The sequence below is a fragment of the Arcanobacterium ihumii genome, from assembly GCF_900604515.1.
Lineage (GTDB): Bacteria > Actinomycetota > Actinomycetes > Actinomycetales > Actinomycetaceae > Arcanobacterium_A > Arcanobacterium_A ihumii.
The window spans coordinates 576716-692058 of sequence record NZ_UWOS01000001.1 but is presented as its reverse complement, the minus strand read 5'-3'; the positions used below and the strand labels follow the sequence as shown (position 1 = coordinate 692058).

The 115343-nt window shown below is 48.9% G+C and carries 100 protein-coding genes and 2 tRNA genes (1 of these 102 cut by a window edge); 42 read left to right on the top strand and 60 right to left on the bottom strand.

Translation table 11 applies throughout. From position 1 onward, the window contains the following. Positions 1–220 precede the first annotated feature (220 nt). From EIH22_RS03095 to EIH22_RS03080, 4 genes are all read left to right on the top strand, one after another. A complete protein-coding gene (locus tag EIH22_RS03095; protein ID WP_124054336.1) occupies positions 221–613 on the top strand; it encodes a cold-shock protein in 393 nt (130 codons plus the stop codon). Next, positions 606–1397, top strand: coding sequence for a DUF3027 domain-containing protein (locus EIH22_RS03090; protein ID WP_124054335.1), 792 nt, complete (start codon positions 606–608; stop codon positions 1395–1397). Before EIH22_RS03095 ends, EIH22_RS03090 begins: the two co-directional genes overlap by 8 nt. 61 nt (positions 1398–1458) lie before the next feature. After that, the gene (manA, locus tag EIH22_RS03085) at positions 1459–2736 is read left to right on the top strand and encodes a mannose-6-phosphate isomerase, class I (RefSeq protein WP_124054334.1); all 1278 of its coding nucleotides are present in this window, start codon (positions 1459–1461) and stop codon (positions 2734–2736) included. 107 nt (positions 2737–2843) lie between these two features. Next, positions 2844–4337 (top strand): NCS2 family permease, encoded by a 1494-nt coding sequence (locus EIH22_RS03080; protein WP_124054333.1) that lies wholly within the window; start codon positions 2844–2846, stop codon positions 4335–4337. A gap of 146 nt (positions 4338–4483) precedes the next feature. Here the strand turns inward: EIH22_RS03080 and serC are convergent, their stop codons facing one another. After that, complete coding sequence (gene serC, locus EIH22_RS03075; protein ID WP_124054332.1) at positions 4484–5587, bottom strand: phosphoserine transaminase; 1104 nt, start codon at positions 5585–5587, stop codon at positions 4484–4486. A 244-nt stretch (positions 5588–5831) separates the two neighbouring features. On the opposite strand from serC, the gene EIH22_RS03070 reads away from it, so the two are divergent. The 4 genes from EIH22_RS03070 to EIH22_RS03055 all read left to right on the top strand — a co-directional run bounded on the left by EIH22_RS03070 (position 5832) and on the right by EIH22_RS03055 (position 8790). Continuing rightward, entirely contained in the window at positions 5832–6518 is a 687-nt protein-coding gene (locus tag EIH22_RS03070) for a metal-dependent transcriptional regulator (protein WP_124054331.1), read from the top strand. Positions 6519–6814: 296 nt separating this feature from the next. Next, on the top strand, positions 6815–7570 hold the full coding sequence (locus tag EIH22_RS03065; RefSeq protein WP_124054330.1) for a C40 family peptidase: 756 nt from the start codon (positions 6815–6817) through the stop codon (positions 7568–7570). A 126-nt stretch (positions 7571–7696) separates the two neighbouring features. Beyond that, the gene (locus EIH22_RS03060) at positions 7697–8623 is read left to right on the top strand and encodes a universal stress protein (RefSeq protein WP_124054329.1); all 927 of its coding nucleotides are present in this window, start codon (positions 7697–7699) and stop codon (positions 8621–8623) included. 91 nt (positions 8624–8714) lie between these two features. Then, positions 8715–8790 (top strand) — tRNA-Arg (locus tag EIH22_RS03055). A gap of 386 nt (positions 8791–9176) precedes the next feature. Here the strand turns inward: EIH22_RS03055 and EIH22_RS09135 are convergent. Beyond that, positions 9177–9449 carry a tyrosine-type recombinase/integrase gene (locus EIH22_RS09135; RefSeq protein WP_407640826.1) on the bottom strand — a complete coding sequence of 91 codons (273 nt, stop codon included), beginning with the start codon at positions 9447–9449 and terminating at the stop codon, positions 9177–9179. A 50-nt stretch (positions 9450–9499) separates the two neighbouring features. Continuing rightward, the gene (locus tag EIH22_RS03045) at positions 9500–10096 is read right to left on the bottom strand and encodes a hypothetical protein (RefSeq protein WP_124054328.1); all 597 of its coding nucleotides are present in this window, start codon (positions 10094–10096) and stop codon (positions 9500–9502) included. A gap of 1027 nt (positions 10097–11123) precedes the next feature. Here EIH22_RS03045 and EIH22_RS03035 point away from each other — a divergent pair. The 4 genes from EIH22_RS03035 to EIH22_RS03020 all read left to right on the top strand — a co-directional run bounded on the left by EIH22_RS03035 (position 11124) and on the right by EIH22_RS03020 (position 18451). Then, positions 11124–11933, top strand: a complete 810-nt coding sequence (locus EIH22_RS03035) for a YcaO-like family protein (protein ID WP_160149009.1) — start codon at positions 11124–11126, stop codon at positions 11931–11933. Between the two features lie 65 nt (positions 11934–11998). Continuing rightward, positions 11999–13189, top strand: coding sequence for an MFS transporter (locus tag EIH22_RS03030; protein WP_235001748.1), 1191 nt, complete (start codon positions 11999–12001; stop codon positions 13187–13189). A gap of 281 nt (positions 13190–13470) precedes the next feature. Continuing rightward, positions 13471–18186 (top strand): hypothetical protein, encoded by a 4716-nt coding sequence (locus EIH22_RS03025; RefSeq protein ID WP_124054324.1) that lies wholly within the window; start codon positions 13471–13473, stop codon positions 18184–18186. Then, complete coding sequence (locus tag EIH22_RS03020; protein WP_124054323.1) at positions 18170–18451, top strand: hypothetical protein; 282 nt, start codon at positions 18170–18172, stop codon at positions 18449–18451. The genes EIH22_RS03025 and EIH22_RS03020 overlap by 17 nt, the downstream gene beginning before the upstream one ends. Before the next feature lie 52 nt (positions 18452–18503). Here the strand turns inward: EIH22_RS03020 and mscL are convergent, their stop codons facing one another. The 3 genes from mscL to EIH22_RS03005 all read right to left on the bottom strand — a co-directional run bounded on the left by mscL (position 18504) and on the right by EIH22_RS03005 (position 20528). Beyond that, positions 18504–18911 (bottom strand): large conductance mechanosensitive channel protein MscL, encoded by a 408-nt coding sequence (gene mscL / locus EIH22_RS03015; protein WP_124054322.1) that lies wholly within the window; start codon positions 18909–18911, stop codon positions 18504–18506. Positions 18912–18952: 41 nt separating this feature from the next. Beyond that, positions 18953–19663, bottom strand: a complete 711-nt coding sequence (locus EIH22_RS03010) for an SAF domain-containing protein (RefSeq protein ID WP_124054321.1) — start codon at positions 19661–19663, stop codon at positions 18953–18955. A gap of 238 nt (positions 19664–19901) precedes the next feature. Then, a complete protein-coding gene (locus EIH22_RS03005; protein ID WP_124054320.1) occupies positions 19902–20528 on the bottom strand; it encodes a 5-formyltetrahydrofolate cyclo-ligase in 627 nt (208 codons plus the stop codon). A gap of 105 nt (positions 20529–20633) precedes the next feature. On the opposite strand from EIH22_RS03005, the gene EIH22_RS03000 reads away from it, so the two are divergent. The 3 genes from EIH22_RS03000 to EIH22_RS02990 all read left to right on the top strand — a co-directional run bounded on the left by EIH22_RS03000 (position 20634) and on the right by EIH22_RS02990 (position 23207). Then, positions 20634–21845 carry a molybdopterin molybdotransferase MoeA gene (locus tag EIH22_RS03000; RefSeq protein ID WP_124054319.1) on the top strand — a complete coding sequence of 404 codons (1212 nt, stop codon included), beginning with the start codon at positions 20634–20636 and terminating at the stop codon, positions 21843–21845. 120 nt (positions 21846–21965) lie between these two features. Beyond that, positions 21966–23090: a DUF6667 domain-containing protein gene (locus EIH22_RS02995; protein ID WP_124054318.1), complete on the top strand. Its 1125-nt coding sequence runs from the start codon at positions 21966–21968 to the stop codon at positions 23088–23090. Between the two features lie 44 nt (positions 23091–23134). Beyond that, positions 23135–23207: transfer RNA gene (locus EIH22_RS02990), tRNA-Ala, on the top strand. A 224-nt stretch (positions 23208–23431) separates the two neighbouring features. Here the strand turns inward: EIH22_RS02990 and EIH22_RS02985 are convergent. The 5 genes from EIH22_RS02985 to EIH22_RS02965 form a co-directional block, all read right to left on the bottom strand. Beyond that, the gene (locus EIH22_RS02985) at positions 23432–24487 is read right to left on the bottom strand and encodes a Gfo/Idh/MocA family oxidoreductase (RefSeq protein ID WP_200829152.1); all 1056 of its coding nucleotides are present in this window, start codon (positions 24485–24487) and stop codon (positions 23432–23434) included. A gap of 147 nt (positions 24488–24634) precedes the next feature. Next, a complete protein-coding gene (locus tag EIH22_RS02980) occupies positions 24635–25495 on the bottom strand; it encodes a sugar phosphate isomerase/epimerase family protein (RefSeq protein WP_124054317.1) in 861 nt (286 codons plus the stop codon). A gap of 77 nt (positions 25496–25572) precedes the next feature. Next, the gene (iolG, locus tag EIH22_RS02975; protein WP_124054316.1) at positions 25573–26559 is read right to left on the bottom strand and encodes an inositol 2-dehydrogenase; all 987 of its coding nucleotides are present in this window, start codon (positions 26557–26559) and stop codon (positions 25573–25575) included. Between the two features lie 47 nt (positions 26560–26606). Continuing rightward, complete coding sequence (locus EIH22_RS02970; RefSeq protein ID WP_124054315.1) at positions 26607–27686, bottom strand: transaldolase family protein; 1080 nt, start codon at positions 27684–27686, stop codon at positions 26607–26609. Positions 27687–27802: 116 nt separating this feature from the next. Next, on the bottom strand, positions 27803–28576 hold the full coding sequence (locus EIH22_RS02965) for a GntR family transcriptional regulator (protein WP_124054314.1): 774 nt from the start codon (positions 28574–28576) through the stop codon (positions 27803–27805). A 217-nt stretch (positions 28577–28793) separates the two neighbouring features. On the opposite strand from EIH22_RS02965, the gene iolC reads away from it, so the two are divergent. From iolC to EIH22_RS02930, 8 genes are all read left to right on the top strand, one after another. Continuing rightward, a complete protein-coding gene (gene iolC, locus EIH22_RS02960; protein WP_200829151.1) occupies positions 28794–29807 on the top strand; it encodes a 5-dehydro-2-deoxygluconokinase in 1014 nt (337 codons plus the stop codon). 47 nt (positions 29808–29854) lie between these two features. Then, positions 29855–30724 carry a Cgl0159 family (beta/alpha)8-fold protein gene (locus EIH22_RS02955; protein ID WP_124054313.1) on the top strand — a complete coding sequence of 290 codons (870 nt, stop codon included), beginning with the start codon at positions 29855–29857 and terminating at the stop codon, positions 30722–30724. Further along, positions 30721–31653 carry a 5-deoxy-glucuronate isomerase gene (gene iolB, locus EIH22_RS02950; protein WP_124054312.1) on the top strand — a complete coding sequence of 311 codons (933 nt, stop codon included), beginning with the start codon at positions 30721–30723 and terminating at the stop codon, positions 31651–31653. Before EIH22_RS02955 ends, iolB begins: the two co-directional genes overlap by 4 nt. A 22-nt stretch (positions 31654–31675) precedes the next feature. Beyond that, positions 31676–33610 carry a 3D-(3,5/4)-trihydroxycyclohexane-1,2-dione acylhydrolase (decyclizing) gene (iolD, locus tag EIH22_RS02945; protein ID WP_124054706.1) on the top strand — a complete coding sequence of 645 codons (1935 nt, stop codon included), beginning with the start codon at positions 31676–31678 and terminating at the stop codon, positions 33608–33610. 47 nt (positions 33611–33657) lie between these two features. Beyond that, entirely contained in the window at positions 33658–35151 is a 1494-nt protein-coding gene (locus EIH22_RS02940) for a CoA-acylating methylmalonate-semialdehyde dehydrogenase (RefSeq protein ID WP_124054311.1), read from the top strand. Positions 35152–35387: 236 nt separating this feature from the next. Then, a complete protein-coding gene (locus EIH22_RS08905; protein ID WP_160149008.1) occupies positions 35388–35525 on the top strand; it encodes a hypothetical protein in 138 nt (45 codons plus the stop codon). Between the two features lie 126 nt (positions 35526–35651). Then, positions 35652–37271: an MFS transporter gene (locus EIH22_RS02935; protein ID WP_124054310.1), complete on the top strand. Its 1620-nt coding sequence runs from the start codon at positions 35652–35654 to the stop codon at positions 37269–37271. 224 nt (positions 37272–37495) lie between these two features. Beyond that, positions 37496–38605 carry a zinc-binding dehydrogenase gene (locus tag EIH22_RS02930; RefSeq protein ID WP_124054705.1) on the top strand — a complete coding sequence of 370 codons (1110 nt, stop codon included), beginning with the start codon at positions 37496–37498 and terminating at the stop codon, positions 38603–38605. Positions 38606–38629: 24 nt separating this feature from the next. On the opposite strand, the gene EIH22_RS02925 is transcribed toward EIH22_RS02930, so the two are convergent. Beyond that, a complete protein-coding gene (locus tag EIH22_RS02925; RefSeq protein WP_124054309.1) occupies positions 38630–38866 on the bottom strand; it encodes a hypothetical protein in 237 nt (78 codons plus the stop codon). Between the two features lie 393 nt (positions 38867–39259). On the opposite strand from EIH22_RS02925, the gene EIH22_RS02920 reads away from it, so the two are divergent. Beyond that, a complete protein-coding gene (locus EIH22_RS02920; RefSeq protein WP_124054308.1) occupies positions 39260–40204 on the top strand; it encodes a DMT family transporter in 945 nt (314 codons plus the stop codon). An 82-nt stretch (positions 40205–40286) separates the two neighbouring features. Here the strand turns inward: EIH22_RS02920 and EIH22_RS02915 are convergent, their stop codons facing one another. From EIH22_RS02915 to EIH22_RS02890, 6 genes are all read right to left on the bottom strand, one after another. Next, positions 40287–42569: a COG1470 family protein gene (locus tag EIH22_RS02915; protein WP_124054307.1), complete on the bottom strand. Its 2283-nt coding sequence runs from the start codon at positions 42567–42569 to the stop codon at positions 40287–40289. Positions 42570–43005: 436 nt separating this feature from the next. Next, positions 43006–44181 carry a pyridoxal phosphate-dependent aminotransferase gene (locus EIH22_RS02910; RefSeq protein WP_124054306.1) on the bottom strand — a complete coding sequence of 392 codons (1176 nt, stop codon included), beginning with the start codon at positions 44179–44181 and terminating at the stop codon, positions 43006–43008. Between the two features lie 58 nt (positions 44182–44239). Next, positions 44240–45613 carry an FAD-binding oxidoreductase gene (locus EIH22_RS02905; protein ID WP_124054305.1) on the bottom strand — a complete coding sequence of 458 codons (1374 nt, stop codon included), beginning with the start codon at positions 45611–45613 and terminating at the stop codon, positions 44240–44242. A 5-nt stretch (positions 45614–45618) separates the two neighbouring features. Next, positions 45619–46518, bottom strand: a complete 900-nt coding sequence (locus tag EIH22_RS02900) for a MetQ/NlpA family ABC transporter substrate-binding protein (RefSeq protein ID WP_124054304.1) — start codon at positions 46516–46518, stop codon at positions 45619–45621. Positions 46519–46554: 36 nt separating this feature from the next. Continuing rightward, the gene (locus EIH22_RS02895) at positions 46555–47235 is read right to left on the bottom strand and encodes a methionine ABC transporter permease (RefSeq protein ID WP_124054303.1); all 681 of its coding nucleotides are present in this window, start codon (positions 47233–47235) and stop codon (positions 46555–46557) included. Further along, positions 47219–48259, bottom strand: coding sequence for a methionine ABC transporter ATP-binding protein (locus EIH22_RS02890; protein ID WP_124054302.1), 1041 nt, complete (start codon positions 48257–48259; stop codon positions 47219–47221). The genes EIH22_RS02895 and EIH22_RS02890 overlap by 17 nt, the downstream gene beginning before the upstream one ends. A 660-nt stretch (positions 48260–48919) precedes the next feature. Between EIH22_RS02890 and EIH22_RS02885 the strand changes: the two genes are divergently transcribed. Then, positions 48920–49474 (top strand): YagU family protein, encoded by a 555-nt coding sequence (locus EIH22_RS02885; protein WP_124054301.1) that lies wholly within the window; start codon positions 48920–48922, stop codon positions 49472–49474. 119 nt (positions 49475–49593) lie between these two features. On the opposite strand, the gene EIH22_RS02880 is transcribed toward EIH22_RS02885, so the two are convergent. Further along, positions 49594–50736 (bottom strand): S66 family peptidase, encoded by a 1143-nt coding sequence (locus EIH22_RS02880; protein WP_235001747.1) that lies wholly within the window; start codon positions 50734–50736, stop codon positions 49594–49596. Between the two features lie 78 nt (positions 50737–50814). Further along, entirely contained in the window at positions 50815–51096 is a 282-nt protein-coding gene (locus tag EIH22_RS02875) for a hypothetical protein (RefSeq protein ID WP_124054300.1), read from the bottom strand. A 160-nt stretch (positions 51097–51256) separates the two neighbouring features. On the opposite strand from EIH22_RS02875, the gene EIH22_RS02870 reads away from it, so the two are divergent. The 4 genes from EIH22_RS02870 to EIH22_RS02855 all read left to right on the top strand — a co-directional run bounded on the left by EIH22_RS02870 (position 51257) and on the right by EIH22_RS02855 (position 57457). Further along, positions 51257–53107 carry a cytochrome c biogenesis protein CcdA gene (locus tag EIH22_RS02870; RefSeq protein WP_124054299.1) on the top strand — a complete coding sequence of 617 codons (1851 nt, stop codon included), beginning with the start codon at positions 51257–51259 and terminating at the stop codon, positions 53105–53107. A gap of 107 nt (positions 53108–53214) precedes the next feature. Continuing rightward, on the top strand, positions 53215–53721 hold the full coding sequence (locus EIH22_RS02865; protein ID WP_235001779.1) for a sigma-70 family RNA polymerase sigma factor: 507 nt from the start codon (positions 53215–53217) through the stop codon (positions 53719–53721). Then, positions 53718–54527 carry an anti-sigma factor gene (locus EIH22_RS02860; protein WP_124054297.1) on the top strand — a complete coding sequence of 270 codons (810 nt, stop codon included), beginning with the start codon at positions 53718–53720 and terminating at the stop codon, positions 54525–54527. Before EIH22_RS02865 ends, EIH22_RS02860 begins: the two co-directional genes overlap by 4 nt. 191 nt (positions 54528–54718) lie before the next feature. Continuing rightward, the gene (locus EIH22_RS02855) at positions 54719–57457 is read left to right on the top strand and encodes a TIGR03773 family transporter-associated surface protein (protein WP_124054296.1); all 2739 of its coding nucleotides are present in this window, start codon (positions 54719–54721) and stop codon (positions 57455–57457) included. A 192-nt stretch (positions 57458–57649) separates the two neighbouring features. On the opposite strand, the gene EIH22_RS02850 is transcribed toward EIH22_RS02855, so the two are convergent. Then, positions 57650–58972, bottom strand: a complete 1323-nt coding sequence (locus EIH22_RS02850; RefSeq protein WP_124054295.1) for a hypothetical protein — start codon at positions 58970–58972, stop codon at positions 57650–57652. A gap of 211 nt (positions 58973–59183) precedes the next feature. On the opposite strand from EIH22_RS02850, the gene EIH22_RS02845 reads away from it, so the two are divergent. Together EIH22_RS02845 and EIH22_RS02840 are read left to right on the top strand one after the other, a co-directional pair. Then, a complete protein-coding gene (locus EIH22_RS02845) occupies positions 59184–59402 on the top strand; it encodes a hypothetical protein (protein WP_124054294.1) in 219 nt (72 codons plus the stop codon). A gap of 21 nt (positions 59403–59423) precedes the next feature. Beyond that, positions 59424–59648 (top strand): hypothetical protein, encoded by a 225-nt coding sequence (locus EIH22_RS02840; RefSeq protein ID WP_124054293.1) that lies wholly within the window; start codon positions 59424–59426, stop codon positions 59646–59648. Between the two features lie 107 nt (positions 59649–59755). Here EIH22_RS02840 and EIH22_RS02835 read toward each other — a convergent pair whose 3' ends face one another. Next, positions 59756–60664, bottom strand: coding sequence for a GIY-YIG nuclease family protein (locus EIH22_RS02835; protein WP_124054292.1), 909 nt, complete (start codon positions 60662–60664; stop codon positions 59756–59758). Positions 60665–60997: 333 nt separating this feature from the next. Here EIH22_RS02835 and EIH22_RS02830 point away from each other — a divergent pair, with 333 nt between their 5' ends. Then, positions 60998–61846 (top strand): hypothetical protein, encoded by an 849-nt coding sequence (locus EIH22_RS02830; protein WP_124054291.1) that lies wholly within the window; start codon positions 60998–61000, stop codon positions 61844–61846. A 3-nt stretch (positions 61847–61849) separates the two neighbouring features. Next, a complete protein-coding gene (locus EIH22_RS02825) occupies positions 61850–62347 on the top strand; it encodes a PIN domain-containing protein (protein ID WP_124054290.1) in 498 nt (165 codons plus the stop codon). Between the two features lie 255 nt (positions 62348–62602). On the opposite strand, the gene EIH22_RS02820 is transcribed toward EIH22_RS02825, so the two are convergent. From EIH22_RS02820 to EIH22_RS02795, 6 genes are all read right to left on the bottom strand, one after another. Continuing rightward, entirely contained in the window at positions 62603–63658 is a 1056-nt protein-coding gene (locus EIH22_RS02820) for an AbiH family protein (RefSeq protein ID WP_160149007.1), read from the bottom strand. 156 nt (positions 63659–63814) lie between these two features. Continuing rightward, positions 63815–66253, bottom strand: coding sequence for an AAA family ATPase (locus EIH22_RS02815; protein ID WP_235001778.1), 2439 nt, complete (start codon positions 66251–66253; stop codon positions 63815–63817). Continuing rightward, positions 66253–69222, bottom strand: coding sequence for a restriction endonuclease (locus tag EIH22_RS02810; RefSeq protein WP_124054287.1), 2970 nt, complete (start codon positions 69220–69222; stop codon positions 66253–66255). The genes EIH22_RS02815 and EIH22_RS02810 overlap by 1 nt, the downstream gene beginning before the upstream one ends. Before the next feature lie 8 nt (positions 69223–69230). Further along, positions 69231–69953, bottom strand: coding sequence for a site-specific DNA-methyltransferase (locus EIH22_RS02805; RefSeq protein WP_235001746.1), 723 nt, complete (start codon positions 69951–69953; stop codon positions 69231–69233). Positions 69954–70024: 71 nt separating this feature from the next. Beyond that, positions 70025–71176: a site-specific DNA-methyltransferase gene (locus EIH22_RS02800; RefSeq protein WP_124054285.1), complete on the bottom strand. Its 1152-nt coding sequence runs from the start codon at positions 71174–71176 to the stop codon at positions 70025–70027. A 41-nt stretch (positions 71177–71217) separates the two neighbouring features. Continuing rightward, entirely contained in the window at positions 71218–74103 is a 2886-nt protein-coding gene (locus EIH22_RS02795) for a DEAD/DEAH box helicase (RefSeq protein WP_235001745.1), read from the bottom strand. A 317-nt stretch (positions 74104–74420) separates the two neighbouring features. Here EIH22_RS02795 and EIH22_RS02790 point away from each other — a divergent pair, with 317 nt between their 5' ends. Both EIH22_RS02790 and EIH22_RS02785 read left to right on the top strand, forming a co-directional pair. Next, a complete protein-coding gene (locus EIH22_RS02790; RefSeq protein WP_124054284.1) occupies positions 74421–75158 on the top strand; it encodes a hypothetical protein in 738 nt (245 codons plus the stop codon). Positions 75159–75397: 239 nt separating this feature from the next. Further along, a complete protein-coding gene (locus tag EIH22_RS02785; protein WP_124054283.1) occupies positions 75398–76561 on the top strand; it encodes an ADP-ribosylglycohydrolase family protein in 1164 nt (387 codons plus the stop codon). Positions 76562–76701: 140 nt separating this feature from the next. On the opposite strand, the gene EIH22_RS02780 is transcribed toward EIH22_RS02785, so the two are convergent. From EIH22_RS02780 to EIH22_RS02765, 4 genes are read right to left on the bottom strand one after another with little or no spacing between them, the layout of a single operon-like run. After that, complete coding sequence (locus tag EIH22_RS02780) at positions 76702–77625, bottom strand: PRD domain-containing protein (RefSeq protein ID WP_124054282.1); 924 nt, start codon at positions 77623–77625, stop codon at positions 76702–76704. A gap of 5 nt (positions 77626–77630) precedes the next feature. After that, the gene (locus tag EIH22_RS02775; RefSeq protein ID WP_200829150.1) at positions 77631–78116 is read right to left on the bottom strand and encodes a PTS sugar transporter subunit IIA; all 486 of its coding nucleotides are present in this window, start codon (positions 78114–78116) and stop codon (positions 77631–77633) included. A gap of 11 nt (positions 78117–78127) precedes the next feature. Then, on the bottom strand, positions 78128–79684 hold the full coding sequence (locus EIH22_RS02770) for a PTS transporter subunit EIIC (protein WP_124054281.1): 1557 nt from the start codon (positions 79682–79684) through the stop codon (positions 78128–78130). Positions 79685–79695: 11 nt separating this feature from the next. Continuing rightward, positions 79696–79908 carry a hypothetical protein gene (locus tag EIH22_RS02765; RefSeq protein WP_124054280.1) on the bottom strand — a complete coding sequence of 71 codons (213 nt, stop codon included), beginning with the start codon at positions 79906–79908 and terminating at the stop codon, positions 79696–79698. 293 nt (positions 79909–80201) lie between these two features. On the opposite strand from EIH22_RS02765, the gene EIH22_RS02760 reads away from it, so the two are divergent. Beyond that, a complete protein-coding gene (locus EIH22_RS02760; RefSeq protein WP_235001744.1) occupies positions 80202–80411 on the top strand; it encodes an antitoxin in 210 nt (69 codons plus the stop codon). Positions 80412–80575: 164 nt separating this feature from the next. On the opposite strand, the gene EIH22_RS02755 is transcribed toward EIH22_RS02760, so the two are convergent. The 5 genes from EIH22_RS02755 to ahpC all read right to left on the bottom strand — a co-directional run bounded on the left by EIH22_RS02755 (position 80576) and on the right by ahpC (position 84320). Next, complete coding sequence (locus EIH22_RS02755) at positions 80576–80944, bottom strand: hypothetical protein (protein ID WP_124054279.1); 369 nt, start codon at positions 80942–80944, stop codon at positions 80576–80578. Beyond that, a complete protein-coding gene (locus tag EIH22_RS02750) occupies positions 80941–81414 on the bottom strand; it encodes a TetR/AcrR family transcriptional regulator (protein WP_124054278.1) in 474 nt (157 codons plus the stop codon). Before EIH22_RS02750 ends, EIH22_RS02755 begins: the two co-directional genes overlap by 4 nt. Before the next feature lie 63 nt (positions 81415–81477). Further along, on the bottom strand, positions 81478–82080 hold the full coding sequence (locus tag EIH22_RS02745) for an LURP-one-related/scramblase family protein (RefSeq protein WP_124054277.1): 603 nt from the start codon (positions 82078–82080) through the stop codon (positions 81478–81480). Between the two features lie 132 nt (positions 82081–82212). After that, positions 82213–83757 (bottom strand): alkyl hydroperoxide reductase subunit F, encoded by a 1545-nt coding sequence (ahpF, locus tag EIH22_RS02740; protein ID WP_124054276.1) that lies wholly within the window; start codon positions 83755–83757, stop codon positions 82213–82215. Next, entirely contained in the window at positions 83757–84320 is a 564-nt protein-coding gene (gene ahpC, locus EIH22_RS02735; protein WP_124054275.1) for an alkyl hydroperoxide reductase subunit C, read from the bottom strand. Before ahpC ends, ahpF begins: the two co-directional genes overlap by 1 nt. 548 nt (positions 84321–84868) lie before the next feature. Here ahpC and EIH22_RS09130 point away from each other — a divergent pair. The 3 genes from EIH22_RS09130 (at position 84869) to EIH22_RS02720 (ending at position 86434) form a co-directional block, all read left to right on the top strand. After that, positions 84869–85066, top strand: a complete 198-nt coding sequence (locus EIH22_RS09130) for a helix-turn-helix domain-containing protein (protein WP_124054274.1) — start codon at positions 84869–84871, stop codon at positions 85064–85066. A gap of 279 nt (positions 85067–85345) precedes the next feature. Next, positions 85346–86047 carry a HipA domain-containing protein gene (locus EIH22_RS02725; protein ID WP_124054273.1) on the top strand — a complete coding sequence of 234 codons (702 nt, stop codon included), beginning with the start codon at positions 85346–85348 and terminating at the stop codon, positions 86045–86047. A 75-nt stretch (positions 86048–86122) separates the two neighbouring features. Continuing rightward, positions 86123–86434, top strand: coding sequence for a hypothetical protein (locus tag EIH22_RS02720; protein ID WP_124054272.1), 312 nt, complete (start codon positions 86123–86125; stop codon positions 86432–86434). A gap of 119 nt (positions 86435–86553) precedes the next feature. Here the strand turns inward: EIH22_RS02720 and EIH22_RS02715 are convergent, their stop codons facing one another. The 14 genes from EIH22_RS02715 to EIH22_RS02650 all read right to left on the bottom strand — a co-directional run bounded on the left by EIH22_RS02715 (position 86554) and on the right by EIH22_RS02650 (position 100316). Next, a complete protein-coding gene (locus EIH22_RS02715; protein ID WP_124054271.1) occupies positions 86554–86850 on the bottom strand; it encodes a hypothetical protein in 297 nt (98 codons plus the stop codon). Further along, positions 86843–87142: an ArsR/SmtB family transcription factor gene (locus EIH22_RS02710; RefSeq protein ID WP_124054270.1), complete on the bottom strand. Its 300-nt coding sequence runs from the start codon at positions 87140–87142 to the stop codon at positions 86843–86845. The genes EIH22_RS02715 and EIH22_RS02710 overlap by 8 nt, the downstream gene beginning before the upstream one ends. Before the next feature lie 92 nt (positions 87143–87234). Further along, the gene (locus tag EIH22_RS02705; RefSeq protein WP_124054269.1) at positions 87235–87855 is read right to left on the bottom strand and encodes a response regulator transcription factor; all 621 of its coding nucleotides are present in this window, start codon (positions 87853–87855) and stop codon (positions 87235–87237) included. Next, entirely contained in the window at positions 87852–88976 is a 1125-nt protein-coding gene (locus EIH22_RS02700; RefSeq protein WP_124054268.1) for a sensor histidine kinase, read from the bottom strand. Before EIH22_RS02700 ends, EIH22_RS02705 begins: the two co-directional genes overlap by 4 nt. A 124-nt stretch (positions 88977–89100) precedes the next feature. After that, the gene (locus tag EIH22_RS02695; protein ID WP_124054267.1) at positions 89101–89856 is read right to left on the bottom strand and encodes an ABC transporter permease; all 756 of its coding nucleotides are present in this window, start codon (positions 89854–89856) and stop codon (positions 89101–89103) included. Then, positions 89853–90686, bottom strand: coding sequence for an ABC transporter ATP-binding protein (locus EIH22_RS02690; RefSeq protein ID WP_124054266.1), 834 nt, complete (start codon positions 90684–90686; stop codon positions 89853–89855). The genes EIH22_RS02695 and EIH22_RS02690 overlap by 4 nt, the downstream gene beginning before the upstream one ends. Positions 90687–90860: 174 nt before the next feature. After that, the gene (locus EIH22_RS02685; RefSeq protein ID WP_124054265.1) at positions 90861–91325 is read right to left on the bottom strand and encodes a type III secretion system chaperone family protein; all 465 of its coding nucleotides are present in this window, start codon (positions 91323–91325) and stop codon (positions 90861–90863) included. A 203-nt stretch (positions 91326–91528) separates the two neighbouring features. Further along, positions 91529–93115, bottom strand: coding sequence for an ABC transporter permease (locus EIH22_RS02680; protein WP_124054264.1), 1587 nt, complete (start codon positions 93113–93115; stop codon positions 91529–91531). Continuing rightward, positions 93115–94056 carry an ABC transporter ATP-binding protein gene (locus EIH22_RS02675; protein WP_124054263.1) on the bottom strand — a complete coding sequence of 314 codons (942 nt, stop codon included), beginning with the start codon at positions 94054–94056 and terminating at the stop codon, positions 93115–93117. The genes EIH22_RS02680 and EIH22_RS02675 overlap by 1 nt, the downstream gene beginning before the upstream one ends. A gap of 2 nt (positions 94057–94058) precedes the next feature. Then, positions 94059–94397: a SemiSWEET family sugar transporter gene (locus EIH22_RS02670; protein WP_124054262.1), complete on the bottom strand. Its 339-nt coding sequence runs from the start codon at positions 94395–94397 to the stop codon at positions 94059–94061. 253 nt (positions 94398–94650) lie between these two features. Next, complete coding sequence (locus EIH22_RS02665) at positions 94651–94857, bottom strand: YbdD/YjiX family protein (protein WP_124054261.1); 207 nt, start codon at positions 94855–94857, stop codon at positions 94651–94653. A gap of 11 nt (positions 94858–94868) precedes the next feature. Beyond that, positions 94869–97232: a carbon starvation CstA family protein gene (locus EIH22_RS02660; RefSeq protein WP_124054260.1), complete on the bottom strand. Its 2364-nt coding sequence runs from the start codon at positions 97230–97232 to the stop codon at positions 94869–94871. 227 nt (positions 97233–97459) lie between these two features. Next, positions 97460–99469, bottom strand: a complete 2010-nt coding sequence (locus EIH22_RS02655) for an OPT family oligopeptide transporter (RefSeq protein WP_124054259.1) — start codon at positions 99467–99469, stop codon at positions 97460–97462. 160 nt (positions 99470–99629) lie between these two features. Next, positions 99630–100316, bottom strand: a complete 687-nt coding sequence (locus EIH22_RS02650; RefSeq protein WP_124054258.1) for an SOS response-associated peptidase — start codon at positions 100314–100316, stop codon at positions 99630–99632. Between the two features lie 99 nt (positions 100317–100415). Here EIH22_RS02650 and EIH22_RS02645 point away from each other — a divergent pair, with 99 nt between their 5' ends. Continuing rightward, positions 100416–100850 carry a pyrimidine dimer DNA glycosylase/endonuclease V gene (locus EIH22_RS02645; protein WP_124054257.1) on the top strand — a complete coding sequence of 145 codons (435 nt, stop codon included), beginning with the start codon at positions 100416–100418 and terminating at the stop codon, positions 100848–100850. Between the two features lie 53 nt (positions 100851–100903). Here the strand turns inward: EIH22_RS02645 and EIH22_RS02640 are convergent, their stop codons facing one another. After that, positions 100904–102286 carry a Na+/H+ antiporter family protein gene (locus EIH22_RS02640; protein WP_124054256.1) on the bottom strand — a complete coding sequence of 461 codons (1383 nt, stop codon included), beginning with the start codon at positions 102284–102286 and terminating at the stop codon, positions 100904–100906. Between the two features lie 75 nt (positions 102287–102361). Between EIH22_RS02640 and EIH22_RS02635 the strand changes: the two genes are divergently transcribed. Further along, positions 102362–103438, top strand: a complete 1077-nt coding sequence (locus tag EIH22_RS02635; RefSeq protein WP_327537479.1) for an aldo/keto reductase — start codon at positions 102362–102364, stop codon at positions 103436–103438. 205 nt (positions 103439–103643) lie between these two features. Then, complete coding sequence (locus tag EIH22_RS02630) at positions 103644–104810, top strand: class I SAM-dependent methyltransferase (protein ID WP_124054255.1); 1167 nt, start codon at positions 103644–103646, stop codon at positions 104808–104810. Positions 104811–104858: 48 nt separating this feature from the next. Here the strand turns inward: EIH22_RS02630 and EIH22_RS02625 are convergent, their stop codons facing one another. The 8 genes from EIH22_RS02625 to EIH22_RS02590 all read right to left on the bottom strand — a co-directional run. Continuing rightward, the gene (locus tag EIH22_RS02625) at positions 104859–106364 is read right to left on the bottom strand and encodes a DUF1846 domain-containing protein (RefSeq protein ID WP_124054254.1); all 1506 of its coding nucleotides are present in this window, start codon (positions 106362–106364) and stop codon (positions 104859–104861) included. A gap of 30 nt (positions 106365–106394) precedes the next feature. After that, positions 106395–107663 (bottom strand): AGE family epimerase/isomerase, encoded by a 1269-nt coding sequence (locus tag EIH22_RS02620; protein WP_124054253.1) that lies wholly within the window; start codon positions 107661–107663, stop codon positions 106395–106397. A gap of 43 nt (positions 107664–107706) precedes the next feature. Next, positions 107707–108615: a Gfo/Idh/MocA family protein gene (locus EIH22_RS02615; RefSeq protein WP_124054252.1), complete on the bottom strand. Its 909-nt coding sequence runs from the start codon at positions 108613–108615 to the stop codon at positions 107707–107709. Between the two features lie 107 nt (positions 108616–108722). After that, positions 108723–109685 (bottom strand): EamA family transporter RarD, encoded by a 963-nt coding sequence (gene rarD, locus EIH22_RS02610; RefSeq protein WP_327537478.1) that lies wholly within the window; start codon positions 109683–109685, stop codon positions 108723–108725. 46 nt (positions 109686–109731) lie between these two features. Further along, the gene (locus tag EIH22_RS02605) at positions 109732–110628 is read right to left on the bottom strand and encodes an alpha/beta fold hydrolase (protein ID WP_124054251.1); all 897 of its coding nucleotides are present in this window, start codon (positions 110626–110628) and stop codon (positions 109732–109734) included. An 85-nt stretch (positions 110629–110713) separates the two neighbouring features. Further along, positions 110714–112123, bottom strand: a complete 1410-nt coding sequence (locus tag EIH22_RS02600) for a L,D-transpeptidase family protein (RefSeq protein WP_124054250.1) — start codon at positions 112121–112123, stop codon at positions 110714–110716. Between the two features lie 168 nt (positions 112124–112291). Next, the gene (locus EIH22_RS02595; protein ID WP_200829148.1) at positions 112292–114985 is read right to left on the bottom strand and encodes a DEAD/DEAH box helicase; all 2694 of its coding nucleotides are present in this window, start codon (positions 114983–114985) and stop codon (positions 112292–112294) included. Positions 114986–115083: 98 nt separating this feature from the next. Next, positions 115084–115343: the 3' portion of a DsrE family protein gene (locus EIH22_RS02590; protein WP_124054249.1), read on the bottom strand. 85 nt of this gene lie beyond the right edge of the window; the window shows 260 of its 345 coding nt (coding positions 86–345); its start codon lies off the right edge, out of view — the gene reads right to left on this strand; the stop codon is at positions 115084–115086.

The following is a 115343-nucleotide window of genomic DNA, read 5'->3' as shown; positions in this document are numbered from 1 at the left end:
CCACGAGCTCTCTAAACTATTCTGGTGGTAGGTATAATCAACGCTTGGCGTAAGTCCCGCGCAACAGTCTGGGGTTACTTATCTTTTCCTAACTTTTCCTGTACATTAGTGAGACTGGTCTGATAGCTACGGCATACCTGCAAAAAATGCCATAATAGGAATAGAACAGACTCGAAATACATTTGATATAAGACTTAATAGAATCTGCAGATTACCTGCAATGAAACGGAGATTTACTGTGCCTACCGGAAAAGTGAAGTTCTTTGATGAGAATAAGGGCTTTGGCTTCATCATGGGCGACGACGGAACAGAAGTTTACCTACCTGGGACTTCAGTTCCGTTGGGAACGCGTTTGCGTCCAGGAATGCGGGTTGAATATGGAATTGGAGAAACTCGTCGCGGTGCCGCGGCTCTCCAGGTTTCCGTGATCCGCAAAGAGACTTCATTAGTTGAAAAGAACCGTCGTTCGCCCGAAGAAATCGTTCCGCTGATTGAGGATCTCATCAAGATTCTTGACCATGCTTCAACCCAGCTACATCGCGGCCGGTATCCCGAAGGTGGTCCACGTATTGCGCAAGCTCTACGCGCATTAGCAGAGGATTTTGATGTCTGATATTCGTATCCACCCACGGCAAAAACTCACGAAGGAAAAGATCCTCGCTCAGGCTGTTCATGTTTCTCGTGAGGCGCTGTTCGAGATTACCCAAGAAAAGTACATCGGTGAACACGCGGGGCTGCTCCAAGAAGGAGAACGCGTCGTCACTCACGTGTTTGAGTGCTTGATGCCTGGTTATCGTGGGTGGTACTGGACGGTTACTGTTTCTCGAGCACCCCGCAGGAATGACGTAACCATCAATGAAGTTTCGCTACGCCCAGGAGAAGATGCTCTCCTTGCTCCTGAATGGGTGCCTTGGGCAGATCGACTTTCACCTTCGGATATTGGTCCTTCTGATCGTCTTCCCTACAATCCAGATGACGCTCGCCTCCAGTCCTATGACCATGACCTCATGCAGGGCTACGAGGAAACCGGGATTGACACTGATGCTGCAATTCAATGGGAGCTTGGGCTGGGGCGCGCTCGCGTTCTTTCAGACGAAGGCCGTGCTGCTGCATTTCGCCGTTGGTATCGGTCTGATTCGGGTCCACGTAACCCCGGAACTCGCGACGCTCATGCCCAGTGTTCAACCTGTGGTTTCTTCATGAAAATGGAAGGTTCTGCTCGCAAACTGTTCGGTGTCTGCGCAAATGAATGGTCACCTTTCGATGGTCGAGTGGTGTCACTTGACCACGGATGTGGTGCTCATTCTGAAACAGATACCAAAAAATCGCAGTCGCTATGGGAACAATCCAAACCTGTTATTGATGAGCTTGGAATCGAAGTAGAATCAGGGAAATAAACAGGTTATTGGATTGCGTTAGTGCCGGTAGTAGGCTCGCGCGTTAAGAACGGACGTTAAAGTGGAACGGTTGCAAGGGCGTATCCGCGATTACTCGTGGGGTTCGACTCACGCTATACCTGGGTTCTTCGGGCTTGAACCCGCGTCTAAACCGATCGCTGAACTCTGGCTTGGTGCTCACGTTGCGGCGCCGGCAGTGATCACGCAAGACATCGGCTCACCTGCCGTGGTTCAATCTGAACTCTATGCGGATAGCGGGAAAGGGAGTGGTGAATGCACAACACCAGTAACGAACCCGGACCTTTTCCTGAACTCGTATATCGCTTCGAATCCAGACGATTATTTGGGCGAGGACGTCGTACAACAGCTAGGTCCGCGCCTTCCTTTTCTTCTTAAATTGATTGCACCTGACCAGCCGCTTTCCCTTCAGGTTCACCCTTCTCGCGTCCAAGCGATCGCTGGTTTTGATCGTGAAAACCAAGCTGGAATCGAACGTTTTGCTCCGCATCGAAGCTATCGTGACCGCCGTCATAAGCCCGAGTTAGTCTATGCCTTAACTCGTTTTGAAGCGCTCGTGGGTTTTCGTGCACCGCGCCGAATCATGGGTGTTCTGAGTGGTTTGGGAACACCGATTACTCGGAAAATGTTTTCTTTGATTTCCGAAAATCCCAATTCCTATGGTGTGCGCCAGGCATTTTCATATCTTCTTTCGGAAGAAACGCGACCCAGCCCAGAGGACGTTGCGGCCGTTGTAGCCGCGTGTGCACGCCGTCGTCCTGAAGATTCTCCGTCCCCGCGTGCGGACTCTATCGTTGCTCGGCTAGCTCGTAGCTATCCTGAAGACCCGGGCGTGGTTGCATCGTTACTCCTTAATCCGGTCACATTGAACCGGGGTGAAGCGCTCTTTATCCCAGTTGGAACTGTCCATGCCTATCTCATGGGATTTGGAGTTGAGGTCATGGCGAACTCGGACAACGTACTGCGGGCAGGTTTAACGTCTAAACATATCGATATCAACGAACTGCTCAACGTTATGGATACGGTGGCAGCTCCACCAATTCGAATTGCTCCTGAACGTGTGAACGATATGCAGTCGACTTTCTATGCTCCCGTCGATGATTTTGAGCTGTCGATCATCGAAGCGTCGTCTCAGTATGGTGCGTGCCAACTCCACGGAACGGGGCCGCGAATCATGCTCTGCCTTGAAGGTCATGCTTCGTTATGGACGCCCTCTTCGAGCTGTGATCTAAGTGCAGGGCAAGCCGTATTCATCGGCGCTGACGATGGTAGGGTATCGGTTAAAGGTGATGGACGTTTGATCATGGCGGATGTTCCGTAAAGGCCAACCGTGTCGCGATTTAGGGAAAATATCGCTATTTGAAACGGTATTGACCAAATTACGAAACTGTTTTTGTTAATCGGGGTTTTCCCGTGAGAATTACTTAAGTGAATAAGACTCAAGGGGCTGCACCCGTAAAGCCGCAAAACTCTTCTTGGCTAGATGTGTATTTTAGTATTTCCGCACGTAAATCCTCTGTTAGGAGCGAAATCCGCGGTGGATTCGTAACCTTCCTGTCAATGGTTTACATCTTGGTGCTGAACCCGATCATTTTGTCGGGAGCAGATTCGACCGGCGGTTACCTCGGTGGTGGTACTGAAGCAAACATCCCGGCAATTGCTGCGGCAACGGCTTTGGTAGCTGGTCTAATGACCATCCTCATGGGTGCGGTTGCAAACTTCCCGATGGCACTTGCTGCTGGCTTGGGTTTGAACTCAGTTGTTGCCTATTCGTTGGTGCAACTTCCAGGAATGACCTGGGCAGACGGTATGGGAATCATTGTTATCGAGGGTATCGTCATCGTTCTTCTTGTTCTGACGGGTTTGCGTGAAGCTATTTTCCGCGCGATTCCCAAATTTCTTCGAGTAGCTATCTCAGTAGGTATTGGCCTCTTTATTTCACTTATTGGTTTCTCCAACGCGGGCTTGGTGAAAGGCAACAAGGCTGGTCCAACCCTTTTGAATTTCGGAAACTCTGGCTCAATCGATACTTGGCCACTCCTCGTTTTTATCTTGGGTATCTTCATCACTTTCATCCTGATGGTCCGCCGCATTCCAGGCGCTATCTTGGTAGGTATCTTGGTTTCGACCGTCCTTGCCTTCATTGTTGAGGCAATCGCACACCTTGGACCAATGATGGGACCGGACGGAAAGGTAGCCAATCCAGGAGGGTGGGGCGGCTCGGTTCCTACCTTCGGCGGATCGCTAGTACAAATCCCTGAATTTGCAACACTCGGTCAATTCTCAATCACCGGCCCATTCGAAAAGCTCGGAGTAGTTGCGGTTGCAGTTCTCGCTTTCACCGTGATGCTCGCAGACTTCTTTGACACGATGGGAACAATGGTTGCGGTGGGTGCTGAAGGTCATCTTCTCGATGCCGACGGCAATCCGCCTCGCACCCGCTCAATCCTCCTTATTGACTCCATTGCTGCGATTGCGGGAGGTATGGGTGGAGTTTCCTCCAACACCTCCTTCGTAGAATCAACGTCCGGTGTTGCCGACGGTGCTCGCACTGGTTTTGCTTCCGTCGTCACTGGGGTGCTCTTCATCCTCTCTACGCTCCTTGCTCCGCTGGTATCTCTGGTTCCAAGTGAAGCAGCGGCCCCAGCTTTGGTTGCAGTAGGCGTCCTAATGATGCAACAAGTTGCTGACATTGAATGGAAAGACCTCGGAATCGCGATTCCTGCCTTCCTTACGATCGCATTTATGCCGTTCGGTTACTCGATTACGGTTGGAATCGGCGTTGGCTTCATTGCTCACGTAATTATGGAAATCGTGACCGGACGCGGTTGCAAGGTTCACCTTCTCATGTATCTGGTAGCAGTACTTTTCGTGCTCTACTTTGCGATGGGTCCGATCCAACACACGCTTGGGATTGCGTAGACTCTAGACTTCTCTGGGTGCTGCTGCAACTCTTATCCCCTTGGTTGCGGCAGAAATGGGGCGGCAGTTTTGTTACTGTCGCCCCATTTGAATATCTGCTGGGCCCGCTACTCAAGATAGGCCAAAATGGCGCGAATCAGTGTGGACTAGTGAGCTAAGCGTTCGATCTCTTTGTTGATGCAGGAAACTAGTGCTTCGACGTCGGCGAAGTCAATGGCGGGGAACGTTGCGATCCGCAACTGGTTACGTCCCAAAGAACGGTATGGATCGATATCCACAATTCCTTGTTGACGTAGAGAAGCAGAGATTTCTTTTGCTGGAACCGAAGCGTCGAAGTCGATTGTGGTTACGACGGGGGAGCGGTGTTCTTCCTCTTTTATAAACGGAGACGCTAGGGGGTGGTTAATAGCCCAATCGTAAATAAATTGCGAAGACTTTTTACTCCGAGAAGCCATCTGGGAAAGACCCCCGTTTTCAAGCATCCAGTTAACTTGGCTGTGAAGAAGTGAAAGAGTGGAAATTGCCGGAGTGTTAAGAGTTTGGTCTTTGCGTGAATTTGCTAGGGCAATCTGAAGGTTTAAGAAGTCCGGTACCCAACGCTGGCTCTGGAGTCGCTCGATGCGCTCGATGGCGGCTGGCGATGCGAAAGCGAGCCAGAGTCCGCCGTCAGCCGCAAAGCACTTCTGAGGGGAGAAATAGTAGAAATCGACGTCTCTAGGATTAAAGTTGACTCCTCCGGCGATAGATGTGCCGTCAACGATCGTTAAGGCGGACTTTGCATCTCCATAGCGACGAAGCGGGCTCACTGCTCCAGTGGAGGTTTCGTTGTGTGCGTATAGATAGGAGTCGATACCGGCTTCATCATGATTGGTGATCATCTTGCCCGGTGTTGTTTCAACGACGGAGTGTCCCTCAAGCCATGGGGCGCGAGTAACTGCGCGTGCTGCTTTCCCAGAAAACTCTCCTATGACGGCGATTTGTGCTGTTGATTCGACCAAGTTAAAAGGAATGGCATCCCAGAGTGCGCTGGCTCCGCCATTGCCAAGCAAAACTTCGTAGTCCTCTGGTAAAGCGAAAAGTTCTGCGAGGCCACGGCGAATATTTCCAACCAGTTGCTTAACTGGTTGCTGTCGGTGGGAAGTGCCGAGTGGAGCCCCTGAAAGTACAGCAACTTGTTCTGGGCGGACTTTTGAAGGACCGGAACCAAATCGACCGTCGATGGGTGCCAATATATGTGAAAGTTGAGCCATAGAACTATTTTGGCACCAATGAGATGTGGTTTTCTTGTGCGCCCGAAGTGTGGTGTTCAAAAATCTCATGGAGGTAGTTATGCATTGTTTCTTAAGTGGCGCTGTTGGAAAGAAAAAATCTTCAGATGTGCATTAGAATGGAGACGTTCAATTTTAAGAATTCAGTCCTGTTGTAGGGTGTAGTTGGATAATGAACTTAGGCTGATCTGAATTTGATTAGCTTTTGATAAATGAGGAGCGGTACGTGAGCGGTCTGATCGACACCACAGAGATGTACCTGAAAACAGTGTATGAACTGGAAGAAGAAGGTATCCCTGCCCTGCGGGCGCGTATCGTCGAGCGATTGGGGCAGTCTGGACCAACTGTTTCTGAAACTGTGGCTCGCCTAGAGCGTGATGGTCTGGTTGAAGTAGGGGCGGACCGTCGGATTCGTTTCACTGACGAAGGTCTGTGCCGCGCTGCTCGGGTAATGCGGCGTCATCGCCTTGTTGAGAGGTTGCTGAGGGATATTATTAAGCAACCTTGGGAACAGATTCACGATGAAGCCTGCCGTTGGGAACACGTCGTTTCTGACGACGTTGCCAACCGTATTGAAGCACTCCTGGATGATCCGTCGAACGATCCGTTTGGAAATCCGATCCCGACTCGCGAAGCTTTTGACCCTGTTCAGAACTCTGCTACTCATCAAGGCTTGAAGAGGCTCGGTAACGTACTGCCTGCAGTTGGAGAATCTGCTTCCTTTGTTGTTAAGCGAATTACCGAGAACGTTCAAACCGACTTCAATGAGTTGGTTGCGTTAATTGAGCATGGCCTCACGCCAGGGGTGAAGATCGATGTCGAACTTGATGGCGCCGGCAGGATTACGATCGCTATTGCAGGCGAAAAATTCGCAATCTCGGAGCTAGCAGCTCAATCGATTTTCGTCTCATAACAGTTGGTGAATAAAAGATAACGATTGAAACGTTATCTGTGTTACATTTTGAGGTGCGATTTTCAAATCGTGAATAAATTGTATTTTTAAGCTGGAGTATTTCCGCAGGCTGTGCGGTTGAAAGTCCTGCGTAATCCCCAGAAAGTAGAATGTTACAAAATCGTTATCAAATCGTGACCTAATACACTGTTACAAAATTGTGACAATCCGTTGCCAAGTCGTTATGCTGAAACCTGTTGAAGAAGTTATGTATTCGTTAGGGCATAACCCAAATCAAAAAACATTGGAGACATTTAATGGCCGGACGTCACTTGATGGTGGAGGTAAATCCCAGCTTTTTAGGGAAGCAGGGCGTGAAGGGATTCGTTACCGCCTCCGCAGCAGGAACGCTTCTTGGAATTGGGGCTCCTGCAGCATTTGCGGCACCAGAACAAGCTGAAACTACCGTTGCTACCGCTCCAACAGCAGTTGCAGCAACTGTTTCACTCGCCTCAGATAAGCCAAGCTTTGAAATTCCAAGTGTGGAAGTTCAGACCGCTGAAAACCCTGCTCCTAAAGGCGATTGGGCCATCTCTGCTGTTCAGGTAGATGTTAAAGCCCCAGTAGCGGAGCGTCAGGATGCTCCAGCGGTAGCCGCCACACGTACTCGCGTCACAGTCTCCGAAGCTAAGGCTTCTGAGTCAACTCCATCCTTTAACCAGACTGTTCCTAACGTAGGGTCCCGTGGAGCTTCGATCGTAGCCTTCGCTCGTCAGTTTGCCGGCGCTCCATACATGTCCGGTGGCTCAACTCCTGCTGGTTGGGATTGCTCAGGATTCACCTCCTTTGTTTACGCACACTTCGGTGTTTCGCTTCCTCATCAGTCCGGCGCACAGGCAAGCGTAGGTATCCGTGTTTCGCGAGCGGAAGCTCAGCCAGGAGATATCGTTTACTGGCCAGGACATGTTGGAATCTACACCGGCAACGGAATGCATATTTCGGCTGAAAACACCCGAGTAGATACGATTGAGCGGGCAATCTACGGAAGCCCAGTGTTCATCCGCATCCCGTGATAACAAATCTTTAAAAATGACCGCCGAAAGTTGCGGTCATTTTTTATTTGCCTGCCCATTTGAATATCTACTCAACATTTTCACAGCTAAGTGAGATAATGTGGGTATCAACTGAAGGAGGCTCTCATGGCTCATGACAATGTTGTTGTAGTTGGGGTAGATGGTTCGGAACCGTCAGTTTCAGCCCTCAAATGGGCGCTGGAACAGGCTCGTAAACGAGGTGCAGAACTTCGTCTTGTGTGTATATATGAACTCCCTTCTTACGCAGCGCATACGATCGCTACCGGTCATATCGCAGAAGAAGGACAGCACCTCTACGCTGCAGCTGAAAAGATGATCACTTCCATGGCGAAGTCGGTTGAAGGTCAAGGCGTAAAGATCAGTTGGGAACTCGTCGACGGTGATCCTTCTGAAGTGCTGGTTGAAATGTCTAAAAAGGTAGCTTTAATCGTGGTAGGCGGAACTGCCTCACGTTCGGGCAGAATTGCCGACCGTCTTCTTCGCACCGTTTCGACGGCGGTGCCTGCCTATGCTTACTGCCCGACCGTCGTCGTCCCTCATCAAGGTGGAGATTCCTGCCTGCCAGTGAAGCATGTGGTTGTTGGCGTAGACGGTTCGGAACACGCAAAAATGGCCTTACAACGCGCGGTTTGGGAAGCAGACCGCTGGCGAGGAAAGCTCTCCATTGTTTGTTCGGTTAATGTTGATGCCGTGAGCTGGGTTCCACAATTCTCACTTGATGATGATTTCTTCGAAGAAATTGCGTCGAGCGTTGAAGACCAGCTCGTCGCTGTTGATGAAGGTCGCGATATTGACGTCGAAGTTCATGTGATGCAGGGCAATCCAGTTGTCCTTTTAACTGAGCTCTCCAAGGAAGCAGATTTGCTGGTACTTGGTACCCGCGGACGGGGCGGTTTTAAAGGGCTCTTGCTGGGATCGACGTCGCAGGCGATCCTTGAATATGCGGCCTGCCCGGCAATGGTTGTACCACGCCGTGTCCGTGAGGGAGATGACGTCGGACCAGACCACGCGGTGGAGAGCGCAGGGTTGTGATCGGCGATTAGTACACAATCTCATTGAGCGAGTGGGAGCATACATCTGAAATTGGGGTGTGTGCTCTCATTCCGCTAGACTAGTTAAGTCCGCCTTCGTAGCTCAGTGGATAGAGCACCGCTCTCCTAAAGCGGGTGTCGGCAGTTCGATTCTGCCCGGGGGCACCAAAAGTACCTATATTCAGGGATTTCTTGTAGATGTCTGTTATTGAGTGTTATTGAATATCGTGCAGTATCGAAGTTTACGAGAGTAGATAGGAGAGTAGATTTAAAATCTACTCTCGGATCAATTGACCGATAGTTTTAAGCACGGGTCTGACATTGACATAATCGGTGTAGGAACGTGCATTTACACGCTCGGAATGACCGAAGAAAGCAGCTCGTTCATCAGGACGAAGGTAGGGCGCGATGATGGTGTTCAACGTTCCTCTCCAAGCATGAGAGCGCACGTGTTGCAAAAATCCAAGTTCAGGATGGGTTTGTGCTATTCCTGTGTAATACTCACGAACTGCTTTGTGTACGCCTGCTTTATCCCATGGACGTTTACTCGTAGGTTACGGGTTTACAAGTTCACTGTCAGCACCTTTTCTAGCAATCAACCGCTGACCGACCTCGGGAACGAGTATAGGAATGGTACGCCCAACTTTAGTCTTTGATATTTTCGAAGCTACAGTCACCCATACAGTTCCGTCATTGTCCTGAGAGATATCGCCCCATGTTATTTGACGAGCTTCAGAGGCACGCAAGCCAGTAGCAAGCTGCAACTCGGTAATTTGGATAATTCTAGCGTGCCGTGCTTTTGCGGATTTTTTGTGAGCCTGCGGAATGTGCTCTTTACCAGGCAGAGGAGTATGGGGATCGTCATTGAGGACAAAGTTTAAGAAAGTTTGCCATTCATCCTGTGTTGGAAAGTATTTATTTCCTGAGTTTCACTTTTGAGAAAATCAAGGGACACGCCGCGTATGGGGTTGGATTGGACGAGTTGATGAAGGATCAACTGTTGGAAAACGTAATTAGACACAACTGATCGTGTTTGACGAGCCGTTTCAATCCCAACCTCATCGGCAATTACTTTGAGAGTTTTTATAAGCGATGGCGCTGTTGCGCATGAGGCAATCGATTTGCCTTTTGTGTAACGACGATAGTGAGCGAGCACACCGAGGTAACGTTCTTTGGAAGTGTCGGAGAGTCTTTTGGACTCGATGATGGGGAGTACCTCTTGGTCAAGGAAGTCCGTAATAGTATCTGCGGTTGACCAAGTTGATTTCATGTCAGCTGTAGAACGGAGAATATGGTCTACTTTTTCGTAAGCTCGCCTGCGAGCCTCGCCAGCGGTGGAAGCTTGTGAACGTTTTATGTGCAGCCTGCCCTCATGGTCTCGGATGCGCCACCTCAACTCGTAGTGATCTCCCTTTTTGATTGGAGTACAAGAATATATGGTGTGCGTTCCAGGTGCGAGTTTTACGTTTGACATACATGGAGAGTAGCTTTTACAGAGTGTCGTGCAATATAAGTAGATTAGCGTGCCTCACAGAATTTGATTATTTTAGCCGAGGTAAATATTGCTTTCTTTGCTGTTTAAAATTTCACGCTTCAAATACGTTGGCTCATTACCAGTAGAGTGATTCTAGGTGGTAGATTCGATTTTTCTGACCAAATTGGTGAACGCGTGTAGTTTGATTTATTAATTATATTATGCGATGGGTGAAGTTTTTTCGCTTATATTCTTGGTTATTTGAGCTCAAAGTGCACGAGAGTTAACACTCATTTTAGGTCAATTTATATAAAAATGTCTTGAATGATTGACAACTTTTTATTTTAAATTTTAAACTTAAGAAGTCACTCCACATTGTTCAAAGGAGAAAAATATGGGGCAGACAAAAACAATGAGTGGAAAGACTGGAATTGTTAAAGGTCATCCGATTACTACAGATGAATACGAAATCATGCTTGACGTAATTGAAAGCGAAGCTAAATAGCACTTTTTTAGGGCTCCGTAAACAAAAATTACGGAGCCCTAAAAAGGAATGATAAATTGTACAACGACTACGATATACAAACACGCGAACGTATTTCTTCGCCTCAAGACGCGATTAAAATTGCTTGTCGATGGGCCGAATCCTATGGCTATCAGTTAGAAAGTCGATTTATACACCAATCCCCTGTAGGTGACTTTATTACTACAGGTTCAACTTTAAAATCTCTCGATGGCAGAATTGTAAGCAAGGCGTCGGGAAAAGGAATTGGCGATCAGGCAGTAGCTTCAGGACTTTTTGAAGCTGTTGAACACGCGGCTACTGCTCACCGGATTCCGGGAATCTATTCCAAAATAATCCACACAAAGTTACAGGGGTGACGATCGCATTGGTGAAATTGACTATGCTTTTAAAGCGGCACAAACGCTTGCTAACGGGGAGGATCAAGACCTTCTGGAATTTTTCCCGCTTAATTCAGACTTGTCGATAGCTAGCACAAATAAACTTCTTTACCCTCGAATTTTAGTGGATATTTCGATTGATCTGGATGCAAATCCAGTAAAAATCGCACCATTGTCAGCCTATGCCAATAGTAGTGGCACAGCGGCAGGTTTGACTATTGAAGATGCTGCCTTGCATGCACTAAATGAAATCATTGAAAGAGATGCAGAGAGTCAATTCCTTCTTGATGTATATCGAAATCCAGATAGGATCAGAACTGTTGTTCTCGAAAGTCAAGACCCTTTAAATCAAAACATAAAACATATCTCAGATCTATCTAATGGGTCTGTATCTATTTATCTTCTAGAGTCACTGGCTGGTTTTGTTTTTTGTGCTGCCACAGAACCCCGTAACAATGAAGGAATCCTTGGATTCGGTTCATCTCAGTATCCTAGACTGGCTTTGATACGCGCTCTGACAGAACTTCAACAATATTACTGTGCAACGGAGAGAGGAGCTACTTGGCAGGATGAGGGGGGATTTCCATTGGAACAACTTTCTAAATATCCAAATATGCAAAGAATTGCGACACGCATCTTTCCTCTGGATGGGTTTTCTTCAATAGATTTTGATCATATTCAGAAAGATCAAATAGCACTAGAATCTCCTGTCGACACTCTCAAGCAAAAAGGTTTTACATCTTACGCGCGCCTAGCCTGGCAATCAGAAGACAAACAAGTATGCACGGTACAGATAATTGTTCCAGGAGCCGAATCTCTCTGCAATCTAGTTCTAGGACGCCCTATACTCCCCACGGGTCGCCTCCATAACACTAGCAATATCCAATATCTACGTTCACCACAGGATCTTACTAGCCAAAATATGACCTTGTAAGGATGTCGTTGTTTCATATGCTACGCCAATTAAATCCAAGTATTCTCCGTGTAAGTCGACGATTTATGACGGCTGGTCTTGTTGTCAGTGTCATGGGAAATCGTGTTATCGATGGATCATTTGATTCGCTGACAGCTCTGGGAGTAATCCCAATTGTTTTTCTTGCTCTTACGGGGCAAATTGGTGAGCTTGTTGTGTTTTTATTTCCTGCCTACGCACGTATTTTACGCCGATTTAGTCCTGATCTAGCACTTATCGCTACTGACATCACCGAGACTATACTTTCGACTATAGCCATTGCTGGAATTCTTGTTTTTCCTGATATAGCAGGATGGATTATGCTTGGCTATGTTTGGATTGGTCTTGCGCTAAGTCCCATACCAGATCTGGCTGATGAGTTCTATGGTGAATCTCTTGCGGCAGCAGATACTTCTGAGACGTTAGTTTTTAATACGTCCGTTGATTCGCTCCTCGCTTTCACTGGATTCGTTATTTTTAGCCCACTTGGTGCTTTGCTTGCAGGTATCGATGTTATTGTCGTTTTCGCGTGTAATATTGTATTGTCGCTGGTGGGTGCTAGTCTGCGGTGGCGATCGCGCTCGATTTATCCGATTCCGGCACCACGCGAGAATGTTGATATTGATGATTATGCACTCACGGGTGTGAGGGTGCCGCTAGGTCAGTTTTTCGCTGAACTTTTCAAATCAGGCGCAGCTTCTCCACTTTTATCAGCAATCATAGGAATAGCAACTGCGTGTTCAGGTTCCCTCTTCTTTATATGGGTATCCCGACTTGCTAATAATCCAGCCCACGGGATGGCAATAACACTTATCTGTTTCGGGTTGGGTGCCACAATAGGGCCACAGCTAGCAAGGATTTCTGTGAAAGTAGCTTCTACGAGGCGACTCCTACAAGGGCTCGGTCTAGCAGGCGCTCTTGCTGCTGGTAGCTTCGCTGTTCTTACAAGCATTTTAGATGTTACTTATGGTGTTGCAGTCGTTTTTGTTGGTCTTATGGCGGTTCTTTCCCGCGCAAGGATGAGTCTTTTGACCACATATCGACAGACGACATTTAAGGGCGAGAAGTTTCGACGTATCATGAGTTGGTCGTACGCCTTTGGAGCAGGTGGCACAATCGTGGGCATTCAATGTGCAACGATACTTAACGTCACTGAGTACCCTGCCGCAACACTCACTCTTGCAGCAGTATGCTGGTTAGGCGTCGCTCTTGTCGTCACTCCAACTTCTAATCGTTAAGCCGTTATGAGAGTTTTGACAGTATAGTCTTATTTCATATGGGTTAAATGAGGTGGTATAGATTGAATAGTATTATCTATCAGCCGTAAAGTAAAAGAATCTTAACAGAGCGCATCCTTGTGTTTAGATATATGTGATAAGGGTTACGAAATAGTGTGTCGGCAGTTCGATTCTGCCCGGGGGCACCAAACGGTTATCTCACTTCATCTAAGGGAGAACCTTTCAGTGATTTTCACGGCGCGCGTTCACCGTTTCATAAGGAAACAAAGTACGGTAAAAGGGTGAGTCCTTTCTTTCGTCGCAAGTCCAAGAAATCTGACTCTGCTAGCGATAACGCAGCAGGGTTAAAAAACCGTCGCGGTTCAGATCCTGCACCAGGGGTAGAGGAATCTAAGTCGCAACCCGATCAGCCGCTTAACGGAGCGAATGTGGGAACAGACGGTTCGCAATCTCAGAATCAACCGGGTGTTCAGCGCACCTCGATACTTTCCGATCGAAATGGAAGCGATGCGGCGTCGTCGAAAACCCGATCCCGTGATGAACTCATGGACATCGCTTGTTCCGTGTGGAGAAATGAACTCACTTTTAAGGTTGCCGAATCGGATGAGGCTGCTGTGGCCACGCGCGATGCTGGTCAGATCGATATTTCGAACGCACATCCCACCGGGTCTGCCAACCTCTATTCACACATGGAGACGCGTCTATCTAGCTTGATCAGAGAGCCTCATTCACTCGAACGCGCTAAAAAGAGACTCACCCAATTGCGCGGTATTGCAACGAAGCTCGAAGATGAACACGGTTACGCTCCGATTTCCTTGAGTGTTGGAAAGATTTCCTGGACGGAATTGCCTGAGCCTGAGGAAGCTCCATCCGAATGGACCGACGTTTACGAAGCAACTGGTGAATTGCGTCTTGCGCCTCGTGAGATGCAGAAAGTCTTGGCAGGCGAGCGGTCTGACCAGGTTGACGAAGCGCTCAAAAATCACAGCGAGAAGAGTTCGGCTGCCAAGACGGAGCGCGAATCTACGCAAGCTCCGCGAGCCGCGGTGGAGCGAAAAGCTGCGGCGCTGTTCCGTCATGTTCGGATCCAGTTCCTTTCCGATGGTGATGCCAAACTGCAGCTTTCTAGCCAAGCTCGAATTAACCCGGTTATCGAAAAAGCGCTTCGCATTAATGGAATACCTGCTGAAGACGTTGCCCAGCTCCGGCAGATGGCAACTCATTCCCAAAACGTCGACGAAATCATCGCCAGAATCGTCGAGCTTGGCCGTATCTATCTGCCAGGATTCTCCTACGAAGAGCAATCTATTATTGGTTTCTTCACCAGTCCAGCTCAAACAATGCTTACTGATTTCGAAGCAATGTTGCCTTATGTGCGTAGCTCGGGAGTAATGGCAGCGATTGCGGGCGATACAGAACGACGCAATCGCTCATCGATTCCCCTACCTGCAGGTCTGAGCGAAGATCGTATCCCAGAAGCAGAACGAGGTGCTGGTGACCACGATGTGCGTGAGCTTGATGCAATTGAAGCAGTTGCCTCAGGGCGCTCGTTGGTTATCGATGCGGCCCCTGGTACCGAACGAATTTCCACAATTGCTGGAATTGCAGCTGATGCCGCGGCATCAGGCAAGTCAATCATCTATGTCCCGTCACGAGCTTCTGCGGGCAAGAACCTCCGTGCCGAACTCGACAAAATTGGATTGGGTGAATTGGTACTCGACTTTACTGATGTCGAATCGGTCCCGTTGCGACTACGAACCGGATTGCGTCTGAACAAGCCTGAGATTGACGTCGACGCGCTTCTTGCCCTTAGAGAGGAGCTTATTGATACTCGTTCGAAGCTGAGTACCTTCGTTGATGATCTCCATGAAGTGGATGCGGAGTGGGGCGTCTCAGTGCACGATATGCTTGAAAAGCTCGCCCGACTGACCTCGGGACCTGAGGCTCCCAGGACGCGAGTTCGCCTCGGTTCTGAAGCAATTGAAGCGCTTAAAGGTGAAGGCTACGGCGAAGTGGAACGCGTCCTTGATCGTGCCAGCGAACTAGGTGTGTTCGATGCAGTAATGGCTTCTTCCGCTTGGGCAAAATCGCCAATTGCAGACGACGGCGAAGGAGCAAAAGCTCTGGAACGCGCGCGCCGTCTGTCAACGATTACCGTTCCGGCAACGATTTCGCAGGCTGCGCGTGCAGCAGGTGAAACTGGGTTGCGTCAGGCAAACAATCTTTCGGAATGGTTCGAGCAGATCTCTGTGCTCGAAGGTATCTCGGACAGCCTCGATACGTTTAAACCTCATATTTTTGAAACCTCTCCAATGGACATGGCGATTGCTACTGCCACCAAGGAATGGCGTGATTCGCATGGACACTCAATGAAGAGTGGCGAACGTCGAGCATTAAAGCGTCAAGCTGAAGACTTGTTACGACCAGGTGCTACGCCGCGCGATCTTCATTCAGCACTGATGCTGGTCCAAGAACGCCGTGAGATCTGGCGCCGTTATACCCACGACGGCGGATGGCCAGCTTTGCCTGATGGCCTTGCGCAGATTCGTCATACGCGAGACGAAGTCCGCACTGAGCTGGGTCTTCTTTCTGAGCAGGTTGGGGGAATGGACTTCCTTAACTTGCCGTTTAGTGACCTAGAAGCCCGTCTCAAGGAACTTGTTACTGATGCGCCTCATATGGACTCACTTCCTGAGCGCAATGCGGTAACGAAGAAACTGACGGAACAAGGATTTGCACGTTTCGTTGAGGATTTGCGGAATCGATCAGTGCCGGTGGAAATGATTCACGCTGAGCTTGAGCTTGCAAATACTTCTTCAATTTTCGAGCGTTTGATTACGAAGTCTGAAGTTCTAGCTGCCTTTGGCCCTCGGGATATCGCAAATCTGCTTTCACGTTTACGCGAATTGGATTCGCAGCATGTGGCTGCACTAGCAGGACCTGTTCAGCTAGCGGCTATCAATGTGATGCGGGAAGTGGCTCGTGCGCATCGAGACGATACCTTGCGCCTAGATGCAGTGCTTAGTCAGTACGATATTGGCGCACTGCGCGATGCTATTGCCACTTATGCACGCCTAGTTCAAGTTGCGCGACCAGTATGGATTGTTCCACCTGTGATGGTTGCGGAATACATTCCGCCAATGCCGTGGTCAGATATCGTGGTGGTTGACACCAACGATTCAGCAACGATGGCAAGTGTTGCGTCAACGGTTTTGCGTGGATGCCAAGCGGTTATTGTTGGGGATACTCGGCGCTCGTCACTGATTCGTGGCGAGGGTAGGAATAGCGCTGCTCAAGATTCTGGTCATGAATTGGTTCTCGAAGCAAATGCGATTGATGCTTTCTCTGCTGTTTTGCCGGTTGTGGAGCTTCCTACAGGACGTGTTCAGCAAGACGAACTTTCAACCCGTGCACTGATGAACCACGGTTATCAAGATCTTTATCACCCGATCCCCGCTCGTCCGAACACTCGTGCTTCGAGGCTGGTTGTGGTGGATGGTCGAGGTGTTCCGAGTTCGTCTGGTGATGGCGCAATCGAGGGCACAAAACCTGAGGTAGAAGCTGTGGTGGACGCCGTCGTCGAGTATGCGTTGGATCAAAATACTGATTCACTTGCTGTGATCACTGTTTCGCCGGTTCATGCGCAACGGGTTCGCGATGCACTTCAAGAGACTCGTGCTAAATCGATTGCTCTTGATCGCTTCATGAATCGGGCTCAAACTGAACCGTTTATGGTCCTTGATATTTCGCAGGCGAGTGGTATTCGTCGAGACCATATCATTTTCTCACCTGGGTTCGGGAAGACTGTGCACGGTCGAGTTCTTCATTCTTTCGGTCAGCTTGCCGAGCCTCACGGTTTGATCGGGTTGGTTGACGCGATTGAGTCTCCGCGGCGTTCGATGACGGTTGTGAGCTCGCTTGATGCTGGGGATATTGATGTTTCTCGAGTTTCGACTCCAGGTCCACTCTTGCTCGCTGACCTGCTCAACTATGCGGGTGGCGAGAGCGTTTCTTCCGCCTCTGGATCTGCAGAAACAGATTCGCCGTTACTTTCTGACCTGGCAGAACGTCTAAATTCGGCCGGTTGGAAGACTCTGATTGACTATGGTTTCGAAGGCTCTCAACGTATCCCATTGGTTGCGGGCCACGATGATTTCCCAGGTACGTGGGCTGTTGCCGTCTTGCTTGACGACGCCGACTACGTGGCTGAGAAATCTTTGCGCAATCGTGATCGCTATCGTATCGAAGCATTCGAAAAGCGCGGATGGGATGTTTACCAAACCTTCTCGACTTCATTGTTCATTGATCCGGTTGGTCAGGCGGATGCTGTAATCGCGATGCTTGAAAAATTGCGAGGTAAACCGGCGGATTCTCCACTTACCGTTCCAAACTTGGAGGAAACTGCCGATAGTCAGTGGATTGAAGTTTCGAATACGGCCGAGTTCGGTGCCGGAACTGGTGAGATGGGGACTCTTGCAGGAGATATGCAAAGTATTCAAAAGACGATTGTTGCAGTCCCGCGTGGACCACGCCCGAGTGTAGTTCCAGGTTTGCAACTTGCCGCTTATACTGATGATCAGCTTGACGAAATGGTTGAATGGATTTCTTCGGACGGAATCCCACGAAATGCGGATGAGCTTGTTCAATCATTGCGCGATGAGATTGCGCTGGTTCGCCGTGGGAGCCAGTTTGATGTTGTGCTCCATAACGTTGTTCGCCGCTCAGGTCTAGCTGTTGAAAAGGTCGCTGACGATGTAATTGTCGTTACCTCGGCCGGCGTGGTTAATGAAGGTCATAACGACGACGGTACTAATACTCTCCACGGGGTAGGAACCGTTACTGATGATTCAACGCACGCACAAGATGTAGTAGCCGATGAGGAGCTTGCAGGTAAAGACTCTGCTGCTGATGTTAATTTTGCATACGAAAGTGCTGTAGGTGAAGCAGATGCAGAGAACGCTGAAGTGGAGACGAACGGCGATGAGCATCAGCGATAAAGCTAGCTCGGGGTCTCGTCCAAAGCGGGTGGTGCGTCTATCTCGAATAGATCAGAAGCGGCTTGATAGGGGAGAGATTCAAACTCCTGAAGAGGCACTGCATATTTATGACGCTCCTCCTGTACGCCCTGAAATCCCCAACCGGGATGGGCAACGCGGGAGCGGTAAAGGCTCACATAGCAGTGCGGGCCAAGCGATTAATTCGCTTAGCCCGCACGAGCGTGAGTTACTTGAGAATCTTCCTCCTCATTTTGGGAAGATCTAGCAACATTTAGTTTGGAAGTTAGCTAATCTCGACTGGCGAATTAGCCTAACAATTACAGACCAGGGGTGTTGTGTTGCGCATTTTGCGCAAGCAAGTCACGGATTTCGGTAAGAAGTGCGACGTCGTCTGCTGGAGCATCTTCAACAGCGTCTGGGTTTTCGTCACGCTTACGGTTGAGTTTATTCATTGGAGCAACTACGAAGAAGTAGAGCGCAGCAGCAACAATAAGGAAGTTGACGAGTGCGGTAACGATGGTTCCCGGCATGATCATTGCGCCGTTGACAGTGAAAGCACCGACTTGATCGAAATTAGGCTTGCCGAAGATAGCAGCGATGAGTGGCATGAGGACTTTGTCGGTTAGGGCTACGATGATGGGACTGAATGCGCCTCCGATGATAACGCCAACTGCAAGGTCAATGACGTTTCCGCGGCTAATGAATTCTTTGAAGCCTTTAAGCATGATTTTCCTTCTCTCTCGTGGATTGGGAAAAGAAGTCCTCACTATCCCGCAAGCACGGCACGTAGAGGCGTCCTTGCTCCAATTCCAATTACTAGCCTAGCTGTATCGTTTGGGATTGCGACCATCAAAGATGATTTGTTAGTAAAGTCATCAAATAGTGAATTGCTACGATCTGATGGGGAAATCGTAGACATGACGATGGCATCTTTTGCAAGTAGCTCCGCGTCTAATTCATCCGAATTTTCCCTTGGCGGAGCGTAGATATCTATCCGACTTCCTTCCTTCAATATCGCAAGAGTGGCGTCATCGGCAAGTGAAATAGTAGTGATCACCGTGTTTGGTGGAGCGTGGCTCGAAAATGATGAATCGAGGAACTGGCTACGAACCACGGGCATGCCCTTTGGCAGTGGTGCAACTATACGTTGCCCTGATGCGTCGTCTAGATTCGAGATAGTGTTTTCGGGAAGGATCTTAGTGGGAAGTTGAACTATCTCTAGGTTGTGTGAATCGAGTACATCACCGGTGCTCAGCTCTGTTTTTGCAACGACGACGTTTTCCAAAGTCACGGACGATGACGATACGTAGGTCAAGATACTTTGGACGAATGCGCCGATCACGAGTGCAAAGACTACACAGCGCCATCGCCAAAGTACGGCGCGGATTGGACTCGAACGCCGGCTGTGCCGTGCAAAGTTGATTGTTCCTTTATCTGTACCGGGTTTTTCACTGTGGTTTCGACGGGGTTTCTTCATGCCTTAACGGTCGCAAAACCATTCTGGGTGAGGGGAATGGGGGCGAAAAATTGTGGTTAGCGATGTCATCATAAATAACTGTGGACAACGAAGTATGTCGTGAAACTGTGGAGCACACACGAAGCCACGAACTCACAAATTACGAACGTACAGAAGTGTGAACGCATGATACTACGCACTTATGAAACCGCAAACAGACGAGCGTGAATCCCTGGAAGCTGGTCAAAACCAGCTGGGCTTACTTAATCAGCGATGTTTCTACGATTTCGCTCGGGCGCAGCACATACGGAATCTGGACGTCAAGCTCGGTTTGTGGAACATGACCATCAATGAGCTCTTCTGGAAATACCATTGCGCCAATTTTGGTACGCTCACCGACCTCTTTTAGAGCACGGTCGTACCAACCGCCGCCTTGACCGAGGCGCTCACCATCGCGAGACATGAGCAGAGCAGGTAAAACTAGCACATCCACCTCAGTGAGAATATCGTTGTCGAAAGCTGGGCCGGACGGCTCCGGCGGGCGACCAGGTGCCATTTGAACGAGATCGTCTAAACCTTTGAAGTATCCCCAAGCGCGGGTAAGACCTGGGCCAAGTTTTGGCAAAAGCAGGGTTTTACCTGCGTCTGCGATTACTTTGCACAGCTCGAGCGTCGGTGGTTCGTAATTAGTGGAAACAAAACATGCAACGGTTTTCTGATCTCCAATGAATTCAAGAACTGTATCTTTCCAGAGCTCGGCAAAGTTGGCACGAGCTTGATCGCTACGCTGCTTGCGATGCTCACGCACATGGGAGCGGAGAATGTCTTTTGCCTCTTCTTGATCAAGGTGAGAAACATCCGGAAGATGCAGAACTAAATTTGGCATGATTCGATTATCCCACGGTTGAGGCAGGATAGGAATTATTACGCCCCCAGAGGACTGGCACGTTATGCTGTCTATAGGAAAGATACGCCGAACTAAAGGAGCGTCATGAAATCGGTAGCAGAGCATCTTGCTGAGTGTCTGGCGGTTTCGAGCCCGCTGCCACCGTTTAATGTGGCAATTGACGGCGCTGTGGGCTGTATGCTTGCCCAGGATGTGAGATCGCTCGTGGATGTGCCTCAGGCAGATCTAGCAGGTCGTGATGGATATGCCGTACGCATCGAGGACGTTTACGGTGCTTCGGAAACAAGCCCGCGCGTTTTACCGGTGGTAGAGGAAGTTCGCGCCGATTCCATCGAGCCATCGGCGCTGGTTAGTGGAACTGCAGTGAAGATTTCGTCGGGAGCTCCGATGCCGCGTGAGGCTAATGCCGTCATCCCTATCGAAGCTACAGACGGTGGTCGAGCTGATGTAACAATCAGGGTTTCAGCTGATCATGGTGCGAATATCCGCGCTCGAGCAGAAGATCTCGCTGCTGGAGAGGTAATCCTTAAAGAAGGTGTTCGCATTGGATCGCGCCAGGTGGCACTCCTTGCCTCTGCGGGTCACGCAACTGTGTTGGTTAATCCAAAACCGCGCGTCGTCATTATGTCCATTGGTGATGAACTTCAGGAGCCGGGCAGACCGGCGCGTCAGGGAAAGATCTATGACGCAAATTCGCACGCTCTTGCGATGGCAGTGTCCGACGCCGGTGGCGAAGTTTACCGAGTCGGACAGGTTTCGGACGACAAACGCGAGCTTCGAGAAATGATCGAAGACCAACTCGTTCGCGCAGATATCATCATCACTACCGGAGGTCTTTCCTATGGTGGTGGCGATACCTTAAAAGAAGTGCTTTCGCCACTTGGCTCAGTGCGCTTTGATAATATTGCGATGGCTCCTGGGCGCCAGCTTGGTGTTGGACGCTTGGGAGATACCACGATTTTCTGTCTTCCTGGATCGCCGGTTTCTGCGCTAACTAACTTTGAGGTCTTCATTCGCCCATCTCTTCGCCAGATGGCTGGTCATACTCATATTCATCGCCGCTCGATCAAGGCTTCTGTAATTCGTGGTTGGGAATCACCGCTCGGGGTGGAGGAGTTTGTCCGTGCTAAAGTTTTGGGAAACCCGACGCGCGGTTACCAAGTCGAACCGACGGCTGAGCCAGGAAAACCATTGCTCACTGGGCTCTCCGAAGCGAACTGCTTGGCCGTTGTGCCGGCGTCGCAACGTTCAGTTGCGATTGGTGATGTTCTTGATTGTATGATCCTGGATCGATAGCCGAGTTCTGGTGGCGTAGCGACGGCCTGTTACAGATGTTTCTAATGTGACGGTTGGGACTGTGACCTGATATTTCACATCAATATCTTTTCAACACGCCCACCCTGAAGAGCCCTACTCGTGGTTGAATTTAATACGGTAAGGAATGTGGGTGGAGACGGTATTGCAATTGCTTTAGTGGTACTGCTCTTGCTGCTTTATGTATTGCCCGCTTTGTTTAAACGCCGCAGGGTTTTGAATGAGGCTGTGATAGACGAAAAGTATGCGCAAGAGCTACGTATCATCCAAGGTCGTACCCATAAAATCCAACCAAAAACAAATGTAGAACACGGAACAATTTTCACAACGGAGCGCAAGATGAAACAAGTAGCGGGAGCAAAGGCAGCGCGGCGGCCGAAGACTCTTGATGTGCGTGCTGTTGCGCGCAAACGTTCCCAGGCTAAGGCTCGTATTGCCAAGCGCTACGTTTACCATGTGCGCGGAATGGCAATTGGAACTGTTGCCGTTGTGCTCACTGTTCTATTTTGGATTCTTGCCGGTACAACGACTTTCCCTACTTTGGCAGCCGCTATCTCAACCGGCGCCGGTGCTGTTTATCTAGCTAGCCTGACCTACTTGATTCGGGTGTGGCAGAAGTCGGATGAAATTGATCGTGCGCGCGTAGCTAAGTATGACGCATTGTTACAAAAGTCTGGTGGAAAGTTCCGTGATGTTGCAGCGGCAGGTTTAGTTGCGCACCAAGGTTCGAAGGATTCCGACGACGCTGCGAGCGTCATCGACGTGGAGGCTGAGGCTACACATGAAGCTGAAGTTTTGCCGGTTGGAATGACCTTCGATCAGATTTCACGTGCGTCACGTCGCCCACAGGCTCGCAAGAGTGGTGAAGTTACTGGGAGTGAAAACCGAGTTCAGGCTAGCGTTGAACGTTCAGGTGAAGTGCGTGAAGCCGAAGTAGGCTCACGTTCACGAGTGGTGATGCCACAAACTTCTGGTGTACGCGTTCCAGCTCCCAGTTACACAATTAAACCACGGATCCACAAGCGTGCAGTTAAGCCATTTGAAGCGGCTGAAGAAGCTAGTGCAGCAGTTCCATACCGTCCTGCAAAGATGGGAGAACGCTTTAGTGATGTGGCAGTTGAGGCGCCAAACGCAGCTCCTGAAATGACCGGAAACGAAGAACTCCGTAAGGATCTGCTAGGCGGGGGAGCAATGCTTGATAGCTTGCTTGATCGCCGGCGTGCTTGATTTTTTGAAGTTCGGTAGTCCGCGGTGCTAGGATCTATACGTTCGGGGCATTGGCGCAGTTGGTAGCGCGTTTCGTTCGCAATGAAAAGGTCAGGGGTTCGAATCCCCTATGCTCCACGTATGAAATGGGCAAGGTATAAATCCTTGCCCATTTTGTGTTTTGGCTGAATCTAAAATTCGCCCAAAATGAATTGCCATTATAATTTACTCGCCCAATCGGATCTAATATTGGTAGAACTGTCTGCTTCTAGGTATTTTGCCACTGTATCCTTAAACTGGCGATAGTAATCCCTTTTGAGACGATGAAGATTTTGTCGAGCGGGCGAGAGTGGCGATAAAAATTAATTTTTCCAATCAATTTTTAGCATTTCGCCAATTTCAAATGATTCCTTGCATCGATATGCGATGCGTGAGGTCGCAGTACCATCATATACAGTGACCTCAGGGTGGCGTTTGTCGAGAATACATCTACAGAATTCTTCTATTTCGTTAATGTAAGCTTGATGCCAGCGTGACACAAAATCTTGATAACATTCCTTTCGAACACCATATTCATCAAAAATTTCCAATAAGTTTGGTGAAGGAACTGCAGCAATACGCAATGCCCCACGAGTTCCAATGATCTCTGTTTCTACATTGCTACCGTGTGCGGCTGCGCGTCCTGCGAACATAAATGCCATTGTTTCGTCGTCGCATTGCAACATTATTGATACATTGTCGCCATCGTTCCATTGACGATATTCTTCAAACTCGAAGCACCCTCCGATTCCCCATACGCGCTCCGGTTGTGCGCCACTGAACCAGCGGACTAAATCAATATCATGCACACACATATCTAGGAATTGGCCACCGCTATGTGGAGCAAACTTCAGTGTTCCTTCAATCGTGCTTATTGGATCTTGTGTGTAACTACGTACTAGAATTATCCGTCCTATTTCGCCCCGATCAATTCGAGCTTTAGCATCAAGGTATGAGGGGTCAAAGCGACGCATAAAACCCAACATGAAAATGAGATCTGGGTGTTCCTCGACGGCTGATTCTGCGGTCTTGCATGCTTCTATTGTGGAACCCAATGGTTTTTCATAGAAAACATGTTTTCCGTAATCCATCGCGATGCGTATCTGTTCAGGGTGTAGAGCTGAAGGAGACACAATAGTAATGGCATCGATATCTGGGTTTTTACACATCTCTTCGAAGTCTGTGTAAACATTGGGAACGTCTAATTCTTTCGCTACTGCTTTTAGATGATCTTCTGCAATATCGCACAAGGCAACGAGCTCACAGTCGGGAATAAGTTTTGCCATGTTGAAAGCGTGCTCATAACCTAAACGACCTAAACCAACAGAACCAATTCGTAATTTGTTCATGGATATTACCTCCTTGTAAATATCATTCACTTTAAAGTAAGGCACTCCCCAGAAAACCAAGGAGAGGAATAGTTTTCTGGGGAGTGTTACTTAGGATTTTGTGAATTGTGCCAGTCGTTTTGCTTGCAATAGCCAACTGCTAAGCCAACCGCCTGGAAACACAATCACGCGTGTAACCTACGCTAATGCTTTCAATGCCTCGAAGGACTTTCTGGCGCTCTCGATCGGTCCCGCTCCTTCAGGAGGCTCTTCGTCAATCATGATGTCCTGCTCAAGCACATAGTAGCCGTCAAAACCAGCTTCATCGAGCAAGGTAACGATCTTCTGGAAGTCAATATCTCCTTCGCCGATGGGTGCGAACATTCCCGCTTTAACGCCCTCACCCCATACGATCTCTCCCGGCAAGAGCTTATCGGTCATATCCTTGTGAATGTCCTTCGCATGGACGATATCCACCCGATCAGCGTATTTCTCCACCAAAGCCACAACATCGGCACCGCCACAAGCCAAGTGGCCAGTGTCGAGGCAGAGTCCAACCGTCGAGTTATCGAGCACACGCTCAACTTCGTCGAGGTTCTGAATCATAGTTCCCCAGTGAGGGTGTACGCAGGCAATCACTCCATTTTCAGCACATACCGCGGTGATTCGGTCCAAGTTAGTGAACAGGGTCTTCCAACCTTCCTCATCCAACACTGGGCGAGCATCGTATCCATCTTGGCCAGAATCTGCTGCCAAGATTAGATAGCTTCCACCAGCTGCGGCGAATGCTTCGAGCTCTTTCTTTACTGCTGGAATAGGATCAACGTTAGGATCGTGCATTACTGCAAGGAAAAACGATCCAACCGGCTCGAGTCCAAACTTAGATACAGCCTGAGCACGAGCTTCAGGCTCGGTTGGCAACCATCCCTGTGGGCCAAATTCAGTTGCAGTTAGGCCAATTTCTTTCATTTCTTTGAGCACGCGGTCGGGGGACATTTGGTAACCCCACCCAGGTACTTCACATACGCCCCATGAAATCGGAGCTCCGGCTATCTTCATTGATATGGTTCCTTTCAAATCTGGAGTAGCTACGCATTTGTGTAACTACACATGGCTCTGTTGCCAAACGGCTGTAATTACAGTTGGACTTGCTTACCGGTGTGTGCAGATTCAGCCGCTGCTTCAGCGATCACTAAAGCCTTAACGGCGTCGTCAATTGAAGGCGAAGGTGCGGCACCAGCGCGGATCGATTCTAGGAATGCGTCGAGCTCATAGGCATAAGCTTCCGTGTAACGCGTAAGGAAGAAATCGAGGTAGGGATCTTGGGCATCCGTCGTCGTCCCGTTTGAGAGTCGAACTGTGGTGGGGCGAATATTTTCCGCATTGAGCATTCCTTTGTTACCGAAAACCTCAAGGCGCTGATCGTAACCCGAAGCGCAGTGGCGTGAGTTTGTGATCGTCGCGGACTTTCCGTCAGAGTTTGTTAGCACAATGACGACGCCGTCATAGTCACCCGTGTCCGCAAGATCTGGGTCAAGGTGTTGCCCGACTGCGTACACAGAGGTTACATCACCAAGGAAGTAACGCGCGGTATCGAAATCGTGAATAGTCATATCCTTGAAGATTCCGCCCGACTGAGCAATATACTCACGTGGCGGAGCTGCCGGATCACGTGAAATGATCGTTACCTGCTCGAGGTCGCCGATTGCGCCTTCTTCCAGCAGGCGATGAATCTTGTTGAAAGAGGGATCGAAGCGGCGGTTAAAGCCCATCATTACCATTGGCTTTGCGTCGCCAACGGCAGCCTTGAGTCGATCAACTTCCGCCATATCCATTGCGATTGGCTTTTCACAGAGTGCGGGTTTACCCGCCGCATGAGCAGCCAAGATGTGGTCCACGTGGAAAGGAGTCGGAGAGCAGATGATGACGGCGTCAACATCGTCGGCTGCAAAAACGTCAGCTGGATCCGTGGACGCCTTTGCGCCGTATTTTTGAGCGAGTTGAGCAGCTGAATCACCGAACGGGTCAGCAACCATAACGAGCTGAGCATCAGGATGTGCAGAAACAGCGTTGGCATGAACATGAGCGATTCGCCCTGCACCAATGATTCCAATTTTGAACATAGGAATTTCTCGTTTCTAATAAGTATGTGAAGTCAGAGTTTTAAGGTTTACGGTGCGGGAACAAGGATGTCACGAACAAGAACATCCAAGTCGTTATCAGCTGCGAGGAACTGACGTAAGGTGCGAGCAGTCGGACCGAAGGTATCAAATTCTTCCACATCCATTCCGTCCTCCTCATATGCGCGAACGAAATCAGGAATGCGGCGCAGTTCCTCAATGTAGTGCTCATCAACAGGAACGCTCATGCGCTCGCGAACTTCGTAATCGGAATCGTTGACGATTTGTTGCCACTTGAATGGTGGGGAAACCACGACGTCGCCACCTTGGAACTCGGACCATTGGTAGCAGTTTCGGAAAGCTGCAACTAGGACGCGTGAGGAGAAGTTACGCTCTTGGAAAATTGCGTAAGCCTTCTTAACAGCTGCGATACCGGCCCATTCAAGTGCCGAAGCATCGATGAAGATCTTGTCACGGGCGACGACGTACTTCAGCCAGTCATCGAGTCGCCCAACCATGATCGTCACCACTGGTCCCATGGTTGAGACATCATGGCCAGCGGCTTTGCGCTTTTCGAGACCACGTTCGATTGCTTCGGCTGCTTTCACTGCTTGTGGAACAGAGAAAGAAACGGTTACGTTGACCGAAACTCCGCGTTCAGTTGCCATCTCGATTGCTTCGATTCCCGTCTTAGTGGCCGGAATCTTCACGACGATGTTCTTCGCTAAGTTGTGGAAACTTTCTGCTTGATCAGCCAAAGCTTGAGGGTCACGATGAAGGCGTGGATCGGTTTGCACCGAAAGCCTTCCGTTTCGCCCGTTGCTTTCTTCGAACTTGTCTTCGAGTAGCTTGGCAGCTTCAACTGACATATCTTTTACCGCTTGCCAACCGATTGTTGACTCTGACCAAGTTGGGTTGCTTTCAGCGATTGTACGAATACGATCCGTCCATACATCGCGGTTCTTGGAAATGGTTGTATAGGCAATCACGGGATTGCATGTTGCGCCAACTGCTCCGAAAGAAATGGACTGCTGTAGTTCATTAAGGTCAGATGAGTCGTTCCATAATACTGTTGGGAAAGCCCGAGTTGCGTCTAGCAGCGGGCCACTTGTGTACTGAATATCAGCCATTGATGCTCCTGTACTTTGTATGGTACGCGGATACCACCGTTGGGATCTGCGTCATGTACCCATGATCGTATATACAAAGGTGGGAAATGTCAATGTTTTGTAATTACATTAGTAATTTAATCAGCAACCAATGGCATAACAACATTATATTGAGCAGCATTGTAGGCATGTGAGCCAAACTCAATTACCTCACCGGTGCTTGAGTAGGCTACACGTTCCATGGTTAGTAGCGCTGCTCCGGGCTCAAGGTTAAGGAGTTTTGCCTCTGCCTCGTTGGCGATCTTTGCGCCAATCGTTTGAGTGGCTGAAGCTAAAAGGATTCCTCTTTGGCTAAAGCATTCATAGAGTCCGAAGGCTGAAAGATCGGTCAGTGATGGGGCATTTTCCGATGCGATGGTATTTCGCATAATTGCCAGAGGGGTACTGTTTACGCTGCGCAAACGTTCGATAGTAACGAGCTCGCTACCTTCTTCACATTCGAGTCGAGCCGCATTTTCTGCATCTGCAAAATGAACGGTGTAGCTCAGCACTTTCGTTTGTGTAGCGTAACCAGCCTGAACTAAATCGTCGTTTAGGGAGGTGAGGCCGATCTGGCGGTGTACGTGATTTGGAGTGACGCGCGTTCCTGTTCCGCGACGTCGAATCAAAAGGCCGTTGTTTACCAGTTCTTGTAAGGCTCGACGTGCGGTGGGGCGAGATATCTTGAGCCGGTTGGACATTGTTACCTCGTCTTCTATGAGGCGACCAGGCTCGAGTTCACCGGACATAACCAGCTCTGAGAGTGGGGTGGAAATCTGCTGATATAGAGGCGTGTCTGAATTTCGATCTAATTCGATATTGACGATATATGGAGTGTCGAGCGAAGCGGAGTTGGCACTACGAGAATTCATGACAGGCTTCCTAACTGTACAAATGCTGGTTTAATGTGAAAATAACAGCGAATATATAAATTGTACCTGACGTTACATTTAACGTCTAAAGATTGGGATTTTGCGAACCTTTGTATGCCTAAAAGTTTAGTTTGTAAATACAAACGCTTGACACTGGCTTTGGAACGTGTTGATAATTGAGATGTTGATCCCCTCAAAGACGTGGAAGGCCTGTGTAATGTCAACTCACGATGTTCCAGACGTGATCACAATTGGTCGCTCGGGTGTAGATATCTATCCTCTTGAAACCGGAATTGGTTTAGAAGAAGTAAAAACTTTTGGAAAATACTTGGGAGGCTCGCCCACCAATGTTGCCGTGGCCGCGGCTCGATACGGTCACAAGTGCGCAACGATTACCGGCGTCGGCGATGACCCGTTTGGACGCTTCGTCAGAAACGAAATGACGCGACTGGGTGTCGATGATAGTTTCGTCAAGGTTCACTCAGAGTTCAATACGCCTGTTACATTCTGTGAAGTTTTCCCACCGGACGATTTCCCACTGTATTTTTATCGGCAGCCTTCAGCGCCGGACCTAGAAATCGCGATTGAGGATATTCCAGTAGAAGCTGTTAAGGCAGCCAAGGTATTTCTTTTCTCAGGAACAGGGCTGACGGTCGAGCCGAGCCGATCGGCTCACCATGCGGCCTTAGATGCCCGCGCAAAAGCACACTGGACGATTGCAGATCTCGATTATCGACCAATGTTTTGGGAATCGGAAGAGAAGGCTGTTGAGGAAATCTCTGCGGTATTGGACAAGGTTAACGTGGCGGTTGGAAACAAAGAAGAGTGCCGCATCGCCGTGGGAGAAACGGAACCAGACCGTGCAGCTGACGCACTATTGGAGCGCGGAGTTGAAATCGCTATCGTCAAACAAGGACCGCGCGGTACACTTGCGAAAACTCGAAGTGAGCGAATCGAAGTACCTGTAACCAAAGTTGATATTTGTAATGGCTTGGGTGCTGGAGATGCCTTCGGAGGGGCACTGTGCCACGCCTTGATTTTGGGATGGGATCTTCCACAAACTATTCAATTTGCGTCCACCGCCGGTGCAATTGTTGCTTCCCGGCTTGAGTGCTCAACGGCGATGCCTGCGGCTGAAGAAGTGTTCCAGCTTATTAAAGACAACCCGCAGTCGCAGCCGCGGGTACAAGAACAAGACCCATTTATTAAAGAACAAGGAAAGCTTTCCTGAGCAAAGTCACGCATCAATATTCGGTGATGACGAGGAGTGTGGAGAAAATGTCAGTTACAATTGAGGATATCGCGCAAGTTCGCGCAGATTCTCCTGAAAAAATTATGGAGGCTTTGGAGTTTCGTGCTCCCGCAACTACACTGGAGCCTGGCCAGAAACACCTGATTATCGCGCTTGATCATCCGGCGCGTGGCGCTTTAGGAGCGGGTTCGAAATCGCTCGCGATGGCGAACCGTCAAGAAGCTCTGGAGCGTTGTGTTGCGGCGCTGGGCAGACCCGGAGTCACAGGTTTTCTAGGAACTGCAGACTTTATCGAAGACCTCGCCCTGCTCGGTGCCTTGGATGGTAAGTACGTTTATGGTTCGATGAATCGCGGTGGTTTACAGGGGTCCGTTTTCGAGATGGACGATAAGTTCACCTGTTACGACGCCGAAACCATCGTTGCGCACAAGTTAGACGGTGGTAAAACCCTCACCCGAATTGACCTTGGTGATCCTGCAACTGTAGACACCCTTAAAGCCACGGCGCAGGCTATAAACTCGATGGCTGAGGTGAAGAAACCGATCATGGTGGAACCATTTATTTCACGCAGAGTAGATGGGCAAGTATCGAATGATTTGAGTCCGGAAGCAGTAATTAAATCAATCACGATTGCTTCTGGTTTAGGAGTGACATCGGCCTATACCTGGCTAAAACTGCCGTGCGTTGAGCAGATGGAACGCGTAATGGCGGCTACCACCCTTCCTTCCCTCATCTTGGGTGGCGAAGTGGCTAAGGATCCGCAAGCAGCCTTTGATGGCTGGGGCAAAGCCCTAAACCTTCCGAACGTTTACGGTTTGGTGATTGGTCGTTCCCTTCTCTATCCCACGGGAGACGACGTTGAAAAAGCAGTTGATCAAGCAGTGGAGCTTCTATGAACGACAACGAAAAATACGTAATTCCTGCCCGTAGTACTGCGCAGGGAATGTTCGATACCTGGATTACCCAAGAAGCAGCTGGGTGGGAGTATTCTTCGCTTCGCATCGCATCACTCGACGTGGGTGAAAGCGTTGAGTTTTCCACGGAATTTGAAGAAATTCTGGTGCTTCCGTTAAGCGGAAGCGCAGTGGTTGAAATAAGAAATGAAGAATATGAATTGCGTGGGCGCTCGTCTGTATTCGAAGACCTCACAGACTATCTCTATGTTCCACGCTCAACAAACATCAAGTTGACGGCAACTACCGCTGGTCGTTTTGCCATTCCGGGTGCAAGATCTACCAAAGATTTACCGGTTCGTTATTGCCCACGTTCGGAGGTTCAGTCAGGGATTCGAGGTGCGGGAAATTGTTCACGTCAAGTTACGAACTACGCACTCGGAAATGAGGTTGAAACTTCGCATCTTCTGGTTTGTGAAGTGATTACCCCGGGAGGGAACTGGTCCAGTTACCCACCGCACAAGCACGATGTTCATAACGAAAACGAGCGCGAACTAGAAGAGATCTACTATTTCGAAATCGCCAAGGGCGGACCGAATAAGAGTACCGAAGGCTTCGGTTTACAACGAGTCTATTCTTCGCCAGGTAAGGATATTGACGTGTGTACCGAGGTGCGGTCGGGAGATACAGTGGCGGTTCCCTTTGGGTATCACGGTCCGTCTGTGGCTGCGCCCGGTCACGACATGTACTACCTCAACGTGATGGCTGGACCATCTGAAGACTCAGTGTGGATGATGACTGACGATCCCGTACACACCTGGCAACGCCAAGCTTGGGAAGGCGACGACGTCGATCCCCGGCTTCCCTTTTTCTCCCTAGCGGGCTCCGAGGACGCCGCGACAAAACCTTCAACTTCCGATCAGGAGGACTAGCAACATGATTGATCTCAACGAAATGAATCTTAGTCACGACGCCAATGGCCAAGGTAGCGACGGTGCCGTTGAAAATACCATCCGCCTTACGGTGGGCCAAGCAATCATTCGTTTTTTGGTGAATCAGTACGCCGAACGAGATGGCGTTGAAAAGCGCCTAGTCGCCGGTGCTTTCGGCATATTTGGACATGGCAATGTTGCAGGTATTGGTCAGGCACTTCTTCAAAACGAGATTGACCCAGATCCTGACGGCGGCGAAATGCCTTATCGTATGCCTCGCAACGAACAAGGAATGGTGAACGCAGCTGCTGCCTTTGCAAAGGCTACCAATCGCATGCAGACGATGATGTGCACCTCGTCTATTGGGCCGGGAGCACTCAATATGGTTACGGGCGCTGCGCTTGCTACCACGAACCGCTTACCTGTGCTTTTGTTTCCTGCGGATCAATTCGCTACTCGATTTCCTGATCCTGTTTTGCAACAGATCGAGAACTCCCAAACTCTCGATACCTCGGTAAACGATGCGTTCCGTCCAGTATCTGTTTTCTTTGATCGTATTAACCGACCCGAGCAACTCATTCCTTCGCTGATGCAGGCGATGAGAGCGCTTACAGATCCAGCCGAAACTGGTGCGGTCACGATCGCACTTCCACAGGACGTTCAAGCAGAAGCATATGATTTTCCAGCTGAGGCGTTCGCAAAGCGAGTGTGGCACGTTCGTCGCCCGCCGCTGGAGAAGACTGCGCTCGATCGTGCAGTGCAGCTGATTAAGGGAGCGAAGAGACCACTTGTGGTTGCCGGCGGAGGTGTTATTTACTCTGAGGCTTCCCGTGAACTGAGAAAATTCGCTGAAGCTACCGGAATCCCAGTTGCTGATACTCAAGCCGGAAAAGGCGCAATCAACTTTGACCACCCGCAGTCGGTTGGGGGCATTGGTTCCACCGGTGCAGATGCCGCTAATCATTTAGGGGAGAACGCCGATGTGGTTCTTGGCATTGGAACACGCTATTCGGATTTCACTACGGCTTCCCGTACCCAATTCAAGAACCGTGATGTGAAATTTGTGAATGTTAACGTCAAAGCCTTCGACGCGGTGAAGAACGGTGGCGAAATGCTGGTTGCCGATGCTCGCGAAGCTCTGGCGGATTTGACTGATGCGCTCGCGGATTACCGGGTGAGTGATGAATACGCGCAGGAGATCGCTCAGGAAAAGCAGGCATGGGAACACGAGGTTCAGCATTGCTACCACCTTGGGCATGGGCCTTTACCAGCTCAAACAGAAGTTTTCGGGGCGCTTAACGAATTGATGTCCGATAGTGATGTAATCATTAACGCCGCAGGGTCGATGCCTGGAGACTTGCAGGCACTTTGGCAGGCGCGTACTCCTGAGCAATACCACGTCGAATATGCTTTTTCGACTATGGGATACGAAATTCCAGCTGCTCTGGGCGTAAAGTTAGCGATGCCTGAATCTGAAGTGGTAGCGATTGTGGGTGATGGAACTTACCAGATGCTACCGATGGAGCTTGCCACGATTGTGCAAGAAAACATCAAGGTAATCTTTGTTCTTTTGCAAAACTACGGTTTTGCATCGATTGGTGCTCTATCAGAATCGCACGGTTCTCAACGTTTTGGCACTAGGTACCGTATGGGAGCAGGTAATGCCCACAATCAAGAAGGTGAAATCCTTCCGGTGGATATCGCTAAAAACGCTGAATCTTGGGGACTGAATGTGCTACGTGTTTCTTCGATCGAAGAGTTTAAATTGGCCTACCACGAAGCAACTCAAGCACCGCGCGCCACGATGATCTATATCGAAACTGATCTGATGGGACCGAATCCTCCTAACTGCTCATGGTGGGATGTGCCGGTTTCCCAGGTATCGCGCCTGGAATCAACGCAAAAAGCCTATAAAGAATACGTGGAGTCAAAGAAGGATCAACGTCATTATTTCTAAGCCTTAGTTCTTAGAGGTTTAGAAACAGCAGCAGAAAAGGAGTAACAATGGAAACGATTCAGCAGTGGATCAATGGTGCCGAGTACGCTGGAGTACCGGATAAAATTGCCCCAGTTGAAAATCCTGCAACGGGAAAAGTGGAGGCTCAGGTTCACTTAGCGTCTCGAGAAGACCTTGACTACGCCGTGAAAGTAGCCCAAGAAGCTCAACGTAAATGGGCAAAGGTATCATTGGCTAAGCGCACAGAAATCATGTTTAAGATGCGTCAATTGGTACTTGATCATCAAGATGAAATCGCGAAGTCAATTGTGGCAGAACACGGAAAGGATTATTCTGACGCGTTGGGAGAGATCCAGAGAGGTCGTGAGACGCTTGACTTTGCCTGTGGCATTAGCGCGGTCCTCAAGGGGGAGTACTCCTTTGATGTTTCTCGTGGAGTTGACGTACATTCGCTCCGTCAGCCGGTAGGCGTTGTAGCCGGAATCTGTCCATTTAATTTTCCGGTCATGGTTCCGATGTGGATGCATCCAATTGCGATCGCGACTGGAAATGCCTTTATTTTGAAACCTGCCACCACTACGCCGTCGGCATCACTGATTATCGCAAAGCTTTACAAGGAAGCTGGCTTGCCGGACGGTGTATTTAACGTGGTATCGGGTTCGCGTGATCGTGTAACAGACATTTTGAAGCACCCCGGAATCGATGCAATTTCTTTCGTTGGATCTACACCGGTTGCTCATATCGTTCAAGACACCGCCACTGCTCACGGCAAGCGAGTACATGCTCTCGGTGGTGCAAACAACCATGCGATCGTACTCCCGGATGCGGATCTGGATTTTGCTGCGAAGCATATCGCTGCCGCTGCATTCGGCGCGGCAGGTGAGCGATGCATGGCTCTTCCCGCCGTCGTCGCTGTTGGAGATATTGCAGATGAACTCGCTCAAAAGGTTGCAGCCGCTGGTCGTGAAATTAAAGTTGGTTACGGCTTAGATGAGGGTGTTCAGATGGGTCCGGTGATTACCGCAAGTGCCAAGAAACGAATCGTTTCGCTTATTGACGACGCCGAGGCTCGTGGAGCCAAGGTTGTTCTCGATGGTCGCAACATCGTTGTTCCTGGATACGAGGATGGATTCTTTGTTGGGCCAACAGTGGTGACCGGGGTTGACCTTGAGGCGGATTTGTATCGCGAGGAGATTTTTGGTCCAGTTTTGACTATCACGAAGGCATCTAGTTACGAAGAAGCAATTGCCTTGGTTAACGCCCAACCATTTGGTAATGGTTCGGCTATCTTCACGAATGACGGCGGTATGGCACGTCGCTTCCAGTTAGACGTTGAAGCAGGAATGGTTGGTGTTAACGTTCCAATCCCGACGCCTGTTGCTTATTACTCGTTTGGCGGTTGGAAGGGATCATTGCTGGGAGATACTCATATTCATGGTCCAGAAGGAGTACGTTTCTATACCCGTGCGAAAGTAGTGACTTCGCGCTGGCCATCAGAAGAGTCTTACGAAGCAACGATGTCTTTCCAGCGCGAAGACTGAGATTAGTTGCCGGGGGTTTGCTGGACCGTGCTTAGTCGGTTCAGCAAACCCGTCATGCTCAAAACTATCCTCACTTGAAATGGCTTGTGGATAAAGATTTAGTTAACACAAGAAAATACTGTTTTGGTTAAAAGTAATGTCATTTCATAAAAATACTTGCTATATGTATATACATATGAAAGTATAGTTTCATTCAATCGGACGTAACGGTGCGGACGAGTTGAAAGGGGCAAGGTATGTCGATATGTAATTTTGATATCGATATTCGCAGTACAGACTGGGAATACATGTTACTCGCAGGTGTTACTGGGTGGCATGAATTTGGATTGTTGAATGTTCGAACAATCCCCGTTCTGGGAGTGGATGATGGATGACTCCTAGACCAAAACGTGTTCTTTAGTTATGAGAAGAAGTTTGAAGAACACGAAATCTAAGCCTTAGGGCGATGATCAGTCAGTTAGTGGAACAATGATGTTCAGATAATTAGAAAGACTTGGTTCATGAATGAAAACAAATTTCCTACGAAGGAAGAAATCCGTGCTTTAACGGAAGAAACGCCTATGTCAGGGAAGCATAGGTCGATTGGTTGGGTTGCGGGCATTGCAACCCTGGGTTCGTTCTTATTTGGTTATGATACCGGCGTTATCTCCGGAGCTCTGCCCTATATGTACATTGCTCAGCAGGGGGGCGGTTTCCATCTCACAGCATCTGAGGAAGGGCTTATTGGCGCTTGTCTAATGTTGGGCGCTGCGTTTGGCGCGCTCTTCGGTGGCCGTCTTTCTGATCGCTATGGTCGCCGTCATAACCTGTTGATGCTTTCGGCGATTTTTGTGATTGGGGCCATTGCTTGTTCGGTAGCTCCAAATCTATTGATCATGGCGTTAGCTCGTATCGTTCTTGGATTGGCGGTTGGTGGGGCTTCGGCGACTGTGCCAGTGTACTTAGCGGAGACTGCTCCAAAACGAATTCGTGGAACCATCGTTGCAATTGATCAGTTAATGATTGTGACGGGTCAGCTTGCGGCATTCACCTTCAATGCTATTATTAATGGCGCAGCTGGCGGCCCGAAAGTGGTCGTGGATGCTGATCCTTCTGGGTTGCTTGAGCCGGGCACTCATATGTGGGCTGATGTAGTTTCAAAGGCCTCGCACTTCAACGATGCTGATTATCAAAGCTGGTTCAATCAGTTGGTCATTTCCGATGGAAATGGAAGTACGTGGCGTTGGATGTTGATTCTGTGTACGATTCCTGCAATCTTGTTGTGGTTTGGTATGCGGCTTATGCCTGAATCGCCACGCTGGTACGGTTCGAATCAGCAATACGTCGAAGCAATTGGATCGTTAAAACGAGTACGTGACCACAGAGATGAACCGGTCGAAAATGAAATTTTCGATATGGTGGAGCGTTTGCGAGAGTCTAAGACCGAAAAGAAGAGTACAGTCGGGGACTTGTTCCATACTCCGTGGTTGCGAAAGCTGTTCTTGGTAGGTCTGTTGCTTGCTGCATCGAACCAGCTTACAGGAGTTAATACGGTCATGTACTATGCTCCAAAGGTGCTTGAATATTCGGGAATGACTACGTCGGCATCGATTACGGCCCAGGTAGCAAACGGAGTTATGTCCGTTCTAGGTGCAGCAGGCGGGCTCTTCTTGGTGTATAAATTCCGACGTCGTTCAATTTTGTTGTTCTGTATTGCGGGTGTGTCCGTTTGTATGTTTGCAATTTCGGCGTTGTTTGGATTCCTTATTCAGCCACACATGGCTGCTGGCACAACTCCTGAATCTTGGGCGTCGTTTGCGATTCTTGCAATCATGGGTGTATTTATGCTCATTGTTCAGTCGTCAAATGGCCCAGTGGTGTGGACGATGCTTGGTGAGATTTTCCCATCCCATATTCGTGGAGTTGCAAATGGTTTGGCAGTTTTCTTCCTGTGGATCATGAACGCGCTGGTTGCATGGACTTTCCCGATTATGATGGATGGCTTGGGTGGAACGGTAACCTATGGTGTTTACGGAGTTATCAACGTCATCATGTTCATTGCTCTGTGGCGGTGGATGCCTGAGACTGCGGGCCTTTCGATGGAAGAAATTGAAGTTGAAATGGAGAAGCAGTTCTCCTGAACAGTCAAATGACTTTAGATGCTTTGTTGTTCGATAACGTAGCGGTCATATCTAAAGCGGTGGGGCGAGTGTTGTAAAAACACTCGCCCCACGTTTATATGTAAGTACAAAAGACCTATAAAATTAACCATTTGTTAGGTACAATAAAATTGTGTTTGGACACGATCTAATCGAGCAATGATGCTGGACAATGGAGGACGATTACCGTGAATATCCCACCAACAATGCGCGCCGCAGTTTTGAGGAATGTTACAAAAGGGCTTGAAGTCGAAGAAATAAAAACACCTCGCCCCAAAGATAACGAAGTTCTGATTAAAGTCATCGCCTGTGGTCTTTGCCATTCTGATCTCCATGTGATTCATGGGAAAATAGCTTTTCCGTCGCCGAGTGTGCTGGGCCACGAAGTTGCTGGTGAAATTATTGAACTGGGTCCAAATGTTGGGCGGACTGATCTTCGAGTCGGGCAGCGTGTTTCTGGAGCTTTCCTAATGCCGTGTGGTCAGTGCGAGGCGTGCTCTGAAGGTCGCGATGATCTGTGTGGCCCGTTCTTTGAACTGAACCGACTGAAAGGGCAATTATATGACGGAACGACTCGGCTTGAATCCTTAGATAGTGAACCGATTGCCATGTATTCGATGGGTGCTCTTGCAGAATATGCAGTTATTCCAGCGACGTCTGTGGCACCACTTCCGGAGAGCGTGGACCCGATTCCGGCTGCGATTTTGGGCTGTGCGGCGCTAACTGCTTATGGCGCAGTGCGTCGGGGAGCGGACCTTCGTTACGGGGAGAGCGTTGCTGTGGTTGCAACTGGAGGAGTTGGTTCAAACATTATTCAGATTGCAAAAGAGTTCGGAGCAAAACAGATCATCGCTATTGACGTCGCTGACGACAAATTGGAAGCTGCAATACGGCTCGGTGCCACCGACGTCGTCAACTCGATGGATGACGACGTGCGTGAACGTGTATTTTCACTTACCGGTGGACGTGGCGTTGATGTTGCGTTCGAAGCGTTGGGTAGGCCCGAAACTTGGAACTCGGCACTTGTATCATTAAAAGACGGTGGGCGTATGGTGCCTATTGGCTTAGGTGCAGGAGTTCAAGAGGCGGCGGTTGAAATTAACCGGACCGTGCGACGATCGCAATCGATTCTTGGCTCCTATGGTGCACGCACACGCCAGGATTTGCCTGCGGTTGTTGAGATGGCTGCGCAAGGAAAAATTAGCTACCAAGACATTGTGAGCAGGCGTTTTTCGTTAGAAGACGTTAGCGCCGGTTATTCCCTTTTGGAACAGGGAAAAGTGCAAGGGCGCGCCGTCGTTGACATGGCTCTTTAAGATCCTTGCGTTGAGTGTCCAAACTTACTCGATGGTGCTCTTTTGCTTGTTGTTAATAGCGACGACGAGCCATGCAGGAATGGCGAATGTGGTGACTACCCCGGCTGCGAAAATTAGGCTCGGGATGGTGGCAACGATTCCGATGAGCGTAAAGAGTGCCATCGCAGTAACGAATGCGATTGGCGTGGTGAGATGAAGACGGTGATCCTGCTTCGCGGTGATGAAGACTGGCTTTGCTTCGCAGGTTTCCATAGTTAACATTTTTGCTCCTTGGTTGGATTCAAGGTGCAGGCCACAGTGGCGGCGCTGCACCACTGTGTACGATGTTCCGTTCCTTCGAGGACTCCTAGCGAATGTTTTGAGCATCCTCGGGGCGGAACATCTTCCATGTTAGCTACATAAAGATATTTTGGCTAGTGTTGGTTCGCTTAATAGGGTGTTAGTTTGTCTGAAAATACCTTTTGAACTGGGGCTTTGATAGAAATGTGTTTGTGCATACATAGGGTTTAAAATCGATAATAAAAATGTCGCCACCTGATGATGAATAAAGTGTTGTCCGCGATATCGTGATCCTTTCGGGCAAGTCGAGTATTTTTGATTCTCCTTAGAGTAGTCTGGGCGGTGGCTCATTTAATGAAACGATAAGGATCACACATGCGGTGGGGAATCTTCTCCGGTGCGCTCTGGGGGATGGATACAGTTACCCTTGGTCTAGCGCTCTTATTCATTCCTTTCTTGAACTTGCCTGATGCTGCTCTCGCCAGCGCAATGTTTCACGACGTCCTGTGTGCAATCATCCTATTTATATACATGCTGATGCGCGGAAGGCTACGTGCTTCCCTTAAGGCTATTACCACACGTGCAGGTCAAGCAGTGATGATCGCTGCAATTCTGGGTGGGCCGATCGGAATGACGGGTTACCTAGTTGCAATCAACAATATTGGGCCTGGTTTCACCGCCATTATCTCTACTTTTTATCCGGCGTTTGGCGCGGTTCTTGCCTACATTTTCCTAAAAGAGCGTATGGGCTTACACCAGCTCGTGGCGCTCTTGATTTCCCTCGTTGCAATTATTCTGATTGGCTGGTCCTCTGCTTCAACTACACCCACCGGGTCGACGATGGTTGGGGTAGTCGCCGCATTAACCTGCGTTATCGGTTGGGGTTCGGAAGCTGTGATCCTCGCGTGGGGTATGAACGATGACGATGTCGATAACGATACTGCACTACATATCAGGCAGACGACGTCGGCACTTGCCTATCTGTTTGTTATTGCGCCCGTAACTGGAACTTTTTCGTTTGTTAAGTACTCGATGCTCAACGTTGGAATCGGAGTCGTGGTCATCGCGGCAATGGCAGGAACGGCGTCGTACCTTTTCTACTATCGGGCAATCCATACAATCGGAGCATCTAGGGCAATGGCCTTGAATATTTCTTATTCGGCGTGGGCTGTTTTCTTTGCGTTTCTAGTGTTAGGGCAGGTGCCTTCGCTCTTACAGATTGTCTGTTGTGTAGTGATTCTATGTGGAACTGTGCTTGCGGCTACTCCAGATTGGAGGATACTGGCTGGGGATAAGTCGGGTGGCGTCTGCACTGACTAATATGATGGTGGGGTTCGGGTCATAAAAGATGACCCGAACCCCACCATAAAACAACCTTTAGCAAGGTTCTGAATTTTGCTCCCTATCGGTGCGATTTGCGCCGCATCGTTACAGTGAGTGCAATTCCGGAGGAAAGTAGCAACCCACTAATTAATGCGATGGCAGCTCCGTGCAGTCCTGTCTCTGCTAATTGAGGTGCAGGTGTGGAAGAGTCAGCTTCAAGTTTAGGAGTTGGAGCTGCTGGTGTATTCGGCTCGGAAACAGACGGTTGTGTTGGCACTGGTGGCTGTTGCGGAGCTGGTGATGGATTGTTTGGTTCTGATGGTACTGGAGGTGCTGGGGGAGCAGGCTCTGACGGGGTAGTATCTTCTGGCTCAGAAGGTACATTTGGCTTATCTGGCGTAAACGCATGTGCTGGATCGGACGCTGATACCGTGGCAGGATTACCTGGAACCTGTGGGGGAACTCCGGTCACAGTTCCGATATTTGCGTGGCTATGCCCAGCCGCAGGAGCAGGGATCGTGGCGGTAAAGGTAACGGTTTGATTTGGCGCTAGTATTCCAATAAAGCCGGTGGGTTCTTCAATTTTCGAAGCAGCAATTACGTTATCGGTAAGCTTTACATCGGAAAGTGGTTGCGAACCGGTGTTTGTAACATCGAAACGGATGCGCATTTCTGATCCTGGAGTGACTTGTACTCCTGGAGCGTTGTTGGCATCGTCGTCGTTAATATATTTCTTGATCGCAATTGAAGGTTTACCGCTGACCGTAGTGCATGCGGTGTTGTTCAATTCACCTTCAGGATCGGAGTCGCCTTCCATGGTCACCTTGTTGAAGATACCCTTTATAGGGGCATCTTGGTCATTTGGTGCGCCACACTGTGAGAGGTTCTCCCAAGCATCAGGAACGATAACTTCAGGTGTAACTTCATAATGAACAGTTACGTTTAGAGTGCGAGTCTCTCCAATCCCGAGGGAAAGACCTCCTGAAAGTTGGAAGCTTCCGTTTTTGTTAACGGCAGGTATGCCGTCTACGTCAAGACCAGTAACCTTGAATCCTGCAGGTACTCCGGGGGTGTCGATAATTTCTTTTGTGGTACCTGTGGAGGTACCAGTGTTAGAAACCTTAACTTGGTAATTGCGAGTTACATTCGTGACCGATGGCTTATCGAGCACAAGAGGTTGGTCAGTTGTAGTTTTAGAAATTGCAAATTTTGGAGTAGTAAGTGGGGTAGGTGTTTCTACGACAGTAGTAACTGATGCTTCTGAGTTGCTGAATCGAGGTGCAGTCGCTGTGCTTAAACCAATCGAATAACTGTATTCATACTGCCATGGATCGTATTGATTTCCATTATCTGGCAAGCAGGCCGAATCGGTTACGCTCTGTTCATAATGGACACGCGTACCTGCGGGAAGCCAAGTGTTTCCAGTTAGGTTAGAAACTGGAGTTCTATTTTCGATGTGGTAATCAAATGGCCAGTTGTATGACTGTTTCCATTCGTTATCTCTACTTAGGCCTTTATCGATATTAGGATCGACAGGGTCGGTGCTGTCGTTAGAATTAAACTTTGCATTTGCCAAAATGGTAGAGGTGATATCTTTCCCTTGACCATCGGTAAAGGTTAGTTTTGGGCCATTGCTATCGAGACGAACATTGGGTGAATCAATACCAATTTTTAATTCGGCAAGCCACTGGCCGTATTCGCCATAATTAAGTGTTAAATCTCCGTATGCGGTTGCAGAACATTTATCTGCTGAGATGTTCTTAAATGCCGGTTTTGGACCATCCCATTTGCTCCTTGGATCAATTCCAGAGAATGCCAAAGCATCGGCTTTAATGGTTGTTCCAGGGGCGGCAGTGTCGCTAACCCGTGCAGCAAATTTAGCAGTTCCAGTTACGTTTCCATTGATACCGTCATCGAAGGTGAACGACCAGGTGCCGTCGTCGAACTTTTCGGGAGGTGAAGAAAAGCTTCGAGCTTTTCCGTCAGACCAAGTAAAATCGCTTTCTTTTGGCGTTCCGATTAGTGGGGCGTTTTTATCGGGAAGGAATCGAATCTCGTGAGCAATCAGGTTTGATTGACCTGGGGTGGTCTCTGAACCTGGATGAGGTGCGTTCGCTGTGAAAGTAAAAGTGTAGTTAACCTCTTGCCCTGGGCGAACCATGTTTTCGGAAATAGCTAACTTCGATTCGACGGATGGAAACTTACCGTCTGGTGTGCCGAATCCGATTTCGAAATTTTCCTCTGTGTAGGCGGATGCCTGTGGTGGATTGACTCCGAAAGCTGTTATGCCAGCAATGGAAAATGCTGCAATTCCGCACATTGCTCGCTTGAGGAGCCTGACACGCATGGGTTTCTGTGCCATGTTTACCTTTCGCGTGAAAGCGCCAGACGCTCAAGGAGCTATCTGATGCTAATGTCTATAATTTATGGGCCTGTTAATTGTATGTCATGCCATTATAGGTGGAAACTAAATATCAAATAACTATCTGACCTGTAAGTATGTATTTTTTAGTGTGTTTGTATGGAAATTAACGATCCTGAATAGAATTAAAACTTTTGAGTAAAAAGACCGAATTCTATCGATCTGTCCAAAATGAATTGAAATTCAATACAAAAAGCGGTCTGATTTGATCTCCTAGTTAGAAGAAAATCAGACCGCTTGGTCTAAAAATAATGAATTTATATGCATCTCAATCTTATTACTATGTTATTCATTACGTTGGCGAACTTCTTTGAAATTGTTATGATCTAAGGCCTTGTATCGAATGTGGTAGACCAAGATGGTATTTCAGTTAGATTTAGCTTGGATTTCTTTGACCTAACCGTTCAGGTAGGCTTGCTAAACGTTGTAATGCTTTAGAAAGCATTTTTTCTGACTTGGCAAAATGTAGACGAATATAACGGTTTTCTTCCTCATTGAAGAAAGCAGAACCAGGAACCGCTCCAACTCCAACTTTTTGGGCCAAATCTATACAAAAATCCATATCTGATTCGTATCCGAACTCTGATATGTCTACAAGCACGTAATAGGCTCCTTGAGGATTCGTGTGCTTAATTCCTAGTTTATCTAGCCCTGATAGGAAGAAGTCGCGTTTTTCTGTGTAGTGAGTACGTAGATCCGTGTAATAAGAATCAGCGAACTCTAAGCCGATCGTTGCAGCTTCTTGAAGTGGTGAGGCGGCACCCACAGTCAGGAAATCATGCACTTTCTTTGCGCGCTCAACGACGCTTGTGGGGGCAATAATGTAACCCAGACGCCACCCAGTGATGTGATATGTTTTTGATAAGGACCCGCACATAATGGTTCTTTCAAACATTCCCGGTAATGAGGCAAAGTAAATGTGCTGGTAAGGCTCAAAAACGATATGCTCGTAAACTTCGTCGGTGATAACAAAAGCGTCGTATTTTTCTGCAAGTCTAGCGATCGTTTCTAACTCGGCAAGTGAAAATACTTTGCCACTAGGGTTAGAAGGATTACACAAAATCAGTGCCTTCGCTCCGGACGCAAAAGCTTTCTCTAGGGCATCGGCGTCGAAATCGAATGATGGCGGACGCATAGGAACATATATTGCCTCAGCGCCACATAAGATTGCATCTGCGCCATAGTTTTCGTAGAAGGGCGAAAATACTGCAACTCTGTCTCCAGGATTACACACCGTCATTACAGCAGCTATCATTGCCTCGGTACTTCCGCAGGTGACTAGTACTTCGCTTTGGGGATCTATGGTTATTCCACTGAAGTTCTTGAATTTTTTCGCAAGAGCATTACGGAAATTTTCTGCTCCCCAAGTAACGGCATATTGATGAGGGCCGTCAGCTGCTACCTCAGCCAGCCTATTGGTTAACTCAACAGGGGGAGCGTCGTCCGGAAAACCTTGGGAAAGATTAATCGCTCCATATTCATCGCAAATACGCGTCATTCGGCGGATAACCGAATCAGTGAAACGTTCACTGCGAATAGATAATTCTTGCATTGCAGATTCCTTAGTAATCTCTAGTCTAGTTTGTCCAAATGAAAGGAATATTTACAGGTCAGCGTGAATAGCTCTTATTGGGATTAAGAATCCCACGTGGGTCAATAGCAGCTTTGATCTGACGTTGTAAATCGATTAGCGCTGGGTCGGTCAAGTTCAAATAGAATGGTCGTTTTGAAATTCCGATTCCGTGTTCGGCACTTGTTAGACCTCCAAGTTCGGCTGCCTTTTTATACACTTCAATCAGAAAATGGTCGCGAACGGTGAGCCAATCATCTTCATTTCGATCCCCGCGCAATACGCATAAGTGAACATTTCCATCCCCTGCATGCCCAAATCCTACGGATTCTACGCCTGTTTGCTTCTCCAGACTATGAACGAAATTAATAAATTCAGCGGTTTTATTAATAGGAACCACAAGGTCAAGTGGCTCCTGCTCGCAGCGTGCTTCGACTGCATTGACTAAGCTCCCGCGGATACCCCATGCTCGGGCAGATTCGCTTTCGCTTAGATAAATAAAATCGCTAGCGCCGTATTCATAAAGAATTTCTCGAATGAATGCACAATCAGCCTCCACCTGATTATGAGTGCCATCGAAAGTGAGGAGCAGATAGGCATTAGCTTCTGGAGCAGGAAACTCAAACCCGGTGAATTCTTGACCGAGCTTTGCTACGGAACCTTCAATAAACTCAATCGCCGTTGGCGTTACTCCGCTACTCAAGATTTTAGGCACACTATTGAGAGCGGAATCTAAACTGTCAAACGGGATAATTGTGGATTGGCTAAACTTCGGTTTAGCAATTAGTCGCAGGGTAGCTTGTGTAACGATGCCTAAGGTTCCTTCTGAGCCAATAATTAGGTTCTTCAGTGAAAGACCGGTGGCATCTTTGACGTTTGTGGATCCAAGGATAACGATTGCCCCTGACGGGAGTACTACTTCAAGCTCACGGACATAATCCCGAGTTACCCCATACTTGACTGCACGCATTCCCCCGGCATTCGTAGAGATGTTCCCGCCTATGGATGCGTTTTTAGCACCTGGATCAGGTGGATAAAACAATTGGTGATGGTCAACGAACTGTTGCACTTCACTTAAAAGGACGCCGGGTTCTACTACCAAAGTAAGTGTTTCGGTATCTATGTTGAGTATTCGGTTCATTCTTGAGAGATCAATTAATAAGGCGTCTCCAGAAGAATCGGGAAGAGTAGATCCAACCAAGTTAGTCCCAGCTCCGCGTGGAATTACAGGTACTCGGTAATGATTAGCTAGCGTTACCGCTTTGCTCACCTCGTCAGTAGATTGTGGGAAGACCAGAGCAGCTGCTGATCCGCCATGCCGTCCAAAAAGATCTGATACATAGGACCGTGCAATTTGATCGCCTTTCTGAATTCTTTCGGGTGGAAATATTTCTTCTAATTCGCTTATAAACATGGTGTTTACTTTCCTGATTCTGCGGAAAGACCTTTAGGAGCTTCGCCCGCTTTTTGGCCGTCTTTCTTATCCCACGCAGAAATTAGATTTCCCTTGAACTCTTTTTCGAACAGTTGTTGAGCTTGTTCGGTTTGAAATGCTTCAACAATGCGCTTATAAACTGGATTATCTTTATCTTCTGTACGAGCAGTGATGTTGAGGTAGAAAGCATTTGAGTCCCAGTGCTTCTCACTATAGATTTTCTGGTCTTGTGGCAGCTTGGAATCAAGTGCATAGTTTCCATTTACTACTGCAATTTTTGCATCGGGGATAAGGGAGGCAACCAGGTTTGCATCGGCTTCCACAAATTTGAGCTCAAGATCGTTCTTGGTTATGTCCGCAACGTCTGGGGTATTTCCTTTAGCGGGATCGACGCCGATAACGCCAGCTTCTTCGAGAAGCTTAAGGGCGCGCCCTCCATTGGTTGCGTCGTTAGGGATAGCTACTTTATCGCCTTTCTTCAATTCCTTAAGGTCGTGGATCTTGTCTGAAAAAACACTCATCGTCACGATGTAGGTATCGCCAATTGGAGTGAGGTGGTAGCCATGACTCTTAATTTCATTTTGAAGGAATGCATGATGCTGAAAAGCGTTAAGTTCAATATCTCCGGCTTCTAGCGCTGCGTTTGGAAGTGAATAATTGGCAAACTGAACCGTCTCTATCTCAACTCCTTCTTTTTTCAACTCTTTCTTTATTGGAGCCCAGATGTCTTCATTAAATGTGCCTGTCAAGCCAATACGAACGTGTGTAGTCTTACCCTGAGAATTGCTATCTGAGGAACTGGATGATTCGGAACCAGCACCGGAACACGCTGTAAGAGAAAGCGCAGATGCTATAAGTAGAGCAAAAAATGGTTTTTTCTTCATGATTTTTATCCTTAATTATTTGGTTGATGTGTGATGTTATTTAGTGTTTCGTTTGGCAATTACATAGCCGATAATCTGGATAACCGTTACTAGCGCAACCAGGATGATTACCGTTGCCCAGATAATGTCCATTCGATTTCGTTGCTGGCCATAAATGTATGCGTAGTTTCCGAGTCCTCCTGCACCAACAGCGCCTGCCATCGCGCTCAAGGAAATAAGGTTGATTAGTGTGATGGTTGTGCCTCGGGCAAGGCTCGCGATGCTTTCGCGCCAGTAAACACGCACAACGATTTCGAGGGTGCCCATACCGATTGCCTGCGCGGCCTCGATAAGACCACGACCAACTCCTGCGAGCGCTGCCTCTATTTGGCGCGCGAAGAATGGAGTTGTTCCAACAACCAGTGGAACAATTGCTCCTTCAACGCCAATGGCGGTACCAACAATTAGGCGTGATACAGGGAGGAGGAGGAATAATAGAATAATGAAGGGAATTGATCGTCCTAGATTAAGTAACTTATCTAAAACCTGATTGAGAATCGGTACCGGATGGATACCGCCCCGTTGCGTAACGATGAGTATGGTTCCAAAAAGCAGCCCAAGGGCGAATGAAATAATCCCAGACACTGCAAGCATGTAGATGGTTTCTTCTGTTGCTTTCCATAGTGCAGGAAGGTCTTCAAAGACATTTGGAAAATAGTATTTAAGCCACTCGAGCATCGTTCAATACCTCCACTCCAATACCTACTGCAGAAATATGATCAAGGAGAGCGTCGATATTCTGTGGTTCACCTTGGACGATCGATATAAGACCGCCAAGTGGACTATCGTCAATTACTTCCAAATCGGCCAAAATAATGTTGAAATCTACGTCAAAATCTCTAGATAGTTGCGATACCAGCGGGATTTTCGTCGTTTGATCGAGGTACTGAAGTTGCAGCAAAATTTCGCCTGGAGCAAGCTCAACGATTTGGTGATTGTTGTCAATCAAATCATCGATTGCGCCCAAATTTCCGGCAGAACGAACAAAAGTTTGCGCAATTTTACTTTGGGGATTTGCGAATACAGAAAAGATGTTGCCTGATTCAATAATCTCGCCGTTCGCCATAATTGCCACTCGGTCGCAAATAGATTTTATTGCGTCGATTTCGTGGGTAATGAGTACGATTGTGATCCCCAATTCACGGTTTAAACGTTGAAGTAGCTTCAAGATTGACTGTGTCATTTGTGGGTCTAGAGCTGAAGTAGCCTCGTCGCAAAGTAGTACTTTTGGTCGTGAAGCAAGAGCTCGAGCGATGGCTACACGCTGCTTTTGCCCACCGGACAATTCAGCGGGGTATTGATTTGCCTTATCAGATAATCCGACTAAATCCAGCAACTCCTCAACCCGGTGATCTATTTCTTTCTTGCTTAGATTGAGGTGTTTTAACGGCAGGGCAACATTCTGAGCAACCGTGCGCGAAGGAAACAGATTGAACTGTTGAAAAATCATGCCAATATCTTTGCGCTTTGCACGAATTTTACGTGGGGAGAGCTTAGTTAAATCGACGCCGTCAAGAGTTACTGTTCCTTCAGTGGGGTGCTCCAGTAAATTAATAAGGCGAACGAGAGTGGATTTTCCTGCTCCAGAGAATCCTATGATTCCGAATATTTCTCCACTTTTGATCGATAGATCTACATTCCTGACGGCGTGAATTGGTGGTGTTCCACCGAATATTTTCGACACATTGTTCAGAGTGATCACTGAACAATTCCTTTCCTCTGCTGTACCGAAAACTAGTTACCCCGTGGATGCCTAATTCTGCATTTCGAGAGGACGCCTCTCAAACAACAACTGATGAGAATGATTTATTGGCGAGGTACTAGTTATGGGCACAAAAAACGGTTCTGAGAGTTTGTGCATCCTCCCGAACCGTTTGAGGTATTTTGATTTCGCTTACGACGCTTAAAAGCGGGCTCTATATGATGCCAAAACGAACCCAGAAGACCTACGAATGGAAACGGTCCGGGAGCTAAACATTCGACGCATCATCGAGAGCAGATGCTTGGAAATCATCTCGAACCTCCTTTTCGTAATCTTGCTGTTTTGCTAGTTTCATCGAAAACTAATTTTGTTGTTGCAAGCTTAGCTTCCCAGTATCGGTGATTAAAAATTTTGTCCATAATCTGGGATTGTATTTTTACAGGGTACAGGGTACAGGGTACAGGGTACAGGGGACGGCGGGTTATGACGATGGAAAAACTGGGTTGGGTGTAAGAAATAAATTCTATACAGCACAAAGCTTCTTAATGCCAGCAAAAGAACAAAACTTCCTCGCGAAAATAAATGAAACAATGATCACAAAATATAAAAATAGGACCTTTGCACTACTGGGAATTCTTCTCTGGGCGTAGTTTATTCTTTATGAAAATTAAACAAACAGCAGTTGAGCGCCGAAACTATGGCGTTGCAGTTCTCGTCGGCATTATCGGTGGAATTGTGTCGGCAATTATCAAGTTCGGCTGGGAAGTTCCGCTTCCTCCACGTACCCCTGAGCGAAACGCCACAAACCCACCGCAGGCGTTCCTTGAGCAACTAGGTTTTTCGGACACGACGACCCACTTAAGTTACACTTTCAACGGTAACGAAGGTCTACCTTGGATTTCGTTCCTAATTCATTTTGGTTTCGCGATCTTCTTTGCAGTTCTTTACTGCATTCTCGCTGAGCGTTTTCCACAGATTAAGCTGTGGCAAGGCGTTGCGTTTGGAATCTTCATTTGGGTTGCCTTCCATGTTGTGTTGATGCCGCTTATGGGAACCGTTCCAGCTCCGTGGGATCAGCCATGGCAAGAGCACTTCTCGGAGATTCCTGGTCACGCAATTTGGTTGTGGGTGATTGAGATTTTCAGACGTGATCTCCGTAATCGAATCACCGGTGAGCCTGATCCTGAGGTCGAACTTTCAACTGCACGTGCATGATGAAATAGATTTTGCATGATTATTGTTGTTCACCCAACACGTGCAAAATGAGCGATGTGGTGCCACTCCTTTCTTGGGGTGGCACCACATTTTTCTTCGGGTTTAGAAGAATTCCAGGGTTAAAGGCCGGGATATGCGTCTGGGATTGGGCTTTTTAGGCTTGGCGTAGCGGATGAATAGTGGGCGATTACTTGTTCTCTCCCCGGATCAATGGTGATTTCTCCTCCAAAAGGAATAATGACCTGTGGTTTTGTGTGCCCGAAAGGTAGATTGAGGCATACAAGTAGATCGTTTCTGTAGTGTGCGATATTTGCAAACAGATAATCGTAATAAGCGTTGCGTCGTGCCTCGCGTATTTCTGGTGGCGCTGGAGCATCTCGATCGTCGACGACGGGGCATGCGAAAACAAGTGCGTTAGCGGCTTCTAAATACCCACGTTCTCCGAGAGCGCGAATCCATCTCCCTACATAGTCGGCAGGAGGGAGTATTTCGGACGTTTCAAAAATCAAGATGCTTCCCTCAAGATCGTCTAAGTGAGGAAGCCGGTTTGCAAGTGCTAGCTGATCTATAACCTCAAGGCATCCTCCCCATGTTTTTCCACGAATCGCTTTGTTGCTTGTTCCGTAAAACTCCAGGGGAAGTGCTGGTTCAAAAAATGATTCTTCGGTTAGTGCACGTGGATCTGACCAATCAAAGCCGTAGTCTTGACTAATTTTGGGAAGTGGTAGCATTAGCGAAGCTTCACCGGAAAGTGCGGCGCGTATGGTAGCTAGATGTTCGGAACTGGGATCATTTGCGCTACCCCAATGAACCATTGTTGAGCCGCCATAAAAAGAGCTCACACCGTTCATCCATAACCAATTGAGCAAATTTGTGTTATCGCTATATCCAAAAATAGGTTTAGGATCCGCCTGAATGGAACTCGGGTCCAGATGCGGAATTACTTGGATTTCGTCGTCGCCACCAACGGTTGTGAAGATCGCGCGAATTTCGGGATCGTCCATTGCTTCTTGGAGGTCTGCTGCACGCTCATGCGGTGATGTGCCCAGCTTTCTAGTGGTCGGGAATTCCACCACAGTGAGGCCCAGAGTTTCTTCAATTCGCTGTATCGCCTGTGTGTGGATTTTCGGGAAATACCCAGGGGCTGCCCATGCTGGAGAAAGAACCGCAACCTTGCTTCCAGGTGGTACGGGGCGTGGCGAGCTAAGGCAAGAAGTCATTGGCTCGTTTGGTTGTTCGTTCGGATTGAGTGCATGGTTCATAACGGAATTGTATCCGTTAGAAATGAAAGTGGCGTTCTGCCGAAGTGTGCTCGGTAGAACGCCACAGAGACGATTCGCTTACTTTTTATCATCCATCTTGTCGTCGGTCATCTTGCCATCGTTCATTTTTTCGTCATTCATTTTCTTGTCGTTCATCTTGTTATCTGACATCTTGCCATCATTCATCTTCTTGTCTTCCATTTTCTGATCGTCCATCTTCTTATCTTCCATCTTGTTTGCTGGAGCGTTGTTGGACTTGTCATTCATCTTGTTGGAATCAGAATCAGATCCGCAGGCTGCAAGCCCGGTCATCGAAGCGAGAGCGATCATGGTGAATGCGGAAATCTTACGAAGGTTCATGGTTTTCCTTTCGATTAGGCTGAGCTGTTTGCGTCAGCAGTCACTCAGGGTTCGGAGTGCAAAAGATTATGGATTGGAAAATAAGTTATGAATCAAATCACACCTGGAAACCAATCTATTTGCGATCGGTGTTCGAACTTACAGTGACGAAAGGACTTATATGATTACGATTCTGATTGGTTTGCTTGGTGGATTTATTACCGGTATTTCGCCCTGTATCCTTCCAGTGTTACCGGTTATTTTCCTCTCCGGTGGTGCCCAGTCGGCTAGGGCGGTATCTCCGCTAGGGGTAGCGCTACCAAAAAACAACATCATCGGGCAAGGAACACGTCTTCCTCTTGCCGGTCATGAAAGCCCAGGTCAAAACAGTACCGCAGCCCTATCGTCTGGAGCGCCACCTAGTGCTCCAAATTCGGTTAATGAACCTTCTCGCTGGCGCCCATACTTGGTGGTTGCCGGTCTTGTTCTCAGCTTTACTGCTTTTACCCTGCTTGGCTCAACACTCCTTAACCTTCTACATCTTCCGCAGGATACTATTCGCTGGGCGGGGATTTTCATGCTCGCGGTCCTGGGAATAGCAATGCTTGTTCCGCAATTCATGGAATTCCTTGAAAAACCATTTCAGCGGTTTGGCCGAGGGAAATCGAAATCAAACAACGGTTTTGTGCTTGGTCTAGTACTCGGAGCGGCATATGTGCCGTGTGCAGGACCCGTACTTGCCGCTATTGCGGTAGCCGGCTCAACTGGCGAAATTGGTACCGATACTATTGCTTTAGCAGTGTCTTTCTCAGTTGGTACGGCGATTCCGCTACTGTTCTTTGCGCTTGCGGGACGTAAACTCACTGAACGAATCTCGGCGTTCCGTCGTCGTCAAAAAGCAATTCGAATCGGGGCAGGACTGGCCCTGATTGCATTGTCGGTTGGAATGGTCTTTAACTTACCTGCCTATTTGCAGCGTGCGCTACCGGATTGGACCGCGTCTATACAACAGCAGACTGAAAAATACCTTCATGCAGGTAGCGTTGGACCATGCGTTGATGGGGCGGAAGCGTTGGCTGACTGTGGAACTTTGGCGCCAATCGAAGGCGTGACTTGGTTTAATACCCCGAATAATGAAAGCGTATCTACTCAAGGGAAAGTAACGCTCATTGATTTTTGGGCGTACTCATGCATCAACTGCCAGCGGTCAATCCCGGGTATTGAAAAACTGTATGAGACGTATAAAAATGCTGGATTCAACGTGATCGGTGTCCATTCGCCGGAGTACGCCTTTGAAAAAGAAGAGCGTAACGTTCGATCCGCGGCCAAAGAACTGGGTATTACCTATCCAGTGGCTGTGGATTCGAACCTTGTTACCTGGACGAACTTTAATAATCACTACTGGCCGGCACATTATCTAGCCGACGCCCGTGGGCAACTTCGCGCGATTAAATATGGTGAGGGCGGGGAAGGTACAACGGAGAAACTGGTGCGTGAGCTGCTTAAAGAAGCAAACCCGAATGTTTCGTTGCCGGCGCCTGTATTCACTTCGGATGCCGACGACGCCTCGTCCACCCCGCGTAGCCCAGAAACATATCTTGGTGCGGATAGAGCAAGATACGCTGTAGGTGAGCCGATTACACTTGGCGAGCACGACGCGCGGTTCCCGTCTGATATCCCGCAAAACCGATTTGCTATTTCCGGGAAGTGGAAAGTGAGTGAACAGTCGATTTCGCCGATTGGTGGAGGCGAAGACGCTCCGAGTGTAGACGGAACATCGAAGTCACAGGATGCGATGCCGAATACCGGTCAACCAGCGCAGCTTAAGTTGCATTGGTTTGGAAAGCAGGTAAATGTTGTGGCATCGGGATCTGGGAAGATTCGCTGGGAAATGAACGGGAAATCCGGCGAAGTGAGTGTTCCCGATGTGCCGAATCTGATCGCACTTGTTGAAGATAATGGCGGAACCGATGGTATCTTGACGTTGACTGTTGATCCCGGCGTCGAACTTTATTCGTTTACGTTCGGGTGATAATGCTGATAGATGTGCATAATTCGCCTGCCCTATACGTTGATGTAAAGGTAAACGAATATGATGAAGCTGTGATAACCGATATTGATTCTGCTCTTTTGCTAAAAATGGCGGCCGGTGACCGTGAAGCCTTTGCGAACGTTTACGACCGCTGGAGTGGCAAAATATTGGTGCTTATCGTGTCGATCCTGGTGGACTATGCGCAAAGCGAGGAGGTGCTTCAGGAAGTTTTCCTTGAAGTATGGCAGCGGGCGTCGTCTTTCGATCCGGATCGTGGTTCAGCACGTGCATTCTTGGTGACGTTAGCACGGCGGCGAGCCATCGACCGGGTACGTTCCTCTCAAGCTGCACGCAATCGTGAGGAACGCCAGCTTCCCGAACCTGACTATGATCAGACGTTATCTGAGGTAGAGGAAAGGATTGTGGCGAGTGATGTGCGCGCAGTGCTTAACGAGGTTGGAGAGCCACACAAGTCCACAATTGAGTTGGCGTTCCTAACGGGTTACAAGTATTCAGAAATAGCGCAGATGCAAGGGATTCCACTTGGCACCGTCAAGACTAGAATCCGTGATGGTTTAGCAAAAATGAGGAAGTTGATGGAGGGGGAGCGATGAACGAACGTGAACGTGACCGCGCTGGTTCAGAGCGGGTCTTTGGTGAAGATCCAGTTCAGAGATATAACTCTGGATTGCCTCAGGAGGCAGATGTGAATCTGGATTCGACTGAACATTATGTGTTTGGCAGTCCTGAAGCCGAGGTTGTGGGTGCATTGGGTGCGTCTTTGAAGCCGATGACGCCGAGTGCTCACGTACGCGAAAACCTGCTGGACTCGATTGTGAACCTTCCTCAAGAACCAGCTACGCGAAGTGACCAGGCAGAAACTAAGGCGGAAGTTACGGACTTGGCAACGCGGCGTCGTCGCTGGAAACAGGCGACGATCAACATTGCTGCTTCAGTTGTGTTGGTAACGGCAGGCGTTGGAGTTGGCCGTTGGAGCGCAATGGACTCCATGCAATCAATGGAGCAAGTCAATCATTATGCCGAGCTTAACCAGGCACAGGATGTTGAGCGCACGATGACGACGATGGACGACGGACACAAAGTGACGTTGACCTGGTCGAAGTCAATGGATATGGCTGCGGTAACTTTCCCTGCGGAACTTCGTGCGCCACGTGGTAGGAGCCTGCAAGTGTGGGTAGAAATGAATGGAAAAGTATCCTCTGGTGGAATGTATGCGCCAGGAAAAGACGGTAGTTTTTCGTTTGTACATTTGATGCCAGAGCCAGGCGATCGGGTATTCGTGACAGTGGAGCCGGGTGAAGGTTCGATGGCGCCTACGTCACCAGCGATTATCGAATGGACGATCGGTGCGGACGGGAAAGCTAATGTGCCGGGAAATGATTCGGTGCGGGGATTGTGAAGCTATACCAGGAACTCTAATAGATAAAGCAGGTGGTAGATACCATCTCTAATAAGAACGATACGCAATAAGAAATAAGTGTCACACCTTTCGCTCTTGAGAAAGATTCTAAACAAAGTAAAATTAGTCGCAACCTATAGTAGTGATAGTCGTTATCACAAAATGGCACAGGAAATACTAGGAAGAATCAGATGAGCATCTCAAACCCGCAGGCACACGAGCCTCGGTTGCAGCGAAATAATCTTGGAATAAAGATTATCTTCGCTTTCTTGGCAACATTTGCGCTCGTATTTGCCCCAATGACGACAAAAGCCTTTGGGCAGACGATTATTGATCGTAATCATACCGATGCGTTCTATGTAGACATCACTGGGAACAAGCCCAAGGTGATGATTCGAAACGGTATCAATAATGATCTGTATAGCATGGATAACTCGGAGATCCGTATTGCTGACTACGCTTATAAGAACGATGAAAAATGTGCTGAGTTCTTTGAGCTTTTCGACAATGGATACTACCCACAACTCGGTGAGGCAAGCAAGAATGGCTACTACAGTGCTTGTGGTGCTGCCGGTGCTGAGCCGGGCATGAGCGCTCCTGGTCAAGATGACCTTGGTGTTAAAGTGAAGGTCAAGTTCACGAAGGTCACTGGCCCGGGTAAGATTAGCTTCTTTAACAACAATGAGATGCCTGCTCAGGATGATGGCTCGGATGCCATTCTTCCATTCATGGAAAGCGGCAATCTATTTATCCAAGCCGGCGATGTGATGTCGATTCCAGGTCACCAGCACGGACACTGGTACTTTGAGCATTCCGGAAAGTATACGCTAACCGGCCGCGCGATCGTCATTAAGAAAGACGGTTCTCAAGTATTATCTGATTCTTTCACGCTCACGTTCAACGTGCTGAAGAATGCCGGCGATGAACGACCTGCTCAAGCCGTGAAGGTTTTGTCCGAAATTCCAGATACTGCTGATCTCCCGGCCAAACCGTCGCCTACGAATCCAGCGCCTACGAATCCAGGTTCTGGCGACGACGCGAACGGCAGTGACACCACGCCCTCACCAACTCAACCAGGAGAACCGCAGCCGAATGAACCGCAACCCGGTAGCGGGGACACAGGTGGTACGTCCCCCGATACAAACTCGCCTGTACCTGGAACACCTGGAACGACGTCGTCACCCCGCTTGGTGCTGAGTAAAGGACATATCGACCTTTTCCACGTGATTGCGAAAGATGGAAAACTCGTTCTGAACGCGAAGGACGACACGGGATCGAGCCCTGTTGAACGCAAGGCTGAAGATATTATCGTGCACGTGGGGTCGCAGTCTAAAACCGATCTTCCACAAAAATTCGCCGGAATGTTCGGCGTTTCGGCAGGTTATCTGCTTGGGCAGAATGGGGATAAGCAAGGGGTGCTCCCATTCCCTGGTTGGGATACTGGCGCGGTGCGTCCTAATTTCGATGCGATTGATCTTGACTTCCTAGAAGTGAAAGGCCCGGGCAAGGTATTTACTTACCAAGTTGGTGGTTTTACTACCCCGAAGTCGCCCCTCGCTTCTGGAAAGTTCGAGCTATTGAGTGGTGATAAGATCCACCAAGCTCAGCCGGGACATGTGCACACCAACTGGATTTTCACGAAGCCGGGCGTCTACACGATGAAGATGCGGGCGAAGGATGCGCGCGCTGGCGCGTCTGCGGTATCAAACGAGGCAACTTATGTTTGGTATGTAGGCAATGACGTGCCAAAAGAGCTGATTGATGGTACATACAAGGGCGATCCGAGCGAGGTACAGCCATCTCCAGGTGACGTACAGCCTAATCCGGGGGATGTGCAACCGACGCCAGGCACGAACGATGGGCTTCCAAATAATGGCGTTCCAAACGATAATGGTACTGGTACTAACCCAGGCGTACCGTCTCCGCAGCCGGTTCCTGGACCGGCACCTCAGCCTTCGTCGGGAAGTACTCCTGGAGCTCCGGCGCATGGTAGCGGTGCCGCTACTGCGGCTCCTGCGGTGAACCATCCGCAGTACGTTGATGCGATTGTGCCGTTGATTAAAGATGACCGCTCGCAACCAGCGAAATGGGTAAATCCGAGTTCGCTCGCGTTTGCGATTGGTGACGCGGGTCGTGCAACGACTACGGAGAATATTGGGCGTATTCCAGCTGGCACTGCAGTGTGGATGATTTCAAATAGCCAAGTGGCGGGTGTGCCGTGGGTGGGCATTAACTCCCAACATCCAACACTCCTTGCGAAGACGACTGGTCATTTGAAGCTGACGCTTACCTCGTTCTCGGGTCCGGGCGCGATGGAAGTATTTTATTCGAACAACTTTGGAGGCGCGGGTCAGCGTATTTTCTCGGGCGTGAATGGCTCGGCAGGTGGCTCAATCGTGCTTAACCCGAATGTGCACGCGCATCCGAACTGGGTGTTTACCAAGGCGGGAACGTATCGGGTGGGAATTACCACCACGGCGACGCTCAAGAATGGCAAAACGGTGTCCAACACCGGCACCTTGGTGTTTAATGTTGGTTCGGCCGACGGCGTGACCAGCGGTCATTTCGATTTCGGGGCGGCGATTGGTCAAGCTCTTGTGGGCTCTGCGGGAACTGGTACAGGACGCGGCGGCATGGGCGGCGGCACGGTGGCCACGAATGTGCTGGGTTCACTTAATGATGCGCTCGCGGGCAATGATGCTGCCCTGGCTGGCGATGCTGGCTTGGGTAATAATGCTGTTGCGGGTGGCGAGAATGCTGGCGTGAAGTCGCTGAGCGGCGCAGGTTTGGACGATACCATGGCGAGTTCCGACGGCGCGGGCTCTGGATGGTCGACCACCAATGTTCTGATAGGGGCTGGCGTCGTGTTGCTGCTGGTAAATGCAGTTTTGCAGGCAATGCGCCTCGTGCAAACGCGCCGGATGGCTTAGGGATCGGGTTGCCCTAGAGATTCGTAAGTAAATCCGGACGACGATGGACGTGTGGTTACACTTCAAAGTGTGGCGCGCGTCCGTCGTTGTTTTTTGGGCGTCGGTCCAAAACGGTTGTGTTGACTGTGCTCGACAAGATTGTCGAAAATCGTTGAGTTGTCGAGTATTTTGGTGAGGTTTGAGACCTTGCGATCACCGGCGTCGTAGCTTGGTTGGGGGCTTGGGTGAATGACTCTTATTGAGTGACCTCGCTGCATGCTGGCGTCGCATCACGCGATACCTTGGCCAGAATTTATCTGCATACATTTGTACTTCAGATATTTCGGATGCACTGGTGTAATCAGAAATATCTCCGAAATCATTGGAACTTCTGTTGGAATTGGCGTGACCTTTGTAAGTGGAAACAACGATTCTAGCGATTTCTTCGCTTATATGATCGCGGACATCTTGATTTTCTTTTCTTAGCCGGTTGCTCAGCCGTTTTATATCTTCAATGATAATCTTTTTAATCCTTTTTAACCGCCATTGATAATACTTTGCGAGCAGCGGAATGGATTTAATTGTCTTTGGGTAAAAAATAATCGCAGTCCAGATTAGCAGGCTGAACACTCCTAAAATACTTGATGGTGTGATCAGGCTTTGAGGAAACAGTTTTTGGATGATGATCAGTATGATTAATGCTGCCAAAGAAGATTGTGCCAAGAATATTATGCGTAAGAATATGAATTTTGATTGGCCATAGATCTTATTTTTAGCGGCTCCTTCGATTCCTATGACCGCAAATAATGGTTGAATAGCTAAAAGTAACATACCTGCCGGTCCAATCTTCGTCGTAAGTGCTACAGCAATAGTTGCCATCAGTAGGGAGGATAGGTAAAACGCGCTGACGACGAGCCGGCGAGGTCCTTCTTGTTGGATTCTTCCTTTCTCTACTGCGGCCGCAAGGTCGATACGAGTCAACAAGGAAAAGTTGTCAATGAACTGTTGAATAGGGAGCGGATTAGATCGAGGGATGAACCAAGCGATAAGGATAGCCGCAACAAACAGTAATCCGTTGACAACAATCAAATATGCTGGTGCCGGTGGAATTTTTAGAGGATTATTTCCATCGACGATCGACACATATGGTGCTAAAAAAGCAGAGAAACTGAATGTACAGGCGAGCAATGCAATGTAAAATACCACGTCAAGGCTGGTCTTATATTTATTTTCACTTCTCACTTGTTTTATGAATAAGTCATGTTGTGTATGTTTTTCAGCGAAAAGGGCTGGGAATGCTTTTGCGGCAAAAATAAGAGGAACCAGCATTTCGGTGAGAGCTGTAAGGGTGGAGTAAAGATCGGCAACTTCCTTCTTACATTGTATGAAGGGAAAGACTGTTGAACGCCATATCCAGGCACAAAGGATCAAAATGAATATAACGCCAACGGTAACTGCTGGAAACAGCACAATCGAATTGAATGGTTGTTGTGATGGATTATTTTGTTCGCCGTTGTTTGGCTTGTCGGCTGTCATTGTGAGCCTCCATATGAATCAACAAGCAATAGGTATTAAGTATGTGTTGATTATATATATGGAATAGCAGAGCGGTGTCACACCGGAGACGGAGTAAGCTCGCAGGTAGGTTGGATATGGCAGAACACGGTTTGGCTGAGCAATAGAGCTGGACATTCATGCAAAGGGGCTTGGGGTGGAGCATAAAAGAAAAGCTGTGCAGGACAGAACGATGACGGAAGAATCAGTTGCTGATGAATTCATTGCGCTGAGAGATGCATACCATCGAGCTCGTTTGGTACAGCGCGCGCGTATTGTGGCAGCGCTGGAAGGTGTGGGTTTCGTCGTCGTCAATAATGGTCGCGCCGGACGAGGGCTGCGCAAGTACACGAGTGGGCGACGGCTGGATCCTCCGTTTGACCTCACCGGCTGGCAATGGGTTGAGGCATGACGGGAGGACGTACAGGTGCTGGTGAATTTGCAGTCGCTTGACGAGGATCCGAATTCTGGGGATGTGCATGCGCTGGTAGATCGGGTAAGTATTGAGGTGAATCCAGGTGGCAAGCGTACGACGCCGCGCGATCCGTTGGTGGAACAGGCACTGACGGCGTTTGAGCTCCCGTTAAGTGAAGAGGATCTTGAGGAGCTCGTGCGGATGGTTCTGGATGAGTGCAAGGCGGCGCATCTAGGGAGATGATGGGCGATATGAACTGGCTTTGTATTCATAGATGGAATACAGAATCGGAGAGCCAGAGAGTGTGAGTTTGACCTTGTTGCAAAGTATCGAGAAGAACGTGAGCGAAGCTATTCTCCCCGCCTCTCAAGTTCCGCAAGCGTGACGCCGTCTTCCGTTTTCCATGCCGCCATACCGCTAACCGAAGCGCCGACGACGAATGCCGCCGCTCCCGAGGGACTAGCGAGCAACACGTCTTTGACCAGGGTAGAGGTTGAAGAGTCGATAGCGTCGCGGTAGCGCTCGCGTTGTTTGAGCGCAGAACCAGGAGCCGTGTTGGTGAATTCCGATTCCGGGCGGAGTTTGGAGCCGGCGAGCACGGCGAATCCATCCGAGGTCTGCCGTCCGGTGGCCTGCGCGCTTCCCCAGGTGAGATATAGTAACGGTTCGACGGTGGCAGTGGCTTTGGCGTCGGTGAGTTCGCGGGGATTTTCCGGTGTAACGCTACGTGCCTCATTGAACGGATCGAAGACGCGATAACCAAGCACGCCGATGAGTAGCTTGGCGTTGGTGATAAATTCGTCCAGCTCAGCGCGTTTTTCTTCTGTCACTTTGCCGATTGAGGGATCGTTCCCGTTGGCGACGTCGTAGCGTCCCGCATCGCGTGCCATCTGTGTGAAGCGGTGTTCAAGGTAGCTGATCTCGGTGGGGCCGAACGAATCATTGGAAGTGATCAGAGCGATCGCGTGGGTCCAGTAGTCAAGTTTTTCCTCGCGATGTTCGATGATTCTGGCGAGTACACCTTGGCCGTTCTTGCGTTCGCAGGCTTGGCCAATGTATACCTTTGTTTCGTCGGAATCGTCAGTGCCAAAGAGGAAGTAGACGCCGGTTTGGCGTAAGTCGTCACGGTCTCGAGAGGTTTCGATTGTGGTGCGGGGCAACAGGAAGACGACGCCGGTCCAGTTGCTGAGCGATGCTTTCTTACGTCCCGCAGCGGTACCGTCCAGAAGGAAAAGTTCGATTGTTTTAGGCGTGGGCATGGGGCGGAGGCTCCTGCTATGTGCGTGTATATTATTGCTAATAGACTGATTCTATCGCGCTTCCATGCTTGAAGAATTCAGTGGTAATTTTTCGAAAAGTTGCTCCTTGCCTTCGGGAGAGCTAGGGCGTGAGTGTGATTCTTTGTGCCATAGATCAAATATTATCTTTGAGCGTCACTAGAAACAGGCATTTTCTGGTGATAAAGTAACTGCATTAGTGCGCTCGCAAGGATAGACTTTAGCTGTTTCTTCAAATGCAGAGGGCAGATGACTATTATAGCATCTCGAGCAGTCGATGATACGAGCGTTTACTTGTGCAGGGAGGTGGTCACGATGGCGATGAAGTTTGAGTTCCACATGGTTAATGCCGAATGGCCCAATGGCATGATTCCTCTTGCTGATCTCAACCGTATTAGCGCTAGCCTGCAAAGCTTGACCTCGCAACTTGGTCGAGGCGTGACTAACGCTTCTCAGCAGGGCAGGTTGCCAAAAGAAGCGCAAGAACTCGCGAACTTTATGATCGGTATCGAAAATGGCTCCACATCGATAGTAATCGAACGCCAGAGCAATGAGGAATACCTTATCGACCCTATTGGTGACGACATCGATGCCCGATTTAACGAGCAAATGATGCTGTTGTGGGATGGTAAAACCAGCGCAGATAACACTGGGGAAGCAAAATCTCGGCAGCAACTGATCAAAGCCTTCTCCTTAACCGGCGCAAGCGTGGAGTTTAAGTCTGACGGCGAAAGCAAGTTCACTCTGTCGTCCAGCCGCCTAAGCGAGATTGCTGCTTCGTCGTCGCAACTAATTGATGACTTTCCTATAGCGGTAGTCCAAGTAGAAGGGATGCTCTCCCGCCTCGATATCAGCAAAGGATTGCTCGTCACCGATAATTCTGGCCATTCATGCAAGGTGAACACGGTTGATGATCCAACGAGCTTCAAGGATCTATTCGGCACTTGGGTGCGAGTTTCTGGCGTGGCTACAAAATTCACATCTTCGGGCTATCCTTCACAGCTGGAAGATGCCACCATCGAGGCAACCCAGCTTCCTTTTGAGCCGGTGACTAATGTGGGTCTGGAAGATCTTCTCAGTGCTCCTCGCCCTGCTTATCCCGGCACAGTTTCCCTTTCTGCCGACGAAGCAGACGAGTTTATCGCCCTGATGATGAAAGGGTGAGCTATGAGCGCCGATACTAACCGCCTCAAGAGCTCTTACCTTGAAAACCTCGTATTGTTAGATACCGGCGTTTTCTCTTTACTCCGAATGACTGGTAAGCAGACGAAAAACCATATTCAAGAACTCGATTCCTGGCAACGCACGCTAGCGGGAGCTCAGTTTCTTATCTCTTTTCAGATACGAGCGGAAATCTTGTATGGGGCGTACAAAAACCATTGGGGTAACTCTCGGATAGAGCGGGCAGTTGAGATTTTAGATTCAACAGTGACGATTCCGGCTTCTTCTGAAGTGATTGAGGCTGCCGCACGGTTGCGAGCCGATGCTGAGGCACGCGGCCAAGCCATACACAATAAGGTGCACACTGGGGATCTTTGGATCGCGGCATGCGCGATTGCGTACGACATTCCCTTAGCAACCACCGATACAATTTTCCGGGGTCTTCCGGAACTTAACGTGATCGAGATTGATGATGAGCAGGGGAATGGCTTATTGCTGGTCTGATTGTCATGGCGAATTATGACGGTACGGGACACTTTCTGATATCCGTGACGGGAGCGCGGGCGTTCGCATCGGCAGAGAACACGTTGGTTATGAGAGTGAAAGGCTTCGGTGACGCCAGAGCGTGTGTAAAAATTGGTGCGTTTTTGGGAAAATCGAAGTTATTGACTGTGAAGCGGAACTATTGAAGATGGCCTTTAGTTTCGCAGAGGTGCTCGGCATTTATAGTGCCAGTTATAATGTCGCCGATCCGATTCCTTACAAATTGAGGAGGGTGCGCTCGTCCGAATCGCTATAAGAAATGACGATCGTCTTTTCTTTAAGTTTATTTACGTGGTCTGGATCTGATATCTCTGAGACGTCACGAAATTTTTCGAAGACGTCATCAGCGGTGGCTTTTTTATTCTCGTCTGGATTCCACCAATATATAAGTAGTGATGATTTTCCTAGCACTACTTGTTTCGCAATATTTTTCCACCACCATTGGTCAGTCGCCCCAATTGAGCAACCAAAAATAATAAAGAGACTCGTATCGTTGAATAGTTCGCCATAACGGAAATTCAACTGTGCGACGTACGGTTTCACTAAGGGCTTTAGTTCTTGAGAGGGCTTGGAAGGGGAATTATCGTCAAACCCGAAGAGCATAGAGCGTGGTATATCCATGTAACCATGGGGGTGTACAAGCTCAGTCGCAATATAGCTTGATGACTTGGGTTCCCAGCCTGGCGTTGTAATTAATTTATGGGGGTCATAGTCAAATTCGAAGTTTCGGTCAACATGTTCATGCGGTTCGGGGTCGAATTGTTCAAAATCGAGGAAAAGGTAATTATCCAGTAGCGGCGTGTAGTTGAAATTGACGACATAAAAATTGAAGATTTCGTAGTATGTTTGTTTCCCAGCAAATGGGATTTTCTTAAGATTCTCCGCATCGCGAATATCGTACAAGAGTTGTGAGTATGTTTTATTTGCAAGTTCGCCTCGTTGCGCATGGCCACTTAAGTGTGTCATTAGGTCGCTGGTTACAACACGATTTAAGAAATGTGAAAAGGCGTCTCGTACTTCTATTGCGGCGGAACAAATTGTCGCCAGTTCTGCCTGGGGGTGTTCCTTTGTCAAGGTTTCGATGGACAATTCGAGGTCGCTCCAATTTGCATCGCCTCGCGATTGAAGATCCCCCATTTTCTGGAGAATTAGGTTGTCTACTGATATGTCGCGAATTTGGCAGAAATCAAAAAAGTCTTTGTATGAAGTAGTTGGTAGCTGTTTGTAATGATGCAAGACTTGGAGGTCAAAACCGTTGCCGACGATCATCATGATATTATTCTGCTCTTTGGCTTCGCTATAGAATTCTTTGTAGTTTCTATATCCCATAGTGTCTCCTAATATGAAAGTGCAAATTTATATATCGTCTCTGCTCTTGTGGCAATATGGCTGTTTGGTTTAGTTTATTATAGGATTTATATGGACATTTTATGATTCCTTGAAATTTTCTAGGACTTCCTGGGTCATTTTGTTCATGGAAGCACGAATAGGCTGAACATCCTCTTTACTATTAGCCAATCTCCCAGGGATGTGGTTTGGCGCAACGATGTGGATGAAAACGAGTGCTTCGCGGATAAAGCGCAAGTAATTATCGGGCGAAAGCGTCGGAAGTAACCCGTAGTTACATGACATAATCTGAAAATGAGAGTGGGAATCTGGGTTGATGTATGGGCGTGCTGGGAAAGTGTTTAAGAAGTTAGCGATTCTGGCGGTATATGAATCCTCAAAGAGCGCGCGCGTCTGAGGTGAAGAAACTACGTCAGTAGGTTTGCTTTGGCCCAACTCGAAAGAGGCGAACCCTTCCCAGACACGTCGGAATCTATTGCTAACCTCATTATCGATCATTGAAGAAATATTATCTTTTGCAATATCGAATAGGTATTGAAGGTGACCTTTGTATATATCGTGTTCAGAGACATTAAACTCCGATAATTTTCCATCACGTCCGAGTCGCCACGCTATGCGGTTGCCGTGAAGCTGGTCCTTCAGTAAGTTTTCCAATTGCCAGACTACGGAAATGTCATGAGTCAAAATTATACATTTGCTAGATTGGTGCTCCTTCGAATGAATTTGGTGTAGGAGAAATGAAATTAATGCTGTAACACCATACTTATTATCGAAATCGAAGCTGGAAATAGGGTCATCAAGGACTATGAGTTTTCCTGCACCCAGATCCTTTCTGAAATCTCCTCCTTCGACTGTTTTAACAAAAAAGTAACAGAGGCCTAAAATATTCTTTTCGCCTGTTGAAAGGTGCGAGGGGTTTACCTGTGATCCGCGGTTTATTACGTCATAGCCGGGATTGCCATCTTCTCGTACTTTGAGCTTTATTGCATCATTGCCGAATGCAATGCGTAGTAGTTCATTTATATCGTTGACAGCGATATCATGCCTTTTTATACTCGCTTCGAGCTGTATTTTTTCTGTATTAAGCGAATTAATCTTTTCATCGAGTTTTTGGGCAGCGTCGTTCAGCTTATTGTATTGTGATTGTGCTTCGTTTAGCCGTACAATGATGTCCTTTGCTTCAAAACTTGAGAGTAGAATATTGATGTTCTTTGCTTCCTCGATCAATTGATTCAGGGAATCGGGTAAGGAATTGTAGGCAGAGATGCGATTATTGATTTCTTCTACCGATACGTTTAAAGCCTGCAATACCAATGTAAAATCAATGTTACTGATGGTATAAGTCTCTTGTGGCTTTGAGAGTTTATTGTCGATCTGAAGATTTACTTCTTTTTGGAGTGCCACATACTGCTGAAGTAAGGATCGAAAATTGTCAATATCAATATGACCTGATATTGCTTCACTAATCACTCTGTTTGGATCGTTATCCTCAGGTAGCTTCAAAAACTCGAGTTGTTTTTGGACATCTGATTCGGTGAGTTTGGATAAGCGCTCGTCGATAGCTTGTGCAAATCGTTCGCGAAAATCTGTGGGCAGATTTTGAAAACAATGTGGACAAGTGGTGATTCCTTCACGGAAAACTTCATGCCGGCGCGTTTTAAGTTCTTCAACACTTAAACTAGATATAAGCTGATCGATCCAACTTGCGTCATCTGCTAATTTAGGGGATAAATCCTGCTGGAGTAGATTCTCAATCTGTTCAAGGTTGCTTGGTAATGAATAAGTGGACAGGCTCTTTTCAATTCTTTTTGCGTTTTTCGCAGTGGATATCTTATGTCTTAACTCAGAGAACTTCTTACCGTAAGAGTGATATTCGTCCACTGTAGGAGGCTTTATGCTGATAATAGCTTCTTTTGTTTGCTGGGTGAGGTTTAAACGTGACTGTATGCTGTCAGATCGAAGTCTCCATGAACTATATGTTCCTCCTGAAGTTGATTTCAATGCACCATCAAGATCTCGATGTGTCGCATTGATGTCTTTTTGGAGGAGATCCAGGTCAGAGTGTTTTTGATTCGATTCTGACTCGAAACTAACGATTTCCTTATCTAATTTAGCCAGCTTATCGCTGGCTCCAGCGCTTTCTCCTATCAAGATAATAGGAGCTACGCTGCCCATTTCGTCATCGAGATTCGGTAGCTCGCTGATGTTATTGCGGATGAAGTTATCGTCGAAGACCACAACGGGTACTTCTTCGGTGGTGTCAATTTTTGTTCCATTGAGTGATTTAAGAGTAATATTCCCTGGGTGGCTACGTTCGTTCATTGGAACCTGTAGGCTGAGTAATGACTTAGTGAGTGTGCTTTTCCCAGATCCGTTCAACCCGTAGACAAGTGCTGTTCCACTCTTTATAAGTTCGTTTCCTTTCTTTGTATGTCTAATAAAGAACGGAAGGTCACATTCTTTGTCCTGCAAATGGGGATATTTAATAGAGATTGTTGCAATCTGTGAAATATCGATCATCACAAATTCCACCCTTCAGGGCTCGATTTCTTGTAATCAATTCCAAGCGCTTCAAAGTGTTTCTTCGCAGCGTCAATCTTTGCTTGTTCCTTCGGGCGTAGCAACGCCGAATTTGCTGTGCTCTTCGTTTCGCGCACCATGTAAATTCGGTCTTCACCGTCTACATGTTTAACAATCGCCCAATCAGGATTGTATGGGCCAACCGGAGTATCGATCTTAAACTTAGGCGGAAGCTTCGTAAAGAGTTTTATATCCTCACGGCTGTCGAGAATCTCAGCAAACTTCTTTTCAGTGCCGGAATCGAACACCACATAGTCAAAATCGGTCTTTTGCTCGTTCTTGACCTTGTAGAGATTATCTAAGAAGTATGCTTTTTCTTTTTCACCATCTTGCTGAAGCTCACGTAACGAATATACGCTGCCGCCAATTCGCTCATACTGGATGCCTTCGCTTACAACCTCAGCCAGTTCGTCCTGGATAGCTTCAGTCACCAGCTTGATGAAGTCGTTGGGGTTACCGATGAATTCATTAAGTCTGCCAGATCCAATAAGAATATCTACGATTGTTTTGCGTGTGAGAGATGTAGCCTCCTGAAGCTGTTTCACAATGTCGGGAAGCGGATAACTACCGCGGAGATCAGCAGAGCGTTGCGAAGTTTCATCCGCATGCGCCCCGCCGCGCTCAATACGTAACTGTGCTTTTGTCACTTGAATACGTAGCGGTTCAATATACTCGATCTTCTTAATCCGCTTAATGGCATTGGTGATCAACTCGTCGCTATTAAACCGCACACTGTATGTTGTCTTCGCACTAATCGCTGCCCAAAATGCTTCAAATTCGGGTGAATCGTAAATCTGCTTGTTGAGTATTCTCGTCACTCGATGTCGCGTCGATTTTACGATTCGCTCGATTTTTAGATCCTTTAACCGCTCAATGATGAGCTGCTCAATGGGCGAAAATTCAGCGGATAAGTCCAGACTGAAATCAGGTACCTCTGGTGCAAATTTCTCTGTGAGATGCCCTTTAGCGTCAATGATTTCGTTGTCTTTGAGCTGATTCCATATTTCTTTGGAACGGGTAAATCCGAGGTTGATGACTTCTACACCGTTGTTCCAAGGAAGATCAGTGAACTCATTTTCCCTCACCACGCCAATTTTTATGCCTGCTTTTTCGTATTCGTTCTGCAAGGCGTTAGCGAATTCTTTGTAACTTTCATCGGCGACGACGGTCAGTTGCGCTACTGCCCGATCTGACACACGTTCACCAGCTGCGTTAACGGGAAGGCGCAAACCGCGGCCGATTGTTTGACGTCGTTCGGTTTCGCTTCCCATTTCACGGAGTGTACAGATCTGGAACACATTGGGATTATCCCAACCTTCACGAAGAGCAGAATGACTGAAGATGAAACGTACTGGTTCTTCCTCGGAGAGCAAGCGCTCCTTGTCTTTCATAATCAGATCATAGGAGTCGTCATCCTTACCGGTCATGCCTGAGGTGTCGCCATACACGCCTTTCTTGATCTGTGAAAAGTATGCGCGGCGATAGTTGATAGGGCTCTCTTGTAAAAACTCACGTATGCGCGGATTGCGTTCGCGTTCTTCTTCAAAAATTTGATCAAAGTATTGTACAAATTTCCCGTCGGCATCTTCATTTGAGCCGCCTTCGCCTAGATAACTTGCTACTTTATCGACGAAGAATAAGCTCAGCACTTTGATTCCGCGCGGGCGAAGCATTGTTTCTTTGCGGAAATGTTCGCGGATTGTTTCGCGAATCATCTCGCGGTACACAGCATCTTGGCTACCGCCAATTTGTTCGCCAATCTGCAACAGTCCGTGATTTGAAAGTTCAATGTACGGCGGCTCGAGGCTTACTTCGTTAATTCTCCAGTTTCCTGAGTATGCATCATTGTCAGTAGCACGAGCGAGGTCAAGGCCCTGTGCTACCCACTTTGAGGAACGGGAAACCGTTCCGTCTTGCTTACGAATATTGAGCTCAAGCTTTGCTTCCCATTTTTTGGGGCCGTGGCGTACGCCCAATAACTTGATATAAGGAGTAGTGTTTGTTCCGCTTTGGAGAGTTTCAGCAATCGCAATGCCTTTCACCAGCTCAAGGTTATGGGCTGCTACTGGATCAAGCTGATATACGAGGTTGCGATGCTTCTTATGGGTCGCTGAATAACGGAGTGTAAAAGCAGGGGTGAGGTCTTTGACCGACGATTTGGATAGGTCAGACTCCATATTTTGAGGTTCATCCATGATCACGATCGGTTTGACGGCGCGGAGGAAATCCACGGGGCGAAGGCCGTTGAGACGGTCACGTTGCTGATGGAAAATGCGACTTTTCGCGTCGCCTTTAATTGCGGCGACCGTCATCACCATGATCTGGATAGAGGTAGACGTCGCAAAGCTCTGAACTTGTTCCGCATCCTTTCCCGAATACACGAAATGGTCAAAATTCAAGGTAGGGTAAAGTTTCTTGAAATGATCTTTCATCAAGTCAATACTTGAGTTGACGCCTTCGCGAATAGCTACTGATGGCACAAGAATTACGAACTTCGTGAAGTTGTATTTCTTGGCTAGCTCAAAGATAGTGCGCAGATACACGTAGGTTTTTCCTGTGCCTGTCTCCATTTCGATATCGAATTGAAGGCCATCCACAAGCGATGCAGACTCTGGTAAACCGTTGTATTCTTGACGGCGCTTTAGGTTATCAAGGATCGTCGCCTCGCCTAACATAAGATTATTGCCGATGGCTCCGATTTCTTGCTGAATTTCAGAAGCTGCACTCACTCCGAACTGTTCATCGGCTCCTGGCAGTCTACTTTGCCCAAGAACGATGGGAAGTGAATGCCGCCCTAAGAGTGCTTCAGTCAGTTTCCCTGAATCGTATGGTTGACCCTCGAAAAGGTCTACCACCGTGTTGATCGCGTCAAGCTGGTAGCCATAATTCTCGTCGAATTTCAGTTTCATTGGTTGCCTCACGCGGTCCAGAGTTCAACGTGATTGATCTTGCACATCTGCACCAGGTTCGTTTTTAGCTCATCGTTGCCTTTGAAGGTGTCTTCGAGGATCACGAAGCGTGCCGGCTTCTTATCGATAAACGCACGAAGTTGCTCCAAAGTTGGGGACTGATGCTCATCGAGGTAGGCCAGCATGGCTAGCTCGCCTTCATCGTCACGGACGGCGCGAAGGCTGACGCCAGAAACCTCGATATTGTCAACTGTTTCCGTGAGCGACATGCCCTGTTTTAGGAGAAGCTCGGTGAAGAGATCGTCGATGCGTGATTCATCTGAGGCAGAATCCACCGTTGAGAGTAGTTCGCCCTGTAGCTCAGTTTCGGTGGCGTCACTTCCTATATTCCACTTTGTAAAGTTCGTGTCAGTGAGCTTGTATGCACGGAAGCCGATGTCGAGATCTGTGCGGCCGTCGAGCTTGGCTTTTTCTTCCGCGAGAATCTTTTCACCTGCGCGGCGAATGCGCTCGCGGGAGATTTCAGGGATCGTGGAATAGCCTGCCTTACGAGCTTCAGACTTTTCACTTGTAGGCTCTGGAAGCTGAACCATAATGAATTTACGATTTCCGCCATCCTCGGCGTTCAACTGTATGACGGCGTGGGCAGTTGTGGAGGATCCAGCGAAGAAATCGAGTATGTAGCAGTCCTTATCATAGTTTGTTGAGAAAGATGCTAGGAATTGGATCAAATTTACGGGTTTGGGAAACGCGAAGAGTTTATTTTGAAATATAGAAACGATTTCTTTCGTCCCGTTCTGTGTCATTCCAACAATCGAGGGGGGGGAAGCAAGGTGCTCACAGGCTTGTAGCCAAATGAATCTCCTCGTTTTTTGATATCGTCTTCTTTCCAATACCTAAGCACTGGTCTGGTTATTTTTAAAAAGTCGTAGTCGTTGGGGAAGATTATTCGGTGATTCAAAAGGTAATGTTCGAGCGTTTCATGGGTGATTGCCCACGTGCGATTTGGATTTGCTGGAAATTCTTCTCCATTTTTAGGATTCACTATCGTGAAGAAGCTTTTCGGACGTTCTTCGGCAGAGGTTTGCTTGGTTAAATCGTGATAGCGCCAAGGTCTTCCTGGGAAATCCTCAGTTTCATAATACTTTCCTTGGTCAGATTCCACTCCGGCTAAATAGTTTTGTTTCGCATAGCAGAGAATGTATTCAAAGTCTTGAGAGATTCCGAAAGGAACGTCAGATTTTGCCGTACGCTTTCTCCAAGGAAACGTTGCAACATAACAGTTTTCACCGAATATTTCGTCGCATAGCTTTCTTAGCTGAGCTTGTTCGTGATCGTCAATGGAGATAAAAATGACTCCATCATCGGTGAGTAAATTTCGCGCAAGCTTGAGGCGCGGATACATCATATTGAGCCAATTGGAGTGATATCGTCCTTCAGCTTCTGAGTTGCTGGATACTTTCTTGCCTTCGCCGTTTACCTGTTCAGTCCACTCAAGATAATTCTTCATGCCGTCACGGAAATCATCTTTGTAAACGAAATCTTCGCCCGTGTTATACGGCGGATCAATGTAAATCATTTTGATTTTGCCGTAGTAGTGGTTCTGAAGAACTTTGAGTACTTCGAGGTTGTCGCCCTCGATAAACACGTTCTGAGTGGTATCCCAATTCTTGGAGTTCTCGAAGTCGGGCTGAAGTGTGGCAGTAGTGGGAGTCTGAGCTGTGCGAATCGCTTGCTTCTTCCCTGGCCAGAATAGACCAAAGCGCTCAGGGGAACTAGATACGTCGTCGCTAAGAAGTTCTTTTAACTTTTCGAAGTCGATTTTTCCGTCCGCTACTGCTTCGGGAGCGAGATCGGCAATTTGCTCTGCAAGTTCGGTGCGAAAATCTGGCGAAGCGGGTGAAATCTCGTTAATGTCGTCCGTTTCTTCGTAAACGTCAAAATCGTCTGTCATAGTTAATCTCCTGTTACCAATATTTAAGTTCTAAATGAAATTTACTTTACGATTCGCCAACGAATCGTAAACAGTTCTTCCTGTGTTTCGGTACCCTTCAAAGAGTCTTCCACAGAATCGAGGTAGTTTCTCGACTCTTTGCGGAGTTGACGTTTTTGCTCGCGGAAAGAATCTTCGGCGTCGTCGATCTGATCCTCGAGACGATCTGCTTTTCGTTTGAGCTTCAAGCTCTCTAGTGCGTCGTCGGTATTTTTTGCGTCCTTACGTAGCTGCTTGATTTTGGCTTCGAGCTCTCGCATGAGCTTCTCATGCTCAGCTTTGCGGTCTTGTAGATTGCGATAGGTGACGTCTTCTTGCTCAGAGTAATAACGCGAATTGCGATGCTTGACTTCTTTATAGAGGGATTCGGCCTGTTTTTCTAGTGCTTTGCTTAAAGAGGCTATATCGACGTTACTGATGGCTACCGTCTGAACTGCTGTCAAATTTAAGATGTCATCCACGTATTCACTGTCGAGTTTCTTCCCGTGGGTAGTTCGGCCAGCGGAAATAAGGTACGACTCAGATAGATCTTGACCTTGGGCGAATATCGAAAAGGTTAGCTTCCGAACCGTCAAGATTCCCGATTGACCAGCAAGCTCGCGCACGGACTTGGTAGCGCGAGGAGACTTGCTAATACTGAACTCAATTTCCGCCTCTGGGGTATGGCTCTGCAAAGCTGCGTCAATGACGTATCGAGCGAGCGGGCTTGCGTAACGATACTGGTGAGCCTGGGGAAGAGGGCTGGATTTGAAGAAATATTTGCCAACTTTTACTCCCTCAACGGGTGCTCGGTTTAGGGAGAAATTGTGTGTATCAGAATCAAAAGTCGCGTAATCGGCGAGTTCGTAGCGTGTGAGACTCATCAGTAAGCGCTCGAATTGATTGAGCACTTGGTCCGACTGCTTGTCGTAATTCTTCAAACGATCTTGCACGTGTGGATCGAGGTGATCGAAGACTTTCGTCTTCGCCTTCTTCATCTCTGCGTCAATTTCGCTTGCATATTGTGCTTCTAGCTGGTCGAACGCTGCACTGATCTCTTCCGCCGTCTTAAATTCGGCAAGAATAGCGGCGACTTTTCGTTCCATATCTAAGCCGTCTTCAATACTGCCGAGGATCTCATCGGAAGCTCCGAATACCGAGCTGAACAGTTGAAACTTTTCAGTAAGAAGCTCAAGAATTCGCTGCTCTGCGACATTCCCCTTGTTAAGGAAGTTTGCAATCACCACATTGAACTTCTGGCCGAATCGGTGGATGCGACCAATGCGTTGCTCAACTCGTTGAGGATTCCACGGCAAATCGTAGTTGATGAGCATTGAGGCGAACTGCAGGTTTACGCCTTCGGACGCTGCCTCGGTAGCGATCATAATTTTTCCATGATCACGGAAGTAATCCACGAGAGCTTTACGCCGATCAGCTGAAGGATTTCCAGTAATGAGATCGGTATCAGCATTCTCTTCAAGCCAGTCACGGTAAATCTGGTTAGCTCGCGGAGAGTTATTCGTACCGTTGAAAAGCACGAGGCCATCTCCATAGCCAATCTCAGTGAGATGCCGTTCCAAATAGGCCTGAGTCACCGTTGAATCGGTAAAGATAATTGCTTTTTCTGGAGCGCCAATTTCACGAAGTTTGGCGAAACCCTGTTCTAGGGCGTCGCGTACATGAACTGCTTTTTGGTTGACGGTTATGGATCGAGCCAGTGCTGCGTAGCTATGGAGCTCATTGATTTCTGCTTCGATTTCTTCCTGAACGTTACGATCAGAAAACGGGTTTTGTTGCGCGTTGATGTTTTCCAGTTCTTCGAGTTCGTCACTTGTTAAATCGAACTGTTCATCTTCAAATAAGTTGCCACGCCGGTTGCGAAGCTGCCCAGCATCTAGTTCCGATTGTAAACGGTTCGCAATATTCTCCAGGGTGTGGGCAACTGCGTAGGTTGACGATCCGAGGCGTTTGCGAATAATCGTCGCAGAAAGGAATCGTTGAGAACTCGCGAATGCATATAGATCGTCGCGCTGGAGGTAGGAGTCTACGAGCTCATAGAGGCGTTTTTCATCGTTTGATGGCTCAAACTCCACTGTTATAGGAATGCGCTGAGTGAAACGGATATACTTTTCAGCGTCACGGCGAAGTGTTCGTTTCGCGATGGTGCGCACTCGTTCGGCGAGATCGTCGCCGCCCACTAGTGAGCGGTTTTTGATATACCGCTCGCGAAAAGCGTCAAGCGAATGGAAAAATTCGGTATCGAACGTCGAAACTAATCCGTAAAGCTCCTCAAGGCGATTCTGGAGAGGTGTAGCGGTAAGTAATACAACTTTGCTAGCTTGACGGAAAACCTGAGAGATTGCGCTCGCCGTCTTCGCGTTACCGGACCAATAGTTACGCAGACGGTGTGCTTCGTCTGCGACGATAATATCCCAGTGACGCAATAATGCTTCTTGGTTTGATTTTGCGAACTCGTACGAAACGATAAATACTGTGGGATCAGCTGAAGGGTCGTGTTTGCGAAGCTTATCTTTCGTTTTACGATCGATTAGTTCCGCAGGGAGCATGAATTTTTCCCACAGCTCCTGCTTCCACTGTTGGCGGAGGCTGGCGGGGGCAATAATCAATATTTGACGTTTACGTTCAGCCCAGAATTGGCTGATAACGATTCCTGCTTCGATGGTCTTACCAAGGCCAACTTCGTCAGCTAGGATAATTCCCTTCATGTATGGCGTTTGCAGAGCGAAAAGAGCAGCGTCGATTTGGTGCGGTTTTGGTTCTACTTGTGCATCAAAAAGCAAGCCGGCAAGTTTTCCAACATGTTCATTGGAATATGAACGTTCCAGTTGGTGAGCGAAATATTTTGCCTGATAATCATTCAGGGAAATGGTGCTGGCCTCATTGCCCACAGATGCTCCTTCGTTGTGCTAAGGCGTACTGAAAATTATACATATTCGAGCACGTACATTTCTTTCTTGATCGAAAAGAAAACGTAATCATTAATATTTGTTGGATTAAGTGTATGCGAATGTTGAGGTCACTGACGGATCTCGGTTTTTGAAGAGTTCCTCGAAGACTCGCAGGTGAAGGAAAGCGAAAGTAATACGTGGTTCGATATTCCGTAGTCGATAAGTAGGATGAGATCAAGAAATAAACGCAAGATTTATTAATGATCTAGGCTAAAGTTTCGGATTTAAAGACATCAGTGATGGTAGGTGGTGTATCTATGAACAATCTATACAACGACAGATTGACAAGGCAGCAGGCGTTTTATCTGATTGAAGAACTGGATTCTGCGAAACGCTTATTGCAGTACGGTATGCATACGCTCAGATCGGCTGATTTTATTGACACTACGCGTGAGCCTGTACTGACGTTGCTCTCGATAGGTGTTGAAAAATTATTGAAGTTGGCGCTTGGTTATGTCTATCTGGATAAGAATCGTGAATGGATACCTGCCAAAATTCTCAAAAAAGATTATGGTCATGATCTAAAAAAGATGGATGCCGCACTACGACGAGTAATTGAGGAAGGGATAAACAAAGCAACGCATCCTCAGTACGTTAAAGATGCCTTACACGAGCTCGAAAGGGATCCTTTGTGGCCCTTGATTCTCGACACGCTTGACCGTTATGGGAAATCTGGACGTTTTTATTATCTTGATGCGCTTGGTGACAACCCTCAAACACAGGAAAGTCCGAAAGACTATTGGGAGAAGGTTGAGAATAAGGTGATAGAAATGGATCCAAGTTTGCAGGATCACTTACATCGGTACATCTCGCGTGAGTGCCGTCGTGAGGAGTATATCCAAACTCTGACCGCCAAAATAGCTGAAAGTTTGGAGACTTGGCGCGAGTTGATTGCAGTTGCGGCAAAACAAGGAGTATTGGGAGATCGTGCAAAAACCTTGGGCTGTGATCTCAAATTAGCAGAGCGTCAAGTTGAGGGAGATGCTACCAATTGATTTAGGCTTGCATAGCTTGAGTGGGGCTAACTAAAATTAGGATTTTTCCTCAATATAGAGGATTCGTCTTCTTGCGCGGTAGCATCAGAAATTGGCTAACGTTTCCTGGCGAAAGGCTCCTTCGCCGGGTCATAAACCGCAAAACATATTCCCCAGCTTATGAGCACTCGCGAATATACTGGACTTGGCAGCGTCGGGCCATCGTTCTGGCGCAACTAGTCCACTGAAAGCAGGTTCTTATGGGTATACACACAACCAGCGCGTCCGGCATCGGGTCACTCACTGCTTCCCAGATAACGTCTGCCCTGCTCGGTGCAGCAATAGGCGATGCCTTTGGCGTGCCATTCGAGTTTCTGGACGCGGACCAAGTCGCCAAACACCCGCTCGACGCCATGTATGCTGCGAGTGAGGTTGATTCAGCCAATTCTCGGCCGCGCCGAGCGGTACCTGCTGGCGCTTGGAGTGACGACACCTCCATGGCTGTAGCCACAATGGAATCGATTATTTCCCACCAGGGCCGCCTCGACCTCACCGATATCATGCGCCAATTCTTAGCCTGGTGGGAGGAAAGAAAATACTGCTCCATCGAGCGTCCATTCGGATTGGGAATGACGGTGATGATGGCGCTCGGTCGCTTCCAAGGAGGCGCGCCCGCCCTTGAATCCGGTGCAACACGTGTGCGCGACAACGGCAACGGCGCCCTCATGCGCATTTTCCCGATCGCTCTTCACTTGGCAGCCGGTGGGCATGCATCTGCCGGTGGCTACGGGGCAAGCTGTGGACACACAGCAACAGGTGAACATGTGCCAACGAGCGAGCGTGCCGAAGCCACCGCACCCAACCCCTCTCGCGAACAAATCCTTTCCCATGAACCGCCGCCTTCCCGCGACCACAGATGGAACGTCGTCTCCCAAGCTTCGCAAATTACGCACGGACACGCGATCTCCCAGCTCTCGTGCATTATTTTCTGCGAATTTCTCTGGGGGATACACGCTGGTCATGACGTCACGCGGGCGTACCAGCGCGCCGTCGCCCTCCCATACAGCGACTGGCGCCCAGACGATCCACAATGGCAGGAGGCACTCGCGGCGCATTCAAAAATCTTCAGTCCTGAGTTTGTGTCGATCACTCCTGCGGACTTCACGGCGTCGGCGTACGTGGTCGATACCCTCGAAATCGCGTTATACTCGCTGTTGCATACGACGTCGTACCCCGAAGCTATCCGCACCGCCGTCCGCTTCGGTGGCGACACCGATACTTACGCGGCGATCGTGGGCGCAGCAGCGGGCATTGCGTATGGCGCCGAATCGATCCCACACAAATGGCTTGACGTCGTTAAACGCCGTGACTACCTAGAAGACCTATCGAAACGCTTTGCCGGTGTGCATAGTCCAGGTTTGTGAATTCGTGTTGCTGAATGGCCACCTTGTCCAGAAAAGTATATACACTGAATCTATCAGCGCCCTCCCAAGGTTACTGACCAGAAATATTTCGGTCTTCCTAAAATGCGGAGGGCCAATCTGTACCCACACACCAACTCAACCTACGCCCCCAACTCCGACTCATAGAGCCGTGCCAAATGTAGCCCCAAATATCCCACTTCTTCGCGAGATAGCTCATTACCCAGGGCTTTCCCAATAAGCTCGGCCACCTGCTGCGCGGTAGTGGCCGCACCGGGCGTGGAGCGCAGCACGGCGTCGTAAACATCCACGCCATGCGGGGTGCGACTGTGCCGCACCGTCCGCACAATCAAATACCGCAAATGCGTCACAAAACGCGAAGCATTCACCGACTCCTGATCAATCTCCACGTCCCATTTCCCTTCAAGCAGAGCAAACACGTCCTTGATGACGCTGGTCATCGCAACTGTTTTCAGCAAATTCCCGTTCGCCCACCGGAAATTCACATAATGCAGAGCAAACGCCACCCACTCGTCTTCTTGAAACCGCACACCCAGTTCAGTTTCGGCCAGCCTCTGCGCTTCTTTTCCTAAGCCCGCTTCACTCGGAAACAGCGCCATGACCTCCCATTTCAGAGCGAAGTCTACGGTTATGCCCAGCTCTGCTCGCCGCACGGCGGCCGCCAAGTGGTCCAAGAGCGCCATAAACAATATTTGTTTGCCTGGGCGGGATGCGTCCGCGCCAGTATTCCCCGACGATGCCGCCGTAGCTCCAGCGGCGCCAGCCTCGCCTACAGCCACAGCACCAGCCACGCCCTCCGGCGTCGCCAACTCCACCATCCGACGCGTGACTTCAACCTGCTCGAGCGTGGCCTCACTCAGCAAGCCCGCCACCTGCGCGGCTTTGTGAAGCGAGTCGGGCACAAAAGTGCGCGCTCCTCGGGAGTCGATCAAATCCCCAGCCTTGCGCTGAAAACCGATTCCCCTCCCGAGGAGCACAACTTGATCTCCTTCACGTTCGGCTAGCACAACATTGTTGTTATAGATGCGCACAATCCGAACGTACATGGAACTCACGCCTCCAATGCGTGCAAAATTGCCACAGGCTCACCCGGCTTGGCGGCCAGGTTGAGTTCTGCGATTTCAAATTTTGCCTTCGACGTGTTCACAACAGGCGATATCATTGACGGTACTTTTCCGGCGACGTCCTCCGCCACGCATACCACTGGATCACCAGCCTTCACTGCGTCGCCTACCTGTGCCAAGGCTTCGAAACCTTCGCCTTTGAGCGCAACGGTGTCGATACCGATATGAACCAAAATTTCGGCTCCCTCGGGGGAACGCACTCCGAATGCGTGCAGGGTCGGTGCGAGCATCGTTATTTCGCCCGCGATTGGTGAAGCAAAGACGCATCCTGTGGGCGCCACAGCGAAGCCCTTACCCAGGATCTCGCCAGCGAACACCGGATCGGGAACCTCAGCAAGCTCAAGTAAATTCCCAGGTACGGGCGCGAAAACCTTGACCTCTGCCGTCTTTTTCATCCAATCAAACAGTCCCACGTTCTAGCCTTTCAGTCGTCGATACCGAGCGATTCGTTAATCACGTTCTTGTACAATATCGCCTTTGCACCATACACCGCTTGTACGCCGCCACGGACTTCAAACACGTCCGCTGCACCAAGTCGTTTGAGCTCGGTTTTGTCCACCTTCGAGCCATCTTTGACGGCTACGCGCAGGCGAGTGATACAAGCGTCCACGTCCTCGAGGTTTTCCGGGCCGCCAAGGGCTTTCACGATCAGTTCGGATTCGGCTTTGAGCTGGGCGTTCTTGTCGGTTGCGCCCGAAGCTACGCCCGACGTTGCGTTCGAGCTTGCGTCCGTTGTGTCGTTTTGTGCCGACGACGCCGGTGCCTCAGCGTCGTCGAAACGGCCAGGAGTTGGCACGTTGAAACGGGTGATCAGGAATCGGAAAACCACGTAGTACAGGCCAAACCACAGCAAACCGACTGGAATCACGTAGAGCCAGTGGGTCTTAGACTCACCTTGAAGCACACCGAACAGGAGGAAGTCGATCACGCCGCCCGAGAAAGTGTTGCCGATCGAAATGTTCAAGATATCAGCGATAAAGAACGATACGCCGTCGAGGAAAGCGTGAATAACGTAGAGCCACGGTGCCACGAACAGGAACATGAACTCAATTGGTTCGGTGATGCCGGTGATGAAAGAGGTGAGCGCCACCGAAGCGAACAGACCGGTGTACTTTGCGCGGCGATCCTTAGGGAGCACGTGCCACATAGCCAAGCAGGCGCCGGGGAGACCGAACATCATGGTAGCGAAACGACCTGCGAAGAAGCGCGTTCCTTCGGTGAACAGACCCACGTGACCAGGGTCTGCGAGCTGAGCAAAGAAGATCTTCTGAGCACCCTCAATGGTGTGACCAGCAACAACTTCAGTTCCGCCGAGTGGCGTGTACCAGAACATCGGATAAATCATGTGGTGCAAGCCAACCGCACCAGATAGACGCATGAGGAAGCCGTAGAAGAAAGTTCCGATTGCGCCCCAACCAGCAATTGCTTCACCAGCGGAAACCATAGCGCTTTGGATTGGTGGCCAGATCAGGAAGAACATGCAGCCCACGAGCATACCTGCCAAGGTTGCGGCGATTGGCACGAAGCGTGAGCCGCCGAAGAATCCGAGGAACGGTGGAAGCTGAATGTTGTGGTAACGGTTGTGAAGCCAGACGGCGATAGCGCCAATGACCAGCGAACCTACCACGCCAGTGTCGATTTTTCCTTCTGGATCACGCAACGTCATGAGTGCGTTCATAGTGCTTACCATCACCAAATATCCGGCGATACCAGCTAGTGCGGCAGTGCCCTTGTCTCGTTTCGCTAGACCGATACAAAGACCAATCGAGAGCAGCAGTGCGAGGTTTGCGAAGATCGTGTTACCGGCGGCGCTCATGACTGAGAAAATCGCCTGCAAAAATGCGTTGTCGAGAATCGGGTATGCCTTGACGGTGTTGGCATTAGACAGTGCTCCACCGATACCGAGCAACAAGCCCGCTGCGGGAAGAATAGCAATCGGCAACATGAAAGACTTGCCAAGTTTTTGAAGAGTTTTAAACATATTTCCGCTTTTCACTTAGCGTCGCGACGATGTGACGCGCAGATGAGTGCATGGAAACGTTTGGCGCTATCGCCGTTCGTAACGTTCATCAAACCTACGATGGTTGGAACATGTTTCAATCCAGCACAAGCAACGCTCATGAGAGCAATAGAAGTGAAAAACGAGCAGAATACCGGAGGTAAAGGCGCAAAACGTCCATACAAAGGACATAATGTAGAATTCACGCGAGAATCCTAGGCGATCAGGTCTTGCCTTGCGTCACAATCCTGAAACTCGTGAAACAAGAGTAACACGCATATTTACGAAGGGCAAAGACTTGATGTGAAGTGCTTTGAATCGAATTTTGCGCGGATTTTCGCAAAAGAAAAATATAGAATAAATGTGTGTACTGATTGTTGAAGTGTGTGTGATAAGCCTGCACGTTTAACTGCGATGCCCACTAAGCGAATATCACCTGACTTGCCCATAAAAGTTCTTCACGATAAATGAATATTGAGGCAGGTAAGGAGGTTCTTCAATGATCAACATAGAAGGGGAGACCATGAATTTTGACGATCTCAAAAATAAAGCCGTTGAGGCTCTTGACGGCATCAAGAATGATGAAGAGAAAACTGACCAGGCGCTTGACGTGATTCGTGACGCCGCGGATAAGCTCACTGGTGGAAAATATGCCGATAAGCTCGATTCGGTACGTGATACTGCCGACGAAAAACTAGGTTCGGAGTAACGCTTATCGCGTTGCGATGTTCTGAATAAGCTGGGGGTGTGGTGCAATTATTATGCACCACACCCCCAGCTTATTAGGTTCGCTCAAATTCTTTTGGCCTATATTTCGTTCTTGGTTTGTGTAAAAACACACCGTTTAATCTCGCTGTCGTGAGGGAGAGGGCTCTAGCGCTCTTCCCTAGCCGTCGCCCGATTGATCAAGTCCACTGTTTCGCGCGGATTATCCACGCTAACAACAATCTGGTTAAAGTGTTCGCCAGGCGCTAGCTGGATAACAATCGAATTTTCGTATCCGCTTACGTTCCAGAAATTCCGCTGGTTATCTACGTGAAATGTGCCAGCCAGCTTATTGCCCATTCGTAACCCAGGTGCTCGCACTCCCTTCGGTTCATGTTTCACACCCGGATCGTGGGTTGCTCCGCGCACATTCGCCAAGGGTACCCGAATCTCCTGGCGTAAACTCCATACCTTATTCATGCCACATGGGCGTACAACCAGTTCACTGGGTGTAATGAAAACTTTGGTGGTAGTCATTTCTCTTCAACTCCTGTTTGTGTGAATGTATCGCTGTGAACGCCGTCGCTGGCTTTATCGATGCTACTTGTTTCTGTTTCCCGTGGCGAAGAACTGTTGGCTTGTGGTTCTGTTTGATCTAGACCTGCACGTGAAAGCAGAGCTAGACCGAGCGTAGTTGCAATTGAGGTGTGGGTTTTGATTGCAGGTTCAATGAGGTTTTGAACTGTTGGGTCATTCGGCGCAGCATCAAAAAGTGCCACCAAAAGTAATTCGATATTTTCGGGCTGGTCGAGTGACTCAAGAGCGTTATCAAGCACCTTAAGAAAGAGCCCGTACTTGCTGCCGAAAGTGTTATACAAGCTGCCACGGTGGACGCCAGTTACCTTGACGACGTCGTCAATAGATGACGCTTCGTAGCCTTTTGAGCGAAACAAAGCTGCACTTGAGTGAAGGACTTCAGTTAAATTAAAGGATCGATTTCTTCCCATAATTTAAGAATACCCATTCAAGAACGTTTAGTCAAGAATAGTCGTTCTAAAATGATTAGAGGTTTAGTTCCAATTGTTTAACGCGCCAGTGGAGCCATCGTTTTTATTTCGAATGCAGTCAAGAGCAACTGCGGAGCCGAGCATTGCAAGTTTATGTGCCGTTGGAGCCTCGGGATGCATTGTGAGTGCGTAGCGGCTATGCCCGAGTAATCCCTTTGCCAAACCAGCCCATTGGCGCGCAACAGCTCCCACTACTTGACCGTTTAAAACAAACTGGTATTCCATGCCCATGGGATTTCCAACCAACTCCATTGCTTGTCCATTCGCGAGAGTTATTTCAACTTTGGTGCGCAAGAATGTAATTTTCTTGATTAGGCTTGCCAGTGGATTCCCTGCATGATCAGTTATTTCATAGCGGTCTCGGCCAAAGTTAACTGTGTCTTCGATGTGGCACGCGATGGTACCGTCTAGCTCGCATAGGTTGAATGACCTAGCACCTAAAAGGAGACGCGAACCAACACCGCCCATGGTCTGGACTGATCCAATAGGATTTCCGGAGCCGTCAAGGATCTCGAAATCGTTTCGAGTAACAGAGTTGACCTGTTGCATGATGAAAGTGGTGTTATCCAGTAACGACGCAGGTACGGGATTCTGATCAATAGCCATAGCATTATTATCGCTTATTTACGTGAATTGGGGTGGTTTCGGTGTGCTGTTTACCGAAACCACCCCAGCTGAGGTTATCACTCACTAGATCTTGGCTATCACATAATCTAGTACCAACCGATTTTGATTTGGTTACTGCCTAATCAAGTAATCGAATGCTCCAAGTGAAGCATTGGCGCCGGCGCCGAGTGAGATAACAACCTGCTTGTATGGAATATCTGTTACGTCTCCCGCGGCAAATACTCCTGGCATTGACGTTGCATTGTGATCATCCACAACAATGGCTCCGCGCATTGTTTCGAGTGTTCCATCCAGCCACTCGGCGTTCGGGATAAGCCCAATCTGAACGAAAATGCCATTCACAGCTACGCTGTGAAGTTCTTCGTTGGCATCCTTGTAGGTGATTCCAGTAACTCCAGAATCATCGCCTTCCACGCTCTGCAAAGCGGCAGACGTGATAACACTGGTGTTCTTGAGTGAATCGAGCTTCTTGAGTAGAACGTCGTCCGCCTTCAGCTCTGGCATCAACTCAATAACAGTTACATGCTCTGCAATACCTGCAAGATCGATTGCTGCCTCGATAGCAGAGTTTCCTCCACCGATCACCGCAAGTGGTTTGCCCTTAAAGAGTGGGCCATCGCAGTGTGGGCAGAAGCTTACGCCGTTATTTCGGAATTCGTTTTCGCCGGGAACACCAGTGGTACGGAAACGAGCGCCGGTCGTAATAATCGTGCTCTTACCACGTAAGGTGATTCCGCCTTCGAAGTCCACCGCGAAGAGTCCGGATTCGTCCTTGTCGTGCAGCTTCTGGGCGTGCAGACCAGTCATGATTTCCACACCATAGCTGCGCATCGACTGCTCAAGCTCGCCACCGAGTGCGGTTCCACCGATCTTATCGATGACAGTAAGGTTCTCGATTGAAGCGGTATCTAGCACCTGGCCACCAACATTTTCCGTGGCCACACCGACTCGCAATCCCTTGCGGGCTGAATAGACGGCTGCTGTAGCTCCAGCAGGTCCGCCACCAACGATCAGCACGTCAAACGGTTCGGAGGCATTGAGCTTTTCTGCGCGTTTCGCGTTTGATCCAGTGTCGAGCTTGCTAAGGATCTCTTGGAATCCCATGCGTCCTTGGCCGAATGGTTCACCGTCCATGAAGACGGCGGGCACAGCTTTTATGCCACGCGCGTTTACTTCTTCTTGGTAAGCGCCACCTTCAGCAGCAGTGTGCTTGATCAGCGGATTGATGATGGAAATCGAGTTAAGCGACTGAACTACGGTCGGGCAGTTCTGGCAGGTAAGCGACATGTATGTGACGAACTCGTGTGGTTCGTCAATCGCTTTAATTGCTTCGATTACATCTTCGTCCGCGCGCACTGGATGCCCGCCAACTTGAACCATTGCTAGCACGAAGCTGGAGAACTCTTCACCCATGGGTAGTCCGGCAATCCGAACCGACACATCGGAATCAACCCGCGAAATGGCAAACGACGGCGTGCGTTCGTGCGAAACCTCGGTAAACTCAATGAGTTCGGATAGCTCTGCTACCTGGGTGAGCATCTCGCGCATCTGCTGAGAACGCTTTGAATCATCAAGCGAAGCCTCGAAGCGGATTGGTACCTTGACGTTGGTAACCAATCCCTGAAGTTGCTTAATTGTACTTTCGTCGAGGAACATCAGAGCTTTCCAGAAAGGTCGAATGAAGGAGCAAGGGTTTCTTCGCCTTCTTCCCACTTAGCTGGGCAAACTTCGCCTGGGTGGTTGTAAATGTACTGAGCTGCCTTAACCTTGCGTAGTAGTTCTGCGGCATTACGGCCAACACCTTCGGAGGTGGTTTCAACGTACTGGATGATGCCGTTTGGATCGATGACGATCGTGGAGCGGTCTGCAGCGCCTTCGCCTGGGCGAAGGGTTTCAAACGCCTCTGCGATTTCGCAGGTTGGATCGCCAACCATTGGGAAGGTGATCTTTCCGATGCGCTCGGACGAATCGTGCCAAGCCTTGTGTGAGAAGTGCTTGTCGGTGGAGAAGGAATAGACCTTTACGCCCATCTTCTCGAACTCGGCGTTATGCTCAGCCATGTCTTCAAGCTCGGTTGGACAAACGAAGGTGAAATCTGCTGGGTAGAAGAAAAGAATCGCCCACGATCCCTTGTAGTCTTCGCTAGAAACATCGACGAAATCACCGTTGTGATATGCGGTGCCTGACCATTCGGCTGCCTTCGTGTTAATCAGTGACATTTTTTCTCCTAGAGTATTCAGTCATTTTTCTTTTGTGCTGCAGTTGTTCCCCAAGAGGGGAGACGACGGCGGTTGAATTAAGTGCGTAACCACCAGTTATGCATTTCTGTGCTAAGTGGGAACGTTGTGTGAGTAGTCTGTGATCCCTCCGCAGTCGTCAGTGTTGTTATCTGGAACTATTCCAAATAATAACACTTGTACTCTACCGAGGAGTTGGTAGATTGCCAAGAGTGGCTATGTGTGTAGCCTCTACTTATTTCGCATGATCGTGCCAATTTGTAAGTGTTTGGCAAACTCAATTGAGACGTGTTGCACTATTTGGTTATGTAGAAATGCTATCGCTAACGAGTTTTTAAGATGTGTTAAATGTTTTATTTTTCTCTAGGCGCATAGTTTTCGTGTTTTAGGCTTGAATGTGTGCTTTCAAACCGATGTGTGAATTGGGCGATATGTTCTGGCTGGGATGGGTTTGTAGTGTGTAGTGGGGCGGAGTTGTTAGAAAAATCAAACATATTGACGTTGTTTGAAAAATCTAACAAGGGTTAATAATGGGAAAGTTCCGTAGCCGACCTCGATCTGCCCCTGATTTAGCGGTTGCTATCCGTGACGCTCGCGAGCAGCAGGGAATAAGTCAAAGCGATCTGGCAGAGCGCATTGGGGCCCACGGTCGTGGGTTAGTCAATTCGAAAACGGAAAAACGCTCAGTGCTAGCCTGGGTCGAGTATTTCAAATGCTCAACGCGTTAGGAGTTGAGGCTGAGGTAAGTTACCAGTTTTGTGAAATGCCTAACCGCTCATCAACAAATGCATCGATTCAGGAACATGATCGTGTGGAGAAAACCCAATTGTTGCAATTTGCTACTGACAGACTGTTTTCGGCTCAGCGCCCTTCCGTTCAGAGAGTTGAAAAACTACAGGAATCAATAGCAAGGTATTCGAAGATGTTTGAGGGGCTTGATCCTAAGCAGTGCATGGGGTGACGGAAAAGGCTACTTCTTTCACTACGATCTATCGGGTGAAGGACAAGTGTTTTCTATTTCTTTAAATATGCCGGTGAAAGTAGGTGGCTATGAAAATGCAGTTGTTGAACCGTTCCTGGCTGGTTTTTGCCCGATAGTGAATCGCAAAGGCGCGCAAATGGTTCCACTGCTTACTTCTGACATTGCACAACGCCTCAAAGAACTTCATGATGGGAATGAACCATCATGGATCTCAAAAAATGAACACTGGTCTTTAGCGGGCGCGCAAGAAAAATTTGCTTTGCATCGCTCGCAGTTCGGCGGGCAATGGTATCAAGTTACAGGATCGGTCCCTTCAACCCATATTTTAAAACCGGGAATTCTGAATCTGAAAGCTCAAGCCTTCGTAGAAGTGCTTTCCATGAAAACAATTCAAAAACTCGGGATTGAAGCAGCAACTACATGGTATGAGTCTTTTGATGGTGAAGTTGCACTAGTTAGTGAGCGCTGGGATCGTAAGGTTAAGTCTGGTGTTGTGCATCGAATTCTTCAAGAAGATCTTTGCCAAGCCATGGGGTATTTGCCTAGTGATAAATATGAATCCGTAGGTGGGCCGTCTGTTAGAGATATAGCTGTTTGGTTAACTCATAATGGCTTTGGAACTGAAGATGTTAAACAATTTGCACGTGCCTTGATTGTGAATTACCTGCTTTGTGCGACGGACGCACATGCGAAGAATTATGCCGTTTACTGGGAAAAAGGAACATAGCCTCGATTTGCGCCACTTTACGACGTCGCTTCAGCTTATCCTTACGATAGTCCGCGCGCGAAAAAGTGCCTTGCGATGAAAATTGGTGGAGAGAACCGTTTTCGAGGGATAGAGCTTCGGCACTGGTTAAAATGCGCCGATGATCTGGGGCTAAGTCGAGAGTTTGTGATTAATGAATTGGTTTCTCTCGCGGGGAGGTTATTGCCAGCCTTACTTGAAGCTCAGGGGGATATTTGCACCGAGTTGGCGCCTGTTCGAGGAGAGAATCCCTTGAATGAAGAGGAAAAGAAAGCCTTTAAAGAAATCTCCGAACAAAGTTTATCTACAGTCAAAACTATCCTTAGGTGGGTGACTGAGCCGGCGGAATCTGATGGTTCTGATGGTTAAGTAGCTCAATAGATTCAAAAAGCTCGGGCAACTAGGGAAGCTGCGCGTTTAGAACGCTACCCCCACAGAAGCTGCCCGAGCTTTATTTGATCAAGTATTAGCTTGGTTGCTTGACGAACTCAGTGCTCGTCGTAGTGTTCGCCGTGAGCTGCGTGGCGGTGCCCGTCGTGGATGTAATCGACGTGATCATCATGCTGAACTGCTTCGTGTCCGCAGTTCTCCCCGTGTGTGTGCTCAGCAACGGTATGCTCAGCAACTGCTTCGTGCTCGTCGTAATGATCGCCATGGAGTGCGTGATGATGGGTTCCGTGGACGTAGTCGATGTGGTCTCCGTGCTGGATCGCTTCGTGTCCGCAGTTCTCCCCGTGTGTGTGCTCAGCAACGGTATGCTCTGCGTGAATGTCCTTGTTAGTCATTGTGTTCTCCTTCGGTGACGTGGATAAAGGCATCCTCAACAATGTGTGCTACGTGGTGGTCGGCCAAAGAGTACACAACTTCTTTTCCTTGGCGGTTTCCGCTCACTAAATTAACCTGCTTTAAAGATCGTAAGTGTTGGGAAACAAGGGGTTGTGATAGATCGGTGGTTGCCGCCAGTTCGCTCACGGTGCAGTCTTTCTGACTAAGAGCCCACAGCACGATCAAACGTCCTTCGTTTCCGAGGGCTTTGAAGATCTTTGCGACCTGAGTTTGACCGTCAAGTGTTCTCATAGTTCTATCCAATCATACATATAAGGATATTGCAATATGTTAATGTTTTGGGTTTTGTTCTCAATAAGAACCTATCAAGTTTTATGAAAAAATTAGAGCCAGCCGTTGTCCTGTGCTAAAAGCGCTGCCTGCATACGCGTAGCGGTGTGGGTTTTCGCCATCGCTGAACTCAAATGATTGCGAACTGTTCCTTCCGAAAGGAAGACGCGACGCGCAATTTCAGCAATTGGGTCGCCACTTAAGGTTAGTGTCAAAAGTTCGCGCTCGCGTTCACTCAAAGGATTTGATCCCTCAATGAGTGCCGCAGTTGCCAAGTTTGAATCGATTACCCGTTCCCCTTCATGAAGACGACGAATTGCTTTCGCAAGCTCGCGCGCCGGGGTTTCTTTCACCATAAACCCCAGAGCACCCGCACTTAAAGCTCTCTGCAAATACCCAGGGCGTCCGAACGTTGTGAGAATTAGGCACTTGACCGAGGGGAACTCGGATCGAATCGCCGTCGTCGCTTCGATCCCCGTGCCTCCAGGCATTTCGATGTCTAGGATAGCAACGTCGATCGGGATTCCTTCCTCTTGGCATCTATGAATACTGGGGACGACGTCGGTGCCTCTGCCAACTTCACACACAACAGTGATGTCGTCTTCAAGTGAGAGCAGGGCGGAAAGTGCGCCACGGATCATCGCCTGATCATCTGCAAGAAGTACTCGAATCATAGGTTAATCCTAACCTCGGTTCCGGGGTGAGAATCAGTTACCGAAATGCTGGCTCCGGCGTCTTCTACCCGCTGGCGTAGGCCAGTCAGGCCGTTTCCGAAGCGACGCGAACCGATCCCGATGCCGTCGTCACGAATCACAATAGAATCGTTGGTGAGTTCTACGGTAATACGCGTGGCGCTTGCGTGCCGGATGGTATTTGTAGCTGCTTCGCGTAGTGCCCAAGCAAAAAGAATTCGTGCGCTGGGTTCAACCTCGTCCGGTGATCCTTCAACGGCTAGAGCAATACCGGCATCTGCCGCAATGGTATTGATAGAATCCAGCTCATGGACAAGCTGGCGCACACGTAAGCCAGAAACGGTGGCACGAACCTCGGCAATAGCTTGGCGTGATAGCTCGTAGATCGCGTCGATTTCATTCTTTGCTCGGGCGGGATCTTTTTCGATCAGCTCTCCGGCTAACTCGGATTTCAGAGCAATAGCGGTGAGGGTGTGCCCGAGTACATCGTGGACGTCGCGAGCGACTCGTTCACGTTCCTTGAGTGTTGCCGACTCTGCCACGATCTCTTGCTTCTTTAATCGAGTATTTTCGAAAAATATGGAGGCAGAAACGAATACGTAGGTGCCGAGAGCGGAAAACCCTACCGAGATTAGTCCAATATCGGTGATGAATGCAGGAATCCAGGTGGTAATGGTTGCGAGCATCCCTACATAAAAGTTCCAAGGCTGGGGGAGTGAAAAGACGCTCATTGGAACAAGGTAAACGATGAACGTCACCGAGATAGCCCCAAGTAGGTAGAACTGGACGAGGGTGATAGCAACTCCAGAAACTAGGAGTACAACCGCGCCAATTGATACCGACTTTTTAATATGGAGGTTGTTTTTGAACGAGACTGCCAACGAAGCGATATAAAGCAAAAGGAAGATAGCGGTTAAAGAGATTGACGGAATCTTGATCGAGTCTTCCGATTCGAGTGCCGCCGCTAACGGATACCACAGAAAAAATATCCAGGTGATGCCAATAAGAAATCCGACGACAGTACCTCGTTTGTCGATGGTATGTTCCGTTTGAGGTGAGTGTGTGCGACGCGTGGATACCGAAGTCGGAGTCTTAGGTTTCATAATTCTAGAGTACCGTTTCTGCCTGGGCTACTTGATTTAGCGCGATTGCTTCGTTTTGCGATATTGCCTATTTTGGTGAGACTACCTTGCTTGATGGCGAGGTAGTCTCACGAAGCAAGGTAGCTCAGCGAGAACGTGAGCGTTTGAATGCCCACACTGAAGCTAGTGCCAAGATCAGCGCCCAGGTCGAGATGTTTCCGAGTGCAAGGGCGAAGGACTCAGTGACGGGGCTGCCATCCATCGCGATGTTTTTGCCTTCTGCTACAGGCCAGCGTGCGATGACCCCGAGTCCGTAGAGCGGTGTGAACTTGGAGAGATCGAGCATAAAGCCAGAAAGCGGCATGAAGATATTGCCTAAGAAGGAAAGAAGTACCAGTGTTCCAGTTGCGATTGTGGTTCCGTGATCTGATTTAAGGGCTAGTCCGAAGAAAAGTCCGTAGAGTGCCATGACTAGTGCGCCTGGAACAATGATAAAGAAGCTGAGAATCCATGCTTGTAAGGGAGCTTCGGAGGTGGTGAAGAATCCAGTTCCGTATACGAGGAGCATCGGTAATAGCGCAACAATGGTTGCTACCAGCACTTTGAGAAGTACGAATTGTCCATCTCTCAGTGGAGTAAGTGAAAGCTGCCTTCCCCAACCTTGCATGCGTTCCACGGCGGCATTCGAAGCAAGAGCGACGGTCACCGAAACGGCGCCGTAGAGTGCCATATTGATCATGGTAATCATCGCGACGTTCCCGTTGCCGAAGGGATATTCGGCGTAATCGGTGGTGGATCCGAAGATGATAAACATCAAAAGTGGGATACCAAGTACGAAGATTGACGACGGGTCACGCAAGGTACGTTTTGTATCGATGCTAAGCATTTTTCCGAATTTCATTGTGCATCCTCCGAAGTTAGAGATACGAATGCGTCGTCAAGCGATGGTGCTGCGATTTCGAGGCTGTGGACATTTGGACGGGCAAGTAAATGACGAGCGAATTCATCTGAATTGGTGCTGAGTTGAACGTGCGTAACGCCGTCTTCAATCCAAGTAATGCGGCGCTGACCAGTGATATTTCGGATCTCCTTGACTGATCCATCTGCCACAATCTTTCCGTGATTCATTAAGACGATTCGGTCTGCAAAGTCCTGAGCTTCTTCTAGGTAGTGGGTTGCGAAGACGACGGTACGTCCCGCGGTTGCCTCTTCACGCATCGTCGTCCAAAAGGAGCGACGCCCATTGACGTCCATTCCGGTGGTGGGTTCATCAAGGATAAGGAGATCTGGGTTTGGGAGCAGGGCAAGGGCGAACTTCAGGCGTTGTTGTTCGCCTCCGGAGCACTTAGAAATCTTGCGATCAGCAATGTTTTCGATTCCCGCACGCTTCAGAGCAGAACGACCAAGAGTCTTATTAGGGTAGGTTGCTGCGATGTAATCAACGGCTTCTCCCACATACATATCGCGCAATAGGCCACCTGTTTGGAGTACTGCACTGATACGTCCTTGCGATATTGCTTCGCGAGGGCTTCCACCGAAAACTGTGATTTTGCCAGCAGTTGGTTCAGTTAATCCTAAGATCATGTCAATCGTGGTGGTTTTGCCTGCACCATTAGGTCCGAGGAAAGCGACGACTTCGCCTTCTTTGATGGTGAGGTTGATGTGATCGACCGCGGTTACTTTATCCGTCAGTCCGAATGTTTTCACTACATCGGTGATTTTTATGCTCATGCTTTTATATTCCCCGATCTAGGTCACTTGCGGAAGTACTACCTGTAAGGTTGTGGGCATGACAGATGTCATGCCCACAACCGAACAAAGTCAGCATTACTTTGAGCCGGGAGAATTCAAAAAGAAAGAATAGTGATGATGAAAAGATACGGACTTTACGACTCAGTTATGTACTTATTCGTGTGGTAAACCTTCAGGGAAAGTCATGCTCAATTTTTCGAAGAGTGAAGAACCAGTTGTGACCATACAGAGAATGTGCTGACGTAGCTGTTCGTCCGTTAGCCCAAATTCGTAGTCGACCGAATGCTCACAACTTACTCGCACAAGGTTATCGTCTGGATCGATAACTGTATATACCTTTGGCCAGATAGTTTCACGATTCCACGTCATGACCAGATCGTTTGCTTCAGGCAGTTTGGAGTTCTCCAGCGTTCCGTACCAAGTTCCGCGCACCATGAGGATTTCAGCTTTATTGCCGGTGATTCCGAAAAAGAAGAAACCGTGTTCCCAACCGCCTAAGATATCTCCGTCGTCGTCAACTTGATAGGTGCAGCCGAGTTTGTCTAGAGCTTGTTTAATTCGGTCTCGGTTAATCGGAGGGAGAGTTCCGGTTGATTCGGAATCATTAAAAAGTACCATGAGCTTCCTCTGCTAAATGATTGAGTTGATATGGTGTACGCCTATTTTTAGACCAAATACCTGCAGTAGTAAGTAAATCAAGGCTGTGCGCTTCACTTAGTAGATAACCCTATGCGAAAAAGTATTGCGAAGGCAGAAGGGAATGTCTTCTTGTTGAAAACTTGTGCCGCAACTCTTGGTGTGGACAATTACACGCAAACAAACTAAATGATCGCCCGTCGTCGGTACCCAATAAAAGAAAGTAAAGTCAGAGCCATCACTATGGCTAGGAGCACAAACGTTCCCTCCCATTGCGGCGCAACAGTAGAGAGGCTGGTTACGTGGTAGAAAGGGCTAACTCCAAGCACTTTGTTCGGGAGTTTGAATGACGGGCCTAAGATCGAAATGGCGAATGCAACCACGATTGATAACCACGATAGTGAACGAACACGTGGCCAAATTGCCACTGCAGCTACCGCAATCGCGTTGAGAACCCATACTGCCGAGGTAGTTACTAGAGCTTGCTCGCATACATGAAGAATCGAAATCAAATCGTTGTTTTTGTGGATAATTAAACCAAAGGTAATGCCCGAAATAGCCATAGCGATTCCAGTACCCACATAAACGAAGAGGATATTACTAGCTAGATATTTACCGCGAGACAGCGTTGTTGCCAGCAATGGTTCAGCGCGCAAAGCAAGCTCTTCGGAATAAAACTTCGTGGCAATTTGAGCACCAAGTATTGCCGCCATGATTCCAAGGCTCTGGAAAATCGAATAAATGAAAGTGTTTATCAAATCTGTTTCTGAGGTTGTACCCGCTGTCATCATCTGTGCCAAAGCAGGGTTATCTTTAAAAATCGAGGTGATTGAAGTAGAGAGGTTGCCAAAAATAAACCCAAAGATGCCGAATATGATCCACCATGAAATCAAGCTACCGCGGTGGATTCGCCATGATAGTGCGAGGATGCCGATCTTAGGAGCGGCAGGATTTCCGAGCCTTGGCCTGATGAAACCAAATCCGAAATCGCGCTGGGTATGCAAAATAAGCGCAACTGCAAGCAAAACAATGGAAAAAATAGCACACGGAATAAAGGGCCATATTAAGTGATCGGTTGCGGGTGCCGTTTTCTCTATCCAGCCGAACGGAGTGAGCCAAAGCGTCCAGTTGTCAGGTGATGTGGAGTCGATGTAGCCTCGAATGACATAAAAAATTCCCATCATGCTCAGCGAAAGAGTGTTTGCTATACGCGCTTGCGAACCCAGTTGGCATGCCACCGCGCTAACACTGGTAAACATAGCTGCCGAAGCGCAATAACCTGCGGAGATAATCGCAGAGGGAAGAACTTCACCTCCTGATAGCCAGGTTAACCCAAAGCAGGAAACCCCAAGTACAGTAGCTGTGAGTAGTCCCGCCAGCACCGGAGCGATTAGTCGCGCTTGACGAGTGACGACGCCGGATGCCACGAGTTCGCCCTGGCCTGAGTCTTCCTGTGCTCGCGTGTTCCTTGTAACGAGCAAGGTTGCCATAATTGCTGCGAAAAGTGCACCGAGCTGACCTGCTCGCCAAGCGTTGAATCCATCAGAGGTCAGCAAATCACGGGCGGGTCCGAAAATAATCGACATTGACGGATTTGATTGCATCGCGATCGAGAGTTCACGCCGTTCGGCAATATCGGGGAAAGCGACGTCATAGGCAAGAACTGACGAAGCAGATAGTGCTGAAATAAGCACAATCCACACCACAGTTTTCTTCCAGTCATATCGAATAATGGCGCGAAGCAGTTTCCCAGTTCCGGTAAGGGCATTCATTAGGCGCCTCGAGGCGTGGGTTCCGAACCGGCATCTCCAAGCGATGCAGTAGATGAATCTTCGTACTGAGTTAAGAACAGTTCTTCTAAAGTGGCTGGAGAAACAACCAGGTTGGTGATTCCAAAGTGGAGAAGTTCTTGTAAAGCCTGGTCAACTTTCAAAGGATTAACCTGTGCTGAAAAATGGTTTTTTGAATCGATGTGCACTCGATGGAAGATTGGTGACTTCTCCAGAGTTCTAGGAATTCGCGAAAGATGCGCCGAAATATTAACACGGGTTTGACCGCGCATCTCATCAAGTGTGGCGCTTTGAATAATTTTGCCCTTACGAATGATGCTTACACAATCTGCCAGTGCCTCGACTTCGCTAAGAATATGGCTAGAAAGAAGAACTGTTTTTCCAGCTTCTTTTTCTTTAAGGATTTCGTCTTGAAAAACTGCTTCCATCAGTGGGTCCAACCCAGAAGTTGGCTCGTCCAAAATGAGGATTTCTGCATCGGAAGCAAGTGCTGCCACAATGGCAACCTTTTGCCTGTTTCCCTTCGAATACTGGCGACCACGCTTTGTTGGATCCAATTCAAATCGTTCTATAAGCGCGTCGCGTTTTGTTCGGTTGAGTCCGCCACGCAGGTTGCCAAGCAAGTCAATTGCCTCGCCACCCGAAAGATTCGGCCATAAGGAGACGTCACCCGGTACATAGGCGAGGTGTTGATGGAGGTCGACGACGTCGTGCCACGGGTCTTTCCCGAGCATGGTGACGCTTCCTGCGTCTGCCTTCAACAATCCCAGCAGAACTCTAATAGTGGTGGATTTTCCAGCGCCGTTGGGACCTAAGAATCCATGAACCTCTCCAGCTTCAACTTTTAGATCCACACCTTGCAATGCAGTAAAATTGCCGAACTTTTTAATTAATCCCTCAATTGTGATAACTGGAGAATTCATCGTTAATCCATTTCAGAGGAAGTGGAGTGGGCGAGAGCCTCGTTCGGATCGAAAGGAGTAGCGGAAAAATCGAGCTGAGCACCGTTTCGATACTTGAATACTGCCCAGAGTAAGACTACGCCGGTTGCGATCGCCACGCCATTAGCGATCATGAGTGGCCATGATGCGGTTGCGGCACCGAGGCTGAACCATAAAAGGTAGCCGATGAAGAGGACCGTTACCCAAGCTTCTGAAATGCCTGAAGAATCTTTACGTTTCAGAATCACGCGAATCTGAAAGATAGGTGCGATAGACATGATAACGCCCCAGATTGTGGTGACGATTGAAAGGGCAGTGATCATGTTGGCTCCCAAGGTATTAGAGATGTAATTAATAAATCAACTGTTTTAACTATAGCTGAGAAAGAGCGCTTCTAACTTTGAATGAATGTGAAGTGCGACTGCTTTGCTCTCGAACTGCGCAGGATTACTAACTTCTTGCAGATTCGTCATTGAAATTCTCTTCATATAAAAGTTCAGGCGATCTCTGATTCATTAAAGCAGTAAAACTGCTGATCAGAGATCGCCTGAACTCTATTGCTATTCAATTCTGAAATTAGCAACAACCGGTTTGGACGAGGTCCTCGGCGTCGCGATCACGCTTGCGCCAGAAGTCGCGTTCACACATTGGCGGATGGTCGGGATGTTCGATTCTGTGGCGTGCTACGTATCGTTCGTAAGCGTTGTCGCCAAAGAATTCATGAACATACCAGCGTATTTCGCTCAATCCGCGAGCAAGAGCCGAAAAAACCTTAGTCATCATTGTTGTTACTTTCAGTGTCCGGAATGCTTCGAAGGGACTAGCGCAGGTTCTCCAACAACTTCAAACTCCTGTTCGAGTTTGTGCTCAAGCGAGGTTGGGAACATGTGGGTAGGTGCGTAGTACTTCGACTCTTCGAATGGGTCTTCGGAAGTAATTGGCTCCACGCGCTTGAATGCCTTAACGATCTCGATAACCGCGGCGATGAAAACAAGTGCTACAACCACAACGAAGAGGATCGAAAGAGTTCCTTGGATAAAGGTGTTACGAGCAACTGCTTCTTGGATCTCCGTATTTGCGGCATCTAGCTTTCCAGAAGCGAGGAGCTCCTTAGCTTTTGCGTGCTGAGTCCAATAACCAAGAGCTGGATCAGGCGAGAAGATCTTCTGATAAGACGCCGTAAACGTCGTCGCAGTGTCGAAGACTAGTGGTAGTGCTGGGATCCAGATGTACTTCTTGTAACCCTTACGTGCCACCATGACCGTAACAACCATCAGTGCCACAGCTGCAATGAGCTGGTTAGCAATACCGAAGAGTGGGAACAAAGTCTGGATTCCGCCACGTGGATCAGTGACACCCATGAGTAGCAAAGATCCCCACGAAGCTACAACAACTCCGGTTGCGATCCATCCGCCGACCTTCCATGAAGGATCTTTGAACTTTGGAATCCAGTTGCCTAAGGCATCAGAGAGCTGGAAACGGGCAACACGAGTGACGGCGTCAACCGCAGAGAGGATGAAGAGCGCTTCGAACATGATTGCGAAGTGGTACCAGAATCCTGCCATCGAGTTTCCGCCGATCCACTGACGCATAATGTTGGACATCGAAACTGCCAAAGTTGGTGCACCGCCGGTACGGGAAACGATTGACTTTTCGCCTACGTCTTCTGCAACCTTCTTCAGCGCTTCTTGGCCATAGTAAGTTACGGTCTTGCCATTTTCGTCTTCAGTGGTCCAGTGAGCTTCAATCTTGTTTCCCGATACATCGGTGACGCCCATCTTCTTGATTGCGCTTGCTGCCAAAGCTTCTGGAGTTTGTGAAGCTGCAACAACTTCTGGACCTGCGATCTTCTGAAGTGAAGCTGCGGAGGTATTCATCGAGAAGTAGATTCCTTGCGAAAGACTGGTAGCGGCAGCAAGGGCCATGATTGCCACGAAGGATTCCATAAGCATGCCGGCGTAGCCAATCATGCGGACCTGAGATTCTTTTTGAATCATCTTAGGTGTGGTTCCCGAAGCAACCATTGCGTGCATTCCCGAAAGAGCACCACAAGCAACGGTAATGAAAAGGAATGGGAAGAGTGTTCCGGCGAATACTGGACCAGCAGTGTTGCTTGCAAATTCAGTAACTGCAGGCATCTCGAGTACTGGGCGAACAAAGACGATTCCAAGGGCAAGGAGAACGATCGTTCCAACCTTCATGAAGGTAGAGAGATAATCGCGTGGTGTGAGGAGCAGCCAGACTGGAAGAACTGCGGCGAAGAAACCGTAGATAACCATTGCCCACACCAATGTGGTTGGGGAGAGGTGGAGGTATTCACCGAAGGAGCTTTCAGCAACCCAGCGTCCGCCGATAATTGCGAGGACTAGGAGGGCGAATCCAACAATGGAAACTTGTGTAACCTTTCCAGGCTGAACAAAGCGCAACCAGAGTCCCATACCGATTGCGATTGGAAGAGTGCAACCAACTGCGAATACGCCCCAGGCGCTTTCGGCAAGAGCATTGACGCAAACCATTGCAAGAACAGCAAGAACGATCATGAGCATGATGAAGACGATGATTGTAGCAAGGGTTCCGCCAAATCTACCGATTTCATCGCGAGCCATCTGACCGAGTGAGCGGCCACCGCGGCGCATTGAGAAGAAAAGAACGAGCATGTCTTGAACAGCACCTGCAAACAGTACACCAAAAATGATCCAGAGGGTGCTTGGGAGGTAGCCCATCTGAGCTGCTAAAACTGGGCCAACTAGTGGTCCTGCACCAGCGATAGCTGCGAAATGGTGGCCATAGAGAACCACTCGGTTGGTTGGATCAAAATCTTTTCCATTGTTGATGCGCTCTGCTGGGGTTGCATTGCGATCATCGGGACGCATGATCTTCTTCTGAATGTATAGTGCATAGAAGCGGTATCCAATTGCGTAGGTACAAACTGCGGATACCACAAACCAAATAGCATTGACATCCTCACCACGAATAATGGCAAGCATTGTCCATCCAAGTGCTCCGAGTAGTGCAATTCCTATCCAAAGGGCAATTCTCCACCAAGTCCATTTGGTGTGAGGCTTGGTACCAACTGGAATACCATCTTTATTTCTTATGACCCACTTTTCTTCTTCTGGAGTGTAAGTGGGAAGGTCGGTGGCAGCGTGTTTTGCCATAACGATCTCCGTTGCTCGTAATTGAATGCCAGTTTTTGTACTGCATGTACAAAAACTGTGAGAACCAGATAGTACAAATAGTATAAAACTGATCCCGATAGATTTGAACATAAATATTGGCGGTATGCAAAAGTAAAAAGCTCTGGGTGGGCAATCGCGAATAATCACAATTACTCACCCAGAGCTATTGGTACTTAAGTCCGAAATATTAGGACTTGAGCTGGAGATCAGGCCTTTGTGGAGTCCTTTGCTGGAGCTAAGGAAAGTTTCTGTACCCAGCGGTAGAGTGCGTAGATCACTCCTGCAAAGACGATGACTCCTAGAATCTGAGTTGGTATATCTCCAAAGTTGAATACGGCAAGTGCTTCTTCATTCGATGTTGCACCAATAATCCCAGCAAGGATGACGCCGAAAAGCGATTCACCCACAATAAGGCCGGTGGCAAGGAGAATGCCGAGTCGCTTGATTGGTTCTGGATTCGCCTTGCGCTCTGCCCATCGATCGTATGCGCGACCAATGAATGCGCCGAGTGGGATCATGAGAGTAAGTGAAACCGGAAGGTACATGCCCATTCCGACGGCGAGTGGAGGAAGGCTCCATCCCTTCACCTTGTTGAGAACTTCATCGATGACGATGATAACGACGCCGATTAGGGCACCGAGTCCAATTCGGCTCCAGTCGAGTGAGTTGCCGAAGATGCCGTCTGCAACGGAGGAGAGGAGTGCTGCCTGTGGAGCGGCCAGAGCGTTTTCTCCCGCACCTGGCGCGCCAACAAATCCGAATCCATCAAGCATTAGCTGAAGAACTGGTGGAATGATGAGCGATCCAAAGATAACACCAATTACGAGTGCTACCTGCTGCTTCCAAGGAGTTGCTTCAACGAGCTGTCCAGTCTTGAGGTCCTGAAGGTTATCGTTTGAAATCGTGGCGATTCCGAACACAACAGCCGATGTGAATAGTGTGTATGCAACTAGAGCAGGGGCGTTCGATGCGGATTCGTTTCCGGTTACTACCTTAATCAAGAGAGCTGAGGTAAGAACCACAATGATTCCAACACCAGAGATTGGCGAGTTCGAAGCGCCGATGAGTCCGGCCATGTAGCCACAAACTGATGCAACGATTAGACCAATAAGGAGAACGAAGAGGATCGAAAGGATAACAAGAGTTACTGTGTGGTTAGAGATCTCCGAAACATGTATGAATAGGTAAAGGAGAGCGCCGATTGGAAGCATCGATGCAAGGATGGTTCCCAAAACAATATTGAATGGAATATCGCGTTCGGTAATTGGAACATCGTGACCGCTCTTGCGGGTGCGTGACGATGCTAGTGATTCCTTGATACCACGGGCAATCGGACCAATGATCTTGATGAGAGTCCAAACAGCTGCAACGGCCATTGCGCCAGCGCCTACGAAGCGAACGTCTGACTTAAAGGTTGCGGCAACAACATCAGCAAATTCGCCGCCGTGGGTGAGGGCTTCTGCTGAGAAATATGGGAGAAGTGCGCCGTAGGAAATCAATAGACCTACGATCATCGCGATACCTACAGCAATTCCGACTAGGTGTCCGACGCCGATGAGCGCGAGGGAGAGGCTGGAACCTAACATTGTTCCACCGGCGCCCACACGGAAGGTGGTGGAGATAGATCCTGCTACGCCCTTCATTGCGGCGAGCAGTGCATATCCAGCGGATGCGATTGATCCCCAGATTATAACGGCAAGACCCTTCTTGTTTTCTTCGGCATTTTCGATGTTTTCGCTATCGGAGCCAACTTTGAGAACTTCTGCGGCGGCAACGCCTTCGGGGTAGGGAAGATCTGAACCAGTGACGAGTGCTCGACGCAATGGAATCGAGTACATGACGCCCAAGATTCCACCGAATGCGCAGATCGCTGCGGTGGTCCAGTAAGGGAATCCACTCCACCAGCCGATCATTACCAAACCAGGGAGCACGAAGATGATTGCGGAAAGCGTCCCAGCTGCTGAAGCGATGGTCTGAACGATGTTGTTCTCTTGGATCGTGTGACCCGAGAACTTGCGAAGAATTGCCATCGAGATGACGGCAGCTGGGATGGAGGTCGCAAAGGTAAGGCCAACTTTAAGGCCAAGGTAAACATTTGCGGCTGTGAATACGAGCGTGATGAGACCGCCGATGATGATCGCACGGATTGTAAGCTCACGAACTGCAGATGGACGCGTTTTAGCCGCGGCAGTGGCTGGTCTATTAGTGGATGACACAGCAAATCCTTTCTCGGTGTGCAGCGCATACGAAAGTGCAGCGCCAAATTATTTTATGCACGTATCTAGGAAAGATATATACATCAAAATTTTATTACTTTTTTGCAGAAATGTGCGATAAATCAATAAAGAGAGTTGTAAATACCACTACGATTCTTACTCATGGCAATGCATGAATATTAGCCGGGGAATTGTTGCTAACTTTCCCCACGGCAGCGTCAACACGAGCAGTTTTAAAGAAAGGGTTAGACTTCTTTAGTACTTCGGTAAGGACTTCGTTATCGGAATTGCCTGGGTTTAGCCATACATCAAAATCTTTTTCATCAACGACGATGGGTTCACGATGATGGATATCCTTCAGTTGATTTGCTGCTTTCGTAATAATGGTTGTAGACAGAATCCACTCTTCTCCATCTTTCCACCACGAATATAGCCCTGCAAAGGCGAGTGGTAAGCCATCGTCGCGAGTGATATAGAAAGGACATTTCTTTCCAGCATCATTCTTCCACTCGAAGTAGCCATCGGCTGGTACAAGACATCTGCGTGAGTTAAAGGAAGTCGCAAATGAAGGCTTCTCGGTTAATGTCTCACTTCGTGCATTAATCATCTTCACACCAATTCGCGCATCTTTTGCCCACGAAGGTATTAAACCCCAGCGTGCAACGTGAGCTTCTCGGACGACGGCGGATACGGCGTCGTCGTAACGTTCAACGATAATGCGCACGTCATTCGATGGTGCAACGTTCCATGAAGGCGGAAGTTTGAATACGGCGTCGGCAATCGACGTGAGCTTGAATAGGGAAAGTTGCCTTTCAGGCTCCACATATAATGTAAATCTTCCGCACATACGTGAATTGTAGGTGTTTTCCACCGAGTGTGTGAATGCTACAGCGATCTATGTATTCTTGAGGGACTCGATTAATTTGCGGAAAATAAAGAGGCAAACATGCGATTATGGTCAATTCACCCATCATTGTTGGACAGGCAGGGACTCGTGGCACTATGGCGCGAAGCGCTCCTTGCACAAGCTGTTCTTGCAGGTCGCACGCAGGGCTATACCAGGCATCCACAGTTAATACGGTTTCGGCAATCCACTGATCCCCTTGGCGCGATTGCTGCCTATTTGGATGCGGTTTATGTGGAAGCGGTCGCACGCGGATATAAATTTGATCCAAATCGGATAGATCACGTCGAACGTTTAGAATCGCAGATCAACGTTACCGACGGTCAACTTGAGTATGAATTGGAGCATCTGCGAAATAAGCTACATGCGCGGAACCCACACTTATTAAGCATAGTCCCACAAGCCAATCCGCCGATTCATCCCTGTTTTAAGAAAGTCGAGGGTGAGGTTGAGCCTTGGGAAGTGATAACTGCTTAATGGCCTTGAGGAATCGTGTAGAGGAATGAAAAATCAAAGGCTATCGAGCCTAATCATAGGACCATGGCGGCAATCCAGCCCGCAACCAGTAGTGGGATGTTGAAGTGCAAGAATGTTGGGATAACCGAGTCTCGAATGTGGTCGTGTTGACCATCTACGTTCAGTCCCGATGTGGGACCCAAAGTGGAATCTGACGCCGGTGAGCCCGCATCGCCCAAGGCGCCAGCGGTACCGATAATCGAAACGGTAGCGAGTGGGGAGAACCCTAGGCTGAGGCATAGAGGCACATAAATCGTGGTGATGATCGGCAAGGTGGAGAACGAGGATCCGATTCCCATCGTGACGATCAGACCAACGATAAGCATTGCGAAAGCAGCGGCGGGTTTATTCCCGGAAAATAGGTTTGACGCCCCATCTACCAGAGAAGTTACGTCGCCGGTGGCGTTCATAACGGCTGCAAAGCCCTGGGCGGAAATCATAATGAAGCCGATCATCGCCATCATCTTCATACCTTGGGTGAAGACGTCGTCTGCCTCGTTCCATTTTACGGCTCCGGTGACCATGAAGATCGATAGCCCCACTAGTGCGCCGACTAGAAGTGAGTCGGATTTAAAACCTGCGCTCATCATGAAGAGCTGAATTCCAAAGGTTGCGATGATTGCTACGAGTGCAACGGTTACGCGATACCGAGATGGCTCGGTAAATGTTGACGATTCTTGAACTGCAGGAGCGGTTTCGGTGTAAGAGCGTGGTTTGCGGTAGCTGAAGAAGATTGCGATAAGGAGTCCCACGAGCATGCCGAGCGCAGGAATTGCCATGGCAACCATAACGTTGATGCCGTCGGTGTTTAAACCCGCGGTATTAATGTTCTTAAGAAGAATTCCGTTAAGGAAGATTGCACCGAAGCCAACCGGTAGGAACATGTAGGTTGTGACCAGTCCAAATGTGATGACACACGCGATGAGACGGCGGTCAATGTTGAGTTTATTGAAGATTGGTAGCAACGGCGGAATAAGGAGAGGGATAAAGGCGATATGAACCGGAATAAGATTCTGGCTCATAATCGCCATTGCCAAGATTCCTGCAATCATTCCCCATTTAGCGATCAGTGTGGCACGACGATGGAGTCGAAGTTGGTAGGCTGAGTCGCTGGCTTCATCTGTTTCGTGGTTAATCTTTCCAATCAGCCACTGGGCAAGCATCTCGGGGAGTCCAGAGCTGGCAACCGCCATCGCGAATGCGCCGAGCAAAGCGTAGCTAAGGGCAATTTTTGCGCCGCCTGAAAGACCGTCTTGGAATGCCAGCATTGTTCCGTCAAATCCGAGTCCGCCAATAGTTCCGCCTACTAGTGCGCCAATAAAAAGCGAAAGCACCACATGGACCCGCAGGACGGCTAGTACGAGCATGACGATAACGGAGATTAAAACGGAGTTCATATTCAGCATATTAAGCTATCCACGCGATCTTCTGTTTGGGTGGTATGCATCGTGAACAGTTGGCAGAATAGGAATGTGAGCAAATTAAACTATCTTCCAACTGGCGATCAATACCATGCAGATCCGCAGCGATACAGTCATACGGTGCTTGCACGCTGTGGAAATACAGGTTTACAACTTCCTCGAATAGCGCTTGGGCTGTGGCATAACTTCGGTGATGACCGTCCATTTCAAATTCAACGTGAGATTATTCGCAAGGCATTTGATCTCGGGATCTTTCATTTTGATCTGGCGAATAACTATGGGCCACCCTACGGTTCTGCAGAGGAGAACTTTGGCAGGGCGCTTGCTAAGGACTTGGCTTCCCATCGCCATGAGCTCATTATCTCCAGTAAAGCAGGATGGGATATGTGGGACGGACCGAACGGTTTCGGTGGTTCCCGTAAGTATCTTTTGAGCTCTCTCGATGAATCTCTCCAGCGCATGGGGCTGGATTATGTAGATATTTTCTACCACCATCGCCCGGATGCAGATACCAATATCGAAGAATCAATGATGGCGCTTCACGATGCCGTGAAGTCAGGAAAAGCGCTTTATGCTGGAATCTCAAGTTACTCAGCTGCAGCTACTAAGGAGGCTGCGGATATTATGCGAGAATTAGGAACTCCGCTGGTTATTCATCAGCCTTCCTATTCGATGCTCAATCGTTGGATTGAAGAAGGTGAGCCTTCATTACTCGATGTAGTTGCAGAACAAAACATGGGAACGATTGCGTTTACGCCTCTTGCACAGGGACTCCTCACAAATCGTTATCTCAACGGAATTCCCGCAGATTCTCGAATCGGAGCCGGCAAGATGGATAGAGACTTCTTCAACGATTCTATCCTTGACCATGTTCGTGAGCTTAATCGAATTGCGCAACAGCGAGGCCAAACTCTTGCACAGATGGCAATTGCTTGGATTTTACGCGACCAAGGTGATCGCACAGTTACAACGGCCTTGGTGGGTGCTTCTTCGGTAGCACAATTGGAGGACTCAGCGGGTGCTCTCAATAACCTTGAATTCACCGATGATGAGCTTAAATTGATCGATCATCATGCAGTTGAATCAGGGGTCAACCTGTGGTGGGATGCCACTCAATCGCGTGTATAGCGGGACTGATTCAGAATCATAATGTGTGAAAACGCTTAATTGTGGCGGTGGTTTCGAGGCGAAACGGTCCTCGAAACCACCGCCACCTATATGATGGACTGAGTAGTTTGCGGGAATTGTAGAATTACCCCAAGCCCGACCAAAGATTTTCTTTTCATTAAGCGATTCTTCGAGGAATCAGCTGGCAATAGGCAAGGTGGTAGGCATGAATAAAATTGATGAGCTGATTATTAGTACCGCGAAGGCAGAGGGCTTAAAAGACGCACAATCGATCGTTATTTTTGATGATCCCCACGCAGACCTCTTCCGTGCTGCGCTTGAAGCCAGTGCTCGAGATCGTGGGTGCCAAATTTACATTGGCTCTAGAACTGCTACTCAGGCGCGTAACAGTGCAAAATTGGCTGATGATTTCCTAATGCGTTCGCGTGTTCACATCGGTGGCTTAGATGGAAGTCTTCGCCTCGATGAATTTTTCTTAACGGTTGTTAATGCTGGTCAGAATCCTAATTTTGCCAAGAAAGTCCTTGTTCTTAGCCACCTTCCGAAGTCCCTTGGTGAACTGGAATATCTAGTGTCCTCTCTGGCTCCGTTTGGACCTAATGTAACCTTCGTTGGCGGTGCCAATACCAAGCATATGAGCCGAAACCAAAACGTCATTTTGGAACAGGCGCTAGGGCAGTGCCAAGCTACCCGAGGAGTTGGTAAATATCGTTGCCTAGTCGGGAAGCAGGAGGTCATGGATCAGATTGTGAGTGAATCAACCCTCATCGAAGTTTCCTCTTATGCTCCGACCATCCAAAACTCGAAGTATGGAAAGATCGCGGGAATTGGAGGAGTATTTGGCGGAGCCAAAATCGATCACGGTGGAGAGTTCTTAGGGGAAGTAGCCTCTGCAGATATTTACCGAATCGTTTCCGATTATCGCCGCGGATTTGACGACGCTCCACGTATTGTTGATCTAGGTTGTGGAAACGGTGCAGTATCGCGCCAACTCTTTGCGGAGCTTGAGGACGCAACTATCTTTGCCACAGATATCAGTGCCGATGCATGCGCCTCAGCAGCGATCACGCTTGCCCCAGAAATTAAAGCCGGAAAAGTACAAGTTAGTTGGGCGGATGCTGCTCAAGATATTCCGAGTAATTGGGCGGACTTCGTATTGCTCAATCCTCCGTTCCACGAAGGAACACGTATCGATGCAACAATGATTAAGAACCTGCTTGTTGCTGCACACCGTATTCTTTGCCCAGGTGGTGACCTCTACCTAGTCCATAATTCACATCTTCGCTACCGCCCAGAAATTGAAAAGAGTTTCGATCGAGTCCGAGAACTCGATCGAAACTCCAAATTCACGGTTCTCCAAGCTCGGAAATAACGCGTTCGTCCGTGAGGAGTTTTCTAGGTAAGTATCTTGCCTGGAAAATCAGCGTTTCCAGTACAACCCTTTACGCAGGTACTGCGGCTCAGATGTAACCAAGACTCCAAGGTTTCGGAAAATACCTTCGTCAACCGATCCTAGAATCGTCGTAGTATGAACATCGCAACCACGCAACTTTTCCAGCTCAGATAGAGCACGTCGAGCGTCGTTCGAGGTACCTGCAGAAACGGATAAAGCAATCAGAACTTCGTCGGTATGAAGTCGTGGATTGCGTGAGCCAAGGTGTTCCGTCTTGAGCGTCTGGATCGGGGTGATTGATTCAGGTGATAGTAACTTCACCGAATCATTGATTCCTGCAAGTACTTTAAGCGCATTGAGTAACATCGCTGCTGAACATCCGAGTAGCGCGGACGTCTTTCCGGTTACGATTCGACCGTCAGGCAATTGAATTGCCGACGCCGGTGCGCTGGTTTCTTTAGCGAGGTCCAATGCTGGCTTAACTACCGGACGATTACCAGTGCTCAAACCAAGCTTGCTCATGATCAAGCTGATGCGACCGGAGATAACAGGTTTTTGGTCGTTGAGCTTTTCATCAACTACAGCTTTGAAGTATCGACGAATAATCTCTTGTTTCGATGCTTCGCGGGTAACGTCGTCGTCCGAAATACACATACCTGCCATATTGACGCCCATATCCGTTGGTGATTTATAAGGCGATGAACCGGACATCTCAATGAGCAAGGTTGCTAGTAGTGGAAATACTTCGACGTCGCGATTGTAGCTCACAACCTGCTTTCCATAGGCAGCGAGGTGGAAAGGATCGATAAGGTTAACGTCGTCGAGATCGGCGGTTGCGGCTTCGTAAGCAACATTCACTGGATGATCGAGCGGTATATTCCAAATCGGAAAAGTCTCAAACTTCGCATAGCCGGCTTTAATACCTCGCTTATAGTCGTGATAGACCTGCGAAAGGCACGTGGCGAGTTTGCCCGATCCGGGACCGGGAGCAGTCACGACGATCAGATCCCGACTGGTTTCAACGTAGTCATTCTTACCGAATCCTTCATCGGAAACGACTCGAGTTGATTCCGTGGGATATCCAGGAATTGTGTAATGCTGAGAAACTGTGAGTCCCAAGTGTTCAAGACGTCGGGTGAACTCCTGTGCGATCTTCCCTTCCTCATCAGCTCGAGTAAGAACGATGTTGTTGACCAAGAAGCCACGCTCACGGAACACATCAACTAGGCGAAGTACATCATCTTCATAAGAGATACCCAGATCGGCACGAATCTTTTGACGCTCTAGATCCATTGCGTTGACAACAATGATGATCTCAAGTTCGTCTTTAAGCTGTTCAAGCATCACAATCTTGTTATCCGGTGTGAAACCTGGCAAAACGCGTGAAGCGTGCATATCGTCAAAGAGCTTGCCGCCCATTTCGAGGTAGAGCTTTCCACCGAGTTGCTCACGACGCTTGGCAATATGTGCCGACTGCAAAGCAATGTACTTTTCTCTATCAAAACCGATAGCGACCAATGAATTTCCTTCCATTAAAAGGTTCTGTGAGCCGGTGATCGTCGATCAATTCTTGACTGCACTCGCGAAGCTTGCAGTTAGAGGAATAATCGGCATCAGCAGGCACTGGTAAGCATGATAAACGTCAGGTTTACCAGGCCAAGTGATTCCCGAAGGCTCATTATTACGATCAAGTTCATGAGTCCATCGTCCGGGCTTTTCAATAATTTTAGCAATCGCGAAATCACATAGTTCATCAAAATGGTCATTCATACGGTTAACGAGAGTTTGATCATTAACATCTTCACCGTAGGTAGCCAGTGCTGCTGCTGCTGCGATGCCTTCACAAACTGTCCAGTGCATACGCTCGTGCACAACCGGCTCACCGTCGTACGACGTGGTGTAAACGATTCCAGGAGCTCCATCAACATTCCAGCCGTCCGCTAAAGCTTGGTCATAAAGGGAAATCGCAGCTTCTGGAATGGAAGCGAGCCAAGCGTCGTCGGCATTAATCGAAGCTCGCTCAGAATCTTCTACAGTGCCAGCAGCAACCCAGAACTGAAGCGCGAGCCGGGCCCACTCAATTCCGTGACCAGGGGTAACTCCGAAAGGACGGAATGGATCGGCTGGACAGTCTTCGTTGAAGTTTGGTAGGAGATTCCAATTGACATCAAAATGTTCCGGGATTCTCCAGCCGAGCTTCTGAGCGCTTCCCAGCACGAAGTGCAAGATTGAGCCGGCTTTAGATAACCAGGTTATATCGTGAGTAGCGTCCCATGCGGCGAGCGAGCCCTCAACGGTGTGCATATTGGCATTAACACCACGGTAGGGTTCGTTCTCTGTAAAGGTACGGTCCCACGATTCGCATACCAATCCGGTGCTCTCCCAGAAGTGGTCTTCGTGTGCTTGCTTAGCAAGTGCGAAGAGCTCTTCGGCGCCGTCAATTCCCGCCTGAATTCCCGACGACGAAGCCAAGAGCACGAAGGCATGCGCATAAGCTTCCTTACGGCTTGCGCGCTCATTGAGTGGTTCGTGTGAATCGAGTGAAATCGTTGAGAAGAAACCGCCGAATTCTTCGTCATAGAAATTATTGAGCAGGCTGCGGATGCCATGTTCGGCATATTCTTTTGCCGCTTCGTTTCCGCGCATGTAGGCCAAACAGAATACGTGAGTCATACGGCAGTTGATCCAAAGCTGCGCACCGGCATCTACGTCGATTCCTCCAACGGCATCCATAGTCCCAAAACCAGCATCAACGCGGGATTTCTGTGCAAATTCCACTAGGGCTTCAGTTTCTGAGACGAGCCATTGGCGGGTTTCTTCTGTTACGTACATTGTTGTGTTCCTAAAATATTGATTGTTTGAGATGAGATTGATTTTAGAGAAGTATCGGGGTGCCAGATTCATGAGAATCTCGGGCAGCTTCAAGGATTTCCTGAGTGTGCACAGCTTCTTCGGCGTCAACCGTAACCGGTGCGCCGTCTTGCACAGTGGCAACAAATTCGTTGTAAATGTTTTCCCAGCATTCGCTGTGGTCTTGGGTGCTGACGTCAAAGTTAGCGATACCAGTATCTCCATAAACTGTTTCTTGGAAATCGTCAGCAGGTACATCTACACTTCCAGATAACACCATCTGGCTAATCAGCCCTGACTTGTGTTCGGCGGTGATCGTTACGAACGCACCCGAGTGTGCTTGAACTTTAACGACTCGGCCAAGCGCCGCTACCGCTAGGTTCATTGCATGAGGTCCAAGGTCCATCAAGATACCGTGGAAATCATGGCGCCACGTTCCCGATGGAGGGAGGATTCCTCCTTCGAGCAGTCCTCCGTGGACGTAGTGCCCCTGAAGTCCAAGGATGTTTCCGTTGATAGCAAGCGCAGCGACGTCGTCCAAAAAATCTACAGTTTGATGGTTGTAACGCCGAGTGAAGCAAACGATGTGCGGGGTGTTATATTCAGAAATAACTGAGGCAAGTTCTCGAGCTGTTGCGAGGTCGGCTGCGATTGGTTTTTCAAGAATCAGCGCTTTCCCAGCACGTGCAGCTTCGATAGCAAGGGGTGCTTGGATATCTGGGGGAACTGCGAAGTCAACGGCATCGCACTGATCTAAGAGCTCAGTGAAATTTGTGAAAACTTTGATCCCAAATTCGGTGGCAAAAGCCCGGGCTTTTTCAGGGTCGCGTGCCCAAACCCCAATGAGTTCGGTTTTTTCGCCGTAGACGTGCATCGGAGCATGAACGTCATGCGCCCACCATCCGGCACCAACCAGTCCAACTTTAATCGTCATTGATTTTCCTTCAATCGTGGAACGCTTAGATTCTACCTGAGGACGTTCCAATAAGGGTATCGTGAAGGACTAAAGCGGATAAGAAGTTTGAACTAGGATTAAAATGGTCAGGCGCTAATTGGTTTACCACGGTAGCGGGATACTGCACGGACACCATCGATCGATAAAAATACCAATGCAAACCAAACAATTGCGGTGCCGATCCATCGCTCAGTTGGCATAGTTTCGTGGAATACGAATACCGCAATGAGGAGCTGACCGATCGGGCTCAGGTACTGCAAAAGCCCAATGACTCCCAGCGAAAGTCCTCGGGATGCTTGAGCAAAGAGGATCAGTGGAATTATCGTGAGCACTCCGGCACCTATAAGAAGGAGGAGGTGGCCCATCCAAGGAAGATTGTTATTGGAAAGTGTGTGAAAAGACGTTTGGTTGTTAGCAACGAGGTAGCCATAGTAAATCAAGAGCAAAGGCACCACGGCGGATGTTTCTACCGCCATTCCAACCAACGGATTAACCTGGTGGGCAACCCGTTTCTTCACGAGCGAGTAAAGTCCGAAGCTCGTTGCCATCCCCAGTGCTAGCCAAGGTAAGCTCCCCATCGAAATCAACATATAAATAACCGCAGTTGCCCCCAAAGCCACTGCGATCTTTTGCATTCGAGTCAGAGTTTCTTTGAGAACTACCACTCCGAGTGCGACTGTGATCAGTGGGTTGATGAAGTAACCGAGCGCCGCATCGACCGTGTGCCCAGACTGCACTGCGAAGATGTAGGTAGTCCAGTTAATGACGATTAAGAACCCAGCGAGGCAAAGGCGACCAAGAACCGCACGGTTAGCGATAACCTCTCGAAGATTTTTCCACTGCCGGACGATTGAGATGGCTATTAAGCAGGAAAGCATTCCCCAAACAGCCCGATGGACGATCACCTCAAGCGAATTAGCGGGCTCAAGCAAACTGAAATACAGCGGAAAGAGCCCCCAAAGGAAGTAAGCTCCTACACCGCTTGCCCACGCTTGCGCAGTTCCTACGCGCGTTCCAGCTTCGTGTTGGTATCCTTGAATATTTGCCACACCCTAATCGTATCGGGGCGCAGTAGAATCCGGGGAAAGATCAATCCTAAATGTGGTGGGTTAGCCACTCGCCCAAGTCAGAGAACACTTCCTCGTGGTTGATTTCGTTGAAAATCTCGTGACGGGCCTGCGGATAGACGTGGGTCTCGATGTCACGTTGACCGTGAACAGCGTAGTTGCGTGCGATCTTGTGGACGGCCGTTGCGCCGCCAAACGGATCGACTTCACCAGAAGCAATGAAGAGCGGAACAGCGGTGCGTAGTTCGTAATTGTCATCCGTATTGACGCTCTTGAGCCCACCCAAAATTTCAACGAAGAAGGCGTTCGGTGGGTTATAGCCGCAAAGGGGATCTGCGACGTAGGCATCTACCTCTTGAGAGTTGCGACTGAGCCATTCAAATTTAGTGCGATTGCCAAATTTCTTGTTGTAAGAACCGAAGGAAAGGCTGCTTAATAGTTTTCCTTCTTTTAACGGAGCCACTCGAGTAAGGACCTTGGCTAGGGCAAGTCCTCCCTCACCGATCACGCTCGGCCACAATCCGGTTCCAATAATTGCAGCTCCTGCCAGCCCTTTTGAGTATTTCTTCAGGTAAGCGCGTAGAAGGAGAGACCCCATTGAGTGTCCAACAAAGAAGTACGGTAACTCAGGGTAGAGGGACTCTGCGTGATGACGTACGGCGTGAAGATCATCAACGATTGTGGCCCACGTAGCGTTATCACCAAAGTACCCCAGTGGTTCAGAAACTACGTGAGATTGACCGTGCCCACGATGATCGGCGCCCACAACTGCGATACCTAAGGAATTAAGGTGCTTTGCAAGGGAATCGTAGCGTTGTAAGTGCTCTGCCATGCCATGTGAAATCTGAACGACTGCGCGTGCATCAGAAACCGGCCAGTGATAGAAACCGAGGGTGGCGCCGTTGGACTGAAGCGATGTTGGCATGGCTACTCCTTTGTATATCAGGATTAATAATTTCCTATTCCCAATATGATACCCGGATAGCGGTACCTAACAACTCATTATTCGGTCAGCGATGCGTGACTACCACGGTTCCCATAGGTGCCCAATCGTAGAGCCACTTTGCATGGGTAGTAGGAGTGTTAACACAACCGTGGGAATCGGCGAAACCAAAGCGTGAACGCCAGTAAGCGGCGTGAATAGCGTATGGGCCCTTAAAGAACATAACCCACTGAACGTCGGGAGTTTCGTACTTGGAGCCGTCCGTGTTTTCGCCACGCATGGTCTTGCTTGGATACTTGCGGTCAATTGCAAAAGTACCAATAACGGTTGGAGTCTCAGACGCACCATTAACCACGGGGATTGGTCCGCGAACAACGGTGGTTCCTTCATAAGCAGTCATAGTGTGATTAGACAGATTAACGTCGATCCACTTTTCGTTGCCGGTAGGGGTGTAGGCAAGCGGGGTGCCAGAGGCGTCCACAATCTTGTCGTCCCACTTGAGCTCAGCTGTTGCGATTTGGAAAGTTTCATTCGTTGCCGTCTTGTTGCCCATGTTTTCAACGATTGAATTTACGACGGCGTCAAGGTTACTGACCGTCGTCGCTGCAGTCGCTTGGCGGCGAACGATCGTTACTTCGCCACGAGTATTGAGGAGACGCTGCCCTGTAACACTATCATTCGTCACAGGCTCTGCAGTTTGAGCAACCCATGCACGAACTGCATCGGCATTGATCACTGGTTTCCCTGAGGTGAGGTCAATCCACTGGACTTTAACCTCAGCAGGTGCAGAAACAACGTTCTTGCCGGTGTTAACAGCAACGTCTAGTCCTGCTAGAGCTTGTGCATCTGCAAGAATAGGCTTCAAGGACTCCTCGGTAGTCTTCGGAGAAAGTTCTGCGAGTTTAAGTGATACTTGGAAGCCTTGTTGGGTATGAGCCAAGAGAGTGCCCGCATCAATCAAATCTTGTGTCTTGACGCTTCTACCAGGCATTCCTGCTTTGATTTCGAAGTGATCCCCGGCTGCTACGATACTTGGCTCAACTGGGGACTTGGCGTTCTCTTTACCTTCAGTCAAAGACTGCGCAAATTTCGTCAAAGTTGATTCGTTGGTGTGAATCGTGGGTTCTACAGTGGTTGTCCGGAAAAGTGCGGTGAAGTACTTCGTCCACGAAGATTTTCCAGCTACCGCTGCATCGGCAGTTACCTTAGAGTCAACGGTCATACCTAGCTGGGCAAGTGTTGCCTTCTGTGGATGAATATCGGCGCCGGTGAGGTGTAGAGATTCATTCTTGACGGCGTAGTCAAGCTGGGACTGGATTTCTTCAGAAGTCATCCCAGCGACGGAGACGTCTCCAACTTTGGTGCCGGGAAGTGCGCGCTGCCCAAGTGCAAAATATGCAATATATACGCCTAGGGCAACAATGGCTACGGCAACAATGCCGATCGCGCTCCAAATAGCAATTCGCTTCTTTGACATTACAAAGAGTCCATTCTCAAAACAATGACTATCGTGTTGAATCTTAAACCCAAAAATGAAATTTAGCTGTTTAAAGGTGGTTGTTTTGGCGAATGGGGTGAACTACACATTCTAGTGCCGTGGTGCGGAAAACTTAGGGCTGGGCAGAGTGGGAGGCTTGGCATAAAATCAAGAACCAAAAATGCGCTGCTGTTCGGCATCGATGATTGTTTGTGCCAACTGAGATTCATTCGGCAACTCAGCCAGTGCCTGGGCAAATAGCTGATCTTCAGCAGTTTCTTGGTCTACCTCGAGAGCTTCGGGAGAGGCTTGAGCAAGTAGCGAGACTCGCGCGAAATTCTCGAAAAGTTCAGATTTCCGATGGAGCATAGCAAAGAGGCGATCGTCTACACCTTCTTCGGTAATCAAGCGGTGGACCTGTACAGATTCAAGTTGTCCCATACGGTGAGCTCGGGCAATTGCCTGCCACTCCGTGGTCGGTTTCAGCTGTGGTTCGCAGATAATCACGACGCTCGCACTTTGGATGTTGAGTCCAACGCCACCTGCCATGATCTGGGCGAGAAGAACAGATCCGGCATCGGACTTGGAAAAGTCATCAACCAGTTGCTGGCGTTTGGAGGCCGCAACTGAGCCTGTAAGTGGGCCAAACGCACCCGGAATTTCCTCGCGTAGTCGGTTCATCGTGCTAAGGAAGTAGGAGTAGACGATAACTCGACGTCCGTTTTCTCTGGCTTCGTCGATGATCTGGCGCAGACGCTCAACCTTAGCGGAGTCGGGGCTGAGCATTGCAGCCTGACGCATTGCCATGAAATTACCGTCACGAACTGCGTTTTCGTATATCTCGCGATCGCCCTTGCTTAAAGGTAGCCAATCTTCGATCTCTACCAATTCGGGGAGCTCGGTAAGTACATCTTCTTGGTTTCTGCGCAGGTAGGCAGGAGCAACTTGTTTACGGAATCGCTGTGGCAATACCGAAGAATAAATTGCTAGATCAGGGCGGATGTACCGGATCAAGGTGCGGAATTCATCGATGCGGTTTTCCATCGGAGTTCCCGTTAGGAGCACGGCGTACTTTGCTTCGGCGATGAGCTTAGCTGTTCGCTGTGATCGCTTCGCGTCAGGGTTCTTAATATAGTGAGCTTCGTCAACGACGGTGCACACGACGTCGGAATAGTAATCATTCAAAAATCCTTCGAACCATGACAGAGTTTCGAAGGTGGTAACGGCAACTCCGCCGTTCCTGTGCCATTGATGAGCTTCGGCGTTTTTATTCGCGCCGTGAATGCGATAGCCGACGAGCTCTGTTTTCGCCTCGATTTCACGTAGCCAGTTAGTAACAACCGCTGCCGGGCAGACGACGATTGAGTGGCGTTTTCCCTGTGCATAAAGGTGAGCTAGGACGGCGAGCGCTTCGAGAGTTTTTCCTAGGCCCATTTCATCGCCGAGTACAACTTTGCCTTGGGATAGCGCAAAGCGCGCGCCAAAATTCTGATATCCACGCAGGTTAGCAGTTAAAAGGTCGGTGTCGATCGATGTGGCGTGTACCTTTGTGACGATTTCTTCAGGAAGCTCGCCACGGATCTTTTTTGAGTCCGAGGTTAGAATTCCCAGTTCAGCCATAAGTGCATAGGTTTCGGCGGGCTGACGATGGAATTGTGTCCAGACCTCTTCCTCGCTAAATTCTGGTAAATTGCCTAGACCGTCGTAGCGTTCGGCAAGTTCACGGCATTCTTGAACCAAACCGATGAAATCGGCAGATGGTCGACCGCGCCCAACAACAAGTAGGTGAGAGGCATTGCTCGATACATGGTAGGCACGTGCCTTGACCGCTGCCGCAAAGCTCAAAGCTTGTTTGTGACCAATCGATTCGTGAGCGTATTGCCAAGTGTAAATTGAACGAAGGAGCTCCGTTTGTTCTTCGCTACGATTAGACACATCAAGACGAACTGGTGTTTCTTCCAAGGTTGCAGAATTGAGCGCGCGAGTTGCACCCACGATGTTCGACGCTGTAGCCTCGCCTATTCCTGGAAGGTCGCCAACTTTCCAACCTAGATCCATCACAGCACCTACCTGCTCAATTGAGTTCTCGCGAAGAACTGAGAGCTTGAGGCGCTCGCGACTTACCTCTTTAAGCTGGTCGATATTAAAGGAGCGGACGTGGTGAACGGCAGCTCGTTCACGTAGGACTTGAGATAGTTTGATGCTCGCTAAGCGAAGTTGATTAAGGTCGTGGGCAAGAATATCGAGCTTATTAACGATTGTTGCTAGGTCAGAGAATTCGTTCGCGGGAAGGTTGATTATATCGAGATCGATTACGTCTTCCTCTTCCAGCGTCAAGAGTTCAGTAAGCGCATATTTTGCATCAAGCGCCTGCGAAAGAGTCGCGGTTGGTGCAGTCGTTCGAAGAGACTGTGTGTCAAGGAAAGAAGATGCGAAGCCGATCTCTTTTCCTTTTTCATAAAGAGCAATAAGGAACTCTGCCGCTTTTTCCGCCTGGGCACGGACGCGAGGATTGAGAATTGCAGGTGCGTCCGAATCTAAGGGAGCAGCATCGCGATGAGCACGCACGCCTGAATCTAAAACTAATTTTCCGAAATTGTGATGTGCGAGGCTTGGAAATTCCGTCGAGGCGTAACGCTCACGCGCTTGCAATAGTGGGCTCACTGAATCAGGCAAGGGCAGAAGCGTCCAACGTGGCTCTGCGTAGGGGATGTTGATCGCCGTGCCCAACAGTTTGCGTCCAGCGATCCGGTGTTCTCTGAGGATTTGAGCGAGCACATTGCGCTGTTGTTGCAACGTGGAAATCCAAGCGCCGATCTGAGATCGAGCCTGCCGAAACGTATCTAAATCAAAACTTGCCATCTAATCCAGTTTAGACGCATACGGCGAAAGAAGTGGAACCGAGCTTGAAGGCATATGAGCTTGCTGAAACGTAAGCTTGGTGTATACAAGGATGGCGCTCAGGCCTTAATGTAGCCGTATCCTTCATGTTGAAGACGAGCGATCTCAACGATTCCTGCTGGAACGATCTCAACATAATCAGGAATTAGTTCAGCTTTGACTTGGCGCTCATTCATCGCAATTTCACAAATGACGAAACGTACGCCCTCATCGTGGAGTTCTTTGATCTTTGCAAAACGCATCGGGTCAGAGTCCAGTTGTGAAAATGAGCGGATAGCTCCACCATTAGCGACGACGACGGCGGTGCCACCTTGTGCGG

What these genes read in the sequence shown, in the direction of transcription:
- EIH22_RS03095 (WP_124054336.1), top strand. Translation starts at nt 221, where the DNA reads ATGAAACGGAGATTTACTGTGCCTACCGGAAAAGTGAAGTTCTTTGAT.
- EIH22_RS03090 (WP_124054335.1), top strand. Translation starts at nt 606, where the DNA reads ATGTCTGATATTCGTATCCACCCACGGCAAAAACTCACGAAGGAAAAG.
- serC (WP_124054332.1), bottom strand. Translation starts at nt 5,587, where the DNA reads ATGGCTCAACTTTCACATATATTGGCACCCATCGACGGTCGATTTGGT.
- EIH22_RS03065 (WP_124054330.1), top strand. Translation starts at nt 6,815, where the DNA reads ATGGCCGGACGTCACTTGATGGTGGAGGTAAATCCCAGCTTTTTAGGG.
- EIH22_RS03060 (WP_124054329.1), top strand. Translation starts at nt 7,697, where the DNA reads ATGGCTCATGACAATGTTGTTGTAGTTGGGGTAGATGGTTCGGAACCG.
- EIH22_RS03045 (WP_124054328.1), bottom strand. Translation starts at nt 10,096, where the DNA reads ATGTCAAACGTAAAACTCGCACCTGGAACGCACACCATATATTCTTGT.
- EIH22_RS03030 (WP_235001748.1), top strand. Translation starts at nt 11,999, where the DNA reads ATGACGGCTGGTCTTGTTGTCAGTGTCATGGGAAATCGTGTTATCGAT.
- EIH22_RS03020 (WP_124054323.1), top strand. Translation starts at nt 18,170, where the DNA reads ATGAGCATCAGCGATAAAGCTAGCTCGGGGTCTCGTCCAAAGCGGGTG.
- mscL (WP_124054322.1), bottom strand. Translation starts at nt 18,911, where the DNA reads ATGCTTAAAGGCTTCAAAGAATTCATTAGCCGCGGAAACGTCATTGAC.
- EIH22_RS03010 (WP_124054321.1), bottom strand. Translation starts at nt 19,663, where the DNA reads ATGAAGAAACCCCGTCGAAACCACAGTGAAAAACCCGGTACAGATAAA.
- EIH22_RS03005 (WP_124054320.1), bottom strand. Translation starts at nt 20,528, where the DNA reads ATGCCAAATTTAGTTCTGCATCTTCCGGATGTTTCTCACCTTGATCAA.
- EIH22_RS03000 (WP_124054319.1), top strand. Translation starts at nt 20,634, where the DNA reads ATGAAATCGGTAGCAGAGCATCTTGCTGAGTGTCTGGCGGTTTCGAGC.
- EIH22_RS02980 (WP_124054317.1), bottom strand. Translation starts at nt 25,495, where the DNA reads ATGAAGATAGCCGGAGCTCCGATTTCATGGGGCGTATGTGAAGTACCT.
- iolG (WP_124054316.1), bottom strand. Translation starts at nt 26,559, where the DNA reads ATGTTCAAAATTGGAATCATTGGTGCAGGGCGAATCGCTCATGTTCAT.
- EIH22_RS02970 (WP_124054315.1), bottom strand. Translation starts at nt 27,686, where the DNA reads ATGGCTGATATTCAGTACACAAGTGGCCCGCTGCTAGACGCAACTCGG.
- EIH22_RS02965 (WP_124054314.1), bottom strand. Translation starts at nt 28,576, where the DNA reads ATGAATTCTCGTAGTGCCAACTCCGCTTCGCTCGACACTCCATATATC.
- iolC (WP_200829151.1), top strand. Translation starts at nt 28,794, where the DNA reads ATGTCAACTCACGATGTTCCAGACGTGATCACAATTGGTCGCTCGGGT.
- EIH22_RS02955 (WP_124054313.1), top strand. Translation starts at nt 29,855, where the DNA reads ATGTCAGTTACAATTGAGGATATCGCGCAAGTTCGCGCAGATTCTCCT.
- iolB (WP_124054312.1), top strand. Translation starts at nt 30,721, where the DNA reads ATGAACGACAACGAAAAATACGTAATTCCTGCCCGTAGTACTGCGCAG.
- iolD (WP_124054706.1), top strand. Translation starts at nt 31,676, where the DNA reads ATGAATCTTAGTCACGACGCCAATGGCCAAGGTAGCGACGGTGCCGTT.
- EIH22_RS02940 (WP_124054311.1), top strand. Translation starts at nt 33,658, where the DNA reads ATGGAAACGATTCAGCAGTGGATCAATGGTGCCGAGTACGCTGGAGTA.
- EIH22_RS08905 (WP_160149008.1), top strand. Translation starts at nt 35,388, where the DNA reads ATGTCGATATGTAATTTTGATATCGATATTCGCAGTACAGACTGGGAA.
- EIH22_RS02935 (WP_124054310.1), top strand. Translation starts at nt 35,652, where the DNA reads ATGAATGAAAACAAATTTCCTACGAAGGAAGAAATCCGTGCTTTAACG.
- EIH22_RS02930 (WP_124054705.1), top strand. Translation starts at nt 37,496, where the DNA reads ATGCGCGCCGCAGTTTTGAGGAATGTTACAAAAGGGCTTGAAGTCGAA.
- EIH22_RS02925 (WP_124054309.1), bottom strand. Translation starts at nt 38,866, where the DNA reads ATGTTAACTATGGAAACCTGCGAAGCAAAGCCAGTCTTCATCACCGCG.
- EIH22_RS02920 (WP_124054308.1), top strand. Translation starts at nt 39,260, where the DNA reads ATGCGGTGGGGAATCTTCTCCGGTGCGCTCTGGGGGATGGATACAGTT.
- EIH22_RS02915 (WP_124054307.1), bottom strand. Translation starts at nt 42,569, where the DNA reads ATGGCACAGAAACCCATGCGTGTCAGGCTCCTCAAGCGAGCAATGTGC.
- EIH22_RS02910 (WP_124054306.1), bottom strand. Translation starts at nt 44,181, where the DNA reads ATGCAAGAATTATCTATTCGCAGTGAACGTTTCACTGATTCGGTTATC.
- EIH22_RS02905 (WP_124054305.1), bottom strand. Translation starts at nt 45,613, where the DNA reads ATGTTTATAAGCGAATTAGAAGAAATATTTCCACCCGAAAGAATTCAG.
- EIH22_RS02900 (WP_124054304.1), bottom strand. Translation starts at nt 46,518, where the DNA reads ATGAAGAAAAAACCATTTTTTGCTCTACTTATAGCATCTGCGCTTTCT.
- EIH22_RS02895 (WP_124054303.1), bottom strand. Translation starts at nt 47,235, where the DNA reads ATGCTCGAGTGGCTTAAATACTATTTTCCAAATGTCTTTGAAGACCTT.
- EIH22_RS02885 (WP_124054301.1), top strand. Translation starts at nt 48,920, where the DNA reads ATGAAAATTAAACAAACAGCAGTTGAGCGCCGAAACTATGGCGTTGCA.
- EIH22_RS02880 (WP_235001747.1), bottom strand. Translation starts at nt 50,736, where the DNA reads ATGAACCATGCACTCAATCCGAACGAACAACCAAACGAGCCAATGACT.
- EIH22_RS02875 (WP_124054300.1), bottom strand. Translation starts at nt 51,096, where the DNA reads ATGAACCTTCGTAAGATTTCCGCATTCACCATGATCGCTCTCGCTTCG.
- EIH22_RS02870 (WP_124054299.1), top strand. Translation starts at nt 51,257, where the DNA reads ATGATTACGATTCTGATTGGTTTGCTTGGTGGATTTATTACCGGTATT.
- EIH22_RS02865 (WP_235001779.1), top strand. Translation starts at nt 53,215, where the DNA reads ATGGCGGCCGGTGACCGTGAAGCCTTTGCGAACGTTTACGACCGCTGG.
- EIH22_RS02860 (WP_124054297.1), top strand. Translation starts at nt 53,718, where the DNA reads ATGAACGAACGTGAACGTGACCGCGCTGGTTCAGAGCGGGTCTTTGGT.
- EIH22_RS02855 (WP_124054296.1), top strand. Translation starts at nt 54,719, where the DNA reads ATGAGCATCTCAAACCCGCAGGCACACGAGCCTCGGTTGCAGCGAAAT.
- EIH22_RS02850 (WP_124054295.1), bottom strand. Translation starts at nt 58,972, where the DNA reads ATGACAGCCGACAAGCCAAACAACGGCGAACAAAATAATCCATCACAA.
- EIH22_RS02845 (WP_124054294.1), top strand. Translation starts at nt 59,184, where the DNA reads ATGACGGAAGAATCAGTTGCTGATGAATTCATTGCGCTGAGAGATGCA.
- EIH22_RS02835 (WP_124054292.1), bottom strand. Translation starts at nt 60,664, where the DNA reads ATGCCCACGCCTAAAACAATCGAACTTTTCCTTCTGGACGGTACCGCT.
- EIH22_RS02830 (WP_124054291.1), top strand. Translation starts at nt 60,998, where the DNA reads ATGGCGATGAAGTTTGAGTTCCACATGGTTAATGCCGAATGGCCCAAT.
- EIH22_RS02825 (WP_124054290.1), top strand. Translation starts at nt 61,850, where the DNA reads ATGAGCGCCGATACTAACCGCCTCAAGAGCTCTTACCTTGAAAACCTC.
- EIH22_RS02820 (WP_160149007.1), bottom strand. Translation starts at nt 63,658, where the DNA reads ATGATGATCGTCGGCAACGGTTTTGACCTCCAAGTCTTGCATCATTAC.
- EIH22_RS02815 (WP_235001778.1), bottom strand. Translation starts at nt 66,253, where the DNA reads ATGATCGATATTTCACAGATTGCAACAATCTCTATTAAATATCCCCAT.
- EIH22_RS02810 (WP_124054287.1), bottom strand. Translation starts at nt 69,222, where the DNA reads ATGAAACTGAAATTCGACGAGAATTATGGCTACCAGCTTGACGCGATC.
- EIH22_RS02800 (WP_124054285.1), bottom strand. Translation starts at nt 71,176, where the DNA reads ATGACAGACGATTTTGACGTTTACGAAGAAACGGACGACATTAACGAG.
- EIH22_RS02790 (WP_124054284.1), top strand. Translation starts at nt 74,421, where the DNA reads ATGAACAATCTATACAACGACAGATTGACAAGGCAGCAGGCGTTTTAT.
- EIH22_RS02785 (WP_124054283.1), top strand. Translation starts at nt 75,398, where the DNA reads ATGGGTATACACACAACCAGCGCGTCCGGCATCGGGTCACTCACTGCT.
- EIH22_RS02780 (WP_124054282.1), bottom strand. Translation starts at nt 77,625, where the DNA reads ATGTACGTTCGGATTGTGCGCATCTATAACAACAATGTTGTGCTAGCC.
- EIH22_RS02770 (WP_124054281.1), bottom strand. Translation starts at nt 79,684, where the DNA reads ATGTTTAAAACTCTTCAAAAACTTGGCAAGTCTTTCATGTTGCCGATT.
- EIH22_RS02760 (WP_235001744.1), top strand. Translation starts at nt 80,202, where the DNA reads ATGATCAACATAGAAGGGGAGACCATGAATTTTGACGATCTCAAAAAT.
- EIH22_RS02755 (WP_124054279.1), bottom strand. Translation starts at nt 80,944, where the DNA reads ATGACTACCACCAAAGTTTTCATTACACCCAGTGAACTGGTTGTACGC.
- EIH22_RS02750 (WP_124054278.1), bottom strand. Translation starts at nt 81,414, where the DNA reads ATGGGAAGAAATCGATCCTTTAATTTAACTGAAGTCCTTCACTCAAGT.
- EIH22_RS02745 (WP_124054277.1), bottom strand. Translation starts at nt 82,080, where the DNA reads ATGGCTATTGATCAGAATCCCGTACCTGCGTCGTTACTGGATAACACC.
- ahpF (WP_124054276.1), bottom strand. Translation starts at nt 83,757, where the DNA reads ATGTTCCTCGACGAAAGTACAATTAAGCAACTTCAGGGATTGGTTACC.
- ahpC (WP_124054275.1), bottom strand. Translation starts at nt 84,320, where the DNA reads ATGTCACTGATTAACACGAAGGCAGCCGAATGGTCAGGCACCGCATAT.
- EIH22_RS09130 (WP_124054274.1), top strand. Translation starts at nt 84,869, where the DNA reads ATGGGAAAGTTCCGTAGCCGACCTCGATCTGCCCCTGATTTAGCGGTT.
- EIH22_RS02720 (WP_124054272.1), top strand. Translation starts at nt 86,123, where the DNA reads ATGAAAATTGGTGGAGAGAACCGTTTTCGAGGGATAGAGCTTCGGCAC.
- EIH22_RS02715 (WP_124054271.1), bottom strand. Translation starts at nt 86,850, where the DNA reads ATGACTAACAAGGACATTCACGCAGAGCATACCGTTGCTGAGCACACA.
- EIH22_RS02710 (WP_124054270.1), bottom strand. Translation starts at nt 87,142, where the DNA reads ATGAGAACACTTGACGGTCAAACTCAGGTCGCAAAGATCTTCAAAGCC.
- EIH22_RS02705 (WP_124054269.1), bottom strand. Translation starts at nt 87,855, where the DNA reads ATGATTCGAGTACTTCTTGCAGATGATCAGGCGATGATCCGTGGCGCA.
- EIH22_RS02700 (WP_124054268.1), bottom strand. Translation starts at nt 88,976, where the DNA reads ATGAAACCTAAGACTCCGACTTCGGTATCCACGCGTCGCACACACTCA.
- EIH22_RS02695 (WP_124054267.1), bottom strand. Translation starts at nt 89,856, where the DNA reads ATGAAATTCGGAAAAATGCTTAGCATCGATACAAAACGTACCTTGCGT.
- EIH22_RS02690 (WP_124054266.1), bottom strand. Translation starts at nt 90,686, where the DNA reads ATGAGCATAAAAATCACCGATGTAGTGAAAACATTCGGACTGACGGAT.
- EIH22_RS02685 (WP_124054265.1), bottom strand. Translation starts at nt 91,325, where the DNA reads ATGGTACTTTTTAATGATTCCGAATCAACCGGAACTCTCCCTCCGATT.
- EIH22_RS02680 (WP_124054264.1), bottom strand. Translation starts at nt 93,115, where the DNA reads ATGAATGCCCTTACCGGAACTGGGAAACTGCTTCGCGCCATTATTCGA.
- EIH22_RS02675 (WP_124054263.1), bottom strand. Translation starts at nt 94,056, where the DNA reads ATGAATTCTCCAGTTATCACAATTGAGGGATTAATTAAAAAGTTCGGC.
- EIH22_RS02670 (WP_124054262.1), bottom strand. Translation starts at nt 94,397, where the DNA reads ATGATCACTGCCCTTTCAATCGTCACCACAATCTGGGGCGTTATCATG.
- EIH22_RS02665 (WP_124054261.1), bottom strand. Translation starts at nt 94,857, where the DNA reads ATGATGACTAAGGTTTTTTCGGCTCTTGCTCGCGGATTGAGCGAAATA.
- EIH22_RS02660 (WP_124054260.1), bottom strand. Translation starts at nt 97,232, where the DNA reads ATGGCAAAACACGCTGCCACCGACCTTCCCACTTACACTCCAGAAGAA.
- EIH22_RS02650 (WP_124054258.1), bottom strand. Translation starts at nt 100,316, where the DNA reads ATGTGCGGAAGATTTACATTATATGTGGAGCCTGAAAGGCAACTTTCC.
- EIH22_RS02645 (WP_124054257.1), top strand. Translation starts at nt 100,416, where the DNA reads ATGCGATTATGGTCAATTCACCCATCATTGTTGGACAGGCAGGGACTC.
- EIH22_RS02640 (WP_124054256.1), bottom strand. Translation starts at nt 102,286, where the DNA reads ATGAACTCCGTTTTAATCTCCGTTATCGTCATGCTCGTACTAGCCGTC.
- EIH22_RS02630 (WP_124054255.1), top strand. Translation starts at nt 103,644, where the DNA reads ATGAATAAAATTGATGAGCTGATTATTAGTACCGCGAAGGCAGAGGGC.
- EIH22_RS02625 (WP_124054254.1), bottom strand. Translation starts at nt 106,364, where the DNA reads ATGGAAGGAAATTCATTGGTCGCTATCGGTTTTGATAGAGAAAAGTAC.
- EIH22_RS02620 (WP_124054253.1), bottom strand. Translation starts at nt 107,663, where the DNA reads ATGTACGTAACAGAAGAAACCCGCCAATGGCTCGTCTCAGAAACTGAA.
- EIH22_RS02615 (WP_124054252.1), bottom strand. Translation starts at nt 108,615, where the DNA reads ATGACGATTAAAGTTGGACTGGTTGGTGCCGGATGGTGGGCGCATGAC.
- EIH22_RS02605 (WP_124054251.1), bottom strand. Translation starts at nt 110,628, where the DNA reads ATGCCAACATCGCTTCAGTCCAACGGCGCCACCCTCGGTTTCTATCAC.
- EIH22_RS02600 (WP_124054250.1), bottom strand. Translation starts at nt 112,123, where the DNA reads ATGTCAAAGAAGCGAATTGCTATTTGGAGCGCGATCGGCATTGTTGCC.
- EIH22_RS02595 (WP_200829148.1), bottom strand. Translation starts at nt 114,985, where the DNA reads ATGGCAAGTTTTGATTTAGATACGTTTCGGCAGGCTCGATCTCAGATC.